Origin of the sequence: Pseudomonas phenolilytica (assembly GCF_021432765.1) — a bacterium.
Classification (GTDB): domain Bacteria; phylum Pseudomonadota; class Gammaproteobacteria; order Pseudomonadales; family Pseudomonadaceae; genus Stutzerimonas; species Stutzerimonas phenolilytica.
Genome location: NZ_CP058908.1, coordinates 1,419,153 through 1,530,519 on the forward strand (window position 1 = coordinate 1,419,153; position 111,367 = coordinate 1,530,519).

The window sequence follows — 111,367 nt, forward strand, 5'->3', positions numbered from 1 at the left end:
CATGGCGTGAGCGGGTAAACATGAAGCTGCGAGTGTTGAGCATTTCCCTGATGACGTTGCTGGCGCTGGCTGGTTGCGACCGTATCGATCCGAATTCACCGCTCGGCAAGCGCAAGGCGATCTACCAGCAGATGCTCGATATCAAGGAGGATCTGGGTGGCATGCTGCGCGGACGGCTGGCCTTCGATGGCGTGGCGTTTGCCAGCGGTGCGGCGAAGCTCGACGACTTGTCGCGCCAGCCCTGGCAGCACTATCCGCCGGTGAAGGAAGAACAGAGCGACGCGCGTGACGACGTCTGGCAGCAGCAGACGCGCTTCAACGAGCTGGCCCGAGCGCTGGAGGCCGAGACCGCCGCGCTGGTAGCTGCGACCAGTGCGCAGCCGCTGCAACCGCAGGACGTTGCACCGGCCTTCCAGCGCGTCGAGGACGCCTGCGAAACCTGCCACAAGGCATTCCGCGCCTACTGACGGCCGGCCGCACGGCGGCTGCTTTCCAGCTGTTTGCGTGCCTTGGCCAGCTCGTCCTTGCGCAGCTCGATGAGCTGCGCATCGCCAGTCGCCAGCGCCTGGCGCAGCAGCACTTCGCGGCGCGCCACGCGCTGGCTGGCCTGCTCGGCGGCATTGGAGTCACGCTTGCCCAACTCGATCAGGCCCTCGCAGCGGCGGGTGAGTGCCTGCAATTGTTCGTTGAGCTGCGTCTGGCGCGCCTGATGGCCCTGCAGGCGGGCCTGCTGCAACTGTTCGCTGAGCCAGTGGCGTTGCGTTGCGCACGAAGAATCGACGTCGCCCGTCGCGGCCATCGCCGGCGCCGCGGGCAGACAGCTGCCAGCCAGGACCATCGCAAGTAACCGAGCAGACATGCACGCTCCAAGACATGGGGTCGAACAGTTTCGACTTCCGCCTATGGCGCAAAGTGCCGTGCGGAGGGCATCAGAAACCGCGGATACCGGCCTGGTGCAGGCGCGCGCGCAGGGCTTGCGGCGCGTCGGCCCGAAAGAACTGCCACAGCTGCCGCGCGCGGACTGCGCCGCTGCCGGCGGCGCGCCAGTCGGCTTCGCTGCGCGCGGCGAGCCGCTGCCAGTCGTCGTCCGATGCGAGCGCCGCATCGGCCGGCAGGCCCAGCGCCGCCAGCCAGTGCGCGAACGGCCGCTGGCGTGTCGCTGCAAGATTGCGCGCCAGAGTGGTGGCGCGCGTCGCGCCGAAGCCCGGTACCTGTTGCAGGCGCGCGGCATCCAGCTCGAGCCAGGCGAGCAGGTCGGGCAGCAGGCCGGCGTCCAGCAGCTCGCGCCAGGTGCCGGGGCCGACACCGGGAATTGCCAGGCCGTGCCTGCCGCTCAGCCAGGCGAGGCGGGCGAGGAACTGCTGTTCGCAGCCGGGCGTCGCCTGCCAGCAGCTCAGCGCGTGATAGCGGGCCGGATTCGGTGGCTGCACTGCCGCGCGCTGCGGACTGCGCCAGACGACGCTGTCCAGCTGCGGAATGGTCAAGCCGGCGAGGCGGATGGCAACCTGATCGCCCGGGCGAACGTCCAGCGCCTGCCAGCGTTTGAGTGAACCGAGGCTGACGCGGGCGATGCGGCGGTCGTCCAGTTGCACGGGTTCGAGCTGCAGCAATGGCGTGATGCGGCCGCGCCGGCCGATGCGAAACTCGACCCGGCGCACCTGTGCCAGCGCCGAGCGCGGCGGATACTTCCAGGCCACTGCCCAGTGCGGCGGTGACGCCTGCCAGCGTTCGGCCGGTGGCCGCCGGCCCTGGCGCAGCACCACGCCGTCGCTGGCGAAGGGCAGCGGCTGGCGATACCAGCGCTCGCGCCACTGGCGCGCCTGTTCGGGATCGGCCAGGGGCTGGCTGAAACGCACGCTGTCGGCGAAGCCCATTGCTGCCAGTCCCGTCAGGCGTTTGGCCATCTCGGCCGGTCCGTTGGGCCAGTCCCAGACGAACAGGCCGATGCGTGCCTCGCTGTCCGCGGCGGGCGTTTTGCCCTGCAGGGCGCCGGCGACCCGCCCGCGTGCGCCGTCGCTGCCAGCGCGTGCCTGCACGTGCGCGTCCTGCCGCCAGTACAGCTCCCCCTGCAGAATCACCTCGTCGCGGCGCGGCAGCTGCGTGGGGATCGCCGGCAGCTGGCGGGCCCGCGCCGTCCAGTCCTGACCGCTGCGTCCGTCGCCGCGGCTGATCGCCTGGCGCAGGCGGCCGTCGCGATAGACCAGCGTCACTGCCACGCCGTCGACCTTGGGCTGAATCCACAGGTCGTCGCGTGCCGCCATCCAGGCGCGCAGCTCGGCGACGTCGGCCAGCTTGGCCAAGCCGGTCTGCGCGACCGGATGGTGCAACGGGCCCTCCGCCTTGGCCAGCGGTGACGGCGAGGGAGCGTTCTGGGCTGCAAAGCACTGCTGCCACTGTTGCAGCCGTGCGCGGGCCTGGTCGTAGAGTTCGTCGTCGATCGGCGCAAGGCCGCGGCGGTGATAGGCATCGTCCCAGGCCGCCAGTCGCTGCGTCAGTTCGCCGATTTCGCTGCGCGCGCGCTCGGCGCTCCAGGGTGGGCAGGCGGCCAGGCAGATCGGAGAGACAAGCGCCAGGAGTGACGCGACGAGGCGTTGCATGGTGAGCGTCCTTGCTCGGGTAGAGGCCGCGATTGTCCCGCAGCCGGTGTGGGACGCGCCGTGCGCTAGCGCATGTTGAACAGTTCCTGATGGAAGTCCTGCGGCGCCAGACCACGCGCTATCAGGTCGTCATGCAGGCATTGGCCGAACGCTGCCGGGCCGCAGAACCAGACGTCGCTGCCCTTCCAGGACGGCACCAGTTGCCGCAGGCGTTCGGGCGTCAGGCGACCATCGCGCTGGGTGACCAGCACGTGCAAGCGAACGCGCGCCTGCTCGGCCAGCTGCTGCACCTTGTCGATGAATGCCTGATCGGGCGCGCTGGTGCTGTAGAACAAGTCGACGTTGCCGCCGCCGCCAGTGGTCGCCAGCGCCTGCAGGCGGCCGATGAACGGCGCGATGCCGATGCCGCCGGCCACCCAGATCTGCCCGTCCTTGCGTCCGCGGAAGTCGAAGCAGCCGTAAGGGCCTTCGACGGTGACCGCGTCGCCCACTTTCAGGGTATGCGGCAGGGTGCTGGTGTAGTCGCCCAACCCCTTGATGGAGAACGCCAGCTTGCCGTCGTTGCACCAGGCCGAGGAGAGGCTGAACGGGTGCGGGCCTTCCTTCTCGTCGAAGGTGACGAAGGCGAACTGCCCGGCTTCGTGTCCTGGCCAGGCGCCTTCGAGCTGCAGGCCGACGCGCAGCACGCGGTTGTCCGGGTGATGGGTCAGTTCGTTGATGCGGCCCACCACTTTGTGTTTGCGGCCGATGCGGCGCAGCAGCGAGATGCAGGCGGCGATCGAGCCGGCGCCCATCAGCAGCGCCAGCGCCAGGCCCAGCGGCGAGCTCCAGTAGGCCGGCGGCGTCAGCACCACCGAGTGCGCCACCAGCGCAAGGTAGATCACCGCCAGCCAGCGGTGGGTCTTGAAGAACCAGCGATAGGGGAAGGTCTTGACCAGCGCCAGCACGATGAGAATCGCCGCGGCGTAGAACGCCCACTCGCCGACGTCCTCGGCCAGCCCGCGAAAGCGCCGGAGCAGGCCGAAGATGCCCTCCGGTGGCGGCCCGGCGTGGCGCACCGGTTTTTCCAGCCAGCCGGCGCCAACCAGCCATTTCGGCACCTGGCCCCAGGCCCAGTGCACGATGCTGATCACCAGTGCGGCGATGCCCAGCCACTTGTGCAGGCGGTAGGTCTTGTCCAGGCCGTCGAAGAAGCGCTCGAAGCGTTTCGGTCGCGCGGCCAGGATCACCGCGACGCTCATCGCACCAATCGCCAGCACGCCGCTGTAATGCACCAGGACCGTGCGTATCGACCAGACCTGGTACTGCTCCATGAGAAAGCTGTCGACCAGCAACCACAACAGGGTCAGGCCGGCGAACAGGCCGAGGAAGGTCAATTTGATGGGTTTCATGTCTGATCCTCGAGTTTTCGCTGTCCATGTACTCGCGGCGCGTAGCATGCCGTTTTTGCGTGAGGGGCGAAATGACGACGGTCAGTGACAGGATGCGCCCCGTGTCGCCGCGATTTCTCTACAATCTTCCGCCCACCGATTTCCAAGAGAGGCGCCTGTGCACTCCGTGATCGCCATCGAGCAGCTCAGCAAGACCTACGCCTCGGGTCATCCCGCGCTCAAACACATCGACCTGCACATCCGCAAGGGCGAGATCTTCGCTCTGCTCGGCCCCAACGGGGCCGGCAAGACCACGCTGATCAGCATCGTCTGCGGCATCGTCAACCCCGGCAGCGGGCGAGTGCTGGTCGATGGGCACGACATCGTCCAGGACTACCGCGCCGCGCGTGCGAAGATCGGCCTGGTGCCGCAGGAGCTGTACAACGAAGGCTTTGAGAGTGTCTGGGCGACGGTGCGTTTTTCGCGCGGGCTGTTTGGCAAGGCGCCCGACGATTCGTTCCTGGAAAAACTGTTGCGCGATTTGTCACTGTGGGACAAGCGCAATGCCCGGATTCTGGAGCTTTCCGGCGGCATGAAGCGCCGCGTGATGATCGCCAAGGCGCTGTCCCACGAGCCATCGATCCTGTTTCTCGACGAGCCCACGGCGGGTGTCGATGTCGAACTGCGCCGCGACATGTGGGAAATGGTCCGCGGCCTGCGCGAACGTGGCGTGACCATCATCCTCACCACCCACTACATCGAGGAGGCCGAGGAGATGGCCGACCGCATCGGCGTGATCAGCAAGGGCGAGATCATCCTCGTCGAGGACAAGGACGTGCTGATGCACAAGCTCGGCAAGAAGCAGCTGACCCTGCAACTGCAGCGCCCGCTGGCGGCGATCCCGCGCGAGTTCGCCGACTATCCGCTGACGCTGGCGGACGAGGGCAATCAGCTGGTCTACACCTTCGACGCCCAGCACGAGCACACCGGCATCGCCGAACTGCTCAAGCGCCTGGGCGAGCACGGTATCGACTTCAAGGACCTGCAATCGAGCCAGAGTTCGCTGGAGGAAATCTTCGTCAATCTGGTCCACGGTCGCTGAGGAAAAGCCCGCATGAACGTCTACGCGATCCGCGCGATCTACCTGTTCGAACTGGCGCGCACCTGGCGCACCCTGCTGCAGAGCATCGCCACGCCGGTGATCTCCACCTCGCTGTACTTCGTGGTGTTCGGCTCGGCCATCGGCGCGCGCATGGAGGCCATGCACGGCATCCCCTACGGCGCCTTCATCATTCCCGGCCTGATCATGATGGCGCTGCTTTCCGAGAGCATCTCCAACGCCTCGTTCGGCATCTACATGCCGCGCTACTCGGGGACCATCTACGAGGTGCTGTCGGCGCCGGTGTCCTATGTCGAGATCGTCATCGGCTACGTCGGCGCAGCAGCGACCAAATCGCTGATTCTCGGCGTGATCATCCTCATCACCGCGCGGCTGTTCGTCGACTACGAGATCCAGCATCCGCTGATGATGGCGCTGTTCCTGGTGCTGACGGCCGTCACCTTCTGCCTGTTCGGCTTCATCATCGGCATCTGGGCTGATGGCTGGGAAAAGCTGCAGATCGTCCCGGCGCTGATCGTCACGCCGCTGGCCTTTCTTGGTGGCAGCTTCTACTCCATCGAGATGCTGCCGCCGCTGTGGCAGAAGATCACCCTGTTCAACCCGGTGGTGTACCTGATCAGCGGCTTCCGCTGGAGTTTCTACGGTGTCTCGGACATCAGCGTCGGCATCAGCCTGGCGATGATTCTCGGCTTTCTCGCGCTGTGCCTCGCGGCGGTGTGGTGGATCTTCAAGACCGGCTATCGCCTGAAGAACTAGCCGCATATCAGAACGCCCGCAGATGCGGGCGTTTTTCAACGCAGCGTCGAGGCTTGCTGGCCGAGCATTTGCCCAGGCCGAGAGCCGTGTCCTTCGCCTGGCTGACTGCCTGGACCTTCTCGTTCACTGCAGTAGTGTCGGTGAACTTCTCGTCGTCTCCTGAAAGCAAGAAGCCCCGCGCGGCTTGCGCCGGCGGGGCTTCTGGTCAGGCGCAGTCGAGCTTACAGCCCGGCGGCGGCGCGCAGGGCGTCGGCCTTGTCGGTGCGCTCCCAGGTGAAGGCGGTGAAGGTATCGTTGCCCACCGTCATCTCGTAGGGGGTGCGGCCGAAGTGACCGTAGGCCGCGGTGGCCTGGTACATCGGGTGCAGCAGGTCGAGCATGCGGGTGATCGCGTAGGGTCGCAGATCGAAGTGCTCGCGCACCAGGGCGATGATCTTGTCGTCGCCGAGCTTGCCGGTGCCGAAGGTGTTCAGCGAGATGGAGGTCGGCTGGGCCACGCCGATGGCGTAGGACACCTGGATTTCGCAGCGCTCGGCGAGGCCGGCGGCGACGATGTTCTTCGCCACGTAGCGGCCGGCGTAGGCGGCGCTGCGGTCGACCTTGGACGGGTCCTTGCCGGAGAAGGCGCCGCCGCCGTGACGGGCCATGCCGCCGTAGGTGTCGACGATGATCTTGCGCCCGGTCAGGCCGCAGTCACCCACCGGGCCGCCGATGACGAACTGGCCGGTCGGGTTGATGTGGTACTGGGTGTCCTTGTGCAGCAGCTCGGCCGGCAGGCTGTGCTTGATGATCAGCTCCATCACCGCCTCGCGCAGGTCGCTCTGCTTGACCTCCGGATTGTGCTGGGTCGACAGCACCACGGCGTCGATCCCGACCACCTTGCCGTTCTCGTAGCGGCAGGTGACCTGGCTCTTGGCGTCCGGGCGCAGCCACGGCAGCAGGCCGTTCTTGCGTGCCTCGGCCTGGCGCTCGACCAGCGCGTGGGAGAATCGGATCGGTGCCGGCATCAGCACGTCGGTCTCGTTGCTGGCGTAGCCGAACATCAGGCCCTGGTCGCCGGCGCCCTGGTCCTCCGGCTTGGAGCGGTCGACGCCCTGGGCGATGTCCACCGACTGCTTGCCGATGATGTTGATGATGCCGCAGGTGGCGCCGTCGAAACCGACTTCCGAGCTGTTGTAGCCGATGTCGACGATAACGTCGCGCACCAGCTGCTCCAGATCGACCCAGGCCGAGGTGGTCACTTCGCCGGCGACGATCGCCACACCGGTCTTGACCAGGGTTTCGCAGGCCACGCGGGCATGCTTGTCCTCGGCGATGATGGCGTCCAGCACCGCATCGGAGATCTGGTCGGCGATCTTGTCCGGGTGCCCTTCGGACACGGACTCGGAGGTGAAAATCGAGTATTCGCTCATCTATCGGTTCCTATTACCGGGTGTGAGTCGGTCGTCAGCGGCGGGCCGGGAAAAGTGCCGGGCCTGGATCTGAAAACCGTTCTTCAAGCCAATGTAGAGACTCTCGCCGGGCGTGAGCCCCGCGGCATCGGCCCAACGGGCCAGATCGTCCTGTTCGAAGCCTAGCCAGAGATCGCCGCAGGCCTCCCTGGCCCAGCTCTGGTTGTGGCTGCACAACTCGGTGATCAGCAGGCTGCCGCCTGCCTTCACCAGTCGCGCCAGTTGTTTGAGGGCCTCGCCGGGCGCCGCCAGATGATGCAGCACCATGTTCAGCACCACGCAATCGGCCGGCGGGCATTCGTCGTGCAGTGCGTCGGCGAGTTTCAGCTCGACGTTGTTCAGGCCGGCCTGCTCGCAGCGGGCGCGCGCCAGTTCGAGCATCGCCGCGCTGTTGTCCAGCGCCACCACGTGACGGAAACGACTGGCCAGTTCCGGCAGGAAGCTGCCGTCGCCGGGGCCGACTTCCAGTGCCGTCGCGGTGGTCTCGAAATTCAGCGCATCGAGCAGGGCCAGCACGCTGTCGCGGTACTGCGGCAGACCGGCGAGCAGGTCCTGGCGAGCCTGGAAGCTGCCGGCCATGCGCGCAAAGAAATCCTCGCTGGCGGCGCTGCGCTGCGCGTGCACGGCGGCGATGCGCGCCTGCACCTCGGCGGTCAGCTCCAGCTGATCGACTTCTTCGAGCAGCGCCGCGTGCAGTTTGCCGCCGAGACTGTCGCTCTGCGGCAGGTTGCGCCGGTAGAAGATCGCGTTGCCTTCGCGGCGGGTTGCCAGCAAACCCGCCTGGGTCAGCACCTTCAGGTGGTGGCTCATGCCGGACTGGCCGGTGGCGAAGATCTGCGCCAGTTCGAGCACGCCGAACGAATCGCTGGCCAGCGCCCGCAGCACGTTCAGGCGCAGCGGATCGCCGCCGGCCTTGCACAGGGCGGCGAGCGAATCGCTGGCGTCGAAACGGATCTGGGGTATGCGCAGGCTCATAGGTCGCGCAGTCTAGTCGGTCACTTTTCGTACAGCAAGGGCAATATCAAAAAGTTTTGATATTGCCCTGTGCGGCGTAGGGTCACTCCAGCATGCGCAGCACACCGAGCGAGCAGGAGACCAGTCCGAGGCCGACCAGAAAGTAGCCCGGCAGGATATCCAGCAGCCGTTGCACCAGCCCCGTGCCGGCGAGCCGGCGCGAGAGCAGGCTGTAGGCGAGCAGCACGCACAGATCGATGACCGCCCAGATCGCGATCAGCGTCAGCGCCTGCGGTGCGAACGGCTGCGCGGGCAGGATGAAACCGGGGAGGAAGGCGAGGAAGAACAGGATGTCCTTGGGGTTCGACAGGCCGACCGCCATCGCCCGCCAGAAGTGATGCGTCTGGCTCCGGGCCGATTGCCGGTCATCGCTGCCGCCGCCGCACAGGCTGTCGGCGCCGAGCCAGATCAGGTACAGACCACCGATCACCTGGCCCCATTCGAGCACCACCGGCTCGAAATCCAGCGCCAGGTAGATCGCCAGCAGCGCGCCGATCATCAGCACCTGCGCCGACAGCACGCCGCCGAGAATCGTCCACAGCGGCCAGACGCGCCGCGCATCGGCGACCACCAGCGCGACCACCGGCCCGGGAGAGGCGATCAGCAGGGCGACCGCCGAGGCGAAGGCGAGATAGGTGGCGTTCATAGTTCGGTCACCAGGCCGAACACCCGATGCTGCTTGCCCAGCCGCTCGGCATAGAAGCGCGGGTTGCAGATGGCGAAGGCGCGCTGGATCCAGCGGTCGCTGCCGTCGAAGCGCGCATCGAAGCGGCTGCGCGCGTGCACCGTACGGCGATTGTCGATGATCAGCAGATCGCCCGGGCATAGCCGGATCGGCTCGGCCACCGACCAGGCGACGGCGCGCAGCCGTTCCAGCAGGGTCTGGGCGCGATTGCTGAAGGCGAGCATGAACTGCGGATCGAAGCGCAGGAACGGCGCGTCCGGATCGCCGTAGAGCACCGTCTGGTGCTTGTCGATGTCGATGCGCTGGTTCTTTTCGTTCGGGCCGTAGTCGGAGAGGAAGTTGTACGGCTCGTTGAGGAAAAACAGCTGTTCGTCGTAGCTCAGCCTGGCGAGGATGCGCTCGGCCGAGGCGATATAAGTGATCGCCTCGGCCGCCGGGTCCTGACGCAGGCAGAGCAGCAGCAGGTAATCCGGCTGGATGGCATGGAAGGCGTTCTCGGTGTGCAGGTCCAGTTCGGTGTCGAAACTGTCGGAGGTCGCCGCGCGCGACTGCCCGCGCTGCGGGAAGAAGTTGTTGACGATCGCGCCGCCGGATTCCTGCAGGTAGCCGACCGGTTCGCCGAGCAGCACGGTCGCCTGCAGCAGCAGCCGTTCGCTGCTGTCGTCGTGCTTGTGCAGCGCCTCGCGGCTGATCGGAGTCGGAGGAATCTCGCCGATCGGCAGCTGCCTCAGGTGCAGGAAACCGGTCGGGTTGCCGAACAGCTTGAAGCTGAGGATCTGCGCGATCTGCTGCCGGTCCAGCCCGCCGCGCTCGATGCTGGCAGCCAGAAGGTGGTCGAAATTATTCGCGGACATGTCATCCTTCCCTGAGTTTTTGTTGATCGGGCGGTGCGCTCGCTCGGACGTTGTCGTCCCGAGCAAGGCCCTTGGCGTCGCAGTATCGGAACGGAGCGAGGCGCTGAAAAATGGAAAAAACGACCTGCTGGGATAACTTTTACTCATGCCGCGGAGGTGTCCGGTGACGATCCGGCTGCCGCCGCTGTACGCCTTGCGCGCGTTCGAGGTCGCGGCGCGTTTCGGCTCCTTCACCGAGGCGGCGCAGAGCCTGTGCATCACCCAAAGTGCAATCAGCCGGCACGTGAAGACGCTGGAACAGCAGCTCGGCTGCCAGCTGTTCGAGCGACGCGGCTCGCGGCTGTCGCTGACCGACACCGGGCGCCGGCTGGCACAGGAGCTGAAGGTGGGATTCGGCACCATCGAGAATGCCTGCATCGCGGTGACCCGCCAGCGTGGCGCGCTGCGCCTGAAGGCCCCTTCGACGCTGACCATGCGCTGGCTGCTGAGTACGCTGGAAGCGTTCCAGTTGGCCTACCCCCAGCAGCGCGTGCAGCTGACCAGCGCCTGGATGGACCTCGATGCGGTGGACTTCAGCAGCGAGCCGTTCGATTGCGCGATCCTGCTCGGCGACGCCGCGCTGGCCGCCGATGGCCGCTGCCTGAAGCTGTTCGATGAGTGGCTGGTGCCGGTCTGCGCCCCGGCGTTGCTCGGCGATCAACCCTGGGACGCCGCGCGGCTGGCGGCGGCCGAGCTGATCCACCCCTCGCGCGACCGCCGCGACTGGCGGCGCTGGCTGGCGCGGGTCGGCCTGGCCGACGTCGTGCCCTGGCAGCAGGGCAAGCTGTTCGACACCCTGGAGCTGGGTATCTCCGCGGCGGCGCAAGGCCACGGCGTATCGATCGGCGATCTGGCGCTGGTCGCTGCCGAGCTGGCGCGCGGCACACTGGCGCTGCCGTTCGACGCCGCGGTGCGTTCCGGCGACAGCTATTACCTGGTCTGGCCCGCCCACGGCGCGGCGCATCCGGTGCTGGCGCAGATGAAGGATTACCTGCTCGCCCATCTGCCCGACGTGCAGGCCCAGGGTGTGCGCCTGCTCGACTGAGGCGCGGCCATTCAGTCATTGCCCCCTCTCCCGTGAAAGGGGAAAATGGCCGCCTTTTTCTACGTACACCCCGCAGGAGATCAGCGATGCCCAGCCGTCGTGAGCGAGCCAATGCCATCCGCGCACTCAGCATGGATGCCGTGCAGAAAGCCAACAGCGGCCACCCGGGTGCCCCGATGGGCATGGCGGACATTGCCGAAGTGCTCTGGCGCGACCACCTGAAGCACAGCCCGACCAACCCGCAATGGGCCGACCGTGACCGCTTCGTGCTGTCCAACGGCCACGGCTCGATGCTGATCTACTCGCTGCTGCACCTGACCGGCTACGACCTGTCGATCGACGACCTGAAGAACTTCCGCCAGCTGCACAGCAAGACCCCGGGGCACCCGGAGTACGGCTACACCGCCGGCGTCGAAACCACCACCGGCCCGCTGGGCCAGGGCATCGCCAACGCCGTGGGCTTCGCCCTGGCCGAGAAGGTCATGGCCGCGCAGTTCAACCGCCCCGGCCATGAGATCGTCGACCACAACACCTACGTGTTCCTCGGCGACGGCTGCATGATGGAAGGCATCAGCCACGAGGTCTGCTCGCTGGCCGGTACGCTCGGGCTAAACAAGCTCACTGCGTTCTACGACGACAACGGCATCTCCATCGACGGCGAGGTGCACGGCTGGTTCACCGACGACACCCCGCGCCGTTTCGAGGCCTACGGCTGGCAGGTGATCCGCAACGTCAACGGCCACGACGCCGACGAAATCCAGATCGCCATCGAGACCGCGCGCAAGAGCGACCGGCCGACGCTGATCTGCTGCAAGACCATCATCGGCTTCGGCTCGCCGAACAAGCAGGGCAAGGAAGAATGCCACGGCGCTGCGCTGGGTGACGCCGAGATCGCCCTGACCCGCGAGGCGCTGGGCTGGAACCACCCGCCGTTCGAGATTCCCGCCGATATCTACGCCGAGTGGGACGCCAAGCAGAAGGGCGCCGACGCGGAGAACGAGTGGAACCAGCGCTTCGCCGCCTACGCGGCCGAGTTCCCGGAACTGGCCGCCGAATTCAAGCGGCGCATGGCCGGCGAGCTGCCGGCGGACTTTGCCGAGAAGGCGTCCGCCTTCATCCGTGAAGTCGCCACCAAGGGCGAGACCATCGCCAGCCGCAAGGCCAGCCAGAACTGCCTGAACGCCTTCGGCCCGCTGCTGCCGGAACTGCTCGGCGGCTCCGCGGACCTCGCCGGCTCCAACCTGACCCTGTGGAAGGGCTGCAAGCCGGTGGTCGCCGAGGATGCCTCGGGCAACTACATGTACTACGGCGTGCGCGAGTTCGGCATGGCCGCGATCATGAACGGCGTCGCCCTGCATGGCGGCCTGATTCCCTACGGCGCGACCTTCCTGATGTTCATGGAATACGCGCGCAACGCCGTGCGCATGTCGGCGCTGATGAAGCAGCGCGTGCTCTACGTGTTCACCCACGACTCCATCGGCCTCGGTGAAGACGGCCCGACCCACCAGCCGATCGAGCAGCTGACCAGCCTGCGCACCACGCCGAACCTGGACACCTGGCGCCCGGCCGATACCGTCGAATCGGCGGTGGCCTGGAAGTACGCGCTCGAGCGCAAGGACGGCCCGAGCGCGCTGATCTTCTCGCGGCAGAACCTGCCGTTCCATGTGCGTGACAACGAAACCGAAGCGGCCATCGCCCGCGGTGGCTATATCCTGAAGAACTGCGTCGGCGAGCCCGAGCTGATCCTGATCGCCACCGGTTCGGAAGTCAGCCTGGCGGTGCAGGCCGCCGACCAGCTGGCTGCGCAAGGCCGCAAGGTGCGCGTCGTCTCCATGCCTTGCACCAGTGTGTTCGACGCCCAGGACGCGGCCTACAAGCAGCAGGTGCTGCCGGTGGAGGTCGGTGCACGCATCGCCATCGAGGCGGCGCATGCGGACTACTGGTACAAGTACGTCGGCCTGGACGGTCGCATCATCGGCATGACCACCTACGGCGAGTCGGCCCCGGCCGGCCAGCTGTTCGAGGAGTTCGGCTTCACCGTCGAGAACATCCTCGCGGTGGCCGAAGAACTGCTGGAAGACTGATCTCGCGCGGCGGTGGATGGCTTCGGCCATCCACCCTACGTCAATCACCTTGTGCAGGGGGCAAAACCCGCACAGCGGTTTTCCCCGACAGGATCGACGAATCCGATGGCCAACGCCCGTCCCTATCGCGTCGCCCTCAACGGCTACGGCCGCATCGGCCGTTGCGTGCTGCGTGCCTTCTATGAGCGCGGCGGCGCCTTCGATTTTCAGTTCGTCGCACTCAACGACCTGGCCGACATGGCCAGCCTGGAATACCTCACCCGATTTGACTCCACCCACGGTCGCTTTCCCGGTGAGGTGAGCGTGGTTGGCGATTGCCTGCATCTCAACGGCCACTGCGTGAAGGTGCTGCGCGAGTCGACGCCGGAGGCCATCGACTGGCGGGCGCTGGAGGTCGATCTGGTACTGGAGTGCTCCGGCGCCTACACCACTCGCGCCGATGGCGAGCGATTTCTCGCCGCCGGCGTGCCGCGGGTGCTGTTCTCGCAGCCGATGGCCAGCGCCGCCGACATCGACGCCACCGTGGTGATGGGCATCAACCAGCAGCAGCTGACCGGCACCGAGCGGCTGGTGTCCAACGCCTCGTGCACCACCAACTGCGGGGTGCCGCTGCTCAAACTGCTCAACGATGCACTCGGGATCGAGTACGCCTCGATCACCACCATCCATTCGGCGATGAACGACCAGCCGGTGATCGACGCCTACCACCACGAGGACCTGCGCCGCACGCGCTCGGCCTTCCAGTCGGTGATTCCAGTGTCCACCGGCCTGGCGCGCGGGATCGAGCGCCTGCTGCCGGAACTCTCCGGGCGGATTCAGGCCAAAGCGGTGCGAGTGCCGACGGTGAACGTCTCCTGCCTGGATATCACCCTGCAGACCGCGCGCGATACCGATGCGCAGACGATCAACCGGGTGCTGCGTCAGGCCGCCGAAGTCGGCCCGCTCAAGGGGTTGCTGGCCTACACCGAACTGCCGCATGCCAGTTGCGATTTCAATCACGACCCGCATTCGGCGATCGTCGACGGCAGCCTGACGCGGGTCTCCGGGCCGCGGCTGGTGAACCTGCTGGCCTGGTTCGACAACGAATGGGGCTTCGCCAATCGCATGCTGGACGTCACCGAACATTATCTGCGCGTGGCTCATCGCGCCTAGCGAGCCGTGCCTTGCAACATCGCTGCCTATCGACCTTAAGGAAGATCAACATGACCGTTTTGAAGATGACCGACCTCGACCTCGCCGGTAAGCGCGTGCTGATCCGCGAAGACCTCAACGTGCCGGTGAAGGATGGCGCGGTGAAGAGCGACGCACGCATCCTGGCCTCGCTGCCGACCATCAAGCTGGCGCTGGAGAAAGGCGCCGCGGTGCTGGTCTGCTCGCACCTGGGCCGTCCGGAAGAGGGCATCTACAGCGAGGAAGACAGCCTCAAGCCGGTCGCCGATTACTTGTCCAAGGCCCTCGGCCGTGACGTGCCGCTGATCAAGGACTACCTCGACGGCGTCGAGGTCCAGCCGGGCGAGCTGGTGCTGCTGGAGAACGTGCGCTTCAACAAGGGCGAGAAGAAGAACACCGACGAGCTGGCGCAGAAATACGCCGCGCTGTGCGACGTCTTCGTCATGGACGCCTTCGGCACCGCGCATCGCGCCCAGGGCTCGACTCATGGCGTGGCCAAGTTCGCCAAGGTCGCCTGCGCCGGCCCGCTGCTGGCTGCCGAGCTGGAAGCACTGGGCAAGGCCCTGGACAAGCCGGCGCGGCCGATGGTCGCCATCGTCGCCGGGTCCAAGGTGTCGACCAAGCTCGACGTGCTGACCTCGCTGGCCGACATTTGCGACCAGCTGATCGTCGGCGGCGGCATCGCCAACACCTTCCTCGCCGCGGCCGGTTACAAGGTCGGTAAATCGCTGCATGAAGCCGATCTGCTCGACACCGCCAAGGCCATCGCGGCCAAGGTTGCCGTGCCGCTGCCCGTCGACGTGGTGGTCGCCAAGGAGTTCGCCGAAAGCGCCGAGGCCACGGTCAAGGCCATCGGCGATGTGGCCGATGACGACATGATCCTGGATATCGGGCCGAAGACCGCGGCCATGTTCGGCGAGATGCTCAAGGCCTCGCAGACCATCCTGTGGAACGGACCGGTCGGTGTGTTCGAATTCGATCAGTTCGGCAACGGCACCAAGGTGCTGGCCCAGGCCATCGCCCAGAGCCCGGCGTTCTCCATCGCCGGCGGTGGCGACACCCTGGCGGCGATCGACAAGTACGGTGTCGCCGAGCAGATTTCCTATATCTCCACTGGCGGTGGCGCCTTCCTCGAGTTCGTCGAGGGCAAGGTGCTGCCGGCGGTCGAGGTGCTGGAACAGCGCGGCGCCGAGTAATCGCGACGACCTGCCGGGCAGGTCGCGGCCTGCCTGGCAATCAACGGCGTGGCAACCCCGGCCGGTGCCTGTGGTCTGTGTTGTGTCAGACACAAGGAAAGGGGATGCACCATGCGCTATGTCGTTCTGGCTGTTTGCTGTCTGGGGCTGGCCGGTTGTGCCGGCGACCCCCCGGATACCGCCTGCGAAGTGTTCGAGCCGCCTGCGGCCAGTGGTCCCACGGCCGAGCGCGACCAACGGGTCGAGATGCAGGCCACCGGTGACCCGACGGTGACCACCCGCACCGATCTGCAGGAATGTCCCTGATCCCATTGCCAAGGAGCCGTAATGAAAGGCCTGTCGATTCTCGCCCTGGCGCTGCTGCTGGCCGGTTGTGGTCACTGGCAGTCCGGCCCGGACGCGCCGTTCGTGCGCTGGAAGTGCAAAGGCCAGCAGCATATCGGCTGGCGCTACGCCGACAGCGGGAAGACTGCCATCGACCTGAAGATCGGCGACAACGAACGCATTCATACGCTCAAGCGGGAACCTGCCACCTACGGCAGTTTCTATAGCGACGGCGTGATTGCGTTCCACGACAAGGGCAACGAGGCGCTGGTCTACCGCGTGACCGATGACGAGCTGCTGGCCCATGGCTGCAGCGCCTCGCTGATCAACCTCTAGCCGACCGCCGCGCCTTCGATGCGAAAGCCGCGGTCGGCGCTGGTAATTGGCGTGCCCGCCACTACAATGCCGCGCCCAGCGTGCCGTGCTTGAACAGCGCCGGCCACTGCGGCAGGCTTACACGATTAAACGACCCTGACCGGGAGAAAGGAAAACATGGCACTCATCAGCATGCGCCAGATGCTCGACCACGCCGCCGAGTTCGGCTACGGCGTGCCGGCCTTCAACGTCAACAACCTCGAGCAGATGCGCGCCATCATGGAAGCGGCCGACAAGACCGACTCCCCGGTGATCGTCCAGGCTTCCGCCGGTGCACGCAAATACGCGGGCGCCCCGTTCCTGCGTCATCTGATCCTCGCCGCCATCGAAGAATTCCCGCACATCCCGGTGTGCATGCACCAGGACCACGGCACCAGCCCGGACGTCTGCCAGCGCTCGATCCAGCTCGGCTTCTCCTCGGTAATGATGGACGGCTCGCTGAAGGAAGACGGCAAGACCCCGGCTGACTACGACTACAACGTGCGCGTGACCCAGCAGACCGTGGCCTTCGCGCATGCCTGCGGCGTGTCCGTGGAAGGCGAATTGGGCTGCCTGGGCAGCCTGGAAACCGGCATGGCCGGCGAGGAAGACGGCGTGGGCGCCGAGGGCGTGCTCGACCACAGTCAGCTGCTGACCGATCCGGAAGAGGCCGCGCAGTTCGTCAAAGCCACCAAGGTCGACGCCCTGGCCATCGCCATCGGCACCAGCCACGGCGCCTACAAGTTCACCAAGCCGCCGACCGGCGATACCCTGTCGATCCAGCGCATCAAGGAAATCCATGCGCGCATCCCGGATACCCATCTGGTGATGCACGGATCCTCCTCGGTGCCGCAGGAGTGGCTGAAGATCATCAACCAGTACGGCGGCGAGATCGGCGAAACCTACGGCGTGCCGGTCGAGGAAATCGTCCAGGGCATCAAGTACGGCGTGCGCAAGGTCAACATCGACACCGACCTGCGCCTGGCGTCCACCGGCGCGATCCGCGAATTCATGGCGAAGAATCCGGCCGAGTTCGACCCGCGCAAGTACCTCGCCAAGACCGTGGCGGCCATGCGCGACATCTGCATCGCCCGTTACGAAGCCTTCGGCACTGCCGGCAATGCCAGCAAGATCAAGCCGATCTCGCTGGAAGGCATGTTCCAGCGCTACGCCAGCGGAGAGCTGGACCCGAAGATCAACTGATCGATTCGGCCAGGAAAAAAGCCCGCATTCGTGCGGGCTTTTTCATGTCTGGTGTTCGGCGGGTTACGCGCTGCGGGCGCGCTCAGCTAGCCAGCAACTGCTGGATCTGGCTGCGCAGCGAATCCAGCGAAAAGGGTTTGGCCAGCACCGGCGCGGCGCGCGCCAGATCGCTCCCGGACTCATAGATCTCGATCGGGTAGCCGCTGATGAAGATCACTTTCAGGTCCGGGCGCAGCTTCAGCGCGGGCTCGGCGATCATCACCCCGGACACGCCGTCCGGCAGCCGGTAGTCGCTGATCAGCAGGTCGAGGCGCGGCTTGGTCGCCAGAATCTCGAAGGCGCGGGCGGCGCTGTCGGCCTGCAGCACCTGATAGCCCTCGCCGGCCAGGTACTCGGACAACAGAAAGAGAATGTGCGGCTCGTCTTCGACGAGCAGGACGACGTTGCTAGGGACAGGCTGCATCGGCGCAATTCTCGGAGTTTTTCATGACAGTTGCGATATCGGCGCGGCGCATGGCTAACGCAGCGCCATGAGCTTGGAGCAGGACCGCCCTGGCAAGTTCAGCGATCAGCGTACGGTCGTCAACCGCTACCTTGGTGCCCCCCTGCCGGCGCGAGGACTGGCCGCGAGGTGCCGGCGCGGCTAGGCTCAGGCTTTTGCGGAGAGCTGCGATGAGCGAACCCGAACCGCCGCAGGCCATTGCCGAACGTACCCTCGACCACTACCGGCAGAGCGCCGAGGCGTTCCGTGCCGGCACGCGCGACCATGATGTCAGCCAGAACATCGCCGCGTTGCTGAAACATATCCATGCGCCGTCGCCACTGCGCATCCTCGATCTCGGCTGCGGCCCCGGGCGCGATCTGAAGACCTTCACCGCGCTTGGGCATATCGCCGTGGGGCTGGACGGCGCCGAACCCTTCGTCGCGATGGCGCGTGCCGACAGCGGTTGTGACGTCTGGCATCAGGACCTGCTGCGCCTGGAGCTGCCGGACGCGGCATTCGACGGCATCTTCGCCAATGCCGTGCTGTTCCACCTGCCCAGTCGCGAACTGCCGCGGGTGCTGCGCCAGCTACGCGCGACGCTCAGGCCGGGCGGGGTGCTGTTCTGCTCCAATCCGCGCGGGAACAATGAGGAGGGCTGGAGTGGCGGTCGTTACGGTTGCTGGTACGACTGGCCGACGTGGCGTGCGCAGCTGTGTGGGGCGGATTTCGAGGAGCTGGAACATTACTACCGCCCCAGTGGCCTGCCGCGTGCGCAGCAGCCATGGCTGGCGAGCGTCTGGCGCAAGCCTGCAGCCGATCGATGAGTCACGCAGAATGCAACCTGCAAGCCAGGCGATCATGCGTAATGCAAGATCGCCGGGTTGGGCGTGTTTCAATAAATCATTGATTTTAAAAGACAAAATTGCGTTTGTTGGGTTGGCATGAACGCTGCTCCTGTTTCGAATGCTGGAAACTTTTACCGGAGCAGAACAATGAATGCAGCCCAACGTTTTCTTACTGCCGCGTTTCCCGAATTCGAAGTGCTCACCGCTCCCCGCCCGGATGGCGGCCTGTTGCTGACCCTGCGCAACGACGATCGGACCATCATCAAGCGCGCCCTGTCCAAGGGGCAGACCCAGGCGGAGATCCAGTTGCAGTGGGTGGTCAGCTCGATCCGCCGTGATCTGGCGCTGGAAGCGGGAATGTCTCCGGCCATCGCCCACCTGCAGAGTCAGAGCCGCACGGCGCTGCCGACCTACGAATACGCCTGAGGACGCGCGGGGCTGGCTGCGCAAGCGGCGCCGCCCGGCATCCGACCAGGCCGCAGAGCCGGGCGTCGTATCACCGTCACGAGAGGAAAGCCTGATGAATGCCATCGACCTGCTGATCCAGGACCACGAGCGCGTGAAGGACATCCTGACGCGCCTGACCGAATCCACCGAGCGGGCGGTCAAGACCCGTACCGAGCTGCTGCACAAGCTGGAAATGGAGGTCACCATCCATACCCAGCTGGAAGAACAGATTCTCTACCCCGCCTACAAGGACGCCGGCGCGAAGGAAGAGCTGAAGATGTATTACGAGGCCAAGGAGGAGCATCGCGCGGTGGATTCGCTGGTGCTGCCTGATCTCAAGGCCACCGATCCGGCAAGCGTGGAGTTCTCCGGTCGCGCCAAGGTGTGCAAGGAGTTGCTCGAACATCACCTCGAGGAAGAGGAATCGGAGATGTTTCCGCAGGCGCGCGAGATGTTCGACGCGGCCCAGCTGGAAGACATGGGCAAGCAAATGGAAGCGCTGCGTTCGCGCATGAAGAAGGAGTTCGCCGCCAAGCAGGCGGCCTGAGGTCTCGTCAGAGCGCCGTGCTCCGTCCGCTCATGAGGCTGACGGAGCACGCTGTCCGTACTGTTGACGCGCTGGCAATCGGCGCGCGCCATTGCCGCTGTGGAAACTGCCATGGCAGCGGCACTCTTGGCCGCAACGGCGGTCTATCTCCCGTGAATCTGACGATTCCAGAACTTGCCGGCCCGCCGCCGGTTCACCCGAAGGAGGTTATCCATGCGTCTCACCTATCTATTGCCCCCGCTGCTTGGTCTGCTGCTGGTTGGCTGTGGCGAAGACAAGCAGTCCGAACCCACTCCGCCGCCGGCGACCACCGAGCAGCCCGCCGCGCCTTCGACCGCGCCGGCTCCGACTCCAGAGCCGACTCCGGCTCCGACCCCTGCTCCGGAAACCGGGACGGGCACCGGCACCACTGGCGACACCACTACGCCGCCGGCCGGTGGCGGCACCAGCTCGCAGTGAGCCGAGTGGTTGCGGGAGCGCAGGCTCCCGCAACCAATGCGTAGCGATGCCACGGAGATCACGATGAAGCCAACAACGCTACTGCTGTGCTGCGCCCTCGGTCTGCTGCTCGGTTGTTCACCGGAAGACGAGCAGGACTCCGCGCTGGAGAACGTCGAGGAAAACGCACAGGAGTATCACAACACCGCGACCGATCCCGCCGGGCCCGGCGAGGTGTCGCCGCCATCGACGCCGCCTGCCGAATAAACGCCTCGCCTCAGACGCACTGTCCGGCTGCATGGCCGGAGGCCCAGGCCCACTGGAAGTTGAAGCCACCGAGGTGGCCGGTTACGTCCAGCACTTCACCAACGAAATACAAGCCCGCCGACTTCTGCGATTCCATCGTCTTGGATGACACCTCGCGCGTGTCGACGCCGCCGAGCGTGACTTCGGCGGTGCGATAGCCCTCGGTACCTGCCGGCACCAGCTGCCAGTCGGTCAGCCGCGCCGCCACGCTTTTCAGCTCGGCAGGCGTGTACTGCTTGAGCGGTTTGGAGGCGAACCACAGCTCGCAGAGCAGCGTCGCCATCTTGCGGGTGAACACCTCGCCCAGCAGCGTCTTCAGCTCGATATTCGGTCGCGCCGCCTGCTCGTCGAACAACCACTGCTCGGCGTCGCGCTCGGGCAGCAGGTCGATTGCCAACGCCTCGCCGGCCTGCCAGTAGGAGGAGATCTGCAGCATCGCCGGACCGCTCAGGCCGCGGTGGGTGAACAGCAGGTTCTCGCGGAAGCTCTGCCCATTGCAGCTCACCCGGCAATCTACCGACGTCCCCGACAGCTCGCCGCACAGCGCCTTGAGCGCCGGCTCGGTGATGGTGAAAGGCACCAGGCCGGCGCGCGTCGGCAGCACGGTGTGGCCGAACTGGCGGGCAACCTGATAGCCGAAGCCGCTGGCGCCCAGCGTTGGGATCGACAGACCGCCGGTGGCGATCACCAGCGACTGGCAGTGCAGCGCGCCGAGGCCGGTTTCCAGCGCATAGCCCTGTGCGGTTTTCTCGATCGTCTGGATCGCCGTGTTCAGGTGCAGCTCGACACCGGCATCGCTGCACTCGGCGAGCAGCATCTCGAGGATGTCGCTGGACTTGTTATCGCAGAACAGCTGGCCGAGCTTCTTCTCGTGGTACGGCACGCCGTGGCGTCCGACCAGCTCGAGAAAATCCCACTGCGTGTAGCGCGCCAGCGCCGACTTGCAGAAGTGCGGATTGCTGGAAAGGAAGTTCACCGGCTCGGTATACAGGTTAGTGAAGTTGCAGCGTCCGCCGCCGGACATGAGGATCTTCTTGCCGGCCTTGTTGGCATGATCGAGCAGTAGCACCTGGCGGCCGCGTCGCGCGGCGCTGAATGCGCACATCAGGCCGGCGGCGCCGGCGCCGATGATGATGACCTCAGTAGTTCGCACGGCTTGCCCTCGTTCGCGAAAAGGCGCGCATCTTACCGTGCCGGCGGCGCTACGGCTGCCCGGCGGGCGGCGCGCTGCCCAGCTTGAGCAGGTGCACCGCCATGCTGCGTAGCGGCGCCAGCTGCCGGCTGATCAGGCCGAGCTGGGTCTGCACCAGGCGGTGGCCGTCGTCGATATCCTCCGGAAGCTGTTCGAGTTGCTGCGCCAGCGCCTCTTCCTCGTCGCTGTGGATGGTGGGCGCGCGGCCGTCGCGCAGCGCCGCAGCCAGTTCGTCGAGGCTCTGCGCCAGGCGCTCGGCGGCGTCTTCGAGCAGCGCGTCGCTGGCATCGTCAGGCAGCGTTTCGCGATGCGCGCCGAGGCCGGACAGGTAGCTGAGCAGCGTGTGCGAGAGCACCAGGAAGCGGAAGCCGCTCTCGGCGTCGCGGCGAAAGTGCCCCGGCTCCAGCAGCATGTTCGACAGGGTGGTGGACAGCGCCGCGTCGGCGTTGTGCGCGTTACGCCGCGCCAGGCGGTAGGCCAGGTCGTCGCGCTTGCCGCTTTCGTACTGGCGCATGATCTGCCGCAGGTAGTCGGCGTTGCAGCTCAGCGTGTTGGCCACCATCTGGTTCAGCCGACGGCCTTGCCAGTCCGGCAGGATCAGGAATACCGCGGCCGCGGCGATGGCGCTGCCCAGCAGGGTGTCGAACAGCCGCGGCCAGATCAGGCCGTAGCCGTCGCCGATCTGGTTGAAGCAGAACAGCACCAGGAGGGTGATTGCCGCGGTCGCCAGGGTGTAGCGCGTGCTGCGGGTGGCGAAGAACACCACGCCGGCAATGACCGCGAACAGTGCCTGCACCTGCGTGCCGGGAAACAGATCGAACAGCGCCCAGCCCGCCAGCAGGCCGAGCACCGTGCCGCTGACCCGCTGCACCAGCTTGATGCGCGTCGCGCCGTAGTTGGGCTGGCAGACGAACACGGTGGTCAGCAACACCCAGTAGCCCTGCTCCGGATGGATCGCGTGCAGTACCGCATAGCCGCAGACCAGCGCGATGCTCATGCGCAGCGCATGACGGAATAGCAGCGAGGTGGGCGTCAATTGCAGGCGCACGCGGTTGAGCGCCTCGCCCAGTGTCTGCGGCTGGCGGTCGAGCAGGCTGCTGTCCTGCTCGCCGGCCAGGGAATCGGGATTGCTGGCGCTGGCGAGCTGGCGCTGCATGGTCGAGAGATTACCGGATAGCGCGCGCAGCGAGCGCAGCAGTCCGCGCCAGGCTGGGTTTTGCTGCTCGCGCAGATGATCCAGCGACGCCTGCAAGTCATCGAGCGCCTGGGCGTTGGCTTCGCTGTAGTGGAACGCCTGGCGCAGCTGGATGGCGGTGCCGAGCTCGGCGCAGGCGCTGGCCTGCAGGCGCAGCAGGCGCTGACAGCGGAACAGCACGTCGCTATGGAAGAACGCCTCGGCGAGCGCCTGATAGGGGTAGTGCGAGGAGCTGACGCGCTCGTGCAGGTCCTGGGCGAGGAAGTACAGCTTCAGGTAGTGGCTGATCCGCGTGCCCGGGCGGCCGTCGCCCAGGCGGTGCAACAGGGTTTCCTTGGCGGCGTTGAGTGCGCTGACCACCCGGCCGTTCTGCTGTGCCAGCTGCAGCCGCCGCTCTTCGACGTCGAGTGAGCGAATCGGCTCGAACAGCGCGGCCTTGAGCTTGAAGTACTGTCCCAGCTCGCGGTACAGCCGCGCCAGGCTCTGCTGTACCGGCTGGTGGGTGAACAGTGCGTCCCACAGCACCGAGAGCAGGCCGTACCAGGCGGCACCGGCGAGCAGCAGCAGCGGATCGCGCCAGAAGTTGAGGCTGGCACCGTCACGCTGGTCGGCGGCGATCATGCTGTAGATCGACAGAATCAGCGTGGCCTGAGCGATGGTTGCGTAGCGTTCGCCGAGCGCGCCGAGCATCACCAGCACGAATGTCGAGACCGCCAGTCCGAGGGCGAACAACCAGGGGTAGGGGAACAGCAGTTCCACCGAGACCGACGCCACGCTGAAGCACAGCAGGGTGGCCAGCAGCGCGCCCAGGCGGCCGCGCCAGCTGTCGTCGGTTTCCGCCAGCGCGCTGGCGATGATGCCGAGGAACAGCGGGATAACCAGCGCGGGCTGTCCGAGCCAGCTGCTCAGGCCCATGCTCCCGGCCAGCGCGATCAGCACGCGCAGGCTGTAGCCGAACTTCTCCAGCGCCCAGAGGCGACGCAGCGATTGGCGGAGCGAGGCGGTCGGCATGTAAAGGTCGGCCTTGACGGAGGATGGGGTATCGAATCGCCGGCCCGACGCGGGCGGGGCGTTCGCAACGCAAAACTTATACCGCAACGCCGGTCTGGCACCACCGCGCAGTCATCTTTCTGTTTATCGTCGCGCCGAGCGATCTGCCACCGGGATCGACAACGGTTCTAGAGCTGCCTGACCTTCAGCGAACGTCCCTTGATGCGCCCTTCATTCAGGCGCTTGAGTGCCTGCCTGGCCACCCCGCGCTCGACCGCGACAAAGGCCTGGAAATCGAACAGCGCGATCTTGCCGACCTGGCTGCCGGCGATGCCCGCCTCGCCGGTCAGCGCGCCGAGGATATCGCCCGGGCGCAGCTTGTCCTTGCGACCGGCGGCGATGCACAGCGTCACCATCGGCGGCTGCAGGGGCTCGCCGGCCTTGGCCTTCAGACTGTCGAGCGGCTGCCAGTTCAGCGGCGTCTGCTGGAGCTTTTCGATGGCCTGGGCGCGATGCGCTTCGGCCGGCGCCACCAGACTGACCGCCAGACCGCGATTGCCGGCACGCCCGGTGCGGCCGATGCGATGCACGTGAATCTCCGCATCGCGCGCCAGTTCGACGTTGATCACCATGCCCAGCGCGTCGATGTCCAGGCCGCGTGCCGCCACGTCGGTGGCTACCAGCACCGACAGGCTGCGGTTGGCGAACATGGCCAGCACCTGATCGCGGTCGCGCTGCTCCAGATCGCCGTGCAGCGCCATCGCCGAGATGCCGCGCGCGCCGAGGTAGTCCACCACGTCCTGACACTGCTGCTTGGTGAAGCAGAATGCCACGCAACTCTGCGGGCGGAAGCTGGCGAGCACACGCAGCACGGCCTCCAGGCGCTGCTCGGCGGCGATCTCGTAAAAGCGCTGTTCGATCTGCACGTCATCATGCAGCGCGGCGACCTTGACCGACTGCGGATCGCGCATGAATGTCGTCGCCAGCTGCTGGATGCCGGCCGGGTAGGTGGCCGAGAACAGCAGGGTCTGCCGCCGCGCGGGCGTCTGCGCGATGACCTCGGCGATGGCGTCGTAGAACCCCATGTCGAGCATGCGGTCGGCTTCGTCGAGAACCAGCGTGTTGAGCCCGTCGAGGCTCAGCGTGCCCTTCTTCAGATGCTCCTGCACCCGCCCGGGGGTGCCGACGATGACGTGCGCGCCATGCTCCAGCGACGCGATCTGCGGGCCGATGGATACACCGCCGCAAAGCGTGAGGATCTTGATGTTGTCCGCGGCCCGGGCGAGCCGGCGCAGTTCCTTGGCGACCTGGTCGGCCAGCTCGCGGGTCGGGCACAGCACCAGCGCCTGGCAGCCGAAGTAGCGCGGGTTGAGCGGCTCCAGCAGGGCGATGCCGAAGGCGGCGGTCTTGCCGCTGCCGGTCTTGGCCTGGGCGATCAGGTCGCGGCCCTTGAGCATGACCGGCAGGCTCTGCGCCTGAATCGGCGTCATCTCGGTGTAGCCGAGCGCGGCGAGGTTGGCCAGGGTGGCGGCGGAAAGGGGTAGTGAGGAAAAGTCGGTACTGGACACGGCGGGAGTCTTCGCAAGGGAGGCGGACGGCAGTCTATCAGGCAGCCGGTACGGGCGCCGCACCGCGCCGGCCGGGTCATCCGTATGGCTGGCGAAACGTTCTGAAAGCTATGTGAGCGGAACCCCGCACGGGGCTGTTGATCGAAAATTGTCCATTTCCCCATTGAGGAGGTCGTTTTGTCCCGCGCTTTGTTCTTTCTCGGATTGTTTGCACTGCCAGTCTTGGCAGACGAGCCAACCCTGTATGGTCGCTATGAACACATCAGGATCGAAGAACTCGGCAAGATCCTGCCGGCCAAGATGGACACGGGGGCTATGACGGCGTCTTTGTCGGCCCGCGACATCGAGCAGTTTGAGCGTGATGGCGAGGACTGGGTACGTTTCCGGCTGGCAGTCGATGGTGCCGATGACACCCTTTATGAACAGCGCATGCTGGGTATCAGCCGGATCAAGACGCGTGCGGAGGAGGGGAGTGCGGTCGATCCCGAGCGCGAACCGCCACGTGCCGAGCGGCCGATCATTGGCATGCAGCTGTGTATCGGCGATCAGCTGCGCGAGGCCGAGGTGAACCTGACGGACCGCACCCACTTCAGTTATCCCTTGCTGATCGGTACCGAGGTCATTCGCGACCTGCGCGCCGCGATCGATCCGGCAGACCGGTATACGGCAGGTCGCCCGACCTGCTGATCCGTCAGTGGAGTTCGCGCACCGCTCGACTCCTGCTGGTGCGCATTGCCACCCATCGCCGCGCTCTGCTTGTTCGGCGGTGGGTGATACCGGACGTGACCCGTCCGGGCAATGCTTTTTTCTAGCTATGAACTAGTGTGTCGCCAATCACAAGCGTCTGTTTTTATTTATCAGCGAAGGATTTAAACAAAAAGGAGGATGCTTGCCTTTGTGAAAGGATGATGTCCGTTTTATTAATCTGGGATCGGCTGTCAAGTTGAATTGCCGATTGTTCGGCGAAGTATTTCGCCGTTATTGACTTTAAATTATTGAATTGAAGCTTAGCGAGGTCTAGGCGTCTCGATTTTTGCGACCGGTGAGTCGGTTTTGTGACCGGCCGGTTCATGTTTCAAGATGTTGCTGCGGGCTGCGCATCGGCTTTAACCTGGGGGTCAGGCTTCGGGGGAGGTGCGAAGTCAGGTGCGCCTGGCAGCTGGTTTTACCCGTATGAGGGGCTTCGCTACGTCTGCGCTGCTTCGCTCGTCCTACTAAAGTCGGGGCTTTCATTGGCGAAGCCTCCTTTGTTAGATTCGGCAATGTGGATTCCATTCCCTTGCAATAATAATAAGATGGAGAACGCGTCAATGGCTGACAACAATAACGAAAACGCGACTGCGTACTGGAAGGCGAATGTTCGCCTTATAGTATGGAGCTTGGTGGCGTGGGCCTTCGCGGCCTATGGCCTGGGCATCATCCTGCGTCCGATGTTAATGGGCATTCACATCGGGGGTGCGGATATAGGCTTCTGGTTTGCTCAACAAGGCTCGATTATCACGTTCCTTTTGATCATCTTTCACTACGCGTGGCGGATGAACAAACTGGACAAAGAATTCGGCGTTGAGGAGTAACCCATGAGCCAGTACTGGATAAACATGCTGTTCGTGGGCGCGTCCTTTGCGCTCTATTTCGGTATCGCGGCCTGGGCCCGTGCCGGTTCCGCCAAGGAGTTCTATGTCGCCGGTGGTGGCGTCCATCCCGTAACCAACGGTATGGCGACCGCAGCGGACTGGATGTCTGCGGCCTCGTTCATTTCCATGGCCGGCATCATCGCCTTCGGCGGTTATGGCACCTCGGTCTACCTGATGGGCTGGACCGGCGGCTACGTGCTGCTGGCGATGCTGCTGGCGCCCTACCTGCGCAAATTCGGCAAGTTCACGGTACCGGATTTCATCGGTGACCGTTTCTACAGCCGTGGTGCGCGTCTGGTAGCGGTACTCTGCCTGCTGCTGATCTCCCTGACCTACGTAATCGGCCAGATGGCTGGTGCCGGTATTGCCTTCTCGCGCTTCCTGGAGCTGAGCAACGAGGCCGGTATCTGGATCGCTGCAGCGGTCGTGTTCGTCTACGCGGTATTCGGCGGCATGAAGGGCATCACCTACACCCAGGTGGCGCAGTACGTCGTGCTGATCATTGCCTATACCATCCCGGCAGTGTTCATCGCCTTCCAGCTGACCGGCAACCCGATTCCGTCGCTGGGCATGATCGGTAACGACGTCGAAACCGGCCTGCCGCTGCTGCAGAAACTGGACGCCGTGGTAACGGATCTGGGCTTTGCGGCCTACACCGCCGACACTGATAACCGGCTGAACATGATCCTGTTCACCCTGTCGCTGATGATCGGTACTGCAGGTCTGCCGCACGTGATCATCCGCTTCTTCACCGTACCGAAGGTGGCTGATGCGCGCTGGTCGGCTGGCTGGACGCTGATCTTCATCGCCCTGCTCTACCTCACCGCTCCCGCGGTGGCCTCGATGGCTCGTCTGAACCTGGTAGATACCGTCTACCCGGATGGCCCGAAAGGACAGGCGATCCTCTATGAAGAGCGCCCGAACTGGATCAATACCTGGGAAGACACCGGTCTGATCAAGTGGGAAGACAAGAACAGCGATGGTCGGATCCAGATGTACAACGACGCCAACGCTGCCTTTGCTCCGACTGCGCAGGAGCGCGGCTGGAACGGCAACGAGCTGACCGTCAACAACGACATCATCGTGCTGGCCAACCCGGAAATCGCCAACCTGCCGGGCTGGGTCGTCGGTCTGATTGCTGCCGGTGCTATCGCTGCTGCGCTGTCCACAGCGGCGGGGCTGCTGCTGGCGATCTCCTCGGCGTTCAGTCATGACCTGATCAAGACGTTGATAAATCCGAAAATCAGCGAGAAGAACGAGATGATTGCCGCTCGTCTCTCGATGACCGGTGCGATCATCTTGGCTACGTGGCTGGGTCTGAACCCGCCGGGCTTCGCGGCACAGGTGGTGGCGCTGGCGTTCGGTCTTGCGGCATCCAGCCTGTTCCCGGCGCTGATGATGGGGATCTTCTCCAAGCGCGTGAACAGCAAAGGTGCGGTTGCGGGGATGCTGGTCGGTGTGGTGAGCACTGCCGTGTACATCTTCCTGTACCTGGGCTGGTTCTTCATCCCGGGCACCAATACCTTCGCCAACGTGCCGGCTGAGTGGATGTTCGGTATTTCCCCGCAGGCCTTCGGTGCCGTTGGTGCGATCCTGAACTTCGCCGTCGCCTACGCCGTGTCGATGGCTACCGAGGCTCCGCCGCGGGAGATCCAGGACCTGGTCGAAAGCGTTCGCACTCCGAAGGGTGCTGGCGCGGCGATTGGCCACTAAACGATAATGCGTCCGGACGTCAGCGCGGCTGACGCGAGGTTGAAGTAAGAATCGGGCTTCCATCTGGAAGCCCGATTTTTTTGAGGAAGTGATCTATGTTCTGGCATCTCATCGCAGCAGCGGCTGCCGCTTTGGCGGGTGCAGGGATTGCGTTGCTGCTGCGCTCCCTGTCCGGCAAGCGGTTGCCTATGTGGATCATCCCGGTGTTTGCCGGGCTGGGCATGTTCGGCTACACGATCTACTACGAGTACACCTGGTTCGAGACGTCGCAGGCCCGCCTGCCACAGGGTTCCGTGGTGGTGACCAGCGAGGAGGGCCACATGCTGTGGCGGCCCTGGACGCTGCTGTTCCCTATGCCGCTGGCCTACACGGTGCTCGACAGTACCAACGTGCAGATTCAGGACGTCGCGCAGGGACGCCTGGCTCGGTTCGTCCTGTATCGCTTCGAGAAGCAGCACTTGGTATCCACGGTGAAAAGCGGCAAGTACCAATTGCTCTGCAACGAGAAGGCGATGTTCCGGCTGAACGATGCCGGCGAGGCCAAGATGGAAACGCTGACCGAACTGGAAACGGACGCCCCGCTTTACCAGGCCATCTGCACCCGGCCATAGACTTCCCTGACTCGCACGAGCAGCAGTCGCGCTGCTCGCGGCGAGGTGTGCGCACCGGCGTGGCTGTTCGCGCAGATGAAATCAGAGCGAGTGTCGCGCGACCTGCTGCGAGCGCTTCCAGCAGCGGACGCGCTGAGCCAGCTCATCGATGCGTTCGATGCCCAGGCGGCGGGCGCGGCTCATCAGGATCAAGGCGATCTGCGCCGTGGCCAGCGCATCGGCGGAGGCATGGTGGCGCTGCGGAATGTCGATATGGAAGTACTGCAGCCAGTGGTCGAGTCCGCCGCGGTGAATCATGGCGTGCGGGAACAGCATCGGCGCAAGGTCGGCCACGTCGAGAAAGGTGTTCTGCAGGGTGTAGCCCAGCTCTTTCTTTAGCGCACGACCCAGCATGCGCTCATCGAACGGTGCGTGGAATGCAAGGATCACGCTATCACCGGCGAATTCCATGAAGCTGAGCAGCGCGTCGGCCGGTGGCAGGCCGCTGGCCAGCTCGCTGGGCGCGATGCCGTGAATCAGCACACTTTCGCTGAACTTGATCTGACGGTTGAGTGTGCACTCGAACTGCTGGGAGAAATCGATCGCCGCGTTTTCGATGGTCACCGCGCCGATGGAAATGACCAGGTCGCGCTTGAGATGCAGGCCGGTGGTTTCGAGGTCGAGTACCACCATGCGCTGTTCGCGCAGCGGGGTTCCGTCCAGCGCGGCGGGGCGCTTCAGTTTGGCCAGGCGTTGCTGCTGATCGAGCGTGAGCTTCGGCCCGCGCGGGTGGAACCAGGTCATCTTCATCTCGGATCTACAACTGATAGCGCACGGCCAGGCTCGTCTGCAGACGCTGGGCCTGGCGGAAGGATTCGCGCAGGATACGGCGGTCGAGTGCGTTGAGCGTATCCGGGTCGAGCCGGTTGGAATAGGGCGCCTCGTCGCGCGCCTGTTGCTGGTGATGCTGCATGCGGGTCTGCTGGATGAAGTGGTAGGCCTCTTCGTAGGCGGCGCCATCCTTGGCGTCGATGATGCCTTTCTCGACCAGACGGCGCAGGCGCTCGAGCGTGTTGCACTCGCCGATTCCATTGGCCAGCGCCAGAAGCCGGGCGCCGTCGACGAAGGGGGTCAATCCCTGAACCTTGAGGTCGAGCGTATCTTTGCCGTCGCCCTTGCGCGCCAGCACGAAGTCGCGGAAGCGGCCCACCGGCGGGCGGTGACGCAGGGCGTTGTCGGCCATCATGCGCTGGAAGATGCGATTGTCCGCCACTTCGGCAAGCAGATCCTGGCGCAATTGTTCGCAGCCCTCCTGCGGACCCCAGACCGCACGCAGGTCGAAGAAGATAGTGCTGCTCAGCAGGTTCTCCGGCGTCGCTTCGCGCACGAATGCGCTGAAGCGCCGGCCCCACTCTTGGCGCGACAGGCACAGCTCGGGGTTGCCAGCCATGATGTTGCCGCGGCACAGCGTGAAACCGCAGGTGTCCAGGTCGCGGTTGATGCGTTCGGCCAGCGGCAGCAGCCGTCCGCGCCGAAGAGCGGCCTCGGCGGCATCGGCCGCTTCGAAGAGGATGCCGTTGTCCTGGTCGGTGTGCAGGGTCTGCTCGCGGCGACCTTCGCTGCCAAAGCACAGCCAGGTGAAAGGCACGCCCGGGTCGCCCATGTCGCGGATGGCCAGCTCGATCACCCGCCGCACGGTGTGGTCGTTGAGCAGCGTGATGATATGGGTGATCTGCGTCGAGGAAGCGCCATGCGCGAGCATGTTGTCGACCAGTTGCTTGATGCGGCCACGGATCGCCACCAGCGCTTCGACTCGGTCGGCGTGCCCGATGGTCTGCGCCAGATGCACCAGATCGACGCGCTGCAGGGAGAACAGGTCGCGTTCGGAAATCACGCCCACCAGCTGGCCGTTGTCGACCACGCAGACATGGGCGATGTGGCGCTCGGTCATGGCGATGGCGGCATCGAAGGCGGTCGCTTCCGGCGGCAGGTGGAACGGTTCGTGAGTCATGTAGCAGGAAATCGCCGCGCTCAGTGCGCCGGCCTCGGTGCCGATCACGCGGCGCAGGTCGCGCAGCGTGAAGATGCCCAGCGGATGTTGCTGTTCGTCGACGATGACGATGCTGCCGACGTTGTTCTGCTGCATCAGTGCCACGGCCTCGCGCAGCGGCAGGGCCGGCAGGCAGGCGACCGGATGGTGCACCGCAAGCTCGCCAATGCTGGTTTCCAGCGAGTAGTTCTCGCCCAGGGTCTCGACGGCTCGTATTTGCGCCTGCTGGTTGACCAGGTCGAGCAGGCTGCTGACGCCACGGATAGCGAAATCGCGGAAGGGACTGGAGATCGAGATCAGCTGGACGAAGGCCGGCTTGTTCAGCAGGAGGCAGAAGGTGTCCTCAGCGGCCAGATGCGCGGTGCGCGTGGCGCGCTCGCCCATCAAGGCGGCCATCGGGAAGCACTCGCCGACGATCACCTCGAAGGTGGTTTCGCTGCCGCGCTTGGCACTGTGCGGACGCTGTCCGTGCACGCGGCCCTGCTTGACGATGTAGAAGTGCTGCACCACGCCGTCGTCGGGCGAGATGATGTGCTCGCCGGCGGCATAGAAGCGCAGCTCGCAGTTCTCCACCAGGTAGGCGAGGTGAGCCTTTTCCATCAGGTTGAACGGTGGGAACTTGCGCAGGAACTCCATGGTGCCGTGGATGTTCTGCAAGACGGCGGTCTTGCCGGCGGCGGCGAGGGCGTCAGCTGTGCTCATGGCGGGATTCCGTTTTTGTTCATGTTCGGCTGCGGCCGGACTCGGGCACATTGGACGTAAGTCTAGTCAGCCGACGGCGTGGGGGGACTGATCGGGATCAGCGTAGGGGCTGGGAGTCCGTCTCGGCCGCAGTGGTGCATTGCGCCCGCTCGGTGTGTGATAGGGGCAAAAAAAATGCCAGTCAGCGGGGCTGACTGGCATCGGATCGGTCGGCGGCGAACTGATTCTTCGCCGCGGCGGATCAGAACAGCACGCGGCTGCGGATGGTGCCGTTGACCTGCTGCAGCTTCTCCAGCGCGAGGTCGGAGTATTCCTTGTCGACGTCGATCACCACGTAGCCGACCTTCTCGTTGGTCTGCAGGAACTGGCCGGCGATGTTGATGCCGTTGTCGGCAAAGACCTTGTTGATCTCGCTCATCACGCCCGGGATGTTCTGGTGGATGTGCAGCAGGCGATGCTTGCCCGGATGCGATGGCAGCGCCACTTCGGGGAAGTTGACCGAGGAGACGGAGGTGCCGTTGTCGCTGTAGCGCACCAGCTTCTCGGCTACTTCCAGGCCGATATTGGCCTGCGCCTCGGCGGTGGAGCCGCCGATGTGCGGAGTCAGGATCACGCGATCCAGACCGCGCAGCGGGCTGACGAACTCTTCATCGTTGGACTTGGGTTCGACCGGGAACACGTCGATGGCGGCGCCGATCAGGTGTTCGTCCTTGATCGCGGCGGCCAGGTGGTCCAGCTCGACCACGGTGCCGCGGGCAGCGTTGATCAGGATGCTGCCCTTCTTCATGGCGCGGATTTCCTTCTCGCCGATCATCCACTGGGTGGACGGCAGCTCCGGCACGTGCAGCGAGACGATGTCGCACATGCCCAGCAGGTCGTACAGCGAGCCGATCTGCGTGGCGTTGCCCAGCGGCAGCTTGGCGACCACGTCATAGAAGAACACTTGCATGCCCAGCGCTTCGGCCAACACCGACAGCTGGGTACCGATGGAGCCGTAGCCGATGATGCCCAGCTTCTTGCCGCGGATCTCGAAGGAGTTGGCCGCCGACTTGATCCAGCCGCCGCGGTGGCACGCGGCGTTCTTCTCCGGGATGCCGCGCAGCAGCAGGATGGCTTCGGCCAGCACCAGTTCGGCCACCGAGCGGGTGTTGGAGTAGGGCGCATTGAACACCGCGATGCCGCGTTCGCGAGCGGCGTTGAGGTCGACCTGGTTGGTGCCGATGCAGAAGCAGCCGACGGCGATCAGCTTCTTGGCAGCATCGAAGATTTCCTCGGTCAGCTGGGTGCGCGAGCGGATGCCGATGAAATGTGCGTCGGCGATCTTTTCCTTCAGCTCGTCGCCGGTCAGCGCGGTCTTGAGGTATTCGATGTTCGAGTAACCGGCGGCCTTCAAGGTGTCGAGGGCGTTCTGATGGACACCTTCGAGAAGAAGGAACTTGATCTTGCTCTTGTCGAGTGAAGTCTGGCTCATCTGCATTAAAACCTTTAAGGCCGGAGGTGAAGACAAGTGTCCAGCGAAGGCTGGCCGCACCGGCTGCACGCGGTGTGGGAAGTCTGCCGAGGCACGTTTCGAAGGGGTGCGTATGCTAGCATACGCACCCTCTGAATCACCCATTTCCGAGCTGAAGCGTACTCAGGGTGACCATGAATCATATGAGTGTTCCCGCGATGACCGACTCCTCCCTGATCGCTGAATTGCAAACCCTGGTAGAGCCCGGCAAGGTGCTGACCGACGTCGATTCGCTGAACGCCTACGGCAAGGACTGGACCAAGCATTTCGCGCCGGCGCCGTCGGCCATCGTGTTCCCCAAGAGCATCGAACAGGTGCAGGCCATCGTGCGCTGGGCCAACACCCGCAAGGTCGCGCTGGTGCCGTCGGGCGGGCGCACCGGGCTTTCGGCCGCCGCCGTGGCGGCCAATGGCGAGGTGGTGGTGTCCTTCGACTACATGAACCAGATTCTCGAATTCAACGAGATGGATCGCACCGCCATCTGCCAGCCCGGGGTGATCACCGCCCAGCTGCAGCAATTCGCCGAGGACAAGGGCCTGTACTACCCGGTGGACTTCGCGTCGGCCGGCTCCAGCCAGATCGGCGGCAACATCGGCACCAACGCCGGCGGAATCAAGGTGATCCGCTATGGCATGACGCGCAACTGGGTCGCCGGGCTCAAGGTCGTGACCGGCAAGGGCGATCTGCTGGAGCTGAACAAGGACCTGGTCAAGAACGCCACCGGCTACGACCTGCGTCAGCTGTTCATCGGCGCCGAGGGTACCCTCGGCTTCGTCGTCGAGGCGACCATGCGCCTGGAGCGTCAGCCGACCAACCTTACGGCGCTGGTGCTGGGTACCCCGGACTTCGACTCGATCATGCCGGTGCTGCACGCGTTCCAGGACAAGCTGGACCTGACCGCCTTCGAGTTCTTTTCCGACAAGTGCCTGGACAAGATCCTCGCCCGCGGCGACGTGCCGGCACCATTCGAAACCCGCACCCCGTTCTACGCACTCCTGGAATTCGAGGCCACCACCGAGGAACGCGCCGAGCAGGCGCTGGCGACCTTCGAACACTGCGTCAACGAAGGCTGGGTGATCGATGGGGTGATGAGCCAGAGCGAGCAACAGTTGCAGAACCTGTGGAAGTTGCGCGAGTACATATCCGAAACCATCTCCCACTGGACACCGTACAAGAACGATATTTCGGTAACCGTGAGCCAAGTGCCGGCCTTCCTGGCCGATATCGACGCCATCGTCAGCCAGAACTACCCGGATTTCGAGGTGCTCTGGTACGGTCACATCGGCGACGGCAACCTGCACCTGAACATTCTCAAGCCCGAGGCACTGACGAAGGAGGAGTTCTTCGCCAAGTGCGCGGCGGTGAACAAGTGGGTGTTCGAGACCGTCGAGAAGTACAACGGCTCGATTTCCGCCGAGCACGGTGTCGGCATGACCAAGCGCGACTACCTGCAATACAGCCGCTCGCCGGCGGAAATCGAATACATGAAGGCGGTCAAGGCGGTGTTCGATCCGAACGGAATCATGAACCCCGGGAAAATCTTCCCGCTCTGACCCGCCGGGTGGGAAGTGACTATCGGTCCTTGCCCACCTCGATCGCTACCCCGGTGGAAGCGCTGCGCGGTTTCCACCCCGAGTTCGAGGACAACCATGAATTACCAGCACCAGTACACCGACGGTACGCCGATTCACTATCCCCTGGGCAAGGTCGTCTGCATCGGCCGCAACTACGCCGAGCATGCCAAGGAGCTGAACAACCCAGTGCCCAGCGAGCCGCTGCTGTTCATCAAGCCGGGCAGTTGCGCGGTGCCGCTGGCGGGTGGCTTCAGCATCCCGGCCGATCGCGGCACGGTGCATTACGAGGCGGAGATTGCCGTACTGATCGGCAAGCCGCTGTCGCGCAAGCCGGGCGAGGAGGAGCTGCGCGACGCGATTTCCGGCTTCGCCCCGGCGCTGGATCTTACCCTGCGTGACGTGCAGGCGAAGCTCAAGGAGAAGGGCCATCCGTGGGAGATCGCCAAGAGCTTCGATGGCGCCTGCGTGCTCGCGCCCTTCGTTCCCGCCAGTGCCGTCGACGATCTGTGCGACATCGGCATCCGCCTGAGCATCAACGGTGAAGTGCGGCAGGATGGCAACAGCAGCCAGATGCTCAACGCCATCCTACCGTTGCTGCAGCACATCGCCGGGCACTTCAGCCTGCAGCCCGGTGATGTCGTGCTGACCGGCACGCCGGCCGGCGTCGGCCCGCTGCAATCTGGTGATCAGCTGGTCTTGGAGCTGGTGGGACTGTCACGCTTCGAGAGCCGAGTGCTCTGATCCTTCGGCGAGCGAGTGCGAGGTAATCCACGTTTTCCAGCGGCGGCCGCCATGCTGTAATGCGGGCCCTTTCGCTGGAACCCTCTCCATGCTCGCCGTTCCTGCTCGCTCATCTCGCTGGCGCCTGGCCATCAAGGCCGCGCTGTTGCTGGTGTTGATCGCCGTGCTGGCTGCCGGCCACCTGTTGCACTGGGATGATCAGCTGCGGCTCTACTGGCGCGAACAGTCGGTCGGCGCCGAGCAGCGCGCTGCCAGTATCTGGTTGCCTGACTACGAGCTGGCGTTGGAAACGACCCTGCTGGGACTGGAAGAGGATGAGATATCCGGGCTGACCTGGAACCCACTGTCGGGCACGTTGTGGACCGTCACTGGGCAAAATCCACAATTGGTTGAGTTCACTCCTGGTGGGGTGGTGCTACGCCGTATACGTCTGCTCGGATTCTCCGATCCGGAGGCTGTCGAAGCGCTGAACGACGGGAGGCTGGCGATCGTAGACGAGCGCCGTCGGTTGGTGGCGGTGGTTCGCCCCGAGCTGGGCATGGAAAGCGTCGACCTGGACGATCTGGCGGTGCATGACCTTGGCTTTGCCGAAGCCGGTAACAAGGGCTTCGAGGGACTGGCTTGGAACCCGCATACGCAACGCCTGCTGCTGGCCAAGGAGCGCGACCCGCAGGGCCTGTTCGAGCTGCCATTCCCCGGTGAAGACGGCAGTGTCGGCGTGCTCGAAGCACTGCCGCGCCAACCGCTGCTGGTGCGCGATATCTCCTCGGTGACCATCGATCCACGCAGCGGGCATACGCTGCTTCTCTCCGACGAATCGCGGCTGCTGGTGGAGCTGGACCTGCGGGGGCGCCCGCGCAGTTTCATCAGCCTGTTCGGCGGCCTCAACGGGCTGGTGCATGGGATCGAGCAGGCGGAGGGGGTGGCGATGGATAGTGAAGGCAATATCTATGTAGTCGGCGAGCCCAACCGCTTTTACGTGTTCAGCCGCCGACCGCGCTGAGCATGCCATTCAGCTTGGCGTAAGCCAGAGCGTGGCACGCTGGACGACCTCAGTCTGGAAGCAAGCCGCTTATGCACGTAGCCTCGCGATCTGTTGCGTTTTCTATCCTGGCCGCTCTGCTGGTCACCCTCTCGGCCATCACCGCCTGGCATTTTCAGCTTCCCGAACGGGCCTGGTTCGAGTTTCAACAATGGCGCTATGCAGATCAGCGCCGGGAGCGTTCGTTATGGCTGCCGGATTACCGTGCGGTGGTTCAGGCGCAGGTGATAGAGGGGGTCGAGGATGACCTTTCCGCGCTCACCTACGACCCGGACCGCAACAGCCTGATCGCGGTGACCAACGGCAATCCGCGGTTGCTGGAGCTGAGTCTGGAGGGGCGGCTGCTGCGCTCGGTCCGCCTGGAGGGGTTTGGTGATCCCGAGGCCATCGAGTATGTGAGTCGCGGCGTCTACGTGATTAGTGACGAGCGCGAGCAGCGTCTGTTGCAGGTGGAGGTCGACAAGCAGACCTCGGTGATTGATGCGAGCGGTGCCCGGCAACTGTCGCTCGGGATCGGCCGCAACGGCAACAAGGGGTTCGAAGGATTGGCTTACGATGCGCCCGGGCGGCGACTTTTCGTGGCCAAGGAACGTGATCCGCTGCGGATCTACGAGATTCGCGGATTCCCGCATGCGGACCCGGAAGAGCCCTATGCCGTGCACGTGCAGGATAATCCCCGGCGCGATGCCGGCCTGTTCGTGCGTGACCTTTCCAGCCTGCAGTACGACGAGGCGAGCGGTCATCTGCTGGCCCTGTCGGACGAGTCGCGGCTGGTGGTTGAGCTGGATTTGGCCGGGCGGCCGCTCAGCAGTCTGCGGCTGACGGCGGGTCAGCATGGGCTCGAAGCAGACGTGCCGCAGGCCGAAGGCATCGCCATGTCGGCCGACGGCACGTTGTACCTGGTCAGCGAACCGAACCTGTTCTACGTGTTTCGCAAGTAGCCTTTGCGGATCACGCGACCGGTGCGGCGCTTTCATCTTGCAGCGCCGCGTCCGGCGCGTGATTGCGCACCGATTCGCAGCCGTGCTCGGCGCTGCTGAGGCTGGCATACATCTGGCTCTGGCCGATGATCTGCCCGTTGGTGGCCTTGAGCACGAAGTAATGTTTGCCGCTGCTCGACTCTTTGATCTCGAACGCGCCTTCGCGGGTGGCATTCTTGCGTACCGAATCGATGCCGTTGACGGCCGAAGCGTGAGCTTTGTATTGCTCGCTGGTGAGAATGACCTGGCCGTTGCTGGCCAGCAGGTTGAAATGGAACTGACCGTTGGCGGTTTTCTTCAACTGGAACTTGCCGGGCATGGCGACACCTCCTGTGGCGAGCTGCGCCGGAGCCGACGCAGTATCCACAAGCGTAGCCGCAGCCGAGCGAAACTGCCGCTTCGCTTCAGCGCGTCAGCGTCTGTACGCCGCCGGCGGTGCCGAGCAGCAGCAGATCGGCCGGACGCATCGCAAACAGTCCGTTGCAGACCACGCCGACGATGTCATTGATCTTGCCTTCGAGTTCCGGCGCGAAGCCGATCATCAGGTTGTGCACGTCGAGGATCACGTTGCCGTTATCGGTCACCACGCCGTCGCGATAGACCGGGTCGCCACCAAGCTTCACCAGCTCGCGGGCGACGTGGCTGCGCGCCATCGGAATGACCTCTACCGGTAGCGGGAAGGTGCCGAGCTGTTCGACCAGCTTGCTGTCATCGGCGATGCAGATGAAGGTCTTGGCCACGGCCGCGACGATCTTCTCGCGGGTCAGCGCGGCGCCGCCGCCTTTGATCAGCTCGAGGTGCTTGTTGGCCTCGTCGGCGCCGTCGACGTAGAACTCCAGTTCGCTGACCGAGTTCAGGTCGTAGACCGGAATGCCGTGCTGCTTCAGGCGCTCGGCGGTGGCCTCGGAGCTGGCTACCGCTCCATCGAAAAAGCCCTTGTGCCTGGCCAGCAGGTCGATGAAGAAGTTGGCGGTCGAGCCGGTGCCGACGCCGACGATGCTGCGGTCGTTGAGCTTGGGCACGATGTAGTCGACAGCGGCCTGGGCGACGGCCTGCTTGAGCTGATCCTGGGTCATGGAGGGTCCGGGGCTGGATTGACGAGGCGACGATTATAGCCCGGAGTCGGCGGCGGCTGGCCCGACCGATGGGCCGGTGCCGGGATGGCCGATTGCCGGTGGTCGCCGCGGGTGCCGCGGAGTAGACTCGCCCGATCCCTCCGTAATGCCCGCCAAGATAGCCAGAATGCTCGAACACTACGTCAAGAAGATCCTCACCTCGCGCGTCTACGACGTCGCCGTCGAAACCCCGCTGCAGCCCGCCCGTCAATTGTCCGAGCGCATCGGCAACCAGATTCTGCTCAAGCGCGAGGACCTGCAGCCGGTGTTCTCCTTCAAGGTGCGTGGCGCCTACAACAAGCTGGCGCAGCTGTCGCCGGAGGAGCTGGCGCGCGGCGTGGTCACTGCGTCGGCCGGCAACCACGCCCAGGGCGTTGCGCTGGCGGCCAAGCAACTGGGGATCAAGGCCACGATCGTCATGCCGCGGACCACGCCGGAGCTGAAAGTGCAGGGCGTGCGCGCCCGCGGCGGCAAGGTGGTGCTGCATGGCGATGCGTTCCCCGAGGCGCTGGCCCATTCGCTGAAACTGGTCGAGGAGAAAGGGCTGGTCTACATCCATCCCTACGACGATCCCGACGTGATCGCCGGTCAGGGCACCGTGGCGATGGAAATCCTGCGTCAGCATCAGGGACCGATCGACGCGATCTTCGTGCCGGTGGGCGGCGGCGGGCTGGTGGCAGGCATCGCGGCATACGTGAAGTACCTGTACCCGCAGACCAAGGTGATCGGCGTCGAACCGGACGATTCCAACTGCCTGCAGGCAGCAATGGCGGCGGGCGAGCGCGTCGTGTTGGAGCAGGTCGGGCTGTTCGCCGATGGCGTGGCGGTGGCGCAGATCGGCCAGCATACCTTCGAGGTCTGCAAGCATTACGTCGACGAGGTGATCACCGTCAGCACCGACGAGATCTGTGCGGCGATCAAGGACATTTACGACGATACCCGTTCGATCACCGAGCCGGCCGGCGCGCTGGCCGTGGCCGGGATCAAGAAGTACGTCGAGCGCGACGGCGTCAGCGGTCAGGTGCTGGTAGGCATCGATTCGGGCGCCAACGTCAACTTCGACCGCCTGCGCCACGTCGCCGAGCGCGCCGAGCTGGGCGAGAAGCGCGAGGCGATCATCGCGGTGACCATTCCCGAGCAGCCGGGCAGCTTCAAGGCGTTCTGCGAGGCGATCGGCAAGCGGCAGATCACCGAATTCAACTATCGCTACCACACCAATGGCGAGGCGCACATTTTCGTCGGTGTGCAGACCCACCCGGAGAACGACCCGCGTGCGGCGCTGGTCGAGGGGCTGCGCGACAAGGGCTTTCCGGTGCTCGATCTGACCGATAACGAACTGGCCAAGCTGCATATCCGCCATATGGTCGGCGGCCACGCGGCGGGCGTGAGCGACGAGATGGTGCTGCGCTTCGAGTTCCCCGAGCGTCCCGGCGCGCTGTTCAACTTCCTCAACAAGCTGGGCGGGCGCTGGAACATCTCGATGTTCCATTACCGCAATCACGGCGCCGCCGATGGCCGTGTCGTCGCCGGCCTGCAGGTGCCGGCCGAGGAGCGCCATTTGGTGCCGGCGGCACTGGAAAAAATCGGCTATCGCTACTGGGATGAAAGCGACAACCCGGCCTATCGGCTATTCCTCGGCTGATCGGGCGTCTAAGGAGAGCGCATGGACCACTACCTGCTGCTGCGAATCGTCCACGGTGCCTCGGCGGTATTGCTGATTCTCGGGATCGCCGCGCATCTGGCGTTGCTCTGGCGTAACTGGCGTCGCGGCGATGCGGCTGTGCTGCAAAACAAGCTGCGGCGAACGCGCCGACTGTCGCTGCCGTTGCTGGCGTTGCTCGGTCTTTCACTGCCGGTGAGCGGCTGGTGGCTGGTGCATCTGGCCGGCTGGCCGCTGGGCCAGTTGTGGCTGCTGGTCAGCTCGCTGTTGTTCTTGCTGCTGCTGCCGCTCGGGCTGCTGCTGGCCGGGCGCCTACGCGCCTGGGCCGCGCTCGGCGAGGCGCCGGCACCCGCGCGGTTGCTGGGATTCAGTCTGACCTATGCGGGACTGATCCTGCTGGTGCTGCTGGCGATCAGCGCGCTGATGGGCGCCAAGCCGGCCTGAGCCGGCGGCATCAGCGCAGCGAGATGATCTGCCAGCCACGCTGTTCGGCGATGCTGCGCAGGGTCGGGTCCGGGTCGACTGCGACCGGGTGGCTGACCCGCTCGAGCAGCGGCAGGTCGTTGCGCGAATCGCTGTAGAAATAGCTGCCTTCGAGCGACTGTCCGCTTTCGTCGAGCCAGCGCTCGATGCGCTCGACCTTGCCTTCCTGGAAGCAGGGGATGTCGGTCAGTCGGCCGGTGTAGCGGCCGTCGATCATCTCGCATTCGGTCGCCAGCAGGGTGTCGACGCCCAATCGTGCGGCAATCGGCCCGGTGATGAAACGGTTGGTCGCAGTGATGATCACCACCCGGTCGCCGGCCTCCAGATGCTGACGCACCAGCGCCTCGCCCTTGGCCAGCACGATGGGTTCGATATGCTCGCGCATGAACTCGGCGTGCCAGCGCTCGAGCTGCGCCATCTCGCTGCGGCCCAACAGCTCCTGGCAGAAATTCTGGTACGCGTGCACATCGAGCTTTCCATCGAGATAGTCCTGATAGAAGGCGTCGTTGCGCGCACGATAGGTGTCGACGTCCACCAGGCCGCGCTGGCAGAGAAACTCTCCCCAGGCGTGATCGCTGTCACCGGCCAGCAGGGTATTGTCGAGATCGAATAGAGCCAGGCGCACGGATGGATTCCTTCGCAAGATGAATGGCGGCGCCAGCATAACCAAATGTGGCGGCTGCGCCAGACCTGCTCGCGCTTCGCTGCGTCCGACGATGCGGAAACTGGCGGCGTGCCGCGCTTTCGGCTGATCGCCGTTTTGTGGAACAATGCGGCGACATGCGTTTGCGAGGTTGCTAGCCGTGATCGATTCCGATGGTTTTCGCCCGAATGTCGGCATCATCCTCACCAATGATGTCGGGCAGGTGCTGTGGGCGCGGCGGATCAACCAGGACGCCTGGCAGTTTCCGCAGGGTGGCATCAACCCGCGCGAGACGCCCGAGGAAGCGCTGTACCGCGAACTGAACGAGGAAGTCGGGCTGGAAGAGCGGGATGTGAACATCCTCGCCTGCACCCGTGGCTGGTTGCGCTATCGTCTGCCGCAGCGTCTGGTGCGCACGCACAGCCAGCCGCTGTGCATCGGCCAGAAGCAGAAGTGGTTTCTGCTGCGCCTGACCGGCGCCGAAGAACGGGTGCGGATGGATCTGACCGGCAAACCCGAATTCGATGGTTGGCGCTGGGTCAGTTACTGGTATCCGCTGGGCCAGGTCGTCACCTTCAAGCGCGAGGTCTACCGTCGCGCACTCAAAGAACTCGCACCGCGCCTACCCGTGCGGGACTGAAAGATCGGGGAGAAAGCCTCTGAGCATGCTCGGCACGCTGCGCAAGATTGTCCAGGAAGTGAACGCCGCCAAGGACCTCAAGGCGGCATTGGGCATCATCGTGCTGAGAGTCAAGGAGGCCATGGGCAGCCATGTCTGCTCGGTTTATCTGCTCGATCCGGAAACCGAACGTTTCGTGCTGATGGCCACCGAGGGCCTGAACAAGCGCGCCATCGGCAAGGTCAGCATGGCGCCTAACGAAGGTCTGGTCGGCCTGGTCGGCACCCGTGAGGAGCCGCTCAACCTCGAGCACGCCTCCGAACACCCGCGCTATCGCTATTTCGCCGAAACCGGCGAGGAGCGTTATGCGTCCTTCCTCGGTGCACCGATCATCCACCATCGACGGGTAATGGGCGTGCTGGTCATCCAGCAGAGAGAGCGCCGGCAGTTCGATGAAGGGGAGGAGGCATTTCTCGTCACCATGAGCGCACAGCTCGCCGGTGTCATCGCCCATGCCGAGGCGACTGGCTCGATCCGCGGCCTCGGTCGCCAGGGCAAGGGTATCCAGGAAACGCGTTTCGTCGGCATTCCCGGCGCGCCGGGTGCCTGTGTCGGCACCGCGGTGGTGGTGCTGCCGCCGGCCGATCTGGACGTGGTGCCGGACAAGACCGTCGATGACATCGGTGCCGAGCTGGCGCTGTTCGAGACGGCGCTCGAGGCGGTACGCGCGGACATGCGTGCGCTGTCCGAGAAGCTCGCCAACCAGATGCGCAAGGAAGAGCGCGCGCTGTTCGACGTCTACCTGATGATGCTCGACGACTCGGCGCTGGCCGGCGAGGTGGCCAAGGTCATCCGTACCGGCCAGTGGGCGCAGGGTGCGCTGCGCCAGGTGGTGACCGAGCATGTGCGGCGTTTCGAGCTGATGGACGATGCCTACCTGCGCGAGCGCGCCTCGGACGTCAAGGACATCGGTCGCCGCCTGCTCTCCTACCTGCAGGAGGCTCGCCAGCAGACACTCACCTACCCGGACAAGACCATCCTGGTCAGCGAGGAGCTGTCGCCGGCGATGCTCGGCGAGGTACCCGAAGGCAAGCTCGCCGGCATGGTGTCGGTGCTTGGCTCGAGCAACTCGCACGTGGCGATTCTGGCGCGGGCGATGGGCATTCCCACGGTGATGGGCGCGGTCGATCTGCCCTATTCGAAGGTCGACGGCATCGAGCTGATCATCGACGGCTATCGCGGCGAGATCATCACCAACCCCGGCAAGGTGCTGCGCGAACAGTACGCGGTGCTCGCCGAGCAGGAACGCCAGCTCTCCGAAGGGCTCGACGTACTGCGCGAGTTGCCTTGCGAGACCACCGATGGTCGGCGTATCCCGCTGTGGGTCAACACCGGCCTGCTCGCCGATGTGGTGCGCGCGCAGGAGCGTGGCGCCGAGGGCGTCGGCCTGTATCGCACCGAAGTGCCCTTCATGATCAAGGAGCGCTTCCCCAGCGAAAAGGAACAGATGGCGATCTATCGCGAGCAGCTGGAGGCGTTCCATCCGCTGCCGGTCACCATGCGCAGCCTGGACATCGGCGGCGACAAGTCGCTGCCGTATTTCCCGATCAAGGAAGAGAACCCGTTCCTCGGCTGGCGTGGCATTCGCGTCACGCTGGATCACCCGGAAATCTTCTTGCTGCAGACCCGCGCGATGCTCAAGGCCAGTGTCGGGCTGAACAACCTGCGCATCCTGCTGCCGATGATTTCCGGTCTGCGCGAGCTGGAAGAGGCGCTGCACCTGATTCACCGCGCCTGGGGCGAGGTGCGCGACGAAGGCCTGGACGTGCAGATGCCGCCGGTGGGCGTGATGATCGAAGTGCCCGCGGCAGTCTACCTCACGCGCGAGCTGGCGCGTCTGGTGGACTTCATCTCGGTCGGCTCCAACGATCTGACCCAGTACCTGCTCGCCGTCGACCGCAACAATCCGCGCGTCGCCGATCTCTACGACTATCTGCATCCGGCCGTGCTCGAGGCCCTGCAGCGCGTGGTCCACGAGGCGCACGCCGAGGGGCGCCCGGTGAGTATTTGCGGTGAGATGGCCGGCGATCCGGCCGCCGCCATGCTGTTGCTGGCGATGGGTTTCGATAGCCTGTCGATGAACGCTACCAACCTGCCCAAAGTCAAGTGGCTGCTGCGTCAGGTCAGCCTGCAGACCGCCCGCGAACTGCTGGCGAGAGTAATGGTGCTCGACAGCCCGCAGGTGATCCACGCCACCGTGCAGCTGACGCTGCGCAACCTCGGTCTGAATCGCCTGATCAACCCTTCCGCCGCGGTGTGATGCGGCGCTTGGTTCAGTCGCGCGCCGGCAGGCGATAGCGCGTATCGCCGAGCAACCCATCCGGACCGAAACGCCGTTCATGGATATCCAGCGCACCGTTCTGCCAGCGCAGCAGCGCGGTACTGGCGCGCGTGCCGTATTCGGCGCTGGCGATGAAGACGCTCGATAACAGGCGTTCCCATTCCAGCGGCACGCCGGTGCTCGGCAGCTCCGCATTGGGCGCCCGCTCATGGTCGTCGAGCAGTTGCAGCAGCGACTCGGTGTCGGCCAGCTCCAGTCGGGCGGCCAAGGCGGTGCGCGCTCGGCGCAACTTCGGCCAGGGCGTATCCAGATCGGCGTTGCTCAGGCCGTAGACGCCAGCTTCCAGCCGCCGCGGCGACCCGGACTGGGAATTGAAATGCCAGAGCTCCCGCGCAGTGCCAACCAGCAGGTTGAAGCCGGCATAGTCCTCGATACCTGCGCTCAGCCCGGCAAGATAATCGGCCGGCGGCAGCTCGCCGCGCAGGTAACGCACCACCAGCTCGCCTCGGCTGCGTCGGCCCGCTGGCTGGCCGCCGATGCGGATATTGGTCAGCGCGGCGAAGCGGCCATCGGGACGAACGCCCAACCAGGTGCCGCCTGCCTGCAGATCGCGGCCGCCGATGATGGCCGGATCATCCTCCCAGGTGGCCAGCGGCAGGCTGGGGCGGGCGTGGAACTCGTCACGGTTGGCGGCCAGCAGCAGCGGCAGCGCGTGGCCGGGGCGCCAGGCGAAAACGATCAGGCACATGGGGCACCGGAAAGAACGGATGAACGAGCAGGCTAGACGAAAAGGCGAGACGGTCTCAAGGCAGGTCCTCCAGACGGTCCGGTGGCGCGCTATCCGGGGGATTGGGGGCCATGCTCGCGGTGTGCGCGTGGCGGCGCTGGCCGCCACCGCCGAGCAACCGAAGCGCGGCGCCAGCGCTGCTTTCGAGTAAACTGCGCCCCCATGAATCGCACCCTCTATACCCTGCTGTTTCACCTCGGCCTGCCGCTGGTGATCCTGCGCCTGCTCTGGCGCGCGTGGCGGGCGCCGGCCTATGCGCAGCGCATCGGCGAGCGCTTCGCCATCGGTCTGCCGCCGCTCGAGCCTGGCGGCATCTGGCTGCACGCAGTGTCGGTGGGCGAGAGCATTGCTGCGGCGCCACTGATCCGCGAGCTGATGGCGCGCCATCCCGACCTGCCGATCACCGTCACCTGCATGACGCCGACCGGTTCGGAGCGAATCCGCGCCTTGTTCGGTGACCGCGTGCAGCACTGCTATCTGCCCTATGACCTGCCCTGGGCGGCAGCACGCTTTCTCGAGCGTGCCCGGCCACGGCTGGCGGTGGTGATGGAAACAGAGCTGTGGCCCAACCATATCCATCAATGCGCGTGGCGCGGCATTCCGGTGGCATTGGCCAATGCGCGGCTGTCCGAACGCTCGGCGCGCGGTTATGCCCGTTTCGCCCGCTTGACGGCACCGATGCTGGGCGAGCTGAGTCTGATCGCCGTGCAGACGGCCGCCGAGGCGGAGCGCTTTCTCGCGCTGGGCGCGCGCAGCGAGTGCGTCGAGGTCACCGGCTCGATCAAATTCGATCTGACCATCGACCCGGCGCTGCTGGCGCGTGCGGGCGAACTGCGCACGCAGTGGGGTGCGCTACAGCGGCCGGTGTGGATCGCGGCGAGCACCCATGCCGGTGAAGACGAGATCGTCCTGGCGGCGCATCGGCGGCTGCTGGAGCGGCATCCGCAGGCGCTGCTGATCCTGGTGCCGCGCCATCCGGAACGCTTTGCGGCGATGGCCGAGCTGTGCCGTCAGCAGGGTTTCGCCACGGTCCGGCGCTCGCAGGGCGAGGACGTTACCGCGCATACGCAGGTGCTGCTCGGCGATACCATGGGCGAGCTGCTGTTTCTCTACGCGCTGGCGGACGTTGCCTTCGTCGGCGGTAGCCTGGTGCCCAACGGCGGACACAACCTCCTGGAACCGGCGGCGCTGGGCAAACCCGTGCTCAGTGGCCCGCACCTGTTCAATTTCCTCGAGATATCGGCTCAGTTGCGTGCGGCTGGTGCGCTGCTGGAAGTGGCCGACGCCGTCGAGCTGACCGATAGCGTCGACCGGCTGTGGCGCGAGCCGGTCAGCGCCGAGCGCATGCGCGCGGCTGGGCTGACGGTGCTCAAAGCCAATCAGGGTGCGCTGCAGCGCTTGCTGGCCGCCTTGGCGCGCCTGCTCGCCGACCGCGCGGAGCCTCCGCCGAGGTAATTCGCGTCCGGCGCGCTGTCCGCCGCCCGCGGTCGCCGTTGTGTCAGTCGATGCGTACGGGCTGGCCGATGGTCTGCGGCAGGTCCGTCGGCAGGAAGTCGCTGTCCGGGTCGTAGTCAGGCTTGAGGTAGGCGGCCAGCTGCTGCAGGTCGTCCGGGTTCAGCGTACCGGCGGCCTGTTTCAGACGCAGATTGTCGAGAATGTAGTCGTAGCGGGCGTTGTTGTAATCGCGCACGGCGGCGTACAGCCGGCGCTGGGTGTCGAGCACGTCGACGATGTTGCGCGTGCCCACCTGATAGCCGATTTCCGTGGCTTCCAGTGCGCTCTGGTTGGAGATGATCGACTGCCGGCGCGCCTGCACCTGCTCGATGTCGGTGTTCACCGCACGATGCAGGTTGCGCGTGGCTTCGACAACCTGGCGCCGAAGGCTCTCGCGCTGCTGTTCGCTCTGGCTGAGCAGGTGGAAGGCTTCGCGGCTCTGCGAACGCGTCAGGCCGCCGCTGTACAGTGGGATGTTCAGTTGCAGGCCGATGCTGCGCTGCTCGGCATCGCCGGTGTAGCGCGGGTAGTTCGGCAGCGCATCGCTCATGCCGCTGTTGGAGAAACCCAGCGCGTCGTTGTCGCCCTTGCGGTATGACGCCACCGCATCGAGCGTCGGCGCGTGGCCGGCGCGGCGCTGGCGCAGGGTTTCTTCGGCGGCGGTCACGGCATAGTTCACCGCCAGCAGATTGAGGTTTTGCCGGCTGGCGGTGTCGACCCAGGCGCCGGCGTCGTTCGGTGTCGGCGCCAGCACCGGCAGACTGTGGCGGATGCCTTCGAGCGCGAGGTACTCGCGGTTGGTCAGGGTGAACAGGGCCTGGAACGCATCGTCGACTTGACGCTGGGCAATGAGGCGATTGGCGCGTGCGGTATCGAAACCGGCCTGGGCCTCGAGTACGTCGGTACGATCGGACAGGCCGACCTCGAAGCGTTCGTTGGCCTGGTCCAGCTGCCGCTTGAACGCCGCTTCCTCGGCCTTCAATGCGGCGAGGTTGTCCTGCGCGCGCAGCACGGCGAAGTAGGCTTGCGCGCTCTGCAGGATCAGGTCCTGTTCGGCGATGGAGTACTCCAGCGCCGCCTGCTCGCTGATGGCCTCGGCGGCTTTGAGTTGGAACCAGCGATCGGCGCGGAACAGCGGCTGGCTCAGCGTTGCCTGGTAGGCGGTGCCGCTGCGCGACAGCGAGCGCGAGCCCAGATGAGTGTCGACATCCGTTTCAGTGTCGCTCAGTTCTGCGCCGGCGCTGAGATTGGGCAGCAACCCGGCACGTGCCTGCGGTACCACCTCCTGGCGCGCGCGGAACTGCGCACGGGCGGCCGCGAGGTCGGCGTTGTTGTCGACCGCATGCTGGTAGACGCTGACCAGATCGGTACGGCTGGCGAGCGGGGTTTCGGCCAAGGCCGTCCCGGCGAAGATGGCTGCCACGGCGATGGCCAGGGGAAGTCTGTGCAGCATCTCGGCTCATCCTGAATTGAAGTGATGGGCAAGGCTAAGCGGCGGGCCAGGGAGGGTCAAGGCGCAGCGATTGCACGGCGTGCGGCGGGGAAAAATGACCGAACGGTCGGCTTGCGGCCGCACCGGCGTGGTTTTTCCCGCGGCTCTTGATTAGACTCGGCGGCGTTCTTGTCGGGGTGCCTTGATGCGAAGGCTGAGATCGGAAAGTTCCGGATCCCGTTGAACCTGATCAGGTTAAGGCCTGCGTAGGGAACAAGATGTACTCGCCAGTTGCCGGCGAGGCTCTCGGCGCCAGTTCCGGCGCACCCCGATGCCCTTGACCCGCCGTGTTGCTCAGGTTCGCTCCGACATTTCCCGTGGAGAAGCCCATGAGCGTGCAAAGCAACAAGAATCTGAGCGAAAGCGCCCAGGTCGATCAGCAATCCATCCAGCCGTTCCCGCGTTCGCAGAAGGTCTACGTGCAGGGTTCGCGCCCGGATATCCGTGTGCCGATGCGCGAGATCAGCCTGGACGTCACTCCGACCGCCTTCGGTGGCGAGATCAACGCGCCGGTCACCGTCTACGACACCTCCGGCCCCTACACCGATCCGAACGTGACCATCGACGTGCGCAAGGGCCTGGCCGACGTGCGCAGCGCCTGGATCGAGGAGCGCGGCGACACCGAGAGGCTGCCGGGGCTGTCCTCCGAATTCGGCCAGCGTCGCCTGGACGACGCCGAACTGACAGCCATGCGCTTCGCTCACGTGCGCAACCCGCGCCGCGCCAAGGCCGGGCACAACGTCACCCAGATGCACTACGCCAAGCAGGGCATCATCACGCCCGAGATGGAATACGTGGCCATCCGCGAGAACATGAAGCTGGCCGAAGCGCGCGAGGCGGGCCTGCTCAAGGAACAGCACGCCGGCCAGAGCTTCGGCGCCAGCATTCCGAAGGAAATCACCGCTGAATTCGTCCGCAGCGAAGTCGCCCGCGGCCGCGCGATCATCCCGGCCAACATCAACCACACCGAGCTGGAGCCGATGATCATCGGCCGCAACTTCCTGGTGAAGATCAACGGCAACATCGGCAACTCGGCGCTGGGTTCTTCCATCGAGGAAGAAGTCGCCAAGCTGACCTGGGGCATCCGCTGGGGCTCGGACACGGTCATGGACCTGTCCACCGGCAAGCACATCCACGAGACCCGTGAGTGGATCATTCGCAACTCGCCGGTGCCGATTGGCACGGTGCCGATCTACCAGGCACTGGAAAAGGTTGGCGGCATCGCCGAGGACCTGACCTGGGAGCTGTTCCGCGACACCCTGATCGAACAGGCCGAACAGGGCGTGGACTACTTCACCATCCACGCCGGCGTGCTGCTGCGCTACGTGCCACTGACCGCCAAGCGCGTTACCGGCATCGTCAGTCGCGGTGGCTCGATCATGGCCAAGTGGTGCCTGGCGCATCACAAGGAAAACTTCCTCTACACCCACTTCGACGATATCTGCGAAATCATGAAGGCCTACGACGTCAGCTTCTCGCTGGGCGACGGCCTGCGTCCGGGCTCGATTGCCGACGCCAACGACGCCGCGCAGTTCGGTGAGCTGGAAACGCTCGGCGAGCTGACCAAGATCGCCTGGAAGCACGACGTGCAGTGCATGATCGAAGGTCCGGGCCACGTACCGATGCACATGATCAAGGAGAACATGGACAAGCAGCTGGAGTGCTGTGACGAGGCGCCGTTCTACACCCTCGGGCCGCTGACCACCGACATCGCCCCCGGCTACGACCACATCACCAGCGGCATCGGCGCCGCGATGATCGGCTGGTTCGGCTGCGCCATGCTCTGCTATGTCACGCCCAAGGAGCACCTGGGTCTGCCTAACAAGGACGACGTGAAGACCGGCATCATCACCTACAAGATCGCCGCGCATGCCGCCGACCTCGCCAAGGGTCATCCGGGCGCACAGATCCGCGACAACGCCCTGTCCAAGGCACGCTTCGAGTTCCGCTGGGAAGACCAGTTCAACCTCGGCCTCGATCCGGACACCGCGCGCAGCTACCACGACGAGACGCTGCCCAAGGATTCGGCCAAGGTCGCGCACTTCTGCTCCATGTGCGGGCCGAAGTTCTGCTCGATGAAGATCACCCAGGAAGTGCGCGAATACGCTGCCGAGAACGGTCTGACCGACGAGCAGAAGGCCATCGAGGCGGGTTTCGCCGAGCAGGCCGAGCGCTTCAAGGACGAAGGGTCGGTGATCTACCGCCAGGTGTGATCCGGCGGTGACCAAATGAACCCCGGCGTCGGCAACGGCGCCGGGGTTCTGCGTTTCTAGGCCAGCAGATCGCTCAGCAGGCGCATATGGCGCTGCTGTTGAGCAGGCTGGCGGAGCTGGTTGGCGCGGAAGATCGCCTGCAGATCGATCAGTGCGTGGGCGAAATCGTCGTTGATCACCAGATAGTCGTATTCGACGTAGTGGCTCATCTCGCTGACCGCTTCGCGCATGCGCCGCTCGATGATCTCGTCGCTGTCCTGGCCGCGGTTGTTCAGGCGTTGGCGCAGGGCCTCCTGGGTCGGCGGCAGGATGAAGATCGATTTGGCCTGCGGCATCAGCCGGCGCACCTGCTGGGCGCCTTGCCAGTCGATCTCCAGAATCAGGTCGTAGCCTTCGGCGAGGGTCTGTTCCAGCCAGCGTTGCGAGGTGCCGTAGAGGTTGCCGAACACTTCGGCATGCTCGAGGAATTCGTCGCGTTCGAGGCGTTCGAGAAAGTCCTCGCGGCTGACGAAGTGGTAGTTGACCCCGTCGACCTCGCCCGGGCGCATGGCGCGGGTGGTATGCGATACCGACACCCGGACCTGCGGCTGGGCATCGATCAGTGCCTTGACCAGACTGGTCTTGCCGGCCCCGGAAGGCGCGGAAACGATATAGAGCGTGCCGGTTGTGGCGGACATGACGGTTTCCTGGAACTCGATGAATATCTGACTGTGACAATAGCCCGGCGGTTGTGCGTGCCTGCCGGCTATTCGATGTTCTGCACTTGCTCGCGCATCTGCTCGATCAGCACCTTGAGGTTGACCGCCGCCTGGGTGCTGCGCGGATCGAACGCCTTGGAACCGAGGGTATTGGCTTCGCGGTTGAGTTCCTGCATCAGGAAGTCCAGGCGCCGCCCGGCCGCGCCGCCGGCCTTGAGTACACGGCGCACTTCACCGACATGGGTGGCGAGGCGGTCGAGTTCTTCGGCGACATCGCTCTTCTGCGCCAGCAGGACCATTTCCTGTTCCAGGCGCTGCGGATCGAGTTCGACCTGCATTTCCGCGCAGCGGTCGAGCACTTTCTGCCGCTGGGCGGCGAGCATTTGCGGCACCTGCTCGCGTAGCGTGGCGACTTCCACGAGCATGCCGTCCAGGCGTTCATTGAGCAGTTTGGCCAGTTCCTCGCCCTCGCGCTGGCGGCCTTCCCGGAGCTGCGCCAAGGCGTCGTGGAACAGTTGCAGAGCGCTCTTGTTCAACGCCTGCGGGTCGAACGCATCGCCAACCAGGACGCCGGGCCAGCCGAGCACCTGCAGCGGGTCGATCGGCGCCGGCCGGCTGATCAGCGCGGCTACGCTTTCGGCCGCGGCGATCAGCTGGCTGGCGCGTTCGCGGTCGAGCTGCAGCTCGCCGCGGCCGGCATCCTCGGCGAAGCGCAGGGTGCATTCGACCTTGCCGCGCGACAGCCCTTTGCGCAGAGCTTCGCGCACCGCGCCCTCAAGGTCGCGAAAGGCCTCCGGCAAGCGCAGATGCGGTTCCAGGTAGCGATGATTGACCGAGCGGATTTCCCAGCTGAGGGTGCCGTGGGGGCCGGCCAGCTCGCTGCGGGCGAAGGCCGTCATGCTGTGGACCATCGGGAAACCTCTCGATGCGGATGGCGAAAGGCGGAGGATTGTAAAGGAAAAACCGTCAGCGGGGTTGCGGCGGCAATCGGCCCCTTTTGCGGACAAGCCTTCTATAATGCCCGGCACTCTTACCCCGAAGCAGGATGTACCTACATGAAGCGTCCCAGTGGCCGTGCCGCCGATCAGCTGCGCTCGATCCGTATCACGCGCAATTACACCAAGCATGCCGAAGGTTCGGTGCTGGTCGAGTTCGGCGACACCCGGGTCATCTGCACTGCAAGTATCGAGTCGGGCGTACCGCGTTTCCTCAAGGGGCAGGGGCAGGGCTGGCTGACGGCTGAGTACGGCATGCTGCCGCGCGCCACCGGCGAGCGTAATCAGCGTGAGGCCGCGCGTGGCAAGCAGGGCGGGCGCACCCTGGAGATCCAGCGGTTGATTGGTCGTTCGCTGCGTGCGGCGCTGGACATGAGCAAGCTGGGCGAGAACACCCTGTTCATCGACTGCGATGTAATCCAGGCCGATGGCGGCACGCGTACGGCCTCGATCACCGGCGCGATGGTCGCGCTGGTCGACGCGCTGAAGGTGCTGAAGCAGCGTGGCGGGCTGAAGGGCGGCGATCCGGTCAAACAGATGGTGGCCGCGGTCTCCGTCGGCATGTATCAGGGGCAGCCGGTGCTCGATCTCGACTATCTCGAGGATTCGGCGGCTGAGACCGACCTCAACGTGGTGATGACCGACGCCGGTGGTTTCATCGAGGTGCAGGGCACTGCCGAGGGCGCGCCGTTCCAGCCGCACGAGCTGACCGCCATGCTCGAGCTGGCCCAGAGCGGCATGCGTGAGCTGTTCGACCTGCAGCGCGCGGCGCTGGCCGACTGAGTGGTGCAGCCATGAGCGATCAGGAGCTGATGCCGTTGCCCAGCCGCGAAGCGCGCCAATGGGCGATGTTCTGTCATTATTCGGCGTTCTTCTGGTTCCTCGCGCCGATGATCGGCAACGTCATCGGTCCGCTGATCGTCTGGCAGCTGAAGAAGGATCTGGATCCGTTCGTCGATCAACAGGGCAAGGAGGCGCTGAACTTCCAGATCACCTTCAGCATCGTGATGATGATCTGTGCACTGCTCGCCTGGATTCTCATCGGCTTTCCGCTGATGGCCCTGGTCAGCGTGGTGGCGCTGGTGCTGGTGATCATCGCCGGTATCCGGGCCAACGAAGGCAAGCCCTACCGCTATCCGTTCTGCTGGCGATTGATCAAGTAATCGCGAACCGCAGGTGCCGATCGAACCTGGCGCATCCGGCGCCAGGTTCTCCTGCAGTGGACTCTAGACGCTCAGCGTCCAGTCATAGTCGACGATCAGCGGCGCGTGCTGCGAGAAGCGCGGCTGGCGCGGCAGACGGGCACCACGCACGAAGCGACGCAACCCCGAGGTGAGAATCTGGTAGTCGAAGCGCCAACCCAGGTTGAGCATCTCTGCCTGCTCGGTATCCGGCCACCAGCTGAACAGGTCGCCCTCGCGATTGACCTCGCGCAGCGCATCGACGTAACCCATGTTGCCGAAGATCTCGTCCAGCCAGGCACGTTCGGGAGCGAGGAAGCCCGGGCTCTGCTGGCAGTCGCGCCAGTTCTTCACGTCGAGCTTCTGATGCGCGACGTACAGCGAACCGCAATACAGGTACTCGCGACGCTTGCGACGCTGCTTGTCCAGGTAGTGGGCGAAATCGTCCATGAACTTGAATTTCTGATTCAGGCTGGCGTCGCCATCCTGCCCGGTCGGCAGTAGCAGGCTAGCGATGCTGACCTTGTCGAAGTCCGCCTGCAGGTAGCGTCCGTAGCGATCCGCCGTCTCGAAGCCGAGCCCCATGATCACTGCCTTGGGCTGCAGTCGCGAATACAGCGCCACACCGCCCTGTTCTGGGATTTCGGCGTCGCAGGCATAGAGGAAATAGCCGTCCAGCTGGTAGGCCGGATCATCGAGTTCCAATACAGAGGCGCGGGTATCCTGCAGGCAGATGACATCGGCATTCTGCGCTTGCAGCCAGCTGAGCAAACCCCGCTGTGCTGCCGCTTGAATGCCATTCACGTTGACGCTGATGATCCGCATAAATGGCCCCTAAAAACACGTCCGTGTATGATAACCCAAGCTCTCTGTAATTGGCTAAATCCGTGGCTTTCGGGAATTTTCTTCATGCAGGCGTACCAGCGCGAGTTCATTCGTTTTGCCATCGAGCGCGGTGTTCTGCGCTTCGGTGAATTCACCTTAAAATCCGGCCGCACCAGTCCGTACTTCTTCAATGCCGGATTGTTCAACAGCGGCAGCGCGCTGGCTCAGCTGGGCCGTTTCTATGCGGCGGCGGTGATGGAAAGCGGCATCGATTTCGATGTGATCTTCGGCCCGGCCTACAAGGGCATTCCGCTTGCCGCCGCGACGGCGATCGCGCTGGCCGAGCAGCACGAGCGCGATCTGCCGTGGTGCTTCAACCGCAAGGAAGCCAAGGACCACGGCGAAGGCGGCACCCTGGTTGGTGCGCCGCTGGCGGGGCGTGTGCTGATCGTCGATGACGTGATCACCGCCGGCACGGCGATCCGCGAGGTCATGCAGATCATCCAGGGGCAGCAGGCCCAGGCGGCGGGCGTGTTGATCGCGCTCAACCGTCAGGAGCGTGGTCAGGGTGAGCTGTCGGCGATTCAGGAAGTCGAGCGCGATTACGCAATGCCAGTGATCAGTATTGTGTCGTTGTCGCAGGTGCTCGAGTATCTGGAAGAAGATAATCAGCTCAAACAGCATCTGCCCGCGGTGCAGGCCTATCGCGCGCAGTACGGAATCTGATCAGGGATAGGTATCTCGCCATGCTCCAGCCGGTAATTCGCTTGCTCGTTGCGCTGGGATTGCTGACCGCGACGCTGGCGGACGCCGCCGAGCTTTATCGCTATACCGACGAGCGCGGTGTGGTGGTGCTTGACCGGCATGGCGTGCCGCCGCAGCACATCGGCCGCGGTTATGAGGTGCTGAACGAGCAGGGGCGGGTCGTCCGGGTGGTGCCGCCGGCGCCCACGGCCGAGGAAATGCAGCGCCAGCGGCAGGAGAAGGCTCGCGCGGCGGCCGATGTGCAGCTGCTGCGTCTATATGCCAGCCCGGACGATGTGGAGCGTGCGCGCAAGCGCAAGCTGGCGGAACTCGACAGCGTCATCGGCATTACTCAGAGCAATCTGCAATCGCTGCGCACGCAGCAGGAAATGCTGCGGGCCCAAGCCGCCCAGCACGAGCGCGCCGGTCGTGAAGTTCCGCAGAATCTGCTGACGCAGATCGCCAATCTCGAAAAGGAGCAGGCGGGGCTGCAGCGTGACCAGGCGCGTTACCAGCGCGCCAAGGTCGAGGCGGACGCGAGCTTCGCGCGTGACCGCAAGCGTGTCGCCGAACTGCTCGGCGAGCGCTGAATCTTCTGCCCACTTCGGCACGGCCGAAATCTCGATCACATGCAGCTACACCCGGGGCGCTAACAAACAAGCCGCTCTGGATCAATGCTTTTAAGGTATGGATGAGTAATCGCCCCCGGGCCTGTACCTTTCGCCGCGAATTTTCGACGGTGAGATGATCGCATGAAAGATAGCGACCTAAGCAGTTATCGGGAGCGTCACAGACCGCGGTCCGCGTTTGCCTCGCGCAGCGACTATCTGGAACATGAGCTGCAGATCATGGCGCCGCGGCGCTGGCGTCCGAACCTTCCATTCCGCGATTACCGCTTCGAGATCGAGGACTGGGTGCCGGCCATGGCCGCCACCATCGGCAAAATCGTGATGGTCGCTGCGGTGGTGGCGGCGTTCGCCGGACCGTTGGGGCTGTCCAACGAGTTCGTCATCGAGAACGTGCGCTTCGAGATGCTGATCGCGGCGATCCTCTTCGTCGTGCTGTTCTCCGGTTTCCTCAATCCCACCGCCAACCTGGCGGGCACCCATGGTCCGCTGATCCCCCTGATCCCGCTGATCGTGGCCTCGGGCGGCCATCCCATGGCGCTCGGCCTGATGGTCGGCTTGCTCGGCTTCGCCCTCGGCGTCGCACGTGGCGGCAGTCTGCTGGCGCGGCTGACCAGCGACGGGGTATGCGGCGGCTTGCTGCTGTATCTGGGCTTCATCGGGGTGTCGTCGCAGATCCAGAAACTGTTCGCCTGGGCTAACGGCTTCGACATGGGCTACATCGCCTTCGTGGTGGTGCTGTCGACCATCGTCATGTACGCCTACCTCGAGCACATCCGCATGCGCTGGCTGGCGATTCCGCTGGGCTCGGTGCTGGCGGCGGTGATCGCCTTTGCGCTCGGCGCGCCGTTCGAGTTTTCCACCGAACCGGGTATTCCCAACCTCAACCCGGCGTATTGGTGGGGTGCAAACAGCGGCTGGCAGCTCGGCCTGCCGGAGCTGCACCACTTCGTCGCCGTCGCTCCGTTCGCGGTGCTGGCCGTGGCGATGTGGTCGCCGGACTTCCTCGGCCACCGCGTGTTCCAGCAGCTGAACTACCCGCCGCGCACGGACAAGGTGCTGATGGATATCGACGACACCATGTGCGTCGCCGCCGCGCGTCAGGCCGTGGGTACGGCCTTGGGTGGCGGTAACCTGGCCTCGTCCTGGGGCACCTACATGGTGCCGGCGGCGATCGCCAAGCGGCCGATTCCGGCGGGTGCGGTACTGACCGGCCTGCTCTGCGTGCTGGCGGCGATCCTCGGCTACCCGATGGATCTGGCGATCTGGCCACCGGTGCTTTCCGTGGCTCTGCTGGTCGGGGTGTACCTGCCGCTGCTCGAGGCTGGCATGCAGATGACCCGCGAGGGCAAGACTTCGCAGTCGGCGGCGATCGTGGTGTTCTCCTCGGCACTGGTCAACCCGGTGTTCGGCTGGTCGCTGACCGTGCTGCTCGACAATCTCGGGCTGATCGGCGACAAGGAGCGTGGCCAGAGCCTGAGCCATATGCACCGCTGGGTAATCCCGACAATCGTGTTCATCCTGCTTTGCGCGGTGATGCTGGGTGTCGGCATGTTCCCGGGGATCCCGGCCATGTTCGAGTCCTTCCGCGTCGACCACTGACGGCGCGGGCACGAAAAAAGGGAGCTGATGGCTCCCCTTTTTTTGGTCCGACCGCGGTGTTCAGCGCTGGTTGTTGGTGATCAGCGTACCGACACCAACGTCGGTGAAGATTTCCAGCAGCACCGCGTTGGGCACGCGCCCATCGATGATGTGCGCGCTGGTCACGCCGCCCTGAACCGCTTCGAGGGCGCAGCGGATCTTCGGCAGCATGCCGCCGTAGATGGTGCCGTCGGCGATCAGCGCATCGACCTGGGCGGTCGAAAGGCCGGTGAGCACGTTGCCTTGTTTGTCCATCAGGCCGGCGATATTGGTAAGCAGCATCAGCTTCTCGGCCTTCAGCGCCTCGGCCACCTTGCCGGCGACCAGGTCGGCGTTGATGTTGTACGACTCGCCATTGTCGCCCACGCCGATCGGCGCGATCACCGGGATGAAGTTGCCCTTGACCAGCATTTCCAGCAGTTCGCTGTTGACCCCGGTGACCTCGCCGACATGGCCGATGTCGATGATTTCCGGCTTGGTCATCTCCGGCGTCTGCCGGGTGGCTTTGAGCTTCTTCGCGCGGATCAGCCCCGCGTCCTTGCCGGTCAGGCCGATGGCGCTGCCGCCATGCTGGTTGATCAGGCTGACGATGCTCTTGTTGACCTGGCCGCCGAGGACCATCTCCACCACGTCCATGGTCTGGCTGTCAGTCACCCGCATGCCGTCGATGAAGTGGCTCTCGATGTTCAGCCGCTTGAGCAGGTCGCCGATCTGCGGGCCACCGCCGTGCACCACCACCGGGTTGATGCCCACCGCCTTCATCAGCACGATGTCGCGGGCGAAGCCGGTCTTCAGCTCCTCGCTTTCCATCGCGTTGCCGCCGTACTTGATCACCAGCGTCTTGCCGACGAAGCGGCGAATGTACGGCAACGCCTCGGAGAGGACCTGGGCGAATTGGGTGGCAGCTTCACGGCTGAGGGTCATGCAGGGCTCCGCATAATCAGAACGGCAGTTTGAGGTCGGGTGCAACGTTGTGCAGCTGCGCGCGGAAGACGTCCTGGATGCGGCCGAGCTCTTGCGCGCTGTCGGCCTCGAAACGCAGCACCAGCACCGGTGTGGTGTTGGAGGCGCGGATCAGGCCCCAGCCCTTGGGATAGTCGACCCGTACGCCGTCGAGCGTGATCAGGTTGGCCTCGCCCCACTGGGCATCCCGTTGCAGGGCGTCAATGATGGTGAATTTGCTTTCCTCTGTCACCGTGATGTTGATTTCCGGCGTGGAAACGTCGCTCGGGAAGGCGGCGAACACCTGCTCGGCATCGCGCTTGTCCTGGCTGAGGATTTCCAGCAGGCGCGCGGCGCTGTAGATACCGTCGTCGAAGCCGAACCAGCGCTCCTTGAAGAAGATGTGGCCGCTCATCTCGCCGGCCAGCAGTGCACCGGATTCCTTCATCTTCTTCTTGATCAGCGAGTGGCCGGTTTTCCACATCACCGGGCGACCACCGTAGCCGCTGATCAGTGGTGTCAGGCGGCGCGTGCACTTGACGTCGAAGATGATGTCGGCGCCGGGGTTGCGCGCCACGACGTCCTTGGCGAAGAGCATCAGCAGACGGTCGGGATAGATCATGGTGCCGGCATTGGTCACCACGCCGACGCGGTCGCCGTCGCCATCGAACGCCAGGCCAAGGTCCGCCTTCTCGGCTTTGACCTTGGCGATCAGGTCGACCAGATTCTCTGGCTTGCCCGGGTCCGGGTGGTGGTTGGGGAAGTTGCCGTCGACCTCGCAGTACAGCGGGATCACCTTGCAGCCCAGCGCCTCGATCAGTTGCGGGGCGATGACCCCGGCGACGCCATTGCCGCAGTCGACCACCACCTTCATTGGCTTGGCCATGGCGATGTCGGTGCGAATCTGCTCGAAGTAGCGCTCCAGCACGTCGACCGGTTCGACGCGGCCGACGCCTTCACTCAGGTCGCCGGTTTCAATGCGCTGGCGCAGCGCCTGGATCTGCTCATTGGCCAGGGTGTCGCCGGCGATGACGATCTTGAAGCCGTTGTAATCCGGCGGATTGTGGCTGCCGGTGAGCATCACGCCGGATTTGCCGGCGAGGATGTTGGCCGCGTAGTAGAGCACCGGCGTCGGCACCATGCCGATGTCGCTGACCGTGCAGCCGCTGTCGACCAGGCCCTGGATCAGATGCTGGACCAGTTCCGGGCCGGATAGGCGACCGTCGCGGCCGACCGAGACATTCGGCTCGCCCTGGGCGAGGCTCTGCGAGCCTACGGCGCGGCCGATCCAGTAGGCGGTCTCGTTGGTCAGGCTGTCGCCGACAATGCCGCGGATGTCGTAGGCGCGAAAGATGCTGGCGGGCAGTTTGGGGGCTTTGGCGCTGCTCATTGCGGTTTCTCGCTCCTTGGTGTCGAGGCCGAACAGGTCCAGGTCCTCGTCGAGAATATCGATGTCGAGAATGTCGGTATCCGGCACGCGCGGATCGACATACTCCTTGGTCGGTCGGACGGCAGGCGCCGCCGCGGCTTGCGTGACTGCCGGTCCGACGGGGCGAAGCGGCAGGCGGGCCATGTTCCGTGCCAGCGCGTCGAGCGCCGGCAGGCTCAGGGACGGTTGTTGGATGGCCCGGCCGCTGGAGAGTTCCTGCACGAGGCGGTTGATCTGCAGCACGTCGTCACGCAGGCGCCGCTGCTGGGCGCTGGCGAGGAACTGCAGACCGAGCAACAGACCTAAGAGCGCCAGCAGCGCAGCCCCCAGCAGTATCAGCGGCGAGGCGCCGGTCGCGGTCGTGGCGGGCTGGAAACTGAGCTTCCAGTGCGGATTGCCGCTGGCCAGCGGCAGCAGCGGTCCGTTGCCGCTACCCTGCTGGAGCAGCACCTTCTCGGGCGAGTTGTCGAACTGCTGCGTCAGACGCAGCTGGCCGGCATCGGCCGGCACGCGCGGCAACGTGGCGAGCAGGCGGTCGAGCTCGATGACGCGCAGCAGTGTGCCCTGGACGGCCTGCTCGGCGGAGGCGCGCAACGGCGCCGCGCTGTAGAGCAGCCAGCGCTTGCCGACCTGAAAGGCCTCGACGGGCGGGGCGTCCCCGCTCTCGGCGCGCTGCAGCAAGTCCAGTGCGGCAAAATTAATCGGCCCCGCACGTTCGGGCGTCGGGCGGCCGCGGCCGCGTGCGCTGAGATGTGCATCGACGACACCCGGTTGCTGGCGCAACGTCTGCTCGAGAGCGGCGATCTGTTCGGCTTGCTCGCTGCGCAGCGCCTCGAGCAGTCGCGGGTCGGCGGCGATGGCCTGGGTATCGGCCTGTAGCTGGCGCACGGCCTGTTGCAGCGCGCTGGCCTGGCTCTGCCCCCAGGCTACGGCAAGCTCGGTCTGTTGCTGACGCTGGGCGTCCTGGAGGCCGAACCACAGCAGTGCGGCCGCGGCACCCAGGCCGAGCAGGCCGGGGAGCAGCCCGTTCAGCAGCAGGTTGGGAGCAGCGCGGGTGGGGCGTTTGTTGTCGGCGTTTGCCGGGGTCAACAGGTCCGGTTCCTTGGCGGTACGCTTGAAGAGTGCCATGAGGCTCCTCGATTCATCCTGAAAGGGGGGCGTTGGATCAATGGCTGCCGGAGTGTCCGAAGCCGCCGGCACCGCGGTCGCTGCTGTCGAACTGTTCGACCAGCTCGAAGCGCGCCTGCACCACCGGCACCAGCACCAGCTGCGCGATGCGCTCGCCGACGGCGATGGTGAAGTCGCTCAGGCCGCGGTTCCAGCAGGAGACCATCAGCTCGCCCTGGTAATCCGAGTCGATCAGACCGACCAGGTTGCCGAGCACGATGCCGTGCTTATGGCCCAGGCCCGAGCGCGGAAGGATCAGCGCCGCGAGCCCCGGATCGGCGATGTAGATCGAAAGGCCGGTCGGGATCAGCAGCGTCTGGCCTGGCTGCAGCACGGTATCGTTCTGCAGCATCGCGCGCAGGTCGAGGCCGGCCGAGCCGGAGGTGGCGTAATCGGGCAGCGGGAAGTCCCGGCCCAGGCGGGGGTCGAGAATCTTGGCTTGTAGCTGGTGCATGTCAGGCCTGCCTGTAGCGATCGGCGATAAAGGCCACCAGCGCGCGGGCGATGTGCCCTTTGCTGGCCTGGCCGAAGCGGGTTACGTGCTGCTGGCGATCGATTACGCTGACCGCGTTTTCTTCGCTGTTGAAGCCGATGCTCGGGTTGGCCACGTCATTGGCGACGATGAGGTCGAGATTCTTGTCGCGCAGCTTGCGCATGGCGTAGTCGAGCAGGTTCTCGGTTTCGGCCGCAAAGCCGACGCAGAAGGGGCGATCCGGGCGAGCCGCCAGGGTGGCGAGGATGTCCGGATTGCGCACCATCTGCAGCAGCAGACCGTCGCCGGTGGTGGGGTCCTTCTTCAGCTTGTGCGGCGCCACCACCTCGGGGCGGTAGTCGGCCACTGCGGCGGCGGCGATCAGCAGATCGCAGGGCATCGCCGCTTCACAGGCGGCGAGCATGTCGCGCGCGCTGACCACGTCGATGCGCTGCACGCGATCAGGCGTCGGCAGGAACACCGGGCCGGTGACCAGCGTGACCTGCGCGCCGGCTTCGGCGGCTGCCTCGGCGAGGGCGAAGCCCATCTTCCCCGAACTGTGATTGGTGATGTAACGCACCGGATCGATGTTTTCCTGGGTCGGTCCGGCGGTGATCAGCAGGCGCAGGCCGCTCAGGCAGCCGTTCTCGAAACAGTCGGCGGCGGCCTGGGCCAGCTCCTCGGCCTCGAGCATGCGGCCCATGCCGATGTCGCCGCAGGCCTGGCTGCCGGAGCCAGGGCCGAACAGGCGGATGCCGCGCTGTTCGAGCAGCTGACGGTTGGCCTGGGTCGCCGGGTCGGCCCACATCGCCTGGTTCATCGCCGGCGCCAGGGCGACCGGCGCGTTGGTCGCCAGCACCAGGGTGGTCAGAAGGTCGTTGGCGATGCCCTGGGCGAGGCGCGCCATGAGGTCGGCAGTAGCCGGTGCGATCAGCACCAGGTCGGCCCAGCGCGCCAGTTCGATATGGCCCATCGCCGCTTCGGCGGCGGGGTCGAGCAGATCCAGATGTACCGGGTGACCGGAGAGCGCCTGCAGGGTCAGCGGCGTGATGAACTCGCGGCCGCCGTGGGTCATCACCACTCGCACTTCGGCGCCATGGTCGCGCAGGCGACGCACCAGCTCGGCACTCTTGTAGGCGGCGATGCCGCCGCCGACGCCCAGGACGATGCGTTTACGATACAGCCGCTGCATAGGCCTGCCTTGTTTCTTGTAGAGGATTGCCGGAGTGAGAACTGCGTCGGAGCCGCGCGGGCACCCCGGAAAAATGACGGGCTAAGATAGCACAGCGCCCGCGACGGAGAAGCGGGCCTGCTCGACAGGGAGGAGACATGAGCATACGTGACTGGCCGACGGCGGAGCGGCCGCGGGAAAAGCTTCTGGAACAGGGTGCGGCGGCGCTTTCCGATGCCGAATTGCTGGCGATTTTCCTGCGTACCGGCGTTGCCGGCCGAAGCGCGGTTGACCTGGCGCGCCACCTGCTTGGCGAGTTCGGCGGGCTGCGCGCGCTGCTCGAAGCCGACCTCGATCAATTCACCACGCATCTGGGGCTCGGCCCCGCCAAGTACGCACAATTGCAGGCCGTGCTGGAGATGGCGCGCCGGCATCTGGCCGAGCGGCTGCGTCGGGATTCAGCGCTGGAGTCGCCGCAAGCGGTGCGCGACTACCTCAAGGCGCGCCTGCGTCACGAGCCGCACGAGCTGTTCGGCTGCCTGTTTCTCGACTCCAAGCACCGGGTGCTGGCGTTCGAGGTGCTGTTCCACGGCACCATCGACGGCGCCAGCGTCTATCCGCGGCAGGTGGTCAAGCGCGCGCTGGCGCAGAATGCAGCGGCGGTCATCCTTACCCACAATCATCCGTCCGGCGTCGCCGAGCCGAGTCAGGCCGATCGCCAGCTGACCCAGCGGTTGAAGGAAGCGCTGGCGCTGATCGACGTGCGCGTGCTCGACCACTTCATCGTCGGCGAGGGCGAGCCATTGTCGATGGCCGAAGCGGGATGGATGTAAGCGCCGTTACGCCAGCAGCGGCACCAGCAGCAGCGGCCCGAGCGCCAGCAGCACGAAGCGGCCGTTCCAGCCGAAGGCGATGCGCCAGGGCGACAGCCCGGCATGTCGCGCCAGCATCAGTGCGGAGGGGCCGTAAGGCGACAGCAGCATCGCCAGCGAAAAGCCGGCGAGCAACGCTACCGCCGGCTGCATGACGGCCACGCCCTGTGCGGCCAGTTGCGCCAGCAGCGCGGCGCACAGGTTCAGGGAAATGATCGGTGCGACGCCAAGCAAGGCCAGCGCGATGACCGCAAGCATGCCGGCACTGCCGAGGCCGAACAGCGCCAGCGGCGAGGTGCCGACGTGAACGACCAGCGCGTCGACCGGTACCAGCGCGGCGACGAGCCCACCGAGCACAGCCGAACAGGCGAAGATGAACGTCTCGTTGCGCATGCCGGCGAGGGTGTCGCGAACCTGGCTGTGAATCGCGCCGAGCCCTTCTCCCTGCGTGCGCAGCATGCCGAGTACCGCCAGCGGTACCAGCAGCATCGCCGCCTGAGTGGCAGACAACGGGGTAAAAACCGCCAGCAGGGCGATCAGCGCGATACCCAGCAGACTGCCGAGCAGCAGGCTGCGCAGTGGCTGCGGTGGTTCCGGCGTATCGCTGGAGCCGGTGCGACGCAGCTGCCGCAGTCGGCGGTTCTCCAGCGGCCAGCCGATCAGCAGCAGGAGCAGGGCGGCGAGCAGGCCGAACGGCAGCAACGCCTGCCAGCTCAGTCCGGGTAATTCACGCGTGAGAATGGCCACCGCGACGCTGGTCGGTGCCAGCAGCGGCACCAGGGCGAAGCCGCGCAGTGCGCTAACCATCACTGCGCGTCGCCCTTCGCGGCGCTGCGTCTCGCTGTAGCCGCCGTACTGCAGGTGGCGCTCGAGCGAGCCGCAGACCAGCGAAAGCATGCCGAAGCTGAGGATCGAGCTGATCGTCAGGGTGCTCAGCAGATAGCTCGGATACAGCAGCGCGGGTGGCCCGGCCAACAGCCGTCGATGCAGCTCGCCGAGCGGGCGCAGGCGCTCGGCCAGGCAATGCATCAAACCCAGCGCGCCGACGAACGCGCCGTAGTACGCGGCCGCGGCAAGCAGACGCTGGCCCTGTTCCCAGCTGGCTGCGCCGCTCAGCAGCCAGTAGCCGAGCAGGGCCAGCGTGACCAGGGCGAGTCGGCGTGGGTACGGCATCAGCGAACGCCGGTGCCAGATGAAGAACAGACTCAGCAGCACTCCGCTGGCGACACTCAGCGGGCGCGTCTGAGTCGCCAGTGCGAGCAATTCACAGAACAGTGCCAGTGGCAGCAGGGCGGTCATGGTCGCGGTGCGTCTCGATAATCGGTGAAACTTGCCCGGCAAAGCGTGCACGGGTGAGGCGGGTGTGCGAGCTGGCGTCCAGGCTGGCAGTGTCCGAGCGCTCGGTCAATTAAGCAGAACGTTATTCCGCACGGTGAAATGCCTTTGCATCGCCTGAAGCCACTGGACGCCGATTTCGATATCCGACCGGCGGAGCGAAGGCGGCGGCATGGCTTGGCTGCCGCGACACAGGCGGTTCGTCCGTGTGCCACGCGTCTTGCGCGAGCGCGGGTGCGGCGCGCCGTTGGCACTTTGCTACTAAGGCACTACTGACTTTCGTCGCGAAATATGGGTAAAACGCTTGGCCGATCGACAAGAACAAACAGAGGCCGTCCATGCGATCTTCCCCTCGCCTTAACGCGCGCGCCTGCCTGCTGCACGCTTTGGCCATCTGCGCTGTGCTGCTGCTCCACTACGCAATCACGCTGCCGTTCCCGCTGCTGGCTGCACTCATCCTTGGGGTGGCGCTGGTGCCCTGGTTCGGTGTCTGGCGTGCGGGCGACGAGACGAGCAGTGCGGCTGGGGCCGAACCGCAGGCCTTCACCGAACTGAGCAAGAGTCTCTCCCGGCACACCTGCCACAACGCGCTGTCGGCCGCCCAGGTGGCCTTCAGCGCCGAGCAGCTGGCCGGCCGGCTGCAGTCGCAGCTGCAGGCGGTCAGCGAGATCGCCAACGGCGCCGAGGCGATGGCCGCCACCGGACAGGACAGCGCCGAGCGCGCCCGTCATACCCTGGAAGCAGCGCAGGCGGTGCGGCGTAGCAGCGATGCCGGGCAGACCGAACTGTTGCAAGCCATCGCCCGCATGCAGCAGCTCAGTGCGCAGACCCAGTCCAGCCGCGAGCTGATCGACGGTCTGTCGGCGCGTACCGAGGAAATTCGCCAGATCACCGATGTGATCCAGTCCATTGCCAGCCAGACCAATCTGCTGGCGCTCAACGCCGCCATCGAAGCGGCCCGGGCCGGCGAGGCGGGGCGCGGCTTCGCCGTGGTCGCCGACGAGGTGCGCAATCTCGCCGCACGGACCTCCAGCGCAACCGAGGAAGTCGGGCGGATGGTCGCCGATATCCGCGAGCAGAGCAGCGCCGTGGTCAGCCATATCCAGCAGCAGGCCAGCGAACTGGACGAAGCCGCCGAGCAGATTGCCGGTACCGGCCAGCAGCTGACCGGCATCACCGAACTGGCCGGCGGCGTGGAGGCTCAGGTCGCCGAGATCACCTCCGGCACGGCCAGCAACCATGAACGGCTGACCGCGTTGTTCGTCGCGCTCGACCAGCTGCGTGCCGATGCGCTGGACAGCGAACAGCAGACCCGCCAGCTGGAGCAGGCCGCCGAACGCCTGGTGGCGCAGGCCGAGAGCGCGAGCGAGCGCCTCGCCGAGGTACAGCTCGACGACTATCACCAGGCGATCTACGACCTTGCGCGCCAAGGGGCCGCGGATATCGCGGCGCGCTTCGAGGCGGATATCGACGCCGGCCGCATCGCCGTCAACGACCTGTTCGACCGCAACTACCAGGCGCAGCCGGGTACAGATCCGTTGAAGTACCACACTCGCTTCGATAAGTACGCCGATGGCGTGCTGCCGGCGATTCAGGAGCCGCTGCTGGCGCGCCACGATGCGATCGTCTACGCCATCGCCACCACCCCGGAAGGCTACGTGCCGACCCACAACAATGCCTTCAATCATCCGCCGGTGGGCAATCCCGAGATCGACCGCAGCCGCAGTCGCAGCAAGCGGCTGTTCAACGACCGTACCGGCGGACGCTGCGGCAGCCACCAGCGCAACGTGCTGCTGCAGACCTACAGCCGCGACACCGGCGAACTGATGCACGACCTCTCGGTGCCGATCATGGTCAAGGGGCGTCACTGGGGCGGGCTGCGCCTGGGCTATCGGCCGGAGGCGCAGGCCTGACGGCGGCTCAGGGCGCCAGCGCCATCCACTGATCGCTCAGGCTGCGGGTGTGGCGGTCGACCATGATCGGCGCGAACGGCCGGCCCGAGGCGGTGGAGAAGTTGTTGCTGCCGCTGTTCATGTCCTGCAGCGCCACCTTGAGAAAGCTCCAGCGCGTCTTGACCCGGGCTAGCGCCGGGTCGCCGCGCTCGCCGAGCTGCGCCAGTTGCGCGTCGATGGCCGGCACCAGCTGCCGTTCGTCCTGGCCGAGGTAGGTGTCGGGCTGCTCGCGGGCCGTCTCGAAACTGCCGATGTAGGCGCGGCTGAGGTATTGCACGGCGAGGTATTCGACTTTCGCCGGCAGCTCGGCGTGGGCCTCGACGCCCTGCTGGCCGCGTACGGCAGTGAGGAACTCGCGCAGTGCCTTGCTCATTTCCAGCGGCCAGCCCCAGGGCATGTCGTCTTCGCCGCGACCGAAACCGGCACCTTCGCGCAGCCTGGCCTGTAACTGGCGGTGGCTGTCGCGCAGCGCGCTGGTGGGATTCGCAACACCCTGCAGGGCCTCGTTGAGCGCCAGGATGTCAGCTTCCATCCGCGCCAGGTGGGCTTTCTGGAAGCCTTCGCCGCGATACAGCAACAGGCTGCTGGTGGCGCGACTGGCGTGGATCTGCAGTTTTTCCAGCGCGGACAGTGTCTGGCTGTGGGACTGGCCGGGCAGCCAGGCGACGATCAGGGCGAGCAGCCATATCCATGTGCGATGGCGCATTGTTGTGCTCCTTTGTTGTTTTTATCGAAGCGGATGCCTGCTTGTTGCAGTTGGCTTCCAGAGCCTAGCGGACCAGTGGCCAAGTGGTATCACCCCAAAGTGTGATTCGCCGCTGAGCTGCCGGACGGCCAGCGACAGGGGTGGTGCTCAGAGCATCCGTTCCAGGCCAACGACATCGGCCAGCCAGGCGTTCAGGCGGCGCCAGAATCCGCCTGGCTCGCGCTCGAGAACGATGCGCCGGCCCTGCTCCTCGGCGATCCATACCAGCTGGCGGGTATCGCCGCGCCGGGCCAGCTTCACCTCGTAGCTGCTTGCCGGTGCCATGCCCTCGAGCGTCAGTCGGTGCACCTCACGGGCCAGCGTCGGGCTCTGTGCGAGGATGCCGACTTCGCTGTTCCACAGTACCGAGCGCGGGTCGAAGTTGAGCGAGCCGATGAACACCCGTTTGCGGTCGAACACCGCCGCCTTGCTGTGCAGGCTTGATTCAGACTCGCCGAAGAAGCTGTAGGAGGACTTCTGGTCGGGCTGGCGGCGCAGTTCGAACAGCTGCACGCCCTGTTCCAGCATGCGTCGACGGTAGGGTGCATAGCCGCCATGCACGGCCGGCACGTCGGTGGCTTCCAGCGAGTTGGTGAGGATGCGGATGGTCACGCCATCGCGGTGACGCTCGGCCAGGTAGTCGACGCCGCTGTCGGTGGGCACGAAGTACGCCGACACCAGCATCAGCTCATCCTGCACCGCGGTCAGTGCCGGCGCCAGCTGGGTGGTCAGCAATTGCGTGGGCGGGCCATCGGCCAGGAGTTTGTCGGGGTCGTCCCAAAGCGCCGCGGCGGGCGCCCAGATCAGTTCATCCAGCCAGCGCTGCAGTTGCGGCTCGCGCTGGTAGCGGATCAGCCGGCGGTACAGCGGGCCATCGTCGCGGCGCGCCTGCTGCAGATACTGCTGGAGCTGCTCGCGCGCCTCGCTCAGCTTGTGCCGTGCCGGCGGTCGCCAGAAGAAGTGCTGGATCGGCACGCTTAGCTGGTGATTCCAGTATTGGTCGAAGCTGTCGGCAAGCTGCCGCGCCACCGGGCCGGCGGCTAGCAGGTCGATGTCGGTGAAATTCAGGCTGCGATCGGCATCGAAATACTCGTCGCCCAGATTGCGTCCGCCAACGATCGCCAGGCTGCTGTCGACCAGCAGCAGCTTGTTGTGCATGCGCCGGTGCTGCTGCGATAGATGCAGCAGCCGCCCGAGCGTACGCGTGACCGGGTTGCTGCGGCCGGCGCGCAGCGGGTTGAACACGCGGATCTGCACATTCGGATGCGCTGCCAGTGTGGCGATGCGGTAGTCCTGCCCGTCGCTGGTGGTGTCGTCGAGCAGCAGCCGGACGCGCACGCCACGGTCGGCGGCGCGCAGCAGCTCGTCGACCAGCAGGCGCGTGGAGAGGCCGTCATGCACGATGTAGTACTGGATATCCAGGCTGCGCCGCGCGGCACGGAACAGCTCGGCGCGGGCGGCGAACGCCTCGCTGCTCTCAGGCAACAGGCGCAGGCCGGAATGACCCTCCGGCTGCGCGGCTGCCAGCCTCTGCACCTGCCGGCCGAGCGAGGAGTCCGCCGGCGCCGTGGCGTGGGAGGGCGCCGGCGCAGGCTGGCTGGCACAGCCGGCAAGCGACAGCAGTAGGATCAGCAGCAGGAGCGCTCGCACGGTGTTCCCTTCCGGTCCGGTCACGTGCAGCTTAGACGTCGCGCCGTCAGAAGCGATCCTTCAACCGATACCAGAGCATGCCCAGCGCCAGCAGCGGCGAGCGTAAGGCCGGGCCGCCGGGGAAGGTCGGGTGCGGCACGCGGGCGAACAGATCGAAGCCGTGGCTCTCGCGCCCGGCGATGGCTTCGGCGAGCAGCCGGCCGGCCAGATGGGTGGCGTTCAGGCCGTGGCCGGAATAAGCCTGGGCGTAGTAGATGTTGGGCTGCTCCGGCAGCCGGCCGATCTGCGGCAGACGGTTGGCGCCGATGCCGATCATGCCGCCCCACTGGTACTCGATGCCGATACCCACCAGCTGCGGAAACACCGCGAGCATCTTCGGCTGCATGTAGGCGGCGATGTCCTTGGGATCGCGCCCGGAATAATGGCAGGCACCACCGAACAGCAGTCGCCCGTCGGCTGAGAGACGGAAATAGTCGAGCGCCACGCGCTGATCGCAGACCGCCATGTTCTGCGGCAGCAGTTCGTGGCACAGCGCCGCCGGCAGGCGTTCGGTGGCGATGATGTAGCTGCCGGCCGGCAACACCTTGCCCGCGAGCTTGGGCTGCAGGCCGTCGAGATAGGCATTGCAGGCCAGCACCAGCTGGTTGGCGCGCACCACGCCGTGGGCGGTGTGGACCTTTACCTGCGTGCCGTACTCGATGCGTTCGACCGCGGAATCCTCGTGCAGGCGCACGCCCAGGGTCTGCGCCACGGCCGCCTCGCCGAGCGCCAGATTGAGCGGATGCAAGTGCCCGGAACCCATGTCGACCAGCCCGCCGATGTAGCGCTGCGAGCCGATCACCGTCGGCAGGTTGGCTCGCGAGATGCGCTGCAGCGGATGCGCGTAGCCCAGACGCAGCAGGTCGGCGTAGTCCTGCTCGAAACCTTCCAAATGGCGCGGCTTGGTCGCCAGGTCGCAATAGCCCCAGGTCAGGTCGCAATCGATGGCGTGCCGCTCGATGCGCTGGCGGACGATCTCGACGGCTTCGAAGCCCATGCGCTTGAGTTCGTCGACGCCCTCTTCGCCGAGGATCGGCCGGAACTGCTCGACATCGTGGCCGACACCGCGGATCAGCTGGCCACCGTTCCGACCGCTGGCACCCCAGCCAATACGCCGGGCTTCGAGGAGGATGACCGACAGCCCTCGCTCGGCGAGTTCGATGGCGGTATTCAGCCCGGTAAAGCCGCCGCCGACGATGCAGACGTCGGCGCGGGCCTCACCGGCGAGCGCGGCGAAACGCAGCGCACGGTTGGCGCTGGCGGCGTAGTAGGAGGGGGCGTGAAAGTCTTGGCGGGAGGTGTTCTGAGTCATCGGTTCGGAATGGATTCTCTGCGGGGTTCAGGGGGAGGTCACGGTTCGGCACTGCAGCGAGCAAAGCACGCCCGGCGCCGTTCGGCCAGCGGCCGCGGCGGGCTCGCTGGAGCGGGACGGGCACGCAGGCGCTCTAGTCCGGCACCGGCAGCTCGAGCGATTCCTTCACTTCTTCCATGACGATGTAACTCTTGGATTCGCGCACGTGCGGCAGTTTCAGCAGGATGTCGCCGAGCAGCTTGCGATAGGAGGCCATCTCCGAAATGCGCGCCTTGACCAGATAGTCGAAGTCGCCCGACACCAGGTGGCACTCCAGCACGTGCGGCAGCCGCAGCACGGCGCGGCGGAAGTCCTCGAAGGTATCGCCGGACTTGTAGTCCAGGCTGATCTCGACGAACACCAGCAGGTTGGCGCGCAGCAGCTGCGGATTGAGTCGTGCGTGGTAACCGAGGATCACCCCGTCGCGCTCCAGACGGCGCACCCGCTCGGTGCATGGGGTGGTCGAGAGGTTGACCCGCTCGCCCAGTTCGGTGAACGAAATCCGTCCCTCCTGCTGCAGGATGCGCAGGATCGAACGGTCGATCCGGTCCAATTCCCGACGGGCCTTGTTGGAATTGTTCATGGGGGATGCCCCTCCGGTAAAAGCCATATTGGCGAGAATTTTCGTCAACAATCGCATGATAAACAGTGAATACCACTGAGTCAGCCGTCCTACACTCCGCCCAACAACAACGGATACATCCGGGCGTGCCGGATGGAGGGCGACAGTCATGCGAGTTCTGATCCTGGGCAGCGGTGTGGTCGGCACCGCCAGCGCGTACTACCTGGCCCGAGCCGGGTTCGAGGTGGTAGTGGTCGATCGCCAGGACGGCGTCGCCCTGGAAACCAGTTTCGCCAACGCCGGCCAGGTATCGCCCGGCTACGCCTCGCCGTGGGCCGCTCCGGGCATTCCGCTCAAGGCCATGAAGTGGCTGCTGCAGCGCCACGCGCCGCTGGCCATCAAACTCACCGGCAGCCTCGACCAGTACCTGTGGATGGCGCAGATGCTGCGCAACTGCACCGCTGCGCGCTACGCGGTGAACAAGGAACGCATGGTGCGGCTGGCCGAATACAGCCGCGATTGCCTCGACGAGCTGCGTGCCGAGACCGGCATCGCCTATGAGGGACGCCAGCTCGGTACCACCCAGCTGTTCCGCACCCAGGCGCAAGTGGACGCCGCCGCCAAGGACATCGCCGTGCTCGAACAGGCCGGCGTCCCCTACGAAGTGCTCGACCGTGCCGGCATCGCGCGCGTCGAACCGGCGCTGGCCAAGGTCTCCGACAAGCTCGCCGGCGCCCTGCGCCTGCCCAATGATCAGACCGGCGACTGCTACCTGTTCACCTCGCGCTTGGCCGAGATGGCGCGTGAACTGGGCGTGGAGTTTCGCTTCGGGCAGAACATCGAGCGCCTGGAGAGCGACGGCGAGCGCATCGCCGGGGTCTGGATCGATGGTCAGCTGGAGCGCGCCGACCAGTATGTGCTGGCGCTGGGCAGCTACTCGCCGCAGCTGCTCAAGCCGCTCGGCATCCGCGCGCCGATCTACCCGCTCAAGGGCTATTCGCTGACTGTGCCGATCACCGACGCCGCGATGGCGCCGACCTCGACCATCCTCGACGAGACCTACAAGGTCGCCATCACCCGCTTCGACGACCGTATCCGCGTCGGCGGCATGGCCGAGATCGCTGGCTTCGATCTGTCGCTCAACCCGCGTCGTCGCGAGACGCTGGAGATGATCACCGCCGACCTATATCCGCAGGGCGGCGACCTGAGCCGCGCCGAGTTCTGGACCGGACTGCGCCCGGCGACCCCGGACGGTACGCCGATCGTCGGCGCGACGCGCTATCGCAACCTGTTCCTCAACACCGGCCACGGGACCCTCGGTTGGACCATGGCCTGTGGCTCCGGTAGCCTGCTTGCCGATCTGATCGCGAAGAAGCGTCCGCAGATCAGCGCGCAGGGTCTGGATATTTCCCGCTATAGCAGCCGCAGCGAGGTATCCGGCCACGGTCGGCCGGCTTCCGCCCACTGACCCCTCAACCCCCTGCAATAACCGTCGACCGGGTGTCCGCCACGCTGACACCCGGTCGAGTGACATGGATCTATCAGCGAGCCGGAGCCGCTCATCTGTTCCCCGCCTGGAGCAGCGTTTCACCGGAATGAGCTGACATCTGCAGTCGTTCCTCGTACCTACAAATCTAAGAACGAGATGAATGTAATGAACAAACAATCGATCCAGATTGCGCTGGCTTATATGTCCGTGGTTATCGGTGGTGGCTTCGCCTCCGGCCAGGAAGTCCTCCAATTCTTCACCGGCTACGGGCTGGTCGGCGTCGCCGGTACGCTGGTCAGTGGCCTGCTGTTCGCCTTCCTCGGCATGCAGATCGCCCGCATGAGCTCGAAGATGCAGGCCAACTCGCACAAGGAAGTCCTCTACAGCCTGTTCGGCGCGCGCGTCGGTCTGGCCGTCGACGTGGTGCTGTCATTCTTCCTCTATGGCGTGGGCGTGGTCATGCTGGCCGGCTGCGGATCGATCTTCGCCCAACAGTACGGCATGCATCCGCTGTTCGGCGGCGTGCTGATGACCGTGCTGGTGATCGCCACGCTGTGCCTGAACGTCAAGCGCATCATCGATCTGATCAGCGCGGTGATGCCGTTCCTGCTGGCGATGGTGCTGATCATCACCACCTACTCGATATTCAACTACAACGCCTCGGTCGAAACCCTCGATGCGGTCGCCCGCGAGAACAACGAGACGGTCAGCTCCAACTGGTTCGTCGGCGCGCTGCTCTATGCCTCGTTCAACATCGCCGTAGGATTCCCGATGCTCGCGGTGATCGGCGGAATGACCAAGCAATCCAAGGCTGCGGGGCTGGGCGGTGTGCTCGGCGGGCTCGGCCTGGGCGTGCTGATCCTGCTGCTGAACGTCGGCCTGTTCGCCAATATCAACCAGCTGCAGGGCATCGAGATGCCGACCCTGGCGCTGGCGTCGCGGATTTCGCCGCTACTGTCGGTGGTCATGTCGGTAGCGCTGATCTGCATGGTCTATAGCACCGCCGTCGGCATGTTCTTCGCCTTCAGCGCACGTTTCGCCAAGCCCGAGTCGGCACGTTTCAAGGGCTTCAGCGCGATTTCGGTGTGCATCGGCCTGGCGCTGAGCCTGGGCGGTTTCAGCAAGCTGGTCGGCACCGTGTATCCGCTGCTCGGCTACGTCGGCTTTGCGCTGATCCTTGCCATCGTCTTCAGCTGGGTGCGCGGCCGCTCCCGCGCGAACCTCGAAGTGCAAAAACGCGAGCTGAGCCCGCTATCCTGACACTGCCCGGTGCCGGCCCACTGCAGGCCGGCGCCACTCGTTCGAGGAGAATTGAATGCCCATCCAGCGTCTGCACACTACCGCCCGCTACAGCGAGGCAGTCATCCACCGCGGCACGGTCTACCTGTCCGGGCAACTGGCCGACGATCTGTCGGGCGACATTCGCCAGCAGACCCGCGAAACCCTGCTGAGCATCGACCGCATGCTGGCCGAGGCCGGCAGCGACCGCTCGCGCCTGCTTTCGGCGCTGATCCATCTGCGCGACATGGCCGACTACGACGGCATGAACGAAGTCTGGGATGAGTGGTTGCCCAAAGGTTCCGCACCGGCGCGTACCACCGTACAGGCACTGATGTATTCGCCGCAGGTGCGGGTGGAAATCACCGTGGTGGCCGCGTTACCGGACCTGTCCGGGCCGAACCTCTGACAGCAGGTGCACCGGATAGCGCGCCAGCGTGTTGTAAATTCCGAACGCCGTTGCCATCATGACAGCCTGTCGTTTCGCTCTTGATAGGAGAGCTCGTATTGGACGTCGGCGTTCGGCTGCAAACCATCCGCAAGCTCAAGGGGCTGTCTCAGCGTGAACTCGCCAAGCGTGCGGGCGTCACCAACAGCACCATTTCCATGATCGAGAAGAACAGCGTCAGCCCCTCGATCAGTTCGCTGAAAAAGGTTCTCGGCGGCATTCCCATGTCGCTGGTGGAGTTCTTCTCGCCGGATTTCGAGCAGGACAGCGACACCCAGGTGGTCTACAAGGCGAGCGAGCTGATCGACATCTCCGACGGTGCGGTGAGCATGAAACTGGTGGGCAAGGCGCATCCGAGCCGGGCCATCGCCTTTCTCGACGAGACCTATCCACCCGGCGCGGACACCGGCCTGGACATGCTCGCCCACCAGGGCGAGGAGACTGGCATGCTGGTCGAGGGGCGGCTGGAGCTGACGGTCAACGGTCAGACCTATGTGCTCGAAACTGGCGACAGCTACTACTTCGAGAGCAGCAAACCCCACCGTTTTCGCAATCCGTTCGACGCGCCGGCCCGGCTGATCAGCGCAACCACGCCGGCGAACTTCTGAGCGGCGCCGCGCAATGCGACAAAGAGTCGCGAGCGATGGCAATTGTTTCGGCTTGTGGGGCTTGCCGTTATACTACTGCCCGCTCGCGAACCGTGGCCGCGGGCGTGTCTAGCCACAATGAGGGTGAAAGGTGAACCTGATTAAGAAGATCCTGGTAGCACAGACTGCCGTAGTGGCCCTGTGGGCAATGAGCGCTCAGGCTGCGACCGACGAAGCTATCGCCGAGCGTCTGAAGCCGGTGGGCGAAGTATGCGTACAAGGCCAAGAGTGTGCGGCGGCCGGTGGCGGCGCTGCGGCGGCGGCCGGTAGTGCGGCACGCAGCGGCGAAGAAATCTACGGCAAGTTCTGCACCGCTTGCCACGGCTCCGGCCTGCTCAACGCGCCGAAGAGCGGTGACTCCGCGGCCTGGAGCGCACGTGCCGACGCCAAGGGCGGGCTTGATGGTCTGCTCAAGAGCGCCATCAGCGGCATCAATGCCATGCCGCCGAAAGGCACCTGTGGCGACTGCTCAGACGACGAGCTCAAGGGCGCCATCAAGCACATGTCCGGTCTCTGATCGACAGACGCTGAGCGTTGCACCGACAAAGCCGCCTACGGGCGGCTTTGTCGTATCTGCACATCACTCGACGAACTGCACCTGGCCGTTCTCCAGCGAGGCGATGCGCGCCAGCGATTCGATGCGCAGGCCGGTTTCCTCCAGCTCGCGTCGGCCGCTCTGGAACGACTTCTCGATGACGATCCCCAGGCCGACGACGGTCGCGCCAGCCTGCGCGATGATCGACAGCAGGCCCTTGGCGGCCTTGCCGTTGGCCAGGAAATCGTCGATCACCAGCACCCGGTCGGTCGCCGACAGGTGGTTAGCGGCAATCGCGATGGTGCTCTCCACCTGCTTGGTGAAGGAGTACACCGAGGCGGTCAGCAGGTTGTCGGTCATCGTCAGCGACTGGTGCTTGCGCGCGAAGATCACCGGCACGCCGAGTTCCAGCCCGGTCATCACCGCCGGCGCGATGCCGGACGCTTCGAGGGTGACGATCTTGGTGACGCCGGCATCGCGAAAGCGGCGGGCGAATTCCTGGCCGATCTGCTGCATCAGTCGCGGATCGATCTGGTGATTGAGAAAGGCGTCGACCTTGAGCACGCGCTCGGACAGAACGATGCCTTCGCTGCGGATTTTCTGTTTCAGTAGTTCCACGTACGTGCTACCTCGAAAGGGCCTCGGGCAGGCCTGGCCGGGTCCCGAGCGGGGCGGCGCAGCCTGGAAAGCCGCGCATTTTCGCGCAATCCTGGCGGGCAGTGCAAAAATCCGACATGCGCCTAAATGACTGAACACCTGTAAGGATAAGCCGCCTAAGCTGGAAGGCCATTTCAACCAGCGGGGAATCACGCATGTTGCGTATTGCTATCAACGGGTATGGACGAATCGGTCGTGCGGTCGTGCGGGCCTTGTTCGAGCGTGGCCTGCAGGAGCAGGTGCAGATCGTCGCCATCAACGATCTCAGCGAGCACGGCACGCTGGTGCACCTGACGCGCTTCGACTCGACGTTCGGTCGGTTTCCGCAGCCGGTGGAGCTGCAGGGCGAGGCGATGGTCGTCGGCGGTCAGAGCATCCGCCTGCTCGCCGAGCGCGAGGCGAGCCGGCTGCCGTGGGGCGAGCTGGGCGTCGACGTGGTGCTCGAATGCACCGGCAAGTTCAAGCAGCGCGTCCTGGTCGAGCAGCACCTGCAGGCCGGTGCGCGCCGGGTGTTCGCCTCGCATCCGCTGGATGGCGCCGACCTGACCGTGGTCTATGGCGTCAACCACCAGCTGCTGGGCGACCAGCAGGTGATCTCCAATGCTTCCTGTACCACCAACTGCCTGGCACCGCTGGCCAAGGTGCTGCACGAGGCGGTGGGCATTCGCCAAGGGCTGCTGAACACCGTGCACTCCTACACCAACGACCAGAACCTGCTGGACAAGGCCCACAAGGACCTCTACCGCGCGCGCGCCGCGGCGCTGTCGATGATCCCGTCGACCACCGGCGCGGCCAAGGCCATCGGCCTGGTGCTGCCGGAGCTGGCCGGGCGGCTGGATGGCCTGTCGGTGCGGGTGCCGACGCCGAACGTCTCGCTGGTGGACCTGACCTTCGTCGCCGACCGTGCGCCGCAGGGCGTCGAGGCGATCAACCGCATCCTGCGCGAGGGCGCGCAGCGGCTGCCGGCCGGCGTGATGGAGTGCACCGAGGAGGCGCTGGTGTCCTGCGACTTCAACGGCTATCCGGCGTCCTGTGTGGCCGACCTCAGCCATACCCGCGTGCAGGGCGAGCTGGTCAAGGTATTGGCCTGGTATGACAACGAATGGGGCTTCTCCAACCGCATGCTCGACGTGCTGCTGCACTGGAACCCGCAGCCGGCCGCCTGAGCGGATACCACACCCGCCGTCCGCTCGCGACGCCGCGGCGGGCGGCTGGGTGGTGCTGTCTATACTCGCTGAACCCCAGCGCCATTAACTGCCGGAGAGAGCCCATGAGTCATCGCATCGTCCTGCCGCGCCTGATGGAAATCGGCGCTGGCGCCAGCCAGCAGCTTGCCGTCGTGCTGCGCAGCCTGGGCTGCAGTCGCCCGCTGATCGTCACCGACCGCATGATGGTCGAGCTGGGCTATGTCGATCGCCTCGAAGAACAGCTGCAGGCGGCGGGAATCGCCAGTCAGCGCTTCGCCGACACGCTGCCGGAGCCTACCGCGGCGTCGATCCGCGCCGGCGTGCAGATGGTCCGCGATGGCGACTTCGATTCCATCGTCGCCCTTGGCGGCGGCAGCCCGATCGACTCGGCCAAGGCCATCGGCATCCTCGGCCGCTACGGCGGCGAGATGCGCGACTATCGTTTCCCGCGTGATGTGTGCGAGCCCGGCCTGCCGCTGATCGCCATTCCCACCACCGCCGGCACCGGCTCGGAAGCGACGCGCTTCACCATCATTACCGACGAAACCAGCGACGAGAAAATGCTCTGCGCCGGTCTCGGTTTCATGCCGGTCGCCGCGCTGATCGACTACGAGCTGACCCTTTCGCTGCCGCCACGGGTCACCGCCGATACTGGTCTGGACGCGCTGACCCACGCCATCGAGGCGTACGTCAGCCGCAAGGCCAGCGGTTACAGCGATGCCCAGGCCCTGCAGGCCATGCGCCTGCTGGCGCCCAACCTGCGTACCGCCTTCCACGAAGCGGGCAACCGTGCCGCGCGCGAGGCGATGATGCTCGGCGCGACGCTGGCTGGCATCGCCTTCTCCAACGCCTCGGTGGCGCTGGTGCACGGCATGAGTCGGCCAATCGGTGCGTTTTTCCATGTGCCGCACGGGCTGTCGAACGCCATGCTGCTGCCGGCGGTCACCGCCTTCTCGATTCCTGCCGCGCCCGAGCGCTACGCCGATTGCGCCCGTGCGATGGGCGTTGCGGCACAGACCGACAGCGTCGAGGCCGCCAACCAGCGGCTGCTGGCTGAGTTGCAGGCGCTGAACCGTGAATTGCAGGTGCCGAGTCCCGGCCAGTACGGCATCGCCCGCGAGCGCTTCTTCGCATTGCGCGAGACGATGGCGCAGCAGGCGCTGGCGTCCGGTTCGCCGGGCAACAACCCGCGCGTGCCGACGCAGGCGGAAATCGTCGAGCTGTACGAGACGGTCTGGAACCAGGCGTGAACGCCGGCGCCGCGCGGCGATCGTGGCCGTCGGCGCCGTTCACAGCACGTAGAACAGCACCGCGATGAAGTGCAGCAGGCTGCCGCCCATCACGAACAGGTGCCAGATGCCGTGCCAGTGGCGGAAGCGCTCGTCGAAGACGAAGAACACGATGCCCACCGTGTAGCAGATGCCGCCGGCCAGCAGCCAGGCGAAGCCCGCGCCGCCGAGCGCGGCGAGCAGCGGCTTGACCGCCACCAGGACGATCCAGCCCATCACCGCGTAGATCACCAGCGAGAGAATCCGCGCTTCCGAGCGTGGCTTGATCTCCTGCAGCATGCCGATCAACGCCAGGCTCCAGACCACGCCGAACAGCGTCCAGCCCCAGGGACCGGCCAGCGTGACCAGGCAGAATGGCGTATAGCTGCCGGCAATCAGCAGGTAGATCGACAGGTGATCGAGCTTGCGCATGATCACCTTCGCCCGCCCGCGCAGGCTGTGGTAGAGGGTGGAGATGCTGTAGAGCAGCACCAGGCTGAGGCCGTAGATCGCCACGCTGACTATCTCGGCGAGCGATCCGCCGAGCGTGGCCAGCACTTGCAGCCAGATGGCGCCCAGGCTGGCGAGTACGGCACCGACCAGGTGCGTCCAGGCGTTGAAGCGTTCGCCGTGGTACATCGGGGGGGTCTCCGCGCAGATGCGACAGGCCCAGCATGCCGCGTCCGCATGACCGGATACAGTCAAATCGATGAACGATCAGCGAAATGGACCAGATGGCGGCGCCGCGTTGTGCCCGCGCGAGGGCTTCGTTGCTCCGTCGACGCGCGGCTGCGCCGACCTCGCGCCGCCTGTCGTCAGCGCTTGAGCATCGCGCGCATCGCTGCCAGTGCGTCGTTGCCACGCGCGGCCTTCACTTCCACCGGCGCGTCTTCCTGGCCTTCCCATTCCAGGTCTTCGGGCGGCAGTTCGTCGAGGAACCGGCTGGGCATGCATTCGATGATTTCGCCGTACTGCTTGCGCTTGGCGGCGAAGGTCATCGCCAGGTTCTGCCGCGCGCGGGTGATGCCGACATAGGCCAGGCGGCGTTCTTCCTCGATGGTGTCGGCTTCGATGCTGGAGCGGTGCGGGAGGATTTCCTCCTCCATGCCCATGATGAACACGTAGGGAAACTCCAGGCCCTTGCTCGCGTGCAGGGTCATCATCTGCACGCCCTCGGCGCCTTCTTCCTCTTCCTGCTGGCGTTCGAGCATGTCGCGCAGCACCAGCTTGGCGATGGCCTCCTCGATGGTCATCTCGCCTTCCTCGTCGCGCTCCAGAGTGTTCTTCAGCGCGTCGATGAGGAACCAGACGTTGCCCATGCGGAAGTCCGCGGCCTTGTCGCTGGAGGTCTGGCTGCGCACCCAGGTCTCGTAGTCGATGTCCATGACCATGCTGCGCAACGCGGCGATGGGGTCGTTCTGCGCGCACTGCTGGCGCAGGTTGTCCATGTAGCGCTTGAAGCGCGCCAGGCGGTCGGTGAAGCGGCTGTCCATCAGCTCGCCGAGGCCGATCTCGTCGCAGGCGGCGTACATGGAAATCTTGCGCGCGCTGGCATAGTTGCCGAGCTTTTCCAAAGTGGTCGAACCGATCTCGCGGCGCGGCACGTTGATCACCCGCAGGAAGGCGTTGTCGTCGTCCGGGTTGACCAGCAGGCGGAAGTAGCTCATCAGGTCCTTCACTTCCTGGCGGCTGAAAAAGCTGGTGCCGCCGGACAGCCGATAGGGTATCTGGTGGTGCTGCAGCTTCAGCTCGATCAGCTTGGCCTGGTAGTTGCCGCGGTAGAGGATGGCGAAATCGCTGTAGGGCCGCTGGGTTCGCAGATGCAGCGTGAGGATTTCCATCGCCACGCGCTCGGCCTCGGCTTCTTCGTTGCGGCAGCGGATCACGCGGATCGGGTCGCCATGGCCCATTTCCGACCACAGCTGCTTCTCGAAGGCGTGCGGGTTGTTGGAGATCAGCACGTTGGCGCATTTGAGGATGCGGCTGGTGGAGCGGTAGTTCTGCTCCAGCATCACCACCTTCAGCGAGGGAAAGTCTTCCTTCAGCTGCATCAGGTTTTCCGGCCGCGCGCCGCGCCAGGCATAGATCGACTGGTCGTCGTCGCCCACCACGGTGAAGTGCGCGCGCTGCTGCACCAGCAGTTTGACCAGCAGGTACTGGCTGGCGTTGGTGTCCTGGTATTCGTCCACCAACATGTAGCGCACCTTGTTGCGCCACTTCTCCAGCACCTCGGGGTGGTCCTGGAAGAGCTTCACCGGCTGCATGATCAGGTCGTCGAAATCCACCGCGTTGTACGCCTTGAGCGTGCGCTGGTAGTGGGTGTAGACGACGGCGGCGGTCTGCTCCTTGGGGTTGCGCGCGCTGGCCAGCGCTTCCTCGGGGGTGACCAGGTCGTTCTTCCAGCTGCCGATGTAGTGCTTGATCTCGTCTACGCCGTCATCGCCGGCGTATTCCTTCTGCATGATGTCGCTCAGCAGCGCCTTGATGTCGCCTTCGTCGAAGATCGAAAAGCCCGGCTTGTACCCCAGATGGACATATTCCTTGCGGATGATGTTCAGGCCCAGGTTGTGGAAGGTCGATACCGTCAGGCCCTTGCCTTCGCCGCCGCGCAGCAGGCTGCTGACGCGCTCCTTCATCTCGCGCGCGGCCTTGTTGGTGAAGGTCACTGCGACGATGTACTGCGCGCGGATGCCGCATTGCTGGATCAGGTAGGCGATCTTGCGGGTGATCACGCTGGTCTTGCCGGAGCCGGCGCCGGCGAGCACCAGCATCGGGCCGCCGACGTAGTTCACGGCTTCCTGCTGCCGGGGATTGAGTCGGGACATGGACGTTCGGGTTGTGGAAGGCGGGGCGCGAGTTTAGCAGGCCAGCGCCGGGAAGCGGCTCGCTCACGACCGATCGGCGGCCGATCGGCTGGCGGGCCTTGGTAAATGAGATTATTCCTTTATCTTGTCGAGCCGGCCCGCTCGCGCAGGCTGGTCCGACAGCGGACGTTTCCTGCGTCCATCTCACCACGCTCCGGGAGGCTGCTTGTCCGCGTCCATCGCACCCCTGTCACTGTTGCTGCTGGCCGAGCGCCCCGAGTGGGCGACACAGCTGCGTGGCTGCCTGGAGCAGCTGGCGGATGCGCCGGCGCTGCTGGTTGCCCCGGACTGGGCGACGGCGCGGGCCACGCTGGACGATAGCGCCCGCGGCCTGCTGCTGACGACGCCAGCCTGTCGGCCGCCCGCGCACGAATGCCCCTGGCCGGTGATCCTGCTGCTCGATGCCGAGCCGGCCGAAGTACCGGAAGGCGTACTCGACTGGCTGGTGCGCGACCAGTTCAGTGCTGACGTGCTGCGTCGCTGCCTGCGCTATGCACGCGAGCGCTGCCGGCTGCAGGGCTCGTTGCAGCGCCTGAGCGAGTACGACCCATACACCGGCGTGGTCAATCGCCAGGGCTTCCAGGCCCTGCTGATGGCGGCGCTGGCCGAGCACCAGGGGCGCGGGCTGGTGCTCGGCTATCTGGATCTGGACGACTTTCGCCACGTCAACGACTCGCTCGGCCACCAGGCCGGGGATCGGCTGATGCTGCAGATCGTCGCGCGCCTGCAGGCGCAGCTGGAGGAGGGTGATGCCCTGGGACGGCTGGGCGGCGACGAGTTCGCCCTGCTGCTGGACGTGCGCGAACGGCCACGCCGCGCCGCCGAGATGGCCGATCGTCTGGTCGAAGCGCTCGCCGAACCCTACTGGGTCGACGGCGAGAGCCTGATGCTCGGCTGCAGCCTGGGGCTGGCGTCGGCGCGTCCGGGCATTGGCGCCGACCCGCTGATGTGGCATGCGCAGAGCGCCATGCGCCAGGCCAAGTCCCGCCAGGGGTGCACCTGGCAACTGTACGACGAGCAGGCCAGTCGCGGCGCGCGCGGCCTCGCCGAGCTGGAGAGCGAGCTGCGCAAGGCCCTGCGTCGTGGCGAGCTGGAGCTGCACTACCAGCCGCGCCTGTGCCTGAGCAGCGGGCGGATTCTCGGGCTGGAGGCGCTGGTGCGCTGGGCACACCCGGAGCGCGGCCTGCTGACGCCCGAAGCGTTCATTCCGCTGGCCGAGGAGAGCGGGCTGATCGTTCCGCTCGGCTACTGGGTCATCGCCCGCGCCCTGCATGACCTGCAGGCGTTGCGTGCGCAGGGTGGCGATGCGCTGCACATGGCGATCAACCTGTCGTTCCGCCAGTTCCAGGACAGCCAGCTGCTGGCGACGCTCAGCCGGCTGATCGAGGAATGCGGCATCGATCCGCACTGGCTGGAATTCGAGCTGACCGAAACGGCGGTGATGCGCCGCAGCGAGCAGGTTCGGCGCACCATGGAAACCTTGCGCAAGCTCGGCGTGCGGTTTTCCCTGGACGATTTCGGCACCGGCTTCTCGTCGTTCGTGCACCTCTCCAGCCTGCCGATCGCGCTGTTGAAGATCGACAAGAGCTTTGTCGCCGGCATGGAGGGCAACCGCCGGCTGGTGCATGCGATGGTCAACCTCGCCCGCGACCTGCAGCTGGAAATCGTCGCCGAAGGGGTGGAAACCGCCGCGCAGCTGGAGCAGCTCAAGCGCTTCGGTGCGCACCAGATCCAGGGCTATCTGGTCAGCCGGCCGCTGCCGCTGGCCGAGCTGGCGGTCTTCATGCGCGGCGAGCGCCGCGCCGGGCTGGCGCACTGAGCCAACCCGACGCCTTGCGTCAGCGCACCATGTGCAGGAAGTGCATGTGTTTCTCGTACTGGTCGAGGATGTCGCCGATCACGCCCTCGCGGCTCCAGCCCATCACGTCGTAGTCCTGGCCGCCTTCCTTGAGGTGCACCTCGGCGCGGAAGTACTTGCGCTCGCCGGGCTCGTCGTCCTCGCTGCGCGGCACGAAGCTGGGCATCACGTAGGCGCGTGGCCGCACCTCGTAGAGGAAGTCGGGCTCGCCCTCGTGGACGATTTCGATGCGGATGCGCTGGTCCTCGCCCTCGCTGACCGTGGCGCCGTAGCCCTGCTTGCGAATTTCCTCGGCAACCGCCTCACAGGCCGGACGCACCACTTCGGCAATGAAGCGCACCACATGGCGGCGTCGCGGAAACATCGTCAGATTGCGCAGGCGGCGCTGCCAGTCGCTGTAGGCGCGCGGCGTGGCTGGCGAGGTGGTGATCGCCTGGTAGCGCAGGCCCTGCTTGGTCGCATCGATACGCAGCGCCTTGAGCAGGCCCCACATCGAGCAGAGCAGCGCGAGCGCAAAGGGCAGCGCGCTGGCAATGGTGGCCGTCTGCAACGCGGTGAGGCCGTCGGCCAGCAGCAGCGCAATGGCCACGCCGGCCATCAGCATGGCCCAGAAGATGCGCTGGCGCGCCGGGGTGTTGTCATTGCCGCCGGAAGCCAGCATGTCGACCACCATGGCGCCGGAATCCGCCGAGGTGACGAAGAACACCACCACCATGACGATCGCCAGCAGCGACAGCAGCCCGGAGAAGGGAAAGTGCTCGAGGAAGGCGAACAGCGCCAGCGAGCTGTCGCGCTCGATGGCTTCGCCGAGGCTGCTGACGTTTTCCCAGAGGATCATGTGGATCGCCGTGTCGCCGAACACCGTCATCCACAGCAGGGTGAATGCGGTCGGCACCAGCAGCACGCCGGCCACGAACTCGCGGATCGTCCGTCCGCGCGAGATGCGCGCGATGAACAGGCCGACGAAGGGTGACCAGGCCAGCCACCAGCCCCAGTAGAACAGCGTCCAGCCGCCGATCCAGTCGTTCGGCTCGTAGGCGTACAGGTTGAAAGTCTTGTTGACGATGTCCGCCAGGTAGCTGCCGGTGTTCTGCACGAACGTCTGCAGGATGAACACCGTCGGCCCGACGATCATCACCAGCACCATCAGCAGCACCGCCAGCGACAGGTTCAGCTCGGACAGCCGGCGTACGCCCTTGTCCAGTCCGCTGACTACCGAGAGCGTGGCCAGCGCCATGGTCGCCAGGATCAGCGTAATCTGCACCGGGAGCGAGATCGGCAGGCCGTAGAGGTGGTTCAGGCCGGTGTTGATCTGGGTGACGCCCAGGCCCAGCGAGGTAGCCACGCCAAGCACGGTGCTGATGATCGCGAAGGTATCCACCGCATGCCCGATGGGCCCGTGGATACGCTCGCCGATCAGCGGATACAGCGCCGAGCGCAGTGCCAGCGGCAGACCGTGGCGGTAGGCGAAGTAGGCCAGGATCATCGCCACGATGGCGTAGATCGACCAGGCATGCAGGCCCCAGTGGAAGAAAGTGATCTTCATCGCCTCGCGCGCGGCGAGCACGCTGCCGCCTTCACCGACCGGTGGCGAGAGGAAGTGCATTACCGGTTCGGCGACGCCGAAGAACATCAGGCCGATGCCCATGCCGGCGGAAAACAGCATGGCGAACCAGGTGGTACGTGAGTAGTCGGGTTCGCTGTGGTCGGGGCCGAGCTTGATGTCGCCGTAGCGGCTGAGCGCCAGCAGCACCACCATCAGCAGGATCAGCGCAACGGCGAGGATGTACAGCCAGCTGAGGTGGGCGACGATCCACGCCTGGGTCGTGCTGAACAGCGACTGCGCGTGTTTCGGCAGGGCGACGCTGTAGATCACCAGCGCCAGGATGATGAATGCCGAGCTGTAGAAGACCGGCGGATTGATGGTTGTAGCGGAAGACCTTCTTGCCTCCATGCTGCGCTCCTTCGTGGGTCTGGGGAGTGGCCGCCTGTGGCGAAAGCGCACCAATCTAACATAGACAACGAAACGGCCCTGGTGTCTACGGCGCGCTTGCCGGCGCCGCGCAGCGTGTCAGGCCTGGGCGGCGGGGCGGTATTGCAGCGCTTCGGCGAGGTGCTGACGGGAGATTTCCACCGTCGCGTCCAGGTCGGCCAGCGTGCGCGCTACCTTGAGCAGGCGGTGCGCGGCGCGCAGCGACAGGCCGAGGCGTTCGCAGGCGTGCTCCAGCCATTGCTGGTCGACGCCGTCCAGCCGACAGTGCTGGCGCAGGCCGGCGAGGTCGAGAAAGGCATTGGCGCAGCCCTGACGACGCAGCTGCAGCTGGCGTGCGGCCGCCACCTGAGCGGCCACTTCCGCGCTGCTCTGGCCATGCTGCGCGGGTGCATTCAGCGAGGTGGTTTCGCGCGCGACCGTCAGGTGCAGGTCGATGCGATCGAGCAGCGGGCCGGACAGTTTGCCGCGGTAGCGCTGGATCTGCTCCGGGGTGCAGCGGCAGCGTCCGCCGGGATCGCCGAGATAGCCGCAAGGGCAGGGGTTCATCGCCGCCACCAGCTGGAAGCGCGCTGGGAAGCGCACCTTGTCGCGTGCACGGGCAATGACGATCTGCCCCGATTCCAGCGGCTCGCGCAGCACCTCCAGCACCTTGCGATCGAACTCCGGCAGCTCGTCGAGAAACAGCACGCCCTGGTGCGCCAGGGTGATCTCGCCAGGCTGCGGCCGGCTGCCCCCGCCGACCAGCGCCGGACCGGACGCGCTGTGGTGCGGCTGGCGAAACGGCCGCTGCGGCCAGTGCGCCAGAGGGCCGTGGCTGGCTACCGACTGGATCGCCGCGACTTCCAGCGCTTCCTGCTCGTCCAGCGGCGGCAGCAGGCCGGGCAGACGGCTGGCCAGCAGTGTCTTGCCAGTGCCGGGCGGGCCGGAGAACAACAGGTTGTGTGCACCCGCCGCGGCGACCAGCAGGCCGCGCTTGGCGGCGAGCTGGCCTTGCACGTCGGCCAGGTCCGGGTAGGGCAGCACCTGGCGCAGCAGGCCTTGGGCGACATAGGGCGTCAGCGGCGTGGTGCCGCTGAAATGCGCCGCGACTTCCAGCAGGTGGTCGGCGGCATACACGGTCAGGCCGGACGCCAGGCTGGCTTCCTCGGCATTGGCCCGCGGCACCAGCAGCGCGCGGCCGGCGGCGCGAGCGGCAAGCGCGGCGGGCAACACGCCCTGCACCGGACGCAGCGCCCCGGAAAGCGCCAGCTCGCCCAGGCATTCGAGCCCGTCCAGGCGCTCGGCCGGCAGTTGACCGCTGGCCGCGAGAATGCCCAAGGCAATGGCCAGGTCGAAACGACCGCCGTCTTTGGGCAGGTCGGCGGGTGCGAGGTTGAGGGTGATGCGTCGGGCAGGGAAGTCGAAACCGGAGGTGAGGATGGCGCTGCGCACGCGATCCTTGCTTTCCTTCACTGCGGTTTCCGGCAGCCCGACCAGCGCCAGCGAGGGCAGGCCGTTGGCCAGATGCGCCTCGACGGTCACCGGCGGCGCTTCGACGCCGCTCTGTGCGCGGCTGTGGACGATGGCCAGGGACATTCGATCACTCCTTGATCGTGTCGCGGCCCGGTCGGTCAGGACACGGGCGGCGTGAGCTTTTCTTCCAGTTCGGCGACCTTGGCTTCCAGCGCCTCCAGGCGCGCGCGGGTGCGGGCGAGCACCACCATCTGGCTGTCGAATTCGTCGCGGCTGACCACGTCGAGCTTGTTCAGCGCGCCCTGCACCACGGCTTTGAGCTGGGCTTCGAACTCGGGGCGCGGCAGCGGGGTGTCGCCGTTGAACAGGCGCGAGGCCTGGGAACCGAGGGCGTCGAGGAAGGCTTTGGGTGGCAGCATGACAGGTACCTGCATTTGAACGGCCGGCAGTGTAGCACGCGCGTTTTTGTGCAGGCCGTGCCCGAGGCTGCACAGGATTTGCGCAGGCCCACCGGCCTCCGTGCGCCATTCTGGTGCATCGCTGTGCTGCCTTTTCCCTGCGGGCGCATGCTCGCGGCGCCTGGCGCCTTGCCGGGCGGGCGTTTCGTCAACCTGGCATCGATTCTGCTATGACCCTTTCGACGCATGCACCAGTGCGGCGCCCGGTTGGATCGCACAACGGACGGGCACGCAGTCGGACCTGCGCCTGGCAAGCAGTCCGGGCGTTACAAGAGCCGGACACCAGCTTAGACTTGCTGCGGGTTCGTACTTCTGGGGCAAGTCCACCTAAACGGGAGAAGTTTCATGAAACTAGTCACTGCCATCATCAAGCCGTTCAAGCTGGACGACGTGCGCGAGTCGCTGTCCGAAATCGGCGTCCAGGGCATCACCGTCACCGAGGTCAAGGGCTTCGGTCGTCAGAAGGGGCACACCGAGCTGTATCGCGGTGCTGAATACGTCGTCGACTTCCTGCCAAAGGTGAAGATCGACGTGGCCATCGCCGACGATCAGCTCGATCGCGTGATCGAGGCCATCACCAAGGCGGCCAACACCGGCAAGATCGGCGACGGCAAGATCTTCGTCGTCAATCTGGAACAGGCCATTCGCATCCGTACCGGCGAAACCGATACCGACGCGATCTAACGCACCCCCAACGAACCCCCTCACGCCCCAGGAGTAACACCATGACTCTGCGCAAATTCGCAGGGCTAGGAGCCCTATTGTCCCTGCTAAGCCCCGGCCTCGCGCTGGCACAGGACGCGACGCTGGATTCAGGCGATACGGCATGGATGCTCACCGCCACCGCGCTGGTGCTGTTCATGACGATCCCTGGCCTGGCACTGTTCTACGGCGGCATGGTCCGCTCGAAGAACATCCTCTCGGTGATGATGCAATGCTTCGCCATCACCGGCCTGATGAGCGTCCTGTGGATGGTCTACGGCTATAGCCTGGCCTTCGACACCACCGGCATGGAGGCGGGAGTGACCAACTTCAGCTCCTTCGTCGGCGGCCTGGAGCGCGCCTTCCTCAGCGGCCTGACGGTCGACAGCCTGGTCGGCGCCTTCCCCGAAAGCGTATTCATAACCTTCCAGATGACCTTCGCCATCATCACCCCGGCGCTGATCGTCGGTGCCTTCGCCGAGCGCATGAAGTTCTCAGCGATGCTGATCTTCATGACCGTCTGGTTCACCCTGGTCTACGCGCCGATCGCGCACATGGTCTGGGGCGGCGACGGCGGTCTGATGTGGGACTGGGGCGTGCTGGATTTCGCCGGCGGCACCGTGGTGCACATCAACGCCGGTATCGCCGGTCTGGTGGCCTGCGTGGTGCTGGGCAAGCGCAAGGGCTTCCCGGTCACGCCGATGGCCCCGCACAACCTCGGTCTGACGCTGATGGGGGCGGCCATGCTGTGGATCGGCTGGTTCGGCTTCAATGCCGGCTCGGCGGCCGCCGCCAACGGTACTGCCGGCATGGCCATGCTGGTGACGCAGATCGCCACCGCCGCGGCGGCCCTGAGCTGGATGTTCGCCGAGTGGATCACCCACGGTAAGCCCAGCGCACTGGGCATCGCCTCGGGCGTGGTTGCCGGTCTGGTCGCCATCACTCCGGCTGCGGGCACTGCCGGTCCGATGGGCGCACTGATCATCGGTCTGGCTTCTGGCGTGATCTGCTTCTTCTGCGCCACCAGCCTCAAGCGCAAGCTCGGCTACGACGACTCGCTGGATGCTTTCGGCGTGCACGGCGTCGGCGGCATCGTCGGCGCGTTGCTCACCGGCGTGTTCGCGGCGCCGGCGCTCGGTGGCTTCGGCGAGGTGGAGAACATCGCGCTGCAGCTGTGGATCCAGTTCAAGGGTGTGCTGTTCACCGTGGTCTACACCACCATCGTCACCTTCGTGATCCTCAAGGTGATCGACGCGGTGATGGGCCTGCGGGTGAACGACGAAGAGGAAACCGTGGGCCTGGACCTCAGCCTGCACAACGAACGCGGCTACAACCTCTAGCGACATCCCGCGCGACCAGCGCGCAACCATCACGCAGCGGTTGGCAAGGGCGCCTTTTGGCGCCCTTTGCTTTTTTCGCGACCGCGCTAGAATGCGCCCGATTCGCCTCCGAGCCCGGGTTTCCAGCATGTGGCAACAGACCCTGATCACGCTGCGCCCGCGTCCGCGCGGTTTTCATCTGATCACCGACGAGCTGCAGGCCGCGTTGCCGGAACTGCGGCGCTGCGAGGTCGGTCTGTTACACCTGTGGCTGCGGCATACCTCGGCGTCGCTGACCGTCAACGAGAACGCCGATGGCGCGGTCCGACGCGATTTCGAGCGTTTTTTCGATCGCCTGGCACCTCAGGGCGAGCCGGGCTACGAACACGATTACGAGGGGCCGGACGATCTGCCGGCGCACTTCAAGGCCAGCCTGCTGGGCTGTCAGTTGAGCGTTCCGGTCTCCGCCGGGCGCCTGGCGCTCGGCACTTGGCAGGGCATCTATCTCGGCGAGCACCGCGAGCAGGGAGGCGCCAGGCAAGTGCTGGCGACCCTGCATGGCATGCAGAGTTGAATTTTTTTTGGCGATGCCAGAGGTTGTGCATCGCTGGGCTATAACTACCGCTTTGGCGAGCCACGAGGTTGAACATGAGCGACGAAGAACTCGAACAAGACGATCTGGACGTGACTGACGAGGAAGACGGGGAGGAAGAGCTGAGCGCGGCCGACGACGGCGACGAGGCTCTGGACGACGAGGGCACCGACAGCGAGCGCGCCACGCCGACGCCGAAGAAGGCCAAGGCCAAGGCTGCCGAGCCGGATGAGCTGCCCAGCCTGGAAGCCAAGCAGAAGGAACGTGATGCGCTGGCCCGGGCGATGGAAGAGTTCCTCGCGCGTGGCGGCAAGGTGCAGGAAGTCGAGCCGAACGTGGTGGCCGATCCGCCCAAGAAGCCCGACAGCAAGTACGGCAGCCGGCCCATCTGAGTCCGCGCGCCAAGCGAAGAGCCCGCCATCGTGCGGGCTCTTTCGTTTCAGCAGCCCGAGCGCCAGTGCCGGAGCAGGCCGGGCAACTCCGTGAGGCTGTGGATTTCGGCCTCCGGCCGGCGTGCCTGTTGCCACGGCAGGTGCTGCGGGTTGTACCAGATGGCGCGGAAGCCGGCCTGCTGGGCACCGAAGATGTCGTCCTCGTGGTGGTCGCCGATGTGCACGGCTTCCGCCGCGCTCACGCCGGCCAGCCGCAACGCCTCGCGGAACGGCCGCGGGTCGGGCTTGCCGATGCCCAGGTCCTCGGCACACAGGGCGAACTGGAAGTAGTCGGCCAGCCCCAGTCGTCGCACATCGGCATTGCCGTTGGTGAGCACGCCGAGGATGTAGTGATTGGCCAGCCATTCCAGCGTGGGCAGCACCTCCGGCGCCAGTTCGATCGCATGGCGGGCGTCGAGAAACACGCGGAAGCCAGCGTCGGTGAGCTGCTGCGCCTGCGCCTGCTCGTAGCCGGCATCCGTCAGCGCGTGGAACAGAATCCGCCGGCGCAGCTCGCTGATGCGGTGGCGCAGCGCGGGTTCGCGCTCGATCAGCATGCGGCGGATCGCGCCCAGCGCCTCGATGGGGAAGTCGCCGAGCAGCGGCGCGTTGGTCGCCAGCCAGTCGCGCAGCGCCCGCTCCGCGCCCTGGATGATCGGCTTGGCCTGCCAGAGGGTGTCGTCGAGGTCGAAGGTGATCAGGCGAAGGTTCACGATTCGTCGTCCTGCTTGCGTCTGGCTCGTGGATGCGCCTGGTCGTAGACCTTGGCCAAGTGCTGGAAGTCCAGGTGGGTATAGATCTGCGTGGTGCCGATATCGGCGTGGCCGAGCAGTTCCTGCACCGAGCGCAGGTCCTGCGACGACTCCAGCAGATGGCTGGCGAAGCTGTGGCGCAGCATGTGCGGATGCAGGCGCTGGCCCAGCTCGCGGGCGCCGGCAGCCTGCACCCGTTTGTGCACCGCGCGCTGGCCGAGACGGCGGCCCTGCTGGCCGATGAATACCGCGCCGTCGGCCGGATTGGCCAGCGCCCGCAGCGGCAGCCAGGCGCGCAGCGCCTCGCGCGCCTGGCGTCCTACCGGCAGCTCACGCTCCTTGTTGCCCTTGCCGACGACTCGTACCAGCCCGGCGGCCAGGTCGAGCCGGTCGAGATTCAGACCGACCAGCTCGGACAGGCGCAGCCCGGAGGAATAGAACAGCTCGAGCATGGCCTGGTCGCGACGGGCGATGAAGTCGTCCTCGACAGCACCGTCCAGCAGCTGCATCGCGCGATCGGTGTCCAGCAGCCGCGGCAGGCGCTTCTCGCCCTTGGGCGCGCTGACGCCGCTGGCTGGATCATGCGCGCAGAGGCCTTCCTGATTGAGGTAGCGATACAATCCGCGGAGCGACGACAGCAGACGCGCCAGGCTGCGGCTGGACAGTCCCTGGCGATGCAGTTCGGCAATCAGCTGGCGCACCTGCTGGCCGCGCAGCGCCGCCCACTGCTGCACCGACTGGCGCTCGCAGAAGGCGAGCACTCTGGCCAGATCGCGGCGGTAGCCGTCCAGGGTATGCGGCGACATCTGTCGCTCGCTGTGCAGGTGCTGGAAATAGCGATCGAGATCGGTTTGCACGGGGCCTCCCAACGATGGCCGGCACTGCGCCGGCCGGACAGCCTGCCGGGGAACCGCGGAGGCTCAGCGCACCGAGCGTAGCGGCGTGGCGAAGCGCGGCAGCACTCGCGCCAGCACCTCGGCAATGTAACCAAGGAACAGCGTGCCGAGCGAACTCTTGTAATGCTGCGGATCGGGACTGCCGATCGCCAGCGCGCCGAGCTGCTGATCGAGCATGACCACCGCTGCCGAGCCGACACTGGCGCTGTGCTCCTCACCGAACAGGAAGGCCAGTTCGTGGGCGCGCAGCGCGCCGCAGATGGTCTTGCCGCCGGCGAGCAGGCCGCCGATGCTCTGCTGGGCTTCGGCCGGACTGACGCTGCGCCCCACCGGCAGCACGGCATCGCTGAACAGGATCAGGCTGACGTAGGGCACCTGGAATTCATGGCGCAGGCTGTCCTCGACGGCGCTGACCACCTCTTCCAGGCTGCTGGCGTCGAGCAGGTCGAGCACCAGCCGGCGAGTCTTGTCGAACAGCCGGTCGTTGTCGCGGGCGACATCCATCAGCTGCGACAGGCGATGGCGCATCTCGATGTTGCGCTCGCGCAGGAGCTTGACCTGGCGCTCGACCAGCGACACGGCCGCGCCGGGCTGGTGCGGCAGGCGCAGTTCGGTGAGCAACTCGTCGTGATCGACGAAGAATTCCGGATGGGCACGCAGGTAGGCGGCGACGACTTCGGCGTCGGGCAGCGGCGCGGCGGCCGGGGTCTGCTCGGTCATAGGCGAACCTGTCCTTCGAAAACGCGAACGGCGGGGCCGGTCATCATAACGGGCTGGCCGGGACCTGCCCATTCAATGGACAGACGGCCGCCGGGCAGGTCGATCTGCACCGGCGAATCCATCCAGCCCTGGCGGATCGCCGCGACCGCCGCGGCGCAGGCGCCGGTGCCGCAGGCCTGGGTCTCGCCGGCTCCGCGTTCCCACACGCGCAGGCGCGCATGGTCACGGTCGATCACCTGCAGGAAGCCGACGTTGACCCGCTGCGGGAAGCGCGGGTGGTGTTCGATCTGCGGTCCCAGTTCGTGCACGGGTGCATTGTCGACGCTGTCGACGCACAGCACGGCATGGGGATTGCCCATCGACACGGCGGCAAGCTCCACGCGGCGGCCGGCCACATCCAGCGGGTAACTCAGCGCCTCGGCGTCGGCCTGGAAAGGGATGTCCGCGGGCTTCAGGCGGGGCGGCCCCATGTCGACGCGAATCTGCCCGTCGGGGCGGATGTCCAGCTCGATGATGCCGCCCTTGGTTTCGACTTTGATCTTGCGTTTGACGGTCAAGCGCTTGTCGACCACGAAGCGGGCGAAGCAGCGCGCGCCATTACCGCACTGCTCCACTTCCGAGCCGTCGGCATTGAAGATGCGGTAGCGGAAGTCGACGTCCGGATTCTGCGGCGGTTCGACGATCAACAACTGATCGAAGCCGATGCCGGTGTGGCGGTCGCCCCACTGCCTGGCGTGCTTGGGCTGGATGTGCGCGTGCTGGCTGACCAGGTCGATGACCATGAAGTCGTTGCCCAGCCCGTGCATCTTGGTAAAGCGCAAAAGCATCGGGTTGGCCTCAACGGGGCAGCAGGCTTTCGCCGGCGTAGAGTTCCTGCACGCTTTCGCGACGGCGTACTTCGAAGGCCTCGTCGCCATCCACCAGCACCTCGGCGGCGCGGCCGCGGGTGTTGTAGTTGGAGCTCATGACGAAACCGTAGGCACCGGCCGAGCAGACGGCCAGCAGGTCGCCCTCGGCCAGCTCCAGGGTGCGGTCCTTGGCAAGGAAGTCGCCGGTCTCGCAGATCGGTCCGACGATGTCGTAACGGCGGCCTTCGCCCTGGCGCGGCTGCACCGCAACGACGTTCATCCAGGCCTGGTAGAGCGCCGGGCGGATCAGGTCGTTCATCGCCGCGTCGACGATGGCGAAATCCTTGTGCGCGGTGTGCTTGAGGTATTCCACGCGGGTCAGCAGCACGCCGGCGTTGGCGACGATCGAGCGACCCGGTTCGAACACCAGCGCCAGGCCGCGGCCTTCGATGCGCTGGCGCACGGCCTGGATGTAGTCGCCGGCCAGCGGCGGCTGCTCATCGCGGTAGCGCACGCCGAGACCGCCGCCCAGGTCCAGGTGACGGATGTGGATGCCGCGCGCGGCCAGACGGTCGATGAGCCCCAGCAGGCGGTCCAGCGCATCGAGGAACGGCGGCAGACTGGTCAGCTGCGAGCCGATATGGCAGTCGACGCCGACCACTTGCAGATTCGCCAGCTCGGCGGCGCGGGCGTAGACCGCTTCGGCATCGGCGATGGCAATGCCGAACTTGTTCTCTTTCAGCCCGGTGGAAATGTACGGGTGGGTGCCGGCGTCGACGTCCGGGTTGACCCGCAGCGACACCGGAGCCTTGACGCCCAGCTCGGCGGCGACCTGCTGCAGGCGCTCCAGCTCGTCGGTGGATTCGACGTTGAAGCAGTGCACGCCGACTTCCAGCGCGCGACGCATGTCGTCGCGGGTCTTGCCGACGCCGGAGAAGACGATACGGTCCGGCTGGCCGCCGGCGGCCAGCACACGCTCCAGTTCACCGCACGAGACGATGTCGAAGCCAGCGCCTAGGCGTGCCAGCACGTTCAGTACGCCCAGATTCGAATTGGCTTTGACGGCGAAGCAGACCAGATGCGGCATGCCATCCAGCGCATCGGCATAGGCCCGGTACTGGGCTTCGATGTGCGCGCGCGAATAGACGTAGGTCGGTGTGCCGAAGCGTTGTGCGAGGGCAGGCAGCGCCACGCCCTCCGCGAAGAGTTGACCGTCGCGGTACGAGAAGGCCTCCATGATCAGCCTCCTTTAGAGTTCGAAACGGTCTTTGGAACGTTCTTTGGCGGTGGCCTCGTCGTCCGGCAGATACAACGGGCCTTTCTGGCCGCAGCCGCCGAGAACGGAGGCGAGAATGGCGAGCGCGACAAGGGGAAGCAGCAGACGCTTCATGGGGGACAATCCTTGAAAAATCGAATGGCCGGAGTATACCCAGCACCCGGCGGATTGCCTATCGAGCAGCCGCGGCGGCGGCGCCGGCTCGCCTGGTTTGCGACGGGCCTGCTAAGCTCGCGTCCTCGATGCGACCGCCGGTCGCTCGCCACCTTGAGGACCCCCGCATGAGCCTGAGCGAAGCCCGCTACCACGATCTCGTCGACGCCGCCCAGGAAGAGGTGGAGGATGCATTCGACGATAGCGCTCTGGATGTCGATCTGGAGAACTCCGGCGGCGTGTTGACCGTGCGTTTCGCCAACGGCAGCCAGCTGATCCTCAGCCGCCAGCCGGCGCTGCGCCAGCTGTGGGTCGCGGCACGCTCCGGTGGTTTTCACTTTGATTACGACGAGGAGGCCGCGCTGTGGGTCTGCGACAGCAGCGAGGAGCGCCTGGGTGAACTGCTGGCGCGCGTCACCCAGGAGCAGGGCGGCGAAGCGCTGGCTTTCGAGGACCTCTGAGCGGGCCCCACGCGGCTCTCTTTGCTAATTCGAGCGGCTGTGATACGGTCGCCGCAGGTCACAAAACCCCGCCTTCGGGCGGGGTTTTGCTTTTTTTGCGTTTGGATTTCACAGGAGCGAGCCAGAACCCATGACCAGTGCACCGTCGATCATCCTTACCCAACTCGATCTGCAGCGGCTCGAACGGCTGCTCGACAGCCTGGACGAGTACGGCCCGGCTGCCGAAGCGCTGGAGCAGGAGTTGTCGCGGGCGAAGGTCGTCTCGCGCAGCGAGATGCCCGCTGGCGTCGTGACCATGAATTCGCGCGTACATTGCCGTGAGGAGGGCAGCGGCAAGGATTACCACCTGACGCTGGTCTATCCGCAGGATGCCGGCAAGCCGGGCACCGTGTCGGTTTTGGCGCCGGTGGGCACCGCGCTGCTGGGCATGAGCGTCGGCCAGCACATCGACTGGCCGACCCCGGGCGGCAAGGTCATCAAGCTCACGCTGCTGGAAGTGGAATATCAGCCGGAAGCGGCGGGCGACACCGGCCTGTGATGCCGGCGACCGCGCGGCGCGCTTAGAGCTGCGCCAGCGCGGCGTTCAGCGCGGCTTCGAGCCGCGCCTTGTAGCGCAGCAGCTGCACCGTCTGGCTGCGGCCGCTGCCATGCATGCCCGAGAGATCCAGGTCGGTGATGTAGCAGGGGTAGCGCTCGCCATCGCGGCGCTGCGACAGAATGTGTTCGGCGACCGCGATACACAGCCGGGCGCCGTATTCCAGCTCGGAAAACTCCCGGTGGTTGCAGTACAGCGTCACCTGCGAGCGCGTCTCGCCCGGTTCGACAATGGCCTGCACTTCGTAGCAGGCATCGCTCGTCCCGCCCTGCGGTAGCGCGCGCCGCTCCACGCTGGCCGACGGTTCGCGCGGGTCGCCGTGCAGGCGGTAGAGCTGAATGTCGAAGGCCGCCTCGCCGTCATCCCCGTGCAGCGGCACACGAGCGTTGCGCCGATACTCCACCGACCTCAGGAAGCGCAGCAGCGGCATCAGTAACTGCTGTTCGTCGCGGCACGGCAGGCGCTGGCACCACAGTGCGTTGCACTCGTCGAGAATGCTCAGCTCGGCCGTCTCGCCGCGTATGCGATAGAACAGCTGCAGGCAGTCGGCGCGCGCCAACGGCAGAATCAGGCGCAGGTCATCGTCCTTGAGCGCATGCCGATCGAGCCGCAGCGGACGATAGACGTGATGCGCCTCGCCCAGATGGGCGAGCAGCGCGGTGCGGTCGTTCAGGCTGGTGGCGCGGACGCTGTCGGGCCGGCGTTCGAGCAGATGGAACTGCTGGCGCACCTGCAGCAGGTAGCGACTGTGCACGCGGGCGAGCTGCAGGCGTGCCTCCAGCAGCAGCTCCTCGACTCGCCGTGCGATGGCCGCCCCGCGATTGCGCGAGAAGCAGCGCACCTGCAACTGCGGGACTTCGTCGCCATCGGCCGGCAGGCTCTGCAGATGGTCGCGCAGGCAGTCGGGCAGCGCGTGCGGACCTTCGTAGCGGCTGACGATCAGCTCGTTCCAGCTGCTCAGCTGCACCTGATCGATGCTCAGCACCAGATTCTCCCGCGCCGCGGCATAGTCCAGCGGGTCGCTGTGCGCGCCATCGTCGGGCATCTGCAACAGGGAGCGCTGGTCGAGCGGATCAAGGCCGATGTTGACCAGCAGCAGCACCGTGCGCGGCTGCGCGGTGGCGAGCAGCGTCTGTGCATCAACCGGCGGCAGGGGCAGCGGCAGTGCCTGGCGTAGCTCGCTGAGCAGGTTGAACAGCTCCAGCTCGCTCACGCCGCTGTCGCCGGCGAACAGCGAGACGCGGGTGCCGGCGTCGATCACGCCGTTGCGGTGGCACCAGGCGAGCAGCGGGATCAGTTCGCGCGTGCGCTTGAGCGGGGCGAAGTTCGCCCACTCCTGGGCGTTCAGGCTGCCGGTGAACAGCGACCAGCACAGATCACCGGCGGCGTCCTCGCCATGCACCAGCGTCAGGCTGTCCTCGGCCATGTTCGGCGAGATACCGATATTGAGCACCTCGACCTTGCCGACCTTGCGTTCGATGGTGGCGAACAGGCGACGGCCGAGCACGCTCAGGTCGCGGCGGCTGACCGAGCTGGCGGCCTGCTGCTGACGGGTGAAATCGCTGAGGAAGCGGTAGCCGAGCGCCAGTTCGTTGGCCAGCGCCTGGCGTTCCTGCATGACCTGGCGCACCTTCCACCGGCTGCGGTCGTCGAGCCGGGCGAGCAGGCGCTCGTCCCACTGCCAGTCGCGTACCAGCTGCTCGAGCAACACGCGTTGCCAGCTCTTGTTGCGGTTGCGCGGGGGGCGGCTGAGCGGGCGGTTGACCTTCAGGTACAGGCAGCGCCGGGCCAGCTCGAGGCGTTCGGGTGCGTCGCGGTCGCGCAGGTATTGCTCGATGGCGCGATAGGCGCAGATGTACGGGTCGAGCTCCTCGATCTTCAGTTGGCCGACGTACACCGCTTGCTTGAACGCCAGCGCCAGGCAATGCACCTGCGGATGCTGGCTGGCATAGACCTCCACCAGCAGCAGCTTGAACAACGACTTGTAGGGCGCTTCGATGGCCTTGTACAGCTGCCAGAGCCCGGCGCCGACGAACTCGCCGGGCGGTATCTGCTGCAGATGGCCGAGATCGAGCACGTCCTCGGCGCGGACGAAACGCCGCTCCAGCAGGGTTTCCACATAGCTGTGGTAGCGGTGTTCCTCGTAGGCCGGCACCAGCCACCAGACCGGCGTGCGACCGCCGAGCCAGATCGCCGTGCGATAGAACTCATCGAGCAACAGGTAGTGCTGAGTGGTGCCGCAGTCGTCGGAGGTGAGCTGCGTCTCGCGCTGGCCCTGGGTGAAGCGCTGCGGGTCGACCAGGAAGAAATGCGCTTCGCTGCCCAGGCTGGCAGCCCAGGCCGTCAGCAGGTCGCATTTGCGGCGCAGTTCGTCGAGCTGGCGGGCATCGAGTGCCGGATCGTGGCAGACCCATACGTCGAGGTCGCTGTGTTCCTCCTGCGCCACGGTGCCGAGGCTGCCCATCAGGTACAGCCCCCAGATCGGCTGGTCCGGGCGGCCGCGCAATGGTTTGTAAGTGAACGAGCGGGTCAGGCGCTGTGCTTCGGCGAGCAATTCGGCATCCGGCTCGAAGCTCGACAGTCCCGCCGGCGTGCTCGCCGCGACATAGCCGGGCAGCAGCGGATGGTTGACGTGAAACAGCAGGGGCAGCAGCTTGAGCGCCTGCTGCTGGCGCGTCGACATCCCCTGCATCGCACGCTCCAGACGTGCCGCGCTCAGCGTCAGAAACCGCGCGCGCAGGGTAGCAAGCACCTTGCGGTCGATGCCTTCCTCGAGAATCGGCTGGATGGGTGGGGTGCGGGTCATTGCGGTGTGCAGGTGGGACGACTTCTGTTCATCGGCCGCTCGCTGCGTGGCTTGAGGCTGGCACATGGCCAGACCTCAAGCGGGCGTCAGCGCCGGCGGTGCCGCCCGGATCGCTGCTGATGGCGCGGTTCAGGCGCTGGCGGTCTCGCAGAGTATGGTCAGCAGGGTTTGCGCCTGTTCGGCGGCGTCGCGCCCCAGGCTGGTGAGATAACCGCCGTCGACCTGAGTGATCAGGCCCTTGGCATGCAGCCGGGCGAACGCGGCGATGGTGGACGGGCTGGCCTCGTGATGGACCTTGAGGCCTTCCTGCAGATTTTCCAGATTGAACTGTCGAAGGACTTCCAGTTCGGCGACCAACTCAGGGGTGTACGACATGCTCGCTCCTCGAATGGTGGGCCATTCGGCCCTTGCTCGCTGAGTGTAGTTGCTGGTCGCGAGCCTGCCTTGATCCAGGTTCGGGTTCGGCGCGATTGCCGGCCGGTGCCCGCTACGCCTGCTCTGGCAGTTCCGGCAGGTTGCGCAACAGGGCTTCGTAGGCAGCGCCGTCGAAGGGACGATCCTCGGCGAGCATGCGGCGGATTTCATGGGCCAGGGCCAGCGCCATCATCTGCACGCTTTCCTCGCGTTCGTAGCCGACCAGCGTCAGCTTGTTCAGGGTTGCCTGGGCGGCGGCCGGCTCGCCGGCCTCCAGCTGGTTCTCGATGGCCTGAATCAGTGTGGCCTCGGCGAAGGCCTCGTCGTCTTGCTCGATCTCGTTGGACATTGCGCGGTTCTCTTCGGCTGGCGACGGGTTGGCGGTGTCCAGCTGGCACAGCGTGCAGCTGCCGTCGTCCGGTTGATTGGTCTCGATGTAGCGTACCCGCCGGTGAGCGGTCTGGCGATCCGCGCTGATGCGGTAGCGCGGGCGGTCGGACTCGGGCATGCGGTTTCTCCTCGATTGTGCGGCTCTCCGCCGCTTGACGGGCCAGCCGCCGGCGACCGCCTTCAGTCCAGCAGACTTAGCGTCAGGCAGAGTACGCCGAACAGGCCCCAGACCAGCGAGAAAATGATCGGCGTGCGCAGCGAGAAGAGCAACGTCCGCTTGTAGCGTTTGCCGCCCGCGGGGCTGGTGCCTTCGCCGAACAGCGCCGATTCGTTGTTCGGCAGGATGCCGACGCGTCCCTCCAGCTGCAGCAGCTCGGCCTGTTTCTGGTGCCAGCGCTCGATGACTTCGAAGTTCGAGCGGATACCAGGCATTGCATGCAGCGACGTCAGCAGCCCGAGCAGCGCCAGCACTGCCGGTACCACCAGGCGGAACAGGTTGCCCCAGTCGGGGTTGCTGTTGGCCATCGACGAGGCGAAGGCGATCATCAGAAACGATTGCGAGGCCAGATAGGCGCTGGTGCGCTCGGCCAGCAGCGAGGATTCGAAATGGATTTCGGCACGGTAGAAGAGCAGGCGTTCGCGTGGCGACTCGAAGAGTTCGCCGCCCTGGGTGTCCTGATTCAACAGCAGCGTGCGCAGGTTGGCCATGCGATGTCTCCGCGAATGGATGACGGCGGATTCGCCGTCGACTGCTTGTACGTCAAGCGCGCTGCGTGAGAGTTCCTCGACGATTACTGATCAGCCGTTGCCCGCGGACGGTCGACAGGGACATCACGGCATTGCCACAGCAGCACCGCCAGCGCCAGATAGGCCAGCGACCAGCAGCCCGCCGCCAACAGCAACCAGGGCATTGGTTGCAGGCCCAGCATGGGCGGAACGATGCGTGCCAGCGCGGCCAGGCTGAGCAGCAGCGCGAAGGGGTGAATCCAGCGCCGCGCCTCGGGATCGCGGAAGCGTTGCACCAGCCGCGTACGTCCCATCACGCCGAAGGTCAGGCTGCCCAGGGCACCGACGCTCAGCGCATGCAGCGTGGCGGTTGCCGGCAGCGTCGGGATCAGTGCGCTCAGGCCGAGCAGCAGCAGGCCGAGCACGAGCCAGGCGTAGCCGAGCAGCAGCACCAGCAGGTCCGGACGTGTGCGGCAGTGCCAGGGCTGCCAGCGCAGCAGGCGAATCCCGCAGAGCACGCTGGCGGCGACCAGCATGGCGGCCGCCAGGCGCTGCAGCAGCAGCCAGGGCAGCGGCGCCAGCAGCAGGGCGAGCGCCAGCAGGATCAGCACCGCGCCTTCCAGTTGCGGCTGCACGCGGGCGTCTAGCCGGCGCCCTTCATTCTGCGCATGGCCGGCCAGCGCCGGGGCGATGACGCGTCCGCCCATGAAGAACAGCAGGGCGGCGAGTAGCAGCAGCGCCTCGTGCTGCAGCAGGCGCAGCATCCCGTAATCGAGACCGGTGGCGGTGATCGCGCTGAGCAGCGCCAACCCGCCGACCACCGGCGCGACGGACTGGTTGCGCCACTTCTTCGCCGCACCGACGAAGCGCGGCAGCACCTTCCACGCCAACCCGGCGGCGAACAGCAGCGTGGCCCCCATCGTCAGCCAGGAACCGGGCCAGAACAGCGCGCCGACGCGCGCCAGCAACCAGCAGCCGAGCAGTGACAGGATCAGCCGCAACGGTTGCGGGCCGAGCAGGTAACCGGCGATCACCGCCAGGGCGAAGCCGAACAGCATTTCCCGCGCATGACCGGCAGGCGTGACCAGCCCCGGCAGCGCGGGCAGCAGGCCCAGCAGGCCGAGTACCGAGATCGGCAGCAGCACGGCCGCATACAGCGCGGCGGCGGGAAAGAACCAGGCGTTGGCGAAGGGAAGACGCGGCTTGCGCGGGTGCATGGGCGCCTCCGGGTCGGAGCGGGCCGGCGCCCGCTCCGAAGGTGGGATCAGCGGCTGGCGAGCAGGTCGCGGCCACGCTGCACGGCGGCCCGCACCTGCTGCGGCGCGGTGCCGCCGATGTGGTTGCGGGCGTTCACCGAACCTTCCAGGGTCAGCACGGCGAACACGTCGTCGCCGATCTGGTCGCTGAACTGGCGCAGCTCGTCGAGGCTCATCTCGGCCAGGTCCTTGCCGGTCTGCACGCCGTACTTCACCGCATGGCCGACGATCTCATGGCAGTCGCGGAAGGGCAGGCCCTTGCGTACCAGATAGTCGGCGAGATCCGTGGCGGTAGAGAAACCGCGCAGCGCCGCCTCGCGCATGATCTCGCGCTTGGGCTTGATCGCCGGAACCATGTCGGCAAAGGCGCGCAGCGAGTCGCGCAGGGTGTCGGCGGCGTCGAACAGCGGTTCCTTGTCCTCCTGGTTGTCCTTGTTGTAGGCCAACGGCTGGCCCTTCATCAGCACCAGCAGGCCGGCGAGCGCGCCGAACACACGACCAGTCTTGCCGCGCACCAGCTCGGGCACGTCCGGGTTCTTCTTCTGCGGCATGATCGAGGAGCCGGTGCAGAAGCGGTCGGGCAGGTCGATGAATTGGAACTGCGCGCTGGTCCACAGCACCAGCTCTTCGGAGAAGCGCGACAGGTGCATCATCGCCACCGAGGCGGCGGCACAGAATTCGATGGCGAAGTCGCGATCGGAGACGCCGTCCAGCGAGTTGCCGGAGATCGCTTCGAAGCCCAGCAGTTCGCAGGTGATCTCGCGCTGGATCGGATAGGTGGTGCCGGCCAGTGCGGCCGAACCCAGCGGCATGCGGTTGGTGCGCTTGCGGCAGTCGACCAGACGTTCGTAGTCGCGGCTGAGCATCTCGAACCAGGCCAGCAGATGGTGGCCGAAGGTCACCGGCTGCGCGGTCTGCAGGTGGGTGAAACCGGGCATGATGGTGTCGGCTTCGGCTTCGGCGAGACCCAGCAGACCCTGCTGCAGGCGGGTGATTTCGCCGAGGATCACGTCGATTTCGTCGCGCAGCCACAGGCGGATGTCGGTGGCGACCTGGTCGTTGCGGCTGCGGCCGGTGTGCAGCTTCTTGCCGGTGACGCCGATGCGGTCGGTCAGACGCGCCTCGATGTTCATGTGCACGTCTTCCAGGTCGACGCGCCAGTCGAAGGTGCCGGCCTCGATCTCGCCCTGGATGTCCTTCAGGTTGGTGATGATCTGCTCGCGCTCATCAGCGCTCAGCACGCCGGCTTTTTCCAGCATGGTGGCGTGGGCGATGGAGCCCATGATGTCGTGGCGGTAGAGGCGCTTGTCGAACTCGACGGAGGCGGTGAATCGGGCGACGAAGGCGTCGACGGGCTCGCTGAAACGGCCGCCCCAGGACTGGTTGGTCTTGTCGGTGCTCATGTATGCGCTCGCTGAAATCCGAAGGCTGAGGAAAGGCCGCGATGATAGCAGGGATGGCGCGGCGATCGGGCACGGCCGGAAGGGTGAGCTGGCTGGCAAATCCACGCTTTTCCGGCGCTCGCGGTGGGTGGCTGGCTTGCCGATGTCGGAGGGCGCACGGAAACTGCCGGGCGGGCAAACCGACAGGCTGATCAAGTGAAATCCACTGGCGTAACCGACGATTTCTTCATTCCAGAACTGTGCCGCGCGGAGGCGCTGCTCGGTCTGGTGCTGCTGGCCGAGTTGCTGGTGCTGGTGCTGGTGCTGGCCGAACCGATGCAGCCGGGCTTTGACTGGATGCGCCTGGCGCTGACTTCGTTGTTCGTGCAATGGATCGTGCTGCTCTCGGCCGGCACGCTGTGCCTGCTGCGCCCGCTGCTGGCGCAGCTGCGGGCGGCGCTGGCGGGGCTGGTGTGCTGCGTGCTGGTGGTCGGCCTGGCGCTGGCCTGCACCGCGGTGGCCGATATTTATCAGCTCGCCGGACCGCTGCAGCGCGAGGGCGAGGTCAATCTGTACCTGCGCCACGCGCTGATCAGCCTGATCATGTCCGGGCTGCTGCTACGCTACTTCTACCTGCAGAGCCAGTGGCGACGCCAAGAGCAGGCCGAGCTGCGCGCGCGAATCGAATCGCTGCAGGCGCGGATCCGCCCGCACTTCCTGTTCAACAGCCTGAACAGCATCGCCAGCCTGGTCGCGCTCGATCCGCTCAAGGCCGAACAGGCGGTGCTCGATCTGTCCGACCTGTTCCGCGCCAGCCTGGCGCGCCCCGGCACGCTGGTGGCCTGGCAGGACGAACTGGAACTGGCGCGCCGCTATCTGTCGATCGAGCAGTACCGCCTTGGCGACCGCCTGCAGCTGCAATGGCAGATCGACGAGGTGCCGGCGGACCTGCCGATACCGCAGCTCACGCTGCAGCCGCTGCTGGAAAATGCGCTGGTGTACGGCATCCAGCCGCGCATCGAGGGCGGCCTGGTCAGCGTGACGGCGAAATATGCCGACGGCGTGTTCAGCCTGGAGGTCAGCAACCCGTTCGACGAAGCGGCGCAAACGCAGGTTTCGCGCGGTACTCGCCAGGGTTTGCTGAATATCGACGCACGATTAGCGGCACTTTTCGGGCCGCAGGCGAGTCTCAGCGTGGAGCGCCGTGATGGCCGCCACTACACCTGTCTACGCTATCCATGTGCGAGACAAAAGCAGGAAGCCTGACCTCTATGAATGTGCTGATTGTCGATGACGAACCTCTGGCCCGCGAGCGCCTAAGCCGACTGGTAGGTGACCTCGACGGTTATCGTGTCCTCGAGCCGACCGCGAGCAACGGCGAGCAAGCCCTGTCGCTGATCGAAGAACTGCGCCCGGATATCGTGTTGCTCGATATCCGCATGCCCGGCCTCGACGGCCTGCAGGTCGCCGCCCGGCTGTGCGAGATGGATGCGCCGCCGGCGGTGATCTTCTGTACTGCCCATGACGAATTCGCCCTCGAGGCCTTCCAGGTCAGCGCGGTTGGCTATCTGGTCAAGCCGGTGCGCCCCGAGCATCTGGCCGAAGCGCTGAAGAAGGCCGAGCGTCCCAACCGCGTGCAGCTCGCTGCACTGACCCGTCCGGCGGCGGTTTCCGGTGGCGGGCCGCGCAGCCATATCAGTGCGCGCACGCGCAAGGGCATTGAGCTGATCCCGCTGGACGAGGTGATTTATTTCATTGCCGACCACAAATACGTGACGCTGCGTCACGCCGGCGGTGAGGTGCTGCTGGACGAACCGCTGAAATCGCTCGAGGACGAGTTCGGTGAGCGCTTCGTGCGTATCCACCGCAATGCGCTGGTGTTCCGCGACCGCATCGAGCGCCTGCAGCGAACACCGTTGGGACATTTCCAGCTGTACCTCAAGGGGCTCGAGGGCGAGGCACTGACGGTGAGCCGACGGCATGTCGCTGGTGTGCGCAAGCTGATGCAGAGCCTCTAAGCGCATTCTCGGTGCACGGTGGCGGCCCGTCGCCGGCTGGCCGTCGCGCCGCGCCGGGTCGCCGGTGCGTGCGGCGGCGTTCCTTGATTCCTGCCAACCCAGCGACGCCGCCGGCCCTGTTATCATCGCCGGCAATTCACTGGTTCTGGATTAGCCCATGTCTCGCGAAATTCGCATCGCCACCCGCAAGAGTGCCCTGGCCCTGTGGCAGGCCGAATACGTCAAGGCCCGCCTGGAGGCGTCGCACCCCGAACTCACGGTCAGCCTGGTGCCGATGGTCAGCCGCGGTGACAAGCTGCTCGACGCGCCACTGGCGAAGATCGGCGGCAAGGGGTTGTTCGTCAAGGAGCTGGAAACCGCGCTGCTGGAGAACGAGGCGGACATCGCCGTGCACTCGATGAAGGACGTGCCGATGGAGTTTCCCGCCGGGCTCGGCCTGTACTGCATCTGCGAGCGCGAAGACCCGCGCGACGCCTTCGTCTCCAACAGCTATGACAGCCTAGATGCGCTGCCGGCCGGCAGCGTGGTCGGTACTTCATCGCTGCGCCGCCAGGCCCAGCTGCTGGCGCGCCGTCCGGACCTGAAAATCCAGTTCCTGCGCGGCAACGTCAACACCCGCCTGGCCAAGCTGGATGCCGGCGAGTACGACGCCATCATCCTCGCCGCCGCCGGGTTGATTCGCCTCGGCTTCGGCGAGCGCATCCGCTCCAGCATCGGCGTCGACGAGAGCTTGCCGGCCGGCGGACAGGGGGCGGTCGGCATCGAATGCCGCAGCGCCGACAGCGAAGTGCACCAGCTGCTCGCCTGTCTGAATGATCCCGCGACCGCCACGCGCGTCACCGCCGAGCGTGCGCTGAACAAGCGGCTGAATGGTGGCTGCCAGGTGCCGATCGCCTGCTACGCGGTACTCGAGGGCGAGCAACTGTGGCTGCGCGGCCTGGTCGGGCAGCCCGACGGTAGCCTGCTGCTGCGCGCCGAGGGTCGTGCGCCGGCCGCCGACGCTGAAGCGCTGGGCGTGCGCGTCGCCGAAGACCTGCTGGCGCAGGGCGCCGAACGGATTCTCCAGGCGGTCTACGGCGAGGCCGGTCACGCGTGAGCGGCTGGCGCCTGCTGCTGACCCGGCCGGCCGAGGAATGCGCCGCGCTGGCGGCGACGCTGGCCGAGGCCGGAATCGACAGCGCCAGCCTGCCGCTGCTGGCGATCGAGCCGCTGCCGGAAACCGCTGAGCAGCGCGCAACCATTCTCGAACTGGATCGTTACTGCGCCGTGGTCGTGGTCAGCAAGCCGGCCGCGCGCCTGGCGCTGGAACTGCTCGACCGCTACTGGCCGCAGCCGCCGTTCGGCCAGCGCTGGTTCAGCGTCGGCGCGGCGACCGGGGCGATCCTCGCGGACTACGGCCTGGACGTCAGCTGGCCGCAGACCGGCGACGACAGCGAAGCCCTGCTGGCGCTGCCGCAACTGGCTGAGGCGCTGGCGGTACCGGCGCCGAAGGTGCTTATCGTGCGCGGCGAGGGCGGGCGCGAGTTTTTCGCCGAGACCTTGCGCGCGCGCGGCGTGCAGGTCGACACGCTGGAGCTTTACCGCCGCTGCTTGCCTGAATATCCGCCGCATGCGCTGATGGATCTGGTAGAGGCGCAGCGGCTCAATGGCCTGGTGATCAGCAGCGGCCAGGGGCTGCAGTCGCTGCATGCGCTGGCCGGCGCCGCCTGGCCCGATCTGCTTGAATTACCGTTGTTCGTACCCAGCCCCAGGGTCGCTGAGATGGCCCGGCAGCTGGGCGCCCGACGAATCGTGGATTGCCGTGGCGCTGCCGCCGCGGCCTTGCTGGCGGCCGTACGCAGCACACCGCGGCCTGCCTTCTGAAGCAAAGGATGGAAATGTGAGCGAAACAGACAAGAACGAGCCGCTGCAATCCCCGGCCAGCACGCCGGATCCCATCGCTAACGACGCCCGCAAGAATGCCGCGGCCAAACCTGTCCGTCAGGGCGGCGGCAAGGCGCTGCCTCTGCTGGCCCTGCTGTGCGGCGTCGCCGGTATCGCCGTGGCTGGCTACAGCGTCTGGCAGGTGCAGCAGTTCGCCGCTCGCGATGCACAGCAGGCGAAGGCGCTGCAGATCGCCGACGCGCAGGCGCAGCGTCTGGCCGAGGCCGATCGGCAGCTGGCCAGCCGTCTGGCACCCTTGGAACAACTGCCATCGCCGGCCGCGCTGGACGAGCAGCGGCGTCTGCTCGCCGCCCTGCAGAGCGACCAGCAGCGTCTCTCCGGACGCGTCGAGCAGGTGCTCGGCGCCAGCCGCGAGGAGTGGCGGCTGGCTGAGGCCGAACATCTGCTGCGCATGGCAATGCTGCGCCTGTCGGCCATGCAGGACGTGAAGAGCGCCGAGATGCTGGTGCACGAGGCCGACCTGATCCTGCAGAAACAGGATGACCCGGCCGCGTACGCCACCCGGCAGAAACTGCTCGAAGGACTCGAAGGCCTGCGCAGCCTGCCGGATCTGGACCGCACCGGGCTGTTCCTGCAGCTTGGAGCCCTGCGCGGGCAGACCAGCCGGCTCAGCGCGCTGGCGCCGGAATTCATCAACGGTGAGGCGCTGCCGGGCGATGCGGTGCAAAGCCGCTGGCAACGCTGGCTCGACGAGCTGATGCGCTACGTGCGCATCGACTTCGACGCCGGCACCAACGTCAAGCCGCTGCTCGCCGGCCAGAGCCTGGCGCAAGTGCAGCTGGCGCTGTCGCTGGCCATCGAGCAGGCGCAGTGGGCGGTGCTCAACGGCAATACCGAGGTTTACCAGCAGTCGCTGGAGCAGGCGCGCAGCATGCTGCAGGACCACTTCAGCGAGGACAACGGCGACGCCCGCGGGCTGCGCCAGCGCATCGAGGCGCTCGCTGGACGGCAGGTTGCGGTGACGCTGCCTGACCTGGCTCCGGCCCTCAAGGCGTTGCAGGTCTACGTGCAGAAGCGTGAAACCCAGGACGGCAGCGAGCCGGCACCGGCGCAGCCGGCGGCCGAGGCGGAGCAGGAGGCACAGCGCACATGAAACGTCTGGCCCTCGTTCTCATTCTGATCCTGGCGATCGTCGGTTTTCTCGGCTGGGCCATCAGCCAGAGCGCCGGTTACGTGCTGATCACCTACGATCGCTTCCGCTACGAATCCAGTTTCTGGGTTTTCCTGGGACTGATTGCCGCCTTCTGGCTGCTTGCGGTACTGCTGCACCGCCTGCTGGGGGTGCTGCAGCTTTCCGGCGCGCTGGTCAACCCGTGGTCGCGGCGGCATCGCGCGCGGCGCGTCGAGAACGCTTCGCGGCGTGGCATGCGTGAGTTGGCCGAAGGGCAATGGCAGCATGCCCTCGGGCACCTGCGTACCGCCGCCGAGCACGACCGTCAGCCGCTGGTGCATTACCTGGGCGCGGCCCGCGCGGCCAACGAACTGGGCGAACATGAGCAGAGCGACGAATTGCTGCGTCAGGCACGGGAACGTGAACCGCAGGCCGCGCTGGCCATCGGCCTGGCGCAGGCACAGCTGCAGATCGCGCGCGGCCAGTACGCCGAAGCACGGGCGACGCTGAGCGCGCTGCACGACGAACATCCGCGCCATCCCTATCTGCTGGTGCAGTTGCAGCAGCTCTATGTGCAGTTGGAGGACTGGCCCGCGCTGTGCCGGCTGCTGCCGGATCTGCGCAAGCAGCGCGTGCTGCCGGTGGCGCGTCTGGACGAGCTGGAGCGGTTGGCCTGGACCGCCGCTGTCGAGCAGGTCGCGAGCGCCGAAGCCGGCACGGCGGAGGAGGCGCGCCAGGCGCTCGAACAGCGCTGGCAGTCGGTACCCGCTGCGTTGCGTCACGAACCCCTGCTGGTGCGTGCCTACGCCGACGGCCTGAGCCGGCTCGGCGCCGAGGCGAAGGCCGAGGAAGTGCTGTACGCCGCGCTCAAGCGTCAGTTCGATGATCGCCTGGTCGAGCGCTACGGCTGCGTTCAGGGGCGCGATTCGGCTCGTCAGCTGGCACATGCCGAAGGCTGGCTCAAGGCGCACCCGGACAACGCCGCGCTATTGCTGGCGCTTGCCCGGCTGAGTTTGCGTAACGAGCTGTGGGGCAAGGCGCGCGATTATTTCGAGGCGAGTCTGCGCATCGAGCATCGCCCGCAAACCTGCGCTGAGCTGGCGCGCCTGCTGGCCCAACTGGGTGATGCGCAGCGCAGCAACCAGCTGTTCCACGAGGGGCTCGGGCTGCTGGATCGTAACCTGCCGGCACCGCTCTGACAGTGAGCGACGCCCGCCGTCGCGCGGGTGTCGCCGTTCGCAAGCCAGGCGGCGGCCGCTTGTAAGCGGTCGCCGCTTTCCTCTACCGTAGCGGGCTTTTCCTGCTTGCGGAGCTCCCATGAACCTGGCCAGCCCACGTTCGCTTTTCCTTCTCGCCTTCCTTGCCTGCGTCGCGATGATGGGGGCTGCGCTGTATCTGGAGCATGTGGTCGGCCTGGCGCCTTGCCCGCTGTGCATCGTGCAGCGTATCTGTGTGATCGGCTTCGGCGTGGTCTGTCTGATCGCCGCGCTGCATGATCCGGCACTGACCGGCCGGCGCCTGTATGCCGCGTTCGCGTTGCTGTTCGCGGTGGCCGGAGGCGCCACGGCGATCCGCCAGATCTGGCTGCAGAGCGTGCCGGCCGAAGAGCTGCCGAGCTGTCTGCCGAGTCTGGAATACATGATGGAGGCGCTGCCCTTCCAGGAAATCGCCCGTCTGGTGCTGCACGGCACCGCCGAGTGCGCAGAGGTCAGCTGGACCCTGCTGGGCATGAGCATTCCCGAGTGGACGCTGCTGGCGTTCATCGCCATGGCAGCGTTCTGCGGCTGGCAGATGCTGCGTCGCGGCTGATCGTCGCGCTTCATCAGCGAACCTGCTTCCCGTTCGACGGTCAGTGAGAAAGCGCAGATGATGGCTCGGGCACTGTAATTCCGGCGCTCACCGGCAGCCGGAATGCAGGGGACAGGCGGGCGGAAAAAACGCCGGCATTGCTTGAAGCCTGCTGCGCGGCAGCATAGTCTGCTCGTGCGGTGACGGAAATTCGCCGTTTGCACCGCCACTCACCCAAGGCCGATACCGAAAGACAAAAAAACGTCTCGGAAAGGCGAAAAAGTATTTCGATTAGGGAAGTGAGGTCATCATGCTCGAGAGCTGTCGGAACGCCCAGGAACGCTGGGGTGGTGTGCATCTGCTGATCGACCGCTGGCTGCAGGAGCGTCATGCGCTGGTCGACGCATTCGACGGGCTGCATGTGGAAAGCGATTCCGCGACACGCCAGGCCCTGCAGAGATTCTGCCAACTGCTGGTTGACTACGTGTCCGCCGGGCACTTCGAGATATACGAACAGCTGCTTGCCGAGGCCAAGGCCTTCGGCGACGCGCGCGGCATCGAATTGGCCAAGCAGATCTACCCGCGCATCGAAGTCATCACCCAGGTGTCGCTCGCCTTCAACGATCGCTGCGAAAAGGGTGACTGCCTCGGCAGTCCTGGATTGGGTGACGAACTCCGACAGCTGGGCCAGCTGTTGCATGAGCGCTTCGAGCTGGAAGACTGCCTGATCGAAGTGCTGCACACCGCGCACAAGCAGGTTGCCGTCACGGCCTGAGCCTCTGGATCACGTTCCGTTCACCGCGCCGGCGGGCCTGACAGGCCCTCTGGCGGGCGGCCTGGCGCGCGTCTAGTATGGCTGCATCGAACCCGCCAGGAGGCACCTTCATGCCCGCAAAGAAGAAGTCGATTAACACCCCGCTGCATCTGCTTGAGCAATTGGCGAACACCCTCGTCGACCACTTGGACAAGGCCTGCCAGCTGGCACTGCAGGATGCCGAAAGTACGCTGGGCAAGCTGGAGAAGCAGCGCGGCAAGACCCAGGAACGGTTGGCGAAGGCCCGTACGCGACTGGATGAAGCCGGTCGCGCTGGTCGCGCCAAAGCCCAGGGTAAGGCGCGCGCGCGCATCGACGAGCTGGAGGAGCTGATGGCGTTGCTGCAAGCGCGCCAGAGCGAGATGCTCGGTTACATTGCCGAACTCAAGCGCGACATCGCTCAGAGCCTGCATCTGGCGCAGGGCGTGCGTCAGGTGGGTGATTCCGCCGCGCAGGCGTTGCAGACGCGCAGTTCATCTGCGGAGACGGCATCGAAGAGCGCCAGTGCGCCCAAGCCGGCAGCTCGCAGCAGTCGTGCCTCGGCTACCACCCCCAAGCCGGCCACCGCCGGGGCGCGTACGGCGAAGGCGCCGGCGAGCAAGCCTGCCGCCAAGGTCGAGCCGCAAGCGGCTACGCCGGCGGCCAAACCCGCGCGCAGCAGACCGGCCGCGAGCAAGCCGGTTGCCACGCCGAAGCCGGCTGCCAAGAAGCCGGTGGCGCGCAAACCGGCCAAGTCCAGCGGCGCCACCACTCAGGCGCCGCGCAGCGCCAGCTGAGTCCGCCGC

The 111,367-nt window shown here is 65.8% G+C and carries 109 protein-coding genes and 1 riboswitch (1 of these 110 running past the window's edge); of the genes, 59 read left to right on the forward strand and 50 right to left on the reverse strand.

Annotation, left to right across the window (positions count from 1 at the left end):
• The first annotated feature begins 20 nt into the window (after positions 1 to 20).
• Entirely contained in the window at positions 21 to 467 is a 447-nt protein-coding gene (locus HU825_RS06705) for a c-type cytochrome (protein ID WP_043297816.1), read from the forward strand.
• On the opposite strand, the gene HU825_RS06710 is transcribed toward HU825_RS06705, so the two are convergent.
• The 3 genes from HU825_RS06710 to HU825_RS06720 form a co-directional block, all read right to left on the reverse strand.
• Positions 461 to 859 carry a DUF1090 family protein gene (locus tag HU825_RS06710; RefSeq protein ID WP_234303173.1) on the reverse strand — a complete coding sequence of 133 codons (399 nt, stop codon included), beginning with the start codon at positions 857 to 859 and terminating at the stop codon, positions 461 to 463. The genes HU825_RS06705 and HU825_RS06710 overlap by 7 nt on opposite strands.
• A gap of 70 nt (positions 860 to 929) precedes the next feature.
• Positions 930 to 2,597 (reverse strand): NAD-dependent DNA ligase LigB, encoded by a 1,668-nt coding sequence (gene ligB / locus HU825_RS06715; protein ID WP_234303174.1) that lies wholly within the window; start codon positions 2,595 to 2,597, stop codon positions 930 to 932.
• Between the two features lie 65 nt (positions 2,598 to 2,662).
• A complete protein-coding gene (locus HU825_RS06720) occupies positions 2,663 to 3,988 on the reverse strand; it encodes a ferredoxin reductase family protein (RefSeq protein WP_054094379.1) in 1,326 nt (441 codons plus the stop codon).
• Between the two features lie 157 nt (positions 3,989 to 4,145).
• On the opposite strand from HU825_RS06720, the gene HU825_RS06725 reads away from it, so the two are divergent.
• Both HU825_RS06725 and HU825_RS06730 read left to right on the forward strand, forming a co-directional pair.
• Complete coding sequence (locus tag HU825_RS06725; RefSeq protein WP_043297820.1) at positions 4,146 to 5,069, forward strand: ABC transporter ATP-binding protein; 924 nt, start codon at positions 4,146 to 4,148, stop codon at positions 5,067 to 5,069.
• A 12-nt stretch (positions 5,070 to 5,081) separates the two neighbouring features.
• Positions 5,082 to 5,843 carry an ABC transporter permease gene (locus tag HU825_RS06730; RefSeq protein ID WP_054094380.1) on the forward strand — a complete coding sequence of 254 codons (762 nt, stop codon included), beginning with the start codon at positions 5,082 to 5,084 and terminating at the stop codon, positions 5,841 to 5,843.
• A gap of 221 nt (positions 5,844 to 6,064) precedes the next feature.
• On the opposite strand, the gene metK is transcribed toward HU825_RS06730, so the two are convergent.
• From metK to HU825_RS06750, 4 genes are all read right to left on the reverse strand, one after another.
• Positions 6,065 to 7,255 carry a methionine adenosyltransferase gene (gene metK / locus HU825_RS06735; protein ID WP_008568471.1) on the reverse strand — a complete coding sequence of 397 codons (1,191 nt, stop codon included), beginning with the start codon at positions 7,253 to 7,255 and terminating at the stop codon, positions 6,065 to 6,067.
• Positions 7,256 to 8,269: an ArsR/SmtB family transcription factor gene (locus HU825_RS06740; RefSeq protein ID WP_234303175.1), complete on the reverse strand. Its 1,014-nt coding sequence runs from the start codon at positions 8,267 to 8,269 to the stop codon at positions 7,256 to 7,258.
• Between the two features lie 82 nt (positions 8,270 to 8,351).
• Positions 8,352 to 8,954 carry a LysE family translocator gene (locus tag HU825_RS06745; protein WP_167136720.1) on the reverse strand — a complete coding sequence of 201 codons (603 nt, stop codon included), beginning with the start codon at positions 8,952 to 8,954 and terminating at the stop codon, positions 8,352 to 8,354.
• On the reverse strand, positions 8,951 to 9,847 hold the full coding sequence (locus tag HU825_RS06750) for a TauD/TfdA family dioxygenase (protein ID WP_054094385.1): 897 nt from the start codon (positions 9,845 to 9,847) through the stop codon (positions 8,951 to 8,953). The genes HU825_RS06745 and HU825_RS06750 overlap by 4 nt, the downstream gene beginning before the upstream one ends.
• 163 nt (positions 9,848 to 10,010) lie before the next feature.
• Here HU825_RS06750 and HU825_RS06755 point away from each other — a divergent pair, with 163 nt between their 5' ends.
• From HU825_RS06755 to fba, 7 genes are all read left to right on the forward strand, one after another.
• Complete coding sequence (locus tag HU825_RS06755) at positions 10,011 to 10,931, forward strand: LysR substrate-binding domain-containing protein (protein WP_284692203.1); 921 nt, start codon at positions 10,011 to 10,013, stop codon at positions 10,929 to 10,931.
• 86 nt (positions 10,932 to 11,017) lie between these two features.
• Positions 11,018 to 13,015, forward strand: a complete 1,998-nt coding sequence (gene tkt / locus HU825_RS06760) for a transketolase (RefSeq protein WP_043297826.1) — start codon at positions 11,018 to 11,020, stop codon at positions 13,013 to 13,015.
• 105 nt (positions 13,016 to 13,120) lie between these two features.
• A complete protein-coding gene (epd, locus tag HU825_RS06765) occupies positions 13,121 to 14,167 on the forward strand; it encodes an erythrose-4-phosphate dehydrogenase (RefSeq protein WP_054094388.1) in 1,047 nt (348 codons plus the stop codon).
• 50 nt (positions 14,168 to 14,217) lie between these two features.
• Entirely contained in the window at positions 14,218 to 15,381 is a 1,164-nt protein-coding gene (locus HU825_RS06770) for a phosphoglycerate kinase (protein WP_138300903.1), read from the forward strand.
• Positions 15,382 to 15,492: 111 nt separating this feature from the next.
• Positions 15,493 to 15,687 carry a hypothetical protein gene (locus tag HU825_RS06775; RefSeq protein ID WP_043297829.1) on the forward strand — a complete coding sequence of 65 codons (195 nt, stop codon included), beginning with the start codon at positions 15,493 to 15,495 and terminating at the stop codon, positions 15,685 to 15,687.
• A 21-nt stretch (positions 15,688 to 15,708) separates the two neighbouring features.
• Positions 15,709 to 16,041, forward strand: a complete 333-nt coding sequence (locus HU825_RS06780; RefSeq protein ID WP_234303177.1) for an MliC family protein — start codon at positions 15,709 to 15,711, stop codon at positions 16,039 to 16,041.
• Positions 16,042 to 16,197: 156 nt separating this feature from the next.
• Positions 16,198 to 17,262 carry a class II fructose-bisphosphate aldolase gene (gene fba, locus HU825_RS06785; RefSeq protein WP_156716084.1) on the forward strand — a complete coding sequence of 355 codons (1,065 nt, stop codon included), beginning with the start codon at positions 16,198 to 16,200 and terminating at the stop codon, positions 17,260 to 17,262.
• 82 nt (positions 17,263 to 17,344) lie between these two features.
• Here the strand turns inward: fba and HU825_RS06790 are convergent, their stop codons facing one another.
• The gene (locus HU825_RS06790; protein ID WP_138300905.1) at positions 17,345 to 17,725 is read right to left on the reverse strand and encodes a response regulator; all 381 of its coding nucleotides are present in this window, start codon (positions 17,723 to 17,725) and stop codon (positions 17,345 to 17,347) included.
• A gap of 209 nt (positions 17,726 to 17,934) precedes the next feature.
• Here HU825_RS06790 and HU825_RS06795 point away from each other — a divergent pair, with 209 nt between their 5' ends.
• From HU825_RS06795 to HU825_RS06815, 5 genes are all read left to right on the forward strand, one after another.
• Complete coding sequence (locus HU825_RS06795; RefSeq protein WP_234303178.1) at positions 17,935 to 18,570, forward strand: class I SAM-dependent methyltransferase; 636 nt, start codon at positions 17,935 to 17,937, stop codon at positions 18,568 to 18,570.
• A gap of 168 nt (positions 18,571 to 18,738) precedes the next feature.
• On the forward strand, positions 18,739 to 19,017 hold the full coding sequence (locus HU825_RS06800; protein WP_008568455.1) for a DUF3509 domain-containing protein: 279 nt from the start codon (positions 18,739 to 18,741) through the stop codon (positions 19,015 to 19,017).
• Between the two features lie 94 nt (positions 19,018 to 19,111).
• Positions 19,112 to 19,585: a PA2171 family ribosome-binding persister protein gene (locus HU825_RS06805; protein WP_043297832.1), complete on the forward strand. Its 474-nt coding sequence runs from the start codon at positions 19,112 to 19,114 to the stop codon at positions 19,583 to 19,585.
• Positions 19,586 to 19,798: 213 nt separating this feature from the next.
• Complete coding sequence (locus tag HU825_RS06810; RefSeq protein WP_431978450.1) at positions 19,799 to 20,044, forward strand: hypothetical protein; 246 nt, start codon at positions 19,799 to 19,801, stop codon at positions 20,042 to 20,044.
• A 63-nt stretch (positions 20,045 to 20,107) separates the two neighbouring features.
• Positions 20,108 to 20,290, forward strand: a complete 183-nt coding sequence (locus tag HU825_RS06815; protein ID WP_036997356.1) for a hypothetical protein — start codon at positions 20,108 to 20,110, stop codon at positions 20,288 to 20,290.
• A gap of 10 nt (positions 20,291 to 20,300) precedes the next feature.
• On the opposite strand, the gene HU825_RS06820 is transcribed toward HU825_RS06815, so the two are convergent.
• The 3 genes from HU825_RS06820 to dbpA form a co-directional block, all read right to left on the reverse strand.
• Entirely contained in the window at positions 20,301 to 21,434 is a 1,134-nt protein-coding gene (locus HU825_RS06820) for a BaiN/RdsA family NAD(P)/FAD-dependent oxidoreductase (RefSeq protein ID WP_431978464.1), read from the reverse strand.
• A 97-nt stretch (positions 21,435 to 21,531) separates the two neighbouring features.
• Positions 21,532 to 23,727, reverse strand: coding sequence for a YccS family putative transporter (gene yccS, locus HU825_RS06825; protein WP_234303180.1), 2,196 nt, complete (start codon positions 23,725 to 23,727; stop codon positions 21,532 to 21,534).
• Positions 23,728 to 23,894: 167 nt separating this feature from the next.
• Positions 23,895 to 25,274: an ATP-dependent RNA helicase DbpA gene (gene dbpA / locus HU825_RS06830; RefSeq protein WP_234303181.1), complete on the reverse strand. Its 1,380-nt coding sequence runs from the start codon at positions 25,272 to 25,274 to the stop codon at positions 23,895 to 23,897.
• A gap of 177 nt (positions 25,275 to 25,451) precedes the next feature.
• Between dbpA and HU825_RS06835 the strand changes: the two genes are divergently transcribed.
• The 4 genes from HU825_RS06835 (at position 25,452) to HU825_RS06850 (ending at position 29,232) form a co-directional block, all read left to right on the forward strand.
• Complete coding sequence (locus HU825_RS06835; protein ID WP_234303182.1) at positions 25,452 to 25,961, forward strand: retropepsin-like aspartic peptidase RloA2; 510 nt, start codon at positions 25,452 to 25,454, stop codon at positions 25,959 to 25,961.
• A 623-nt stretch (positions 25,962 to 26,584) separates the two neighbouring features.
• Complete coding sequence (locus tag HU825_RS06840) at positions 26,585 to 26,848, forward strand: DUF4212 domain-containing protein (protein WP_043297837.1); 264 nt, start codon at positions 26,585 to 26,587, stop codon at positions 26,846 to 26,848.
• 3 nt (positions 26,849 to 26,851) lie between these two features.
• Positions 26,852 to 28,621, forward strand: a complete 1,770-nt coding sequence (locus HU825_RS06845) for a sodium:solute symporter family protein (protein ID WP_043297838.1) — start codon at positions 26,852 to 26,854, stop codon at positions 28,619 to 28,621.
• Between the two features lie 95 nt (positions 28,622 to 28,716).
• The gene (locus HU825_RS06850; RefSeq protein ID WP_043297839.1) at positions 28,717 to 29,232 is read left to right on the forward strand and encodes a hypothetical protein; all 516 of its coding nucleotides are present in this window, start codon (positions 28,717 to 28,719) and stop codon (positions 29,230 to 29,232) included.
• A gap of 81 nt (positions 29,233 to 29,313) precedes the next feature.
• On the opposite strand, the gene HU825_RS06855 is transcribed toward HU825_RS06850, so the two are convergent.
• The 3 genes from HU825_RS06855 to serA form a co-directional block, all read right to left on the reverse strand.
• The gene (locus tag HU825_RS06855; RefSeq protein ID WP_077682747.1) at positions 29,314 to 30,021 is read right to left on the reverse strand and encodes a 3'-5' exonuclease; all 708 of its coding nucleotides are present in this window, start codon (positions 30,019 to 30,021) and stop codon (positions 29,314 to 29,316) included.
• 7 nt (positions 30,022 to 30,028) lie between these two features.
• Entirely contained in the window at positions 30,029 to 31,963 is a 1,935-nt protein-coding gene (locus HU825_RS06860) for a putative nucleotidyltransferase substrate binding domain-containing protein (RefSeq protein ID WP_077682746.1), read from the reverse strand.
• A gap of 241 nt (positions 31,964 to 32,204) precedes the next feature.
• Positions 32,205 to 33,434 carry a phosphoglycerate dehydrogenase gene (gene serA / locus HU825_RS06865; protein ID WP_138300911.1) on the reverse strand — a complete coding sequence of 410 codons (1,230 nt, stop codon included), beginning with the start codon at positions 33,432 to 33,434 and terminating at the stop codon, positions 32,205 to 32,207.
• Positions 33,435 to 33,631: 197 nt separating this feature from the next.
• On the opposite strand from serA, the gene HU825_RS06870 reads away from it, so the two are divergent.
• The 4 genes from HU825_RS06870 (at position 33,632) to HU825_RS06885 (ending at position 37,771) form a co-directional block, all read left to right on the forward strand.
• Positions 33,632 to 35,026 carry an FAD-binding oxidoreductase gene (locus HU825_RS06870; protein ID WP_043297842.1) on the forward strand — a complete coding sequence of 465 codons (1,395 nt, stop codon included), beginning with the start codon at positions 33,632 to 33,634 and terminating at the stop codon, positions 35,024 to 35,026.
• A gap of 96 nt (positions 35,027 to 35,122) precedes the next feature.
• Positions 35,123 to 35,788 carry a fumarylacetoacetate hydrolase family protein gene (locus tag HU825_RS06875; RefSeq protein WP_043297843.1) on the forward strand — a complete coding sequence of 222 codons (666 nt, stop codon included), beginning with the start codon at positions 35,123 to 35,125 and terminating at the stop codon, positions 35,786 to 35,788.
• Between the two features lie 88 nt (positions 35,789 to 35,876).
• Positions 35,877 to 36,791 carry an SdiA-regulated domain-containing protein gene (locus HU825_RS06880; protein WP_234303183.1) on the forward strand — a complete coding sequence of 305 codons (915 nt, stop codon included), beginning with the start codon at positions 35,877 to 35,879 and terminating at the stop codon, positions 36,789 to 36,791.
• 71 nt (positions 36,792 to 36,862) lie between these two features.
• A complete protein-coding gene (locus tag HU825_RS06885) occupies positions 36,863 to 37,771 on the forward strand; it encodes an SdiA-regulated domain-containing protein (protein WP_054094402.1) in 909 nt (302 codons plus the stop codon).
• A gap of 10 nt (positions 37,772 to 37,781) precedes the next feature.
• Here the strand turns inward: HU825_RS06885 and HU825_RS06890 are convergent, their stop codons facing one another.
• Positions 37,782 to 38,129: a YegP family protein gene (locus tag HU825_RS06890; RefSeq protein WP_008568435.1), complete on the reverse strand. Its 348-nt coding sequence runs from the start codon at positions 38,127 to 38,129 to the stop codon at positions 37,782 to 37,784.
• Positions 38,130 to 38,214: 85 nt separating this feature from the next.
• Positions 38,215 to 38,886 (reverse strand): ribose-5-phosphate isomerase RpiA, encoded by a 672-nt coding sequence (gene rpiA, locus HU825_RS06895; RefSeq protein WP_234303184.1) that lies wholly within the window; start codon positions 38,884 to 38,886, stop codon positions 38,215 to 38,217.
• Positions 38,887 to 39,052: 166 nt separating this feature from the next.
• On the opposite strand from rpiA, the gene ilvA reads away from it, so the two are divergent.
• Entirely contained in the window at positions 39,053 to 40,567 is a 1,515-nt protein-coding gene (gene ilvA / locus HU825_RS06900) for a threonine ammonia-lyase, biosynthetic (protein ID WP_043297848.1), read from the forward strand.
• 21 nt (positions 40,568 to 40,588) lie between these two features.
• Positions 40,589 to 41,029 carry a DUF2269 family protein gene (locus HU825_RS06905; protein ID WP_054094405.1) on the forward strand — a complete coding sequence of 147 codons (441 nt, stop codon included), beginning with the start codon at positions 40,589 to 40,591 and terminating at the stop codon, positions 41,027 to 41,029.
• Between the two features lie 10 nt (positions 41,030 to 41,039).
• On the opposite strand, the gene HU825_RS06910 is transcribed toward HU825_RS06905, so the two are convergent.
• Positions 41,040 to 41,693 carry a histidinol-phosphatase gene (locus HU825_RS06910; RefSeq protein WP_043297850.1) on the reverse strand — a complete coding sequence of 218 codons (654 nt, stop codon included), beginning with the start codon at positions 41,691 to 41,693 and terminating at the stop codon, positions 41,040 to 41,042.
• A gap of 178 nt (positions 41,694 to 41,871) precedes the next feature.
• Between HU825_RS06910 and HU825_RS06915 the strand changes: the two genes are divergently transcribed.
• Both HU825_RS06915 and ptsP read left to right on the forward strand, forming a co-directional pair.
• A complete protein-coding gene (locus HU825_RS06915) occupies positions 41,872 to 42,351 on the forward strand; it encodes an RNA pyrophosphohydrolase (protein WP_003286151.1) in 480 nt (159 codons plus the stop codon).
• Positions 42,352 to 42,376: 25 nt separating this feature from the next.
• A complete protein-coding gene (ptsP, locus tag HU825_RS06920; protein WP_008568429.1) occupies positions 42,377 to 44,650 on the forward strand; it encodes a phosphoenolpyruvate--protein phosphotransferase in 2,274 nt (757 codons plus the stop codon).
• Positions 44,651 to 44,663: 13 nt separating this feature from the next.
• Here the strand turns inward: ptsP and HU825_RS06925 are convergent, their stop codons facing one another.
• On the reverse strand, positions 44,664 to 45,419 hold the full coding sequence (locus HU825_RS06925) for an NRDE family protein (protein WP_234303185.1): 756 nt from the start codon (positions 45,417 to 45,419) through the stop codon (positions 44,664 to 44,666).
• Between the two features lie 201 nt (positions 45,420 to 45,620).
• Between HU825_RS06925 and waaA the strand changes: the two genes are divergently transcribed.
• A complete protein-coding gene (waaA, locus tag HU825_RS06930) occupies positions 45,621 to 46,913 on the forward strand; it encodes a lipid IV(A) 3-deoxy-D-manno-octulosonic acid transferase (RefSeq protein WP_234303186.1) in 1,293 nt (430 codons plus the stop codon).
• Between the two features lie 43 nt (positions 46,914 to 46,956).
• Here waaA and HU825_RS06935 read toward each other — a convergent pair whose 3' ends face one another.
• Positions 46,957 to 48,405 carry a TolC family outer membrane protein gene (locus HU825_RS06935; protein ID WP_043297853.1) on the reverse strand — a complete coding sequence of 483 codons (1,449 nt, stop codon included), beginning with the start codon at positions 48,403 to 48,405 and terminating at the stop codon, positions 46,957 to 46,959.
• Positions 48,406 to 48,567: 162 nt separating this feature from the next.
• Positions 48,568 to 48,674: riboswitch (TPP riboswitch) on the forward strand.
• 99 nt (positions 48,675 to 48,773) lie between these two features.
• Here HU825_RS06935 and thiC point away from each other — a divergent pair.
• Positions 48,774 to 50,657, forward strand: a complete 1,884-nt coding sequence (thiC, locus tag HU825_RS06940) for a phosphomethylpyrimidine synthase ThiC (protein WP_234303187.1) — start codon at positions 48,774 to 48,776, stop codon at positions 50,655 to 50,657.
• A gap of 56 nt (positions 50,658 to 50,713) precedes the next feature.
• On the opposite strand, the gene gmk is transcribed toward thiC, so the two are convergent.
• Entirely contained in the window at positions 50,714 to 51,334 is a 621-nt protein-coding gene (gene gmk, locus HU825_RS06945; protein ID WP_008568423.1) for a guanylate kinase, read from the reverse strand.
• A gap of 68 nt (positions 51,335 to 51,402) precedes the next feature.
• Entirely contained in the window at positions 51,403 to 52,266 is an 864-nt protein-coding gene (locus tag HU825_RS06950) for a YicC/YloC family endoribonuclease (protein WP_234303188.1), read from the reverse strand.
• A gap of 144 nt (positions 52,267 to 52,410) precedes the next feature.
• On the opposite strand from HU825_RS06950, the gene rph reads away from it, so the two are divergent.
• Together rph and HU825_RS06960 are read left to right on the forward strand one after the other, a co-directional pair.
• Positions 52,411 to 53,133: a ribonuclease PH gene (gene rph, locus HU825_RS06955; RefSeq protein WP_234303189.1), complete on the forward strand. Its 723-nt coding sequence runs from the start codon at positions 52,411 to 52,413 to the stop codon at positions 53,131 to 53,133.
• Positions 53,134 to 53,144: 11 nt separating this feature from the next.
• A complete protein-coding gene (locus HU825_RS06960) occupies positions 53,145 to 53,513 on the forward strand; it encodes a DUF4870 domain-containing protein (RefSeq protein ID WP_043297858.1) in 369 nt (122 codons plus the stop codon).
• 63 nt (positions 53,514 to 53,576) lie between these two features.
• On the opposite strand, the gene HU825_RS06965 is transcribed toward HU825_RS06960, so the two are convergent.
• Positions 53,577 to 54,356 (reverse strand): catabolite repression control protein Crc, encoded by a 780-nt coding sequence (locus tag HU825_RS06965; RefSeq protein ID WP_008568419.1) that lies wholly within the window; start codon positions 54,354 to 54,356, stop codon positions 53,577 to 53,579.
• An 84-nt stretch (positions 54,357 to 54,440) separates the two neighbouring features.
• Here HU825_RS06965 and pyrE point away from each other — a divergent pair, with 84 nt between their 5' ends.
• The 3 genes from pyrE (at position 54,441) to HU825_RS06980 (ending at position 57,328) form a co-directional block, all read left to right on the forward strand.
• Positions 54,441 to 55,082, forward strand: a complete 642-nt coding sequence (gene pyrE / locus HU825_RS06970; protein ID WP_008568418.1) for an orotate phosphoribosyltransferase — start codon at positions 54,441 to 54,443, stop codon at positions 55,080 to 55,082.
• 20 nt (positions 55,083 to 55,102) lie between these two features.
• Entirely contained in the window at positions 55,103 to 55,690 is a 588-nt protein-coding gene (locus HU825_RS06975) for a DUF4124 domain-containing protein (RefSeq protein WP_054094411.1), read from the forward strand.
• A 162-nt stretch (positions 55,691 to 55,852) separates the two neighbouring features.
• Positions 55,853 to 57,328 (forward strand): DUF3360 family protein, encoded by a 1,476-nt coding sequence (locus HU825_RS06980; RefSeq protein ID WP_234303190.1) that lies wholly within the window; start codon positions 55,853 to 55,855, stop codon positions 57,326 to 57,328.
• 60 nt (positions 57,329 to 57,388) lie between these two features.
• On the opposite strand, the gene argB is transcribed toward HU825_RS06980, so the two are convergent.
• Genes argB through coaBC form a run of 4 tightly spaced genes read right to left on the reverse strand, consistent with a single transcriptional unit; the run spans position 57,389 to position 62,569 of the window.
• Complete coding sequence (argB, locus tag HU825_RS06985; RefSeq protein ID WP_043297861.1) at positions 57,389 to 58,291, reverse strand: acetylglutamate kinase; 903 nt, start codon at positions 58,289 to 58,291, stop codon at positions 57,389 to 57,391.
• A 16-nt stretch (positions 58,292 to 58,307) separates the two neighbouring features.
• Entirely contained in the window at positions 58,308 to 60,866 is a 2,559-nt protein-coding gene (locus HU825_RS18845; RefSeq protein ID WP_431978451.1) for a phosphomannomutase/phosphoglucomutase, read from the reverse strand.
• Between the two features lie 37 nt (positions 60,867 to 60,903).
• Positions 60,904 to 61,359 (reverse strand): dUTP diphosphatase, encoded by a 456-nt coding sequence (dut, locus tag HU825_RS06995; RefSeq protein ID WP_054094413.1) that lies wholly within the window; start codon positions 61,357 to 61,359, stop codon positions 60,904 to 60,906.
• A gap of 1 nt (position 61,360) precedes the next feature.
• On the reverse strand, positions 61,361 to 62,569 hold the full coding sequence (coaBC, locus tag HU825_RS07000) for a bifunctional phosphopantothenoylcysteine decarboxylase/phosphopantothenate--cysteine ligase CoaBC (protein ID WP_043297864.1): 1,209 nt from the start codon (positions 62,567 to 62,569) through the stop codon (positions 61,361 to 61,363).
• Between the two features lie 137 nt (positions 62,570 to 62,706).
• On the opposite strand from coaBC, the gene radC reads away from it, so the two are divergent.
• A complete protein-coding gene (radC, locus tag HU825_RS07005) occupies positions 62,707 to 63,381 on the forward strand; it encodes a RadC family protein (protein ID WP_043297865.1) in 675 nt (224 codons plus the stop codon).
• 6 nt (positions 63,382 to 63,387) lie between these two features.
• Here radC and HU825_RS07010 read toward each other — a convergent pair whose 3' ends face one another.
• Positions 63,388 to 64,719, reverse strand: a complete 1,332-nt coding sequence (locus HU825_RS07010; protein WP_054094415.1) for a hypothetical protein — start codon at positions 64,717 to 64,719, stop codon at positions 63,388 to 63,390.
• Between the two features lie 725 nt (positions 64,720 to 65,444).
• On the opposite strand from HU825_RS07010, the gene HU825_RS07015 reads away from it, so the two are divergent.
• A complete protein-coding gene (locus HU825_RS07015; protein WP_431978465.1) occupies positions 65,445 to 66,668 on the forward strand; it encodes a methyl-accepting chemotaxis protein in 1,224 nt (407 codons plus the stop codon).
• A 7-nt stretch (positions 66,669 to 66,675) separates the two neighbouring features.
• On the opposite strand, the gene HU825_RS07020 is transcribed toward HU825_RS07015, so the two are convergent.
• The 4 genes from HU825_RS07020 to HU825_RS07035 form a co-directional block, all read right to left on the reverse strand.
• Entirely contained in the window at positions 66,676 to 67,413 is a 738-nt protein-coding gene (locus tag HU825_RS07020; RefSeq protein ID WP_156716117.1) for a hypothetical protein, read from the reverse strand.
• Positions 67,414 to 67,560: 147 nt separating this feature from the next.
• Positions 67,561 to 69,102: a phospholipase D family protein gene (locus tag HU825_RS07025; RefSeq protein WP_054094419.1), complete on the reverse strand. Its 1,542-nt coding sequence runs from the start codon at positions 69,100 to 69,102 to the stop codon at positions 67,561 to 67,563.
• A gap of 46 nt (positions 69,103 to 69,148) precedes the next feature.
• Positions 69,149 to 70,453 (reverse strand): NAD(P)/FAD-dependent oxidoreductase, encoded by a 1,305-nt coding sequence (locus HU825_RS07030; protein ID WP_234303192.1) that lies wholly within the window; start codon positions 70,451 to 70,453, stop codon positions 69,149 to 69,151.
• Positions 70,454 to 70,586: 133 nt separating this feature from the next.
• Positions 70,587 to 71,075 carry an Lrp/AsnC ligand binding domain-containing protein gene (locus HU825_RS07035; RefSeq protein WP_043297870.1) on the reverse strand — a complete coding sequence of 163 codons (489 nt, stop codon included), beginning with the start codon at positions 71,073 to 71,075 and terminating at the stop codon, positions 70,587 to 70,589.
• Positions 71,076 to 71,223: 148 nt separating this feature from the next.
• Here HU825_RS07035 and dadA point away from each other — a divergent pair, with 148 nt between their 5' ends.
• From dadA to HU825_RS07060, 5 genes are all read left to right on the forward strand, one after another.
• Complete coding sequence (dadA, locus tag HU825_RS07040) at positions 71,224 to 72,522, forward strand: D-amino acid dehydrogenase (RefSeq protein WP_043297871.1); 1,299 nt, start codon at positions 71,224 to 71,226, stop codon at positions 72,520 to 72,522.
• 186 nt (positions 72,523 to 72,708) lie between these two features.
• Positions 72,709 to 73,803, forward strand: coding sequence for a YkvI family membrane protein (locus tag HU825_RS07045; protein WP_043297872.1), 1,095 nt, complete (start codon positions 72,709 to 72,711; stop codon positions 73,801 to 73,803).
• Between the two features lie 55 nt (positions 73,804 to 73,858).
• Positions 73,859 to 74,230 carry a RidA family protein gene (locus tag HU825_RS07050; RefSeq protein ID WP_043297873.1) on the forward strand — a complete coding sequence of 124 codons (372 nt, stop codon included), beginning with the start codon at positions 73,859 to 73,861 and terminating at the stop codon, positions 74,228 to 74,230.
• Between the two features lie 98 nt (positions 74,231 to 74,328).
• The gene (locus HU825_RS07055; RefSeq protein WP_008568399.1) at positions 74,329 to 74,877 is read left to right on the forward strand and encodes a cupin domain-containing protein; all 549 of its coding nucleotides are present in this window, start codon (positions 74,329 to 74,331) and stop codon (positions 74,875 to 74,877) included.
• Positions 74,878 to 75,007: 130 nt separating this feature from the next.
• Complete coding sequence (locus HU825_RS07060; RefSeq protein WP_138300928.1) at positions 75,008 to 75,433, forward strand: c-type cytochrome; 426 nt, start codon at positions 75,008 to 75,010, stop codon at positions 75,431 to 75,433.
• Positions 75,434 to 75,496: 63 nt separating this feature from the next.
• On the opposite strand, the gene HU825_RS07065 is transcribed toward HU825_RS07060, so the two are convergent.
• Entirely contained in the window at positions 75,497 to 76,069 is a 573-nt protein-coding gene (locus HU825_RS07065) for a xanthine phosphoribosyltransferase (protein WP_008568395.1), read from the reverse strand.
• A gap of 194 nt (positions 76,070 to 76,263) precedes the next feature.
• On the opposite strand from HU825_RS07065, the gene gap reads away from it, so the two are divergent.
• Both gap and HU825_RS07075 read left to right on the forward strand, forming a co-directional pair.
• On the forward strand, positions 76,264 to 77,274 hold the full coding sequence (gene gap / locus HU825_RS07070) for a type I glyceraldehyde-3-phosphate dehydrogenase (RefSeq protein ID WP_234303193.1): 1,011 nt from the start codon (positions 76,264 to 76,266) through the stop codon (positions 77,272 to 77,274).
• 104 nt (positions 77,275 to 77,378) lie between these two features.
• Positions 77,379 to 78,545 (forward strand): iron-containing alcohol dehydrogenase, encoded by a 1,167-nt coding sequence (locus HU825_RS07075; RefSeq protein WP_234303194.1) that lies wholly within the window; start codon positions 77,379 to 77,381, stop codon positions 78,543 to 78,545.
• A 39-nt stretch (positions 78,546 to 78,584) separates the two neighbouring features.
• Here HU825_RS07075 and trhA read toward each other — a convergent pair whose 3' ends face one another.
• Both trhA and rep read right to left on the reverse strand, forming a co-directional pair.
• Entirely contained in the window at positions 78,585 to 79,202 is a 618-nt protein-coding gene (gene trhA / locus HU825_RS07080) for a PAQR family membrane homeostasis protein TrhA (RefSeq protein WP_054094425.1), read from the reverse strand.
• Between the two features lie 176 nt (positions 79,203 to 79,378).
• The gene (gene rep, locus HU825_RS07085) at positions 79,379 to 81,388 is read right to left on the reverse strand and encodes a DNA helicase Rep (protein ID WP_054094426.1); all 2,010 of its coding nucleotides are present in this window, start codon (positions 81,386 to 81,388) and stop codon (positions 79,379 to 79,381) included.
• Positions 81,389 to 81,614: 226 nt separating this feature from the next.
• Here rep and HU825_RS07090 point away from each other — a divergent pair, with 226 nt between their 5' ends.
• Positions 81,615 to 83,246: a putative bifunctional diguanylate cyclase/phosphodiesterase gene (locus tag HU825_RS07090; RefSeq protein ID WP_431978466.1), complete on the forward strand. Its 1,632-nt coding sequence runs from the start codon at positions 81,615 to 81,617 to the stop codon at positions 83,244 to 83,246.
• A 19-nt stretch (positions 83,247 to 83,265) separates the two neighbouring features.
• Here the strand turns inward: HU825_RS07090 and HU825_RS07095 are convergent, their stop codons facing one another.
• The 3 genes from HU825_RS07095 to HU825_RS07105 form a co-directional block, all read right to left on the reverse strand.
• Entirely contained in the window at positions 83,266 to 85,239 is a 1,974-nt protein-coding gene (locus HU825_RS07095; RefSeq protein ID WP_234303196.1) for a BCCT family transporter, read from the reverse strand.
• A gap of 117 nt (positions 85,240 to 85,356) precedes the next feature.
• Complete coding sequence (locus HU825_RS07100; RefSeq protein ID WP_234303197.1) at positions 85,357 to 86,853, reverse strand: YifB family Mg chelatase-like AAA ATPase; 1,497 nt, start codon at positions 86,851 to 86,853, stop codon at positions 85,357 to 85,359.
• 35 nt (positions 86,854 to 86,888) lie between these two features.
• Positions 86,889 to 87,149 (reverse strand): accessory factor UbiK family protein, encoded by a 261-nt coding sequence (locus tag HU825_RS07105; RefSeq protein ID WP_008568387.1) that lies wholly within the window; start codon positions 87,147 to 87,149, stop codon positions 86,889 to 86,891.
• A 384-nt stretch (positions 87,150 to 87,533) separates the two neighbouring features.
• Here HU825_RS07105 and glnK point away from each other — a divergent pair, with 384 nt between their 5' ends.
• The 4 genes from glnK (at position 87,534) to sutA (ending at position 90,193) form a co-directional block, all read left to right on the forward strand.
• Positions 87,534 to 87,872, forward strand: coding sequence for a P-II family nitrogen regulator (gene glnK / locus HU825_RS07110; protein WP_003096476.1), 339 nt, complete (start codon positions 87,534 to 87,536; stop codon positions 87,870 to 87,872).
• 41 nt (positions 87,873 to 87,913) lie between these two features.
• Positions 87,914 to 89,230, forward strand: a complete 1,317-nt coding sequence (locus HU825_RS07115; protein ID WP_043297882.1) for an ammonium transporter — start codon at positions 87,914 to 87,916, stop codon at positions 89,228 to 89,230.
• Between the two features lie 127 nt (positions 89,231 to 89,357).
• The gene (locus HU825_RS07120; protein WP_043297883.1) at positions 89,358 to 89,783 is read left to right on the forward strand and encodes a secondary thiamine-phosphate synthase enzyme YjbQ; all 426 of its coding nucleotides are present in this window, start codon (positions 89,358 to 89,360) and stop codon (positions 89,781 to 89,783) included.
• Between the two features lie 74 nt (positions 89,784 to 89,857).
• Positions 89,858 to 90,193, forward strand: coding sequence for a transcriptional regulator SutA (sutA, locus tag HU825_RS07125; protein ID WP_008568368.1), 336 nt, complete (start codon positions 89,858 to 89,860; stop codon positions 90,191 to 90,193).
• A 47-nt stretch (positions 90,194 to 90,240) separates the two neighbouring features.
• Here sutA and HU825_RS07130 read toward each other — a convergent pair whose 3' ends face one another.
• The 6 genes from HU825_RS07130 to lptM form a co-directional block, all read right to left on the reverse strand.
• Positions 90,241 to 90,945 (reverse strand): HAD family hydrolase, encoded by a 705-nt coding sequence (locus HU825_RS07130; RefSeq protein WP_234303198.1) that lies wholly within the window; start codon positions 90,943 to 90,945, stop codon positions 90,241 to 90,243.
• Positions 90,942 to 91,841 (reverse strand): tyrosine recombinase XerC, encoded by a 900-nt coding sequence (xerC, locus tag HU825_RS07135; RefSeq protein ID WP_077682715.1) that lies wholly within the window; start codon positions 91,839 to 91,841, stop codon positions 90,942 to 90,944. The genes HU825_RS07130 and xerC overlap by 4 nt, the downstream gene beginning before the upstream one ends.
• A 63-nt stretch (positions 91,842 to 91,904) precedes the next feature.
• Positions 91,905 to 92,600 (reverse strand): DUF484 family protein, encoded by a 696-nt coding sequence (locus tag HU825_RS07140; RefSeq protein ID WP_054094430.1) that lies wholly within the window; start codon positions 92,598 to 92,600, stop codon positions 91,905 to 91,907.
• The gene (gene dapF / locus HU825_RS07145; RefSeq protein ID WP_234303199.1) at positions 92,597 to 93,427 is read right to left on the reverse strand and encodes a diaminopimelate epimerase; all 831 of its coding nucleotides are present in this window, start codon (positions 93,425 to 93,427) and stop codon (positions 92,597 to 92,599) included. The genes HU825_RS07140 and dapF overlap by 4 nt, the downstream gene beginning before the upstream one ends.
• Positions 93,428 to 93,437: 10 nt before the next feature.
• A complete protein-coding gene (lysA, locus tag HU825_RS07150) occupies positions 93,438 to 94,685 on the reverse strand; it encodes a diaminopimelate decarboxylase (protein ID WP_234303200.1) in 1,248 nt (415 codons plus the stop codon).
• Positions 94,686 to 94,697: 12 nt separating this feature from the next.
• The gene (gene lptM, locus HU825_RS07155) at positions 94,698 to 94,838 is read right to left on the reverse strand and encodes an LPS translocon maturation chaperone LptM (protein ID WP_234303201.1); all 141 of its coding nucleotides are present in this window, start codon (positions 94,836 to 94,838) and stop codon (positions 94,698 to 94,700) included.
• A 167-nt stretch (positions 94,839 to 95,005) separates the two neighbouring features.
• Here lptM and cyaY point away from each other — a divergent pair, with 167 nt between their 5' ends.
• Both cyaY and rnk read left to right on the forward strand, forming a co-directional pair.
• Positions 95,006 to 95,338, forward strand: coding sequence for an iron donor protein CyaY (cyaY, locus tag HU825_RS07160; protein ID WP_043297889.1), 333 nt, complete (start codon positions 95,006 to 95,008; stop codon positions 95,336 to 95,338).
• 130 nt (positions 95,339 to 95,468) lie between these two features.
• Positions 95,469 to 95,876, forward strand: a complete 408-nt coding sequence (gene rnk, locus HU825_RS07165) for a nucleoside diphosphate kinase regulator (protein ID WP_008568359.1) — start codon at positions 95,469 to 95,471, stop codon at positions 95,874 to 95,876.
• A gap of 22 nt (positions 95,877 to 95,898) precedes the next feature.
• Here the strand turns inward: rnk and HU825_RS07170 are convergent, their stop codons facing one another.
• The 6 genes from HU825_RS07170 to argH all read right to left on the reverse strand — a co-directional run bounded on the left by HU825_RS07170 (position 95,899) and on the right by argH (position 102,928).
• Positions 95,899 to 98,739, reverse strand: a complete 2,841-nt coding sequence (locus HU825_RS07170) for a class I adenylate cyclase (RefSeq protein WP_234303383.1) — start codon at positions 98,737 to 98,739, stop codon at positions 95,899 to 95,901.
• Between the two features lie 129 nt (positions 98,740 to 98,868).
• Positions 98,869 to 99,114, reverse strand: a complete 246-nt coding sequence (locus HU825_RS07175; protein ID WP_043297890.1) for a TIGR02647 family protein — start codon at positions 99,112 to 99,114, stop codon at positions 98,869 to 98,871.
• A 112-nt stretch (positions 99,115 to 99,226) separates the two neighbouring features.
• Complete coding sequence (locus HU825_RS07180) at positions 99,227 to 99,661, reverse strand: hypothetical protein (protein WP_234303202.1); 435 nt, start codon at positions 99,659 to 99,661, stop codon at positions 99,227 to 99,229.
• 62 nt (positions 99,662 to 99,723) lie between these two features.
• A complete protein-coding gene (locus HU825_RS07185; protein WP_043297891.1) occupies positions 99,724 to 100,251 on the reverse strand; it encodes a hypothetical protein in 528 nt (175 codons plus the stop codon).
• A gap of 83 nt (positions 100,252 to 100,334) precedes the next feature.
• Entirely contained in the window at positions 100,335 to 101,486 is a 1,152-nt protein-coding gene (locus tag HU825_RS07190; protein WP_234303203.1) for an NnrS family protein, read from the reverse strand.
• Between the two features lie 47 nt (positions 101,487 to 101,533).
• Entirely contained in the window at positions 101,534 to 102,928 is a 1,395-nt protein-coding gene (argH, locus tag HU825_RS07195) for an argininosuccinate lyase (RefSeq protein ID WP_234303204.1), read from the reverse strand.
• A 123-nt stretch (positions 102,929 to 103,051) separates the two neighbouring features.
• Here argH and HU825_RS07200 point away from each other — a divergent pair, with 123 nt between their 5' ends.
• From HU825_RS07200 to HU825_RS07240, 9 genes are all read left to right on the forward strand, one after another.
• On the forward strand, positions 103,052 to 104,173 hold the full coding sequence (locus tag HU825_RS07200) for a sensor histidine kinase (RefSeq protein ID WP_431978452.1): 1,122 nt from the start codon (positions 103,052 to 103,054) through the stop codon (positions 104,171 to 104,173).
• A 5-nt stretch (positions 104,174 to 104,178) separates the two neighbouring features.
• On the forward strand, positions 104,179 to 104,925 hold the full coding sequence (locus HU825_RS07205; RefSeq protein ID WP_077682711.1) for a LytR/AlgR family response regulator transcription factor: 747 nt from the start codon (positions 104,179 to 104,181) through the stop codon (positions 104,923 to 104,925).
• Positions 104,926 to 105,082: 157 nt separating this feature from the next.
• Complete coding sequence (gene hemC, locus HU825_RS07210) at positions 105,083 to 106,021, forward strand: hydroxymethylbilane synthase (RefSeq protein WP_043297897.1); 939 nt, start codon at positions 105,083 to 105,085, stop codon at positions 106,019 to 106,021.
• Positions 106,018 to 106,788, forward strand: coding sequence for a uroporphyrinogen-III synthase (locus HU825_RS07215; RefSeq protein WP_054094436.1), 771 nt, complete (start codon positions 106,018 to 106,020; stop codon positions 106,786 to 106,788). Before hemC ends, HU825_RS07215 begins: the two co-directional genes overlap by 4 nt.
• Before the next feature lie 16 nt (positions 106,789 to 106,804).
• A complete protein-coding gene (locus HU825_RS07220; protein ID WP_234303205.1) occupies positions 106,805 to 107,962 on the forward strand; it encodes a uroporphyrinogen-III C-methyltransferase in 1,158 nt (385 codons plus the stop codon).
• Positions 107,959 to 109,179, forward strand: coding sequence for a heme biosynthesis HemY N-terminal domain-containing protein (locus tag HU825_RS07225; RefSeq protein ID WP_234303206.1), 1,221 nt, complete (start codon positions 107,959 to 107,961; stop codon positions 109,177 to 109,179). Before HU825_RS07220 ends, HU825_RS07225 begins: the two co-directional genes overlap by 4 nt.
• Positions 109,180 to 109,297: 118 nt before the next feature.
• Positions 109,298 to 109,789, forward strand: a complete 492-nt coding sequence (locus tag HU825_RS07230; protein ID WP_077682707.1) for a disulfide bond formation protein B — start codon at positions 109,298 to 109,300, stop codon at positions 109,787 to 109,789.
• A 289-nt stretch (positions 109,790 to 110,078) separates the two neighbouring features.
• Positions 110,079 to 110,543, forward strand: coding sequence for an Rsd/AlgQ family anti-sigma factor (locus HU825_RS07235; RefSeq protein WP_043297902.1), 465 nt, complete (start codon positions 110,079 to 110,081; stop codon positions 110,541 to 110,543).
• A gap of 110 nt (positions 110,544 to 110,653) precedes the next feature.
• Entirely contained in the window at positions 110,654 to 111,358 is a 705-nt protein-coding gene (locus HU825_RS07240) for an AlgP family protein (protein ID WP_234303207.1), read from the forward strand.
• Here HU825_RS07240 and HU825_RS07245 read toward each other — a convergent pair.
• Positions 111,334 to 111,367, reverse strand: the end of a protein-coding gene (locus HU825_RS07245; RefSeq protein ID WP_043297904.1) for a TIGR02444 family protein. Its footprint extends 446 nt past the window's final position; the window shows 34 of its 480 coding nt (coding positions 447–480); its start codon lies off the right edge, out of view; it ends in the stop codon at positions 111,334 to 111,336. The genes HU825_RS07240 and HU825_RS07245 overlap by 25 nt on opposite strands.

Excerpts from the sequence above, each read along its gene's own strand:
- HU825_RS06705 (WP_043297816.1), top strand. The coding sequence starts at position 21 with ATGAAGCTGCGAGTGTTGAGCATTTCCCTGATGACGTTGCTGGCGCTG.
- HU825_RS06710 (WP_234303173.1), bottom strand. The coding sequence starts at position 859 with ATGTCTGCTCGGTTACTTGCGATGGTCCTGGCTGGCAGCTGTCTGCCC.
- ligB (WP_234303174.1), bottom strand. The coding sequence starts at position 2,597 with ATGCAACGCCTCGTCGCGTCACTCCTGGCGCTTGTCTCTCCGATCTGC.
- HU825_RS06720 (WP_054094379.1), bottom strand. The coding sequence starts at position 3,988 with ATGAAACCCATCAAATTGACCTTCCTCGGCCTGTTCGCCGGCCTGACC.
- HU825_RS06730 (WP_054094380.1), top strand. The coding sequence starts at position 5,082 with ATGAACGTCTACGCGATCCGCGCGATCTACCTGTTCGAACTGGCGCGC.
- metK (WP_008568471.1), bottom strand. The coding sequence starts at position 7,255 with ATGAGCGAATACTCGATTTTCACCTCCGAGTCCGTGTCCGAAGGGCAC.
- HU825_RS06740 (WP_234303175.1), bottom strand. The coding sequence starts at position 8,269 with ATGAGCCTGCGCATACCCCAGATCCGTTTCGACGCCAGCGATTCGCTC.
- HU825_RS06745 (WP_167136720.1), bottom strand. The coding sequence starts at position 8,954 with ATGAACGCCACCTATCTCGCCTTCGCCTCGGCGGTCGCCCTGCTGATC.
- HU825_RS06750 (WP_054094385.1), bottom strand. The coding sequence starts at position 9,847 with ATGTCCGCGAATAATTTCGACCACCTTCTGGCTGCCAGCATCGAGCGC.
- tkt (WP_043297826.1), top strand. The coding sequence starts at position 11,018 with ATGCCCAGCCGTCGTGAGCGAGCCAATGCCATCCGCGCACTCAGCATG.
- epd (WP_054094388.1), top strand. The coding sequence starts at position 13,121 with ATGGCCAACGCCCGTCCCTATCGCGTCGCCCTCAACGGCTACGGCCGC.
- HU825_RS06770 (WP_138300903.1), top strand. The coding sequence starts at position 14,218 with ATGACCGTTTTGAAGATGACCGACCTCGACCTCGCCGGTAAGCGCGTG.
- HU825_RS06775 (WP_043297829.1), top strand. The coding sequence starts at position 15,493 with ATGCGCTATGTCGTTCTGGCTGTTTGCTGTCTGGGGCTGGCCGGTTGT.
- HU825_RS06780 (WP_234303177.1), top strand. The coding sequence starts at position 15,709 with ATGAAAGGCCTGTCGATTCTCGCCCTGGCGCTGCTGCTGGCCGGTTGT.
- fba (WP_156716084.1), top strand. The coding sequence starts at position 16,198 with ATGGCACTCATCAGCATGCGCCAGATGCTCGACCACGCCGCCGAGTTC.
- HU825_RS06790 (WP_138300905.1), bottom strand. The coding sequence starts at position 17,725 with ATGCAGCCTGTCCCTAGCAACGTCGTCCTGCTCGTCGAAGACGAGCCG.
- HU825_RS06795 (WP_234303178.1), top strand. The coding sequence starts at position 17,935 with ATGAGCGAACCCGAACCGCCGCAGGCCATTGCCGAACGTACCCTCGAC.
- HU825_RS06800 (WP_008568455.1), top strand. The coding sequence starts at position 18,739 with ATGAATGCAGCCCAACGTTTTCTTACTGCCGCGTTTCCCGAATTCGAA.
- HU825_RS06805 (WP_043297832.1), top strand. The coding sequence starts at position 19,112 with ATGAATGCCATCGACCTGCTGATCCAGGACCACGAGCGCGTGAAGGAC.
- HU825_RS06810 (WP_431978450.1), top strand. The coding sequence starts at position 19,799 with ATGCGTCTCACCTATCTATTGCCCCCGCTGCTTGGTCTGCTGCTGGTT.
- HU825_RS06815 (WP_036997356.1), top strand. The coding sequence starts at position 20,108 with ATGAAGCCAACAACGCTACTGCTGTGCTGCGCCCTCGGTCTGCTGCTC.
- HU825_RS06820 (WP_431978464.1), bottom strand. The coding sequence starts at position 21,434 with ATGTGCGCATTCAGCGCCGCGCGACGCGGCCGCCAGGTGCTACTGCTC.
- yccS (WP_234303180.1), bottom strand. The coding sequence starts at position 23,727 with ATGCCGACCGCCTCGCTCCGCCAATCGCTGCGTCGCCTCTGGGCGCTG.
- HU825_RS06840 (WP_043297837.1), top strand. The coding sequence starts at position 26,585 with ATGGCTGACAACAATAACGAAAACGCGACTGCGTACTGGAAGGCGAAT.
- HU825_RS06845 (WP_043297838.1), top strand. The coding sequence starts at position 26,852 with ATGAGCCAGTACTGGATAAACATGCTGTTCGTGGGCGCGTCCTTTGCG.
- HU825_RS06850 (WP_043297839.1), top strand. The coding sequence starts at position 28,717 with ATGTTCTGGCATCTCATCGCAGCAGCGGCTGCCGCTTTGGCGGGTGCA.
- HU825_RS06855 (WP_077682747.1), bottom strand. The coding sequence starts at position 30,021 with ATGAAGATGACCTGGTTCCACCCGCGCGGGCCGAAGCTCACGCTCGAT.
- HU825_RS06860 (WP_077682746.1), bottom strand. The coding sequence starts at position 31,963 with ATGAGCACAGCTGACGCCCTCGCCGCCGCCGGCAAGACCGCCGTCTTG.
- serA (WP_138300911.1), bottom strand. The coding sequence starts at position 33,434 with ATGAGCCAGACTTCACTCGACAAGAGCAAGATCAAGTTCCTTCTTCTC.
- HU825_RS06870 (WP_043297842.1), top strand. The coding sequence starts at position 33,632 with ATGACCGACTCCTCCCTGATCGCTGAATTGCAAACCCTGGTAGAGCCC.
- HU825_RS06875 (WP_043297843.1), top strand. The coding sequence starts at position 35,123 with ATGAATTACCAGCACCAGTACACCGACGGTACGCCGATTCACTATCCC.
- HU825_RS06880 (WP_234303183.1), top strand. The coding sequence starts at position 35,877 with ATGCTCGCCGTTCCTGCTCGCTCATCTCGCTGGCGCCTGGCCATCAAG.
- HU825_RS06885 (WP_054094402.1), top strand. The coding sequence starts at position 36,863 with ATGCACGTAGCCTCGCGATCTGTTGCGTTTTCTATCCTGGCCGCTCTG.
- HU825_RS06890 (WP_008568435.1), bottom strand. The coding sequence starts at position 38,129 with ATGCCCGGCAAGTTCCAGTTGAAGAAAACCGCCAACGGTCAGTTCCAT.
- rpiA (WP_234303184.1), bottom strand. The coding sequence starts at position 38,886 with ATGACCCAGGATCAGCTCAAGCAGGCCGTCGCCCAGGCCGCTGTCGAC.
- ilvA (WP_043297848.1), top strand. The coding sequence starts at position 39,053 with ATGCTCGAACACTACGTCAAGAAGATCCTCACCTCGCGCGTCTACGAC.
- HU825_RS06905 (WP_054094405.1), top strand. The coding sequence starts at position 40,589 with ATGGACCACTACCTGCTGCTGCGAATCGTCCACGGTGCCTCGGCGGTA.
- ptsP (WP_008568429.1), top strand. The coding sequence starts at position 42,377 with ATGCTCGGCACGCTGCGCAAGATTGTCCAGGAAGTGAACGCCGCCAAG.
- HU825_RS06925 (WP_234303185.1), bottom strand. The coding sequence starts at position 45,419 with ATGTGCCTGATCGTTTTCGCCTGGCGCCCCGGCCACGCGCTGCCGCTG.
- waaA (WP_234303186.1), top strand. The coding sequence starts at position 45,621 with ATGAATCGCACCCTCTATACCCTGCTGTTTCACCTCGGCCTGCCGCTG.
- HU825_RS06935 (WP_043297853.1), bottom strand. The coding sequence starts at position 48,405 with ATGCTGCACAGACTTCCCCTGGCCATCGCCGTGGCAGCCATCTTCGCC.
- thiC (WP_234303187.1), top strand. The coding sequence starts at position 48,774 with ATGAGCGTGCAAAGCAACAAGAATCTGAGCGAAAGCGCCCAGGTCGAT.
- gmk (WP_008568423.1), bottom strand. The coding sequence starts at position 51,334 with ATGTCCGCCACAACCGGCACGCTCTATATCGTTTCCGCGCCTTCCGGG.
- HU825_RS06950 (WP_234303188.1), bottom strand. The coding sequence starts at position 52,266 with ATGGTCCACAGCATGACGGCCTTCGCCCGCAGCGAGCTGGCCGGCCCC.
- rph (WP_234303189.1), top strand. The coding sequence starts at position 52,411 with ATGAAGCGTCCCAGTGGCCGTGCCGCCGATCAGCTGCGCTCGATCCGT.
- HU825_RS06960 (WP_043297858.1), top strand. The coding sequence starts at position 53,145 with ATGAGCGATCAGGAGCTGATGCCGTTGCCCAGCCGCGAAGCGCGCCAA.
- HU825_RS06965 (WP_008568419.1), bottom strand. The coding sequence starts at position 54,356 with ATGCGGATCATCAGCGTCAACGTGAATGGCATTCAAGCGGCAGCACAG.
- pyrE (WP_008568418.1), top strand. The coding sequence starts at position 54,441 with ATGCAGGCGTACCAGCGCGAGTTCATTCGTTTTGCCATCGAGCGCGGT.
- HU825_RS06975 (WP_054094411.1), top strand. The coding sequence starts at position 55,103 with ATGCTCCAGCCGGTAATTCGCTTGCTCGTTGCGCTGGGATTGCTGACC.
- HU825_RS06980 (WP_234303190.1), top strand. The coding sequence starts at position 55,853 with ATGAAAGATAGCGACCTAAGCAGTTATCGGGAGCGTCACAGACCGCGG.
- argB (WP_043297861.1), bottom strand. The coding sequence starts at position 58,291 with ATGACCCTCAGCCGTGAAGCTGCCACCCAATTCGCCCAGGTCCTCTCC.
- HU825_RS18845 (WP_431978451.1), bottom strand. The coding sequence starts at position 60,866 with ATGGCACTCTTCAAGCGTACCGCCAAGGAACCGGACCTGTTGACCCCG.
- dut (WP_054094413.1), bottom strand. The coding sequence starts at position 61,359 with ATGCACCAGCTACAAGCCAAGATTCTCGACCCCCGCCTGGGCCGGGAC.
- coaBC (WP_043297864.1), bottom strand. The coding sequence starts at position 62,569 with ATGCAGCGGCTGTATCGTAAACGCATCGTCCTGGGCGTCGGCGGCGGC.
- radC (WP_043297865.1), top strand. The coding sequence starts at position 62,707 with ATGAGCATACGTGACTGGCCGACGGCGGAGCGGCCGCGGGAAAAGCTT.
- HU825_RS07010 (WP_054094415.1), bottom strand. The coding sequence starts at position 64,719 with ATGACCGCCCTGCTGCCACTGGCACTGTTCTGTGAATTGCTCGCACTG.
- HU825_RS07015 (WP_431978465.1), top strand. The coding sequence starts at position 65,445 with ATGGCCGCCACCGGACAGGACAGCGCCGAGCGCGCCCGTCATACCCTG.
- HU825_RS07020 (WP_156716117.1), bottom strand. The coding sequence starts at position 67,413 with ATGCGCCATCGCACATGGATATGGCTGCTCGCCCTGATCGTCGCCTGG.
- HU825_RS07030 (WP_234303192.1), bottom strand. The coding sequence starts at position 70,453 with ATGACTCAGAACACCTCCCGCCAAGACTTTCACGCCCCCTCCTACTAC.
- HU825_RS07035 (WP_043297870.1), bottom strand. The coding sequence starts at position 71,075 with ATGAACAATTCCAACAAGGCCCGTCGGGAATTGGACCGGATCGACCGT.
- dadA (WP_043297871.1), top strand. The coding sequence starts at position 71,224 with ATGCGAGTTCTGATCCTGGGCAGCGGTGTGGTCGGCACCGCCAGCGCG.
- HU825_RS07045 (WP_043297872.1), top strand. The coding sequence starts at position 72,709 with ATGAACAAACAATCGATCCAGATTGCGCTGGCTTATATGTCCGTGGTT.
- HU825_RS07050 (WP_043297873.1), top strand. The coding sequence starts at position 73,859 with ATGCCCATCCAGCGTCTGCACACTACCGCCCGCTACAGCGAGGCAGTC.
- gap (WP_234303193.1), top strand. The coding sequence starts at position 76,264 with ATGTTGCGTATTGCTATCAACGGGTATGGACGAATCGGTCGTGCGGTC.
- HU825_RS07075 (WP_234303194.1), top strand. The coding sequence starts at position 77,379 with ATGAGTCATCGCATCGTCCTGCCGCGCCTGATGGAAATCGGCGCTGGC.
- trhA (WP_054094425.1), bottom strand. The coding sequence starts at position 79,202 with ATGTACCACGGCGAACGCTTCAACGCCTGGACGCACCTGGTCGGTGCC.
- rep (WP_054094426.1), bottom strand. The coding sequence starts at position 81,388 with ATGTCCCGACTCAATCCCCGGCAGCAGGAAGCCGTGAACTACGTCGGC.
- HU825_RS07095 (WP_234303196.1), bottom strand. The coding sequence starts at position 85,239 with ATGGAGGCAAGAAGGTCTTCCGCTACAACCATCAATCCGCCGGTCTTC.
- HU825_RS07100 (WP_234303197.1), bottom strand. The coding sequence starts at position 86,853 with ATGTCCCTGGCCATCGTCCACAGCCGCGCACAGAGCGGCGTCGAAGCG.
- HU825_RS07105 (WP_008568387.1), bottom strand. The coding sequence starts at position 87,149 with ATGCTGCCACCCAAAGCCTTCCTCGACGCCCTCGGTTCCCAGGCCTCG.
- glnK (WP_003096476.1), top strand. The coding sequence starts at position 87,534 with ATGAAACTAGTCACTGCCATCATCAAGCCGTTCAAGCTGGACGACGTG.
- HU825_RS07115 (WP_043297882.1), top strand. The coding sequence starts at position 87,914 with ATGACTCTGCGCAAATTCGCAGGGCTAGGAGCCCTATTGTCCCTGCTA.
- HU825_RS07120 (WP_043297883.1), top strand. The coding sequence starts at position 89,358 with ATGTGGCAACAGACCCTGATCACGCTGCGCCCGCGTCCGCGCGGTTTT.
- sutA (WP_008568368.1), top strand. The coding sequence starts at position 89,858 with ATGAGCGACGAAGAACTCGAACAAGACGATCTGGACGTGACTGACGAG.
- HU825_RS07140 (WP_054094430.1), bottom strand. The coding sequence starts at position 92,600 with ATGACCGAGCAGACCCCGGCCGCCGCGCCGCTGCCCGACGCCGAAGTC.
- dapF (WP_234303199.1), bottom strand. The coding sequence starts at position 93,427 with ATGCTTTTGCGCTTTACCAAGATGCACGGGCTGGGCAACGACTTCATG.
- lysA (WP_234303200.1), bottom strand. The coding sequence starts at position 94,685 with ATGGAGGCCTTCTCGTACCGCGACGGTCAACTCTTCGCGGAGGGCGTG.
- lptM (WP_234303201.1), bottom strand. The coding sequence starts at position 94,838 with ATGAAGCGTCTGCTGCTTCCCCTTGTCGCGCTCGCCATTCTCGCCTCC.
- cyaY (WP_043297889.1), top strand. The coding sequence starts at position 95,006 with ATGAGCCTGAGCGAAGCCCGCTACCACGATCTCGTCGACGCCGCCCAG.
- rnk (WP_008568359.1), top strand. The coding sequence starts at position 95,469 with ATGACCAGTGCACCGTCGATCATCCTTACCCAACTCGATCTGCAGCGG.
- HU825_RS07170 (WP_234303383.1), bottom strand. The coding sequence starts at position 98,739 with ATGACCCGCACCCCACCCATCCAGCCGATTCTCGAGGAAGGCATCGAC.
- HU825_RS07175 (WP_043297890.1), bottom strand. The coding sequence starts at position 99,114 with ATGTCGTACACCCCTGAGTTGGTCGCCGAACTGGAAGTCCTTCGACAG.
- HU825_RS07180 (WP_234303202.1), bottom strand. The coding sequence starts at position 99,661 with ATGCCCGAGTCCGACCGCCCGCGCTACCGCATCAGCGCGGATCGCCAG.
- HU825_RS07185 (WP_043297891.1), bottom strand. The coding sequence starts at position 100,251 with ATGGCCAACCTGCGCACGCTGCTGTTGAATCAGGACACCCAGGGCGGC.
- HU825_RS07190 (WP_234303203.1), bottom strand. The coding sequence starts at position 101,486 with ATGCACCCGCGCAAGCCGCGTCTTCCCTTCGCCAACGCCTGGTTCTTT.
- argH (WP_234303204.1), bottom strand. The coding sequence starts at position 102,928 with ATGAGCACCGACAAGACCAACCAGTCCTGGGGCGGCCGTTTCAGCGAG.
- HU825_RS07205 (WP_077682711.1), top strand. The coding sequence starts at position 104,179 with ATGAATGTGCTGATTGTCGATGACGAACCTCTGGCCCGCGAGCGCCTA.
- hemC (WP_043297897.1), top strand. The coding sequence starts at position 105,083 with ATGTCTCGCGAAATTCGCATCGCCACCCGCAAGAGTGCCCTGGCCCTG.
- HU825_RS07225 (WP_234303206.1), top strand. The coding sequence starts at position 107,959 with ATGAAACGTCTGGCCCTCGTTCTCATTCTGATCCTGGCGATCGTCGGT.
- HU825_RS07230 (WP_077682707.1), top strand. The coding sequence starts at position 109,298 with ATGAACCTGGCCAGCCCACGTTCGCTTTTCCTTCTCGCCTTCCTTGCC.
- HU825_RS07235 (WP_043297902.1), top strand. The coding sequence starts at position 110,079 with ATGCTCGAGAGCTGTCGGAACGCCCAGGAACGCTGGGGTGGTGTGCAT.
- HU825_RS07240 (WP_234303207.1), top strand. The coding sequence starts at position 110,654 with ATGCCCGCAAAGAAGAAGTCGATTAACACCCCGCTGCATCTGCTTGAG.